This is a genomic window from Frigoribacterium sp. CFBP 8751, from assembly GCF_014841545.1.
Classification (GTDB): Bacteria; Actinomycetota; Actinomycetes; order Actinomycetales; family Microbacteriaceae; genus Frigoribacterium.
Genome location: NZ_JACYUB010000001.1, coordinates 393,719 through 506,067, shown reverse-complemented (window position 1 = coordinate 506,067; position 112,349 = coordinate 393,719). Strand labels below are relative to the sequence as shown.

112 protein-coding genes and 2 pseudogenes (2 of these 114 running past the window's edge) are annotated in these 112,349 nt (G+C 72.7%); 49 read left to right on the top strand and 65 right to left on the bottom strand.

The window, feature by feature from the left end:
• The 14 genes from lanKC to IFT88_RS17560 form a co-directional block, all read right to left on the bottom strand.
• Positions 1-655, bottom strand: the beginning of a protein-coding gene (gene lanKC / locus IFT88_RS02525; protein WP_274604721.1) for a class III lanthionine synthetase LanKC. Its footprint begins 1,910 nt before the window's first position; only the first 655 of its 2,565 coding nucleotides appear in the window; the start codon lies at positions 653-655; the stop codon falls past the left edge of the window.
• A 427-nt stretch (positions 656-1,082) separates the two neighbouring features.
• Positions 1,083-1,331 carry a carbon storage regulator CsrA gene (csrA, locus tag IFT88_RS02520; RefSeq protein WP_043596512.1) on the bottom strand — a complete coding sequence of 83 codons (249 nt, stop codon included), beginning with the start codon at positions 1,329-1,331 and terminating at the stop codon, positions 1,083-1,085.
• A gap of 128 nt (positions 1,332-1,459) precedes the next feature.
• On the bottom strand, positions 1,460-2,665 hold the full coding sequence (locus IFT88_RS02515; protein ID WP_192118725.1) for a hypothetical protein: 1,206 nt from the start codon (positions 2,663-2,665) through the stop codon (positions 1,460-1,462).
• A gap of 1 nt (position 2,666) precedes the next feature.
• Positions 2,667-4,718 carry a flagellar biosynthesis protein FlhA gene (locus IFT88_RS02510; RefSeq protein WP_056228499.1) on the bottom strand — a complete coding sequence of 684 codons (2,052 nt, stop codon included), beginning with the start codon at positions 4,716-4,718 and terminating at the stop codon, positions 2,667-2,669.
• Positions 4,715-6,010, bottom strand: a complete 1,296-nt coding sequence (locus IFT88_RS02505) for an EscU/YscU/HrcU family type III secretion system export apparatus switch protein (protein ID WP_192118724.1) — start codon at positions 6,008-6,010, stop codon at positions 4,715-4,717. Before IFT88_RS02505 ends, IFT88_RS02510 begins: the two co-directional genes overlap by 4 nt.
• A 1-nt stretch (position 6,011) precedes the next feature.
• Positions 6,012-6,764: a flagellar biosynthetic protein FliR gene (locus IFT88_RS02500; protein ID WP_255349758.1), complete on the bottom strand. Its 753-nt coding sequence runs from the start codon at positions 6,762-6,764 to the stop codon at positions 6,012-6,014.
• A gap of 9 nt (positions 6,765-6,773) precedes the next feature.
• Positions 6,774-7,049, bottom strand: coding sequence for a flagellar biosynthesis protein FliQ (gene fliQ, locus IFT88_RS02495; RefSeq protein WP_043596053.1), 276 nt, complete (start codon positions 7,047-7,049; stop codon positions 6,774-6,776).
• On the bottom strand, positions 7,049-8,092 hold the full coding sequence (gene fliP, locus IFT88_RS02490) for a flagellar type III secretion system pore protein FliP (protein WP_342212053.1): 1,044 nt from the start codon (positions 8,090-8,092) through the stop codon (positions 7,049-7,051). Before fliP ends, fliQ begins: the two co-directional genes overlap by 1 nt.
• A complete protein-coding gene (locus IFT88_RS02485) occupies positions 8,089-8,685 on the bottom strand; it encodes a flagellar biosynthetic protein FliO (protein WP_192118722.1) in 597 nt (198 codons plus the stop codon). Before IFT88_RS02485 ends, fliP begins: the two co-directional genes overlap by 4 nt.
• Before the next feature lie 2 nt (positions 8,686-8,687).
• Complete coding sequence (gene fliN, locus IFT88_RS02480; protein WP_043596054.1) at positions 8,688-9,413, bottom strand: flagellar motor switch protein FliN; 726 nt, start codon at positions 9,411-9,413, stop codon at positions 8,688-8,690.
• Positions 9,410-10,357, bottom strand: coding sequence for a flagellar motor switch protein FliM (locus IFT88_RS17565; protein WP_056228493.1), 948 nt, complete (start codon positions 10,355-10,357; stop codon positions 9,410-9,412). Before IFT88_RS17565 ends, fliN begins: the two co-directional genes overlap by 4 nt.
• A 127-nt stretch (positions 10,358-10,484) precedes the next feature.
• Positions 10,485-11,519 (bottom strand): flagellar motor protein MotB, encoded by a 1,035-nt coding sequence (locus tag IFT88_RS02470; RefSeq protein WP_199858862.1) that lies wholly within the window; start codon positions 11,517-11,519, stop codon positions 10,485-10,487.
• Complete coding sequence (locus IFT88_RS02465) at positions 11,516-12,361, bottom strand: MotA/TolQ/ExbB proton channel family protein (protein WP_192118720.1); 846 nt, start codon at positions 12,359-12,361, stop codon at positions 11,516-11,518. Before IFT88_RS02465 ends, IFT88_RS02470 begins: the two co-directional genes overlap by 4 nt.
• A gap of 2 nt (positions 12,362-12,363) precedes the next feature.
• Positions 12,364-12,771, bottom strand: coding sequence for a flagellar FlbD family protein (locus tag IFT88_RS17560; protein ID WP_137847500.1), 408 nt, complete (start codon positions 12,769-12,771; stop codon positions 12,364-12,366).
• 242 nt (positions 12,772-13,013) lie between these two features.
• Between IFT88_RS17560 and IFT88_RS02455 the strand changes: the two genes are divergently transcribed.
• The 7 genes from IFT88_RS02455 (at position 13,014) to IFT88_RS02425 (ending at position 18,412) form a co-directional block, all read left to right on the top strand.
• Positions 13,014-13,301: a hypothetical protein gene (locus IFT88_RS02455; RefSeq protein WP_192118718.1), complete on the top strand. Its 288-nt coding sequence runs from the start codon at positions 13,014-13,016 to the stop codon at positions 13,299-13,301.
• Positions 13,298-14,551, top strand: a complete 1,254-nt coding sequence (locus IFT88_RS02450) for a hypothetical protein (protein WP_192118716.1) — start codon at positions 13,298-13,300, stop codon at positions 14,549-14,551. The genes IFT88_RS02455 and IFT88_RS02450 overlap by 4 nt, the downstream gene beginning before the upstream one ends.
• A complete protein-coding gene (locus IFT88_RS02445; protein ID WP_192118714.1) occupies positions 14,548-15,270 on the top strand; it encodes a hypothetical protein in 723 nt (240 codons plus the stop codon). The genes IFT88_RS02450 and IFT88_RS02445 overlap by 4 nt, the downstream gene beginning before the upstream one ends.
• Positions 15,267-15,875 (top strand): hypothetical protein, encoded by a 609-nt coding sequence (locus IFT88_RS02440; protein ID WP_192118712.1) that lies wholly within the window; start codon positions 15,267-15,269, stop codon positions 15,873-15,875. Before IFT88_RS02445 ends, IFT88_RS02440 begins: the two co-directional genes overlap by 4 nt.
• A gap of 559 nt (positions 15,876-16,434) precedes the next feature.
• Complete coding sequence (locus IFT88_RS02435) at positions 16,435-17,025, top strand: hypothetical protein (protein WP_192118710.1); 591 nt, start codon at positions 16,435-16,437, stop codon at positions 17,023-17,025.
• Positions 17,026-17,389: 364 nt separating this feature from the next.
• Positions 17,390-18,028: a YitT family protein gene (locus IFT88_RS02430; RefSeq protein WP_043596074.1), complete on the top strand. Its 639-nt coding sequence runs from the start codon at positions 17,390-17,392 to the stop codon at positions 18,026-18,028.
• Between the two features lie 114 nt (positions 18,029-18,142).
• Positions 18,143-18,412, top strand: a complete 270-nt coding sequence (locus IFT88_RS02425) for a DUF4190 domain-containing protein (RefSeq protein WP_043596065.1) — start codon at positions 18,143-18,145, stop codon at positions 18,410-18,412.
• Positions 18,413-18,502: 90 nt separating this feature from the next.
• Here the strand turns inward: IFT88_RS02425 and IFT88_RS02420 are convergent, their stop codons facing one another.
• Together IFT88_RS02420 and IFT88_RS02415 are read right to left on the bottom strand one after the other, a co-directional pair.
• Positions 18,503-19,135 (bottom strand): DUF4352 domain-containing protein, encoded by a 633-nt coding sequence (locus tag IFT88_RS02420; protein ID WP_043596066.1) that lies wholly within the window; start codon positions 19,133-19,135, stop codon positions 18,503-18,505.
• A 313-nt stretch (positions 19,136-19,448) separates the two neighbouring features.
• A complete protein-coding gene (locus IFT88_RS02415; protein ID WP_156155593.1) occupies positions 19,449-19,625 on the bottom strand; it encodes a hypothetical protein in 177 nt (58 codons plus the stop codon).
• 3 nt (positions 19,626-19,628) lie between these two features.
• Between IFT88_RS02415 and IFT88_RS17555 the strand changes: the two genes are divergently transcribed.
• Positions 19,629-20,999, top strand: a complete 1,371-nt coding sequence (locus IFT88_RS17555) for a reverse transcriptase domain-containing protein (protein ID WP_199858861.1) — start codon at positions 19,629-19,631, stop codon at positions 20,997-20,999.
• Positions 21,000-21,208: 209 nt separating this feature from the next.
• Here IFT88_RS17555 and IFT88_RS02405 read toward each other — a convergent pair whose 3' ends face one another.
• The 12 genes and pseudogenes from IFT88_RS02405 to IFT88_RS02350 form a co-directional block, all read right to left on the bottom strand.
• A complete protein-coding gene (locus IFT88_RS02405; RefSeq protein ID WP_043597522.1) occupies positions 21,209-22,378 on the bottom strand; it encodes a flagellar hook protein FlgE in 1,170 nt (389 codons plus the stop codon).
• 149 nt (positions 22,379-22,527) lie between these two features.
• Positions 22,528-22,974: a flagellar hook assembly protein FlgD gene (locus tag IFT88_RS02400; RefSeq protein ID WP_052505459.1), complete on the bottom strand. Its 447-nt coding sequence runs from the start codon at positions 22,972-22,974 to the stop codon at positions 22,528-22,530.
• 12 nt (positions 22,975-22,986) lie between these two features.
• Positions 22,987-24,879 (bottom strand): flagellar hook-length control protein FliK, encoded by a 1,893-nt coding sequence (locus IFT88_RS02395; RefSeq protein WP_192118709.1) that lies wholly within the window; start codon positions 24,877-24,879, stop codon positions 22,987-22,989.
• Complete coding sequence (locus IFT88_RS02390; RefSeq protein WP_342212052.1) at positions 24,876-25,649, bottom strand: C40 family peptidase; 774 nt, start codon at positions 25,647-25,649, stop codon at positions 24,876-24,878. Before IFT88_RS02390 ends, IFT88_RS02395 begins: the two co-directional genes overlap by 4 nt.
• Positions 25,646-26,104, bottom strand: a complete 459-nt coding sequence (locus tag IFT88_RS02385; protein ID WP_192118707.1) for a hypothetical protein — start codon at positions 26,102-26,104, stop codon at positions 25,646-25,648. Before IFT88_RS02385 ends, IFT88_RS02390 begins: the two co-directional genes overlap by 4 nt.
• The gene (locus IFT88_RS02380) at positions 26,104-27,456 is read right to left on the bottom strand and encodes a FliI/YscN family ATPase (protein WP_043597537.1); all 1,353 of its coding nucleotides are present in this window, start codon (positions 27,454-27,456) and stop codon (positions 26,104-26,106) included. Before IFT88_RS02380 ends, IFT88_RS02385 begins: the two co-directional genes overlap by 1 nt.
• 65 nt (positions 27,457-27,521) lie before the next feature.
• The gene (locus IFT88_RS02375) at positions 27,522-28,286 is read right to left on the bottom strand and encodes a FliH/SctL family protein (protein ID WP_192118704.1); all 765 of its coding nucleotides are present in this window, start codon (positions 28,284-28,286) and stop codon (positions 27,522-27,524) included.
• A gap of 408 nt (positions 28,287-28,694) precedes the next feature.
• Positions 28,695-29,750: a flagellar motor switch protein FliG gene (fliG, locus tag IFT88_RS02370; protein ID WP_192118702.1), complete on the bottom strand. Its 1,056-nt coding sequence runs from the start codon at positions 29,748-29,750 to the stop codon at positions 28,695-28,697.
• Positions 29,747-31,438, bottom strand: a pseudogene (gene fliF / locus IFT88_RS02365) (flagellar basal-body MS-ring/collar protein FliF). The gene fliG and the pseudogene fliF overlap by 4 nt, the downstream one beginning before the upstream one ends.
• On the bottom strand, positions 31,438-31,794 hold the full coding sequence (fliE, locus tag IFT88_RS02360) for a flagellar hook-basal body complex protein FliE (protein ID WP_192118700.1): 357 nt from the start codon (positions 31,792-31,794) through the stop codon (positions 31,438-31,440). The pseudogene fliF and the gene fliE overlap by 1 nt, the downstream one beginning before the upstream one ends.
• Positions 31,794-32,189, bottom strand: a complete 396-nt coding sequence (locus tag IFT88_RS02355) for a flagellar basal body rod protein FlgC (protein WP_043596823.1) — start codon at positions 32,187-32,189, stop codon at positions 31,794-31,796. The genes fliE and IFT88_RS02355 overlap by 1 nt, the downstream gene beginning before the upstream one ends.
• On the bottom strand, positions 32,189-32,533 hold the full coding sequence (locus tag IFT88_RS02350) for a flagellar basal body rod protein FlgB (RefSeq protein ID WP_043596821.1): 345 nt from the start codon (positions 32,531-32,533) through the stop codon (positions 32,189-32,191). The genes IFT88_RS02355 and IFT88_RS02350 overlap by 1 nt, the downstream gene beginning before the upstream one ends.
• 265 nt (positions 32,534-32,798) lie before the next feature.
• Between IFT88_RS02350 and IFT88_RS02345 the strand changes: the two genes are divergently transcribed.
• From IFT88_RS02345 to IFT88_RS02325, 5 genes are all read left to right on the top strand, one after another.
• Positions 32,799-33,002 (top strand): hypothetical protein, encoded by a 204-nt coding sequence (locus IFT88_RS02345; RefSeq protein ID WP_192118698.1) that lies wholly within the window; start codon positions 32,799-32,801, stop codon positions 33,000-33,002.
• 93 nt (positions 33,003-33,095) lie between these two features.
• A complete protein-coding gene (locus IFT88_RS02340) occupies positions 33,096-33,470 on the top strand; it encodes a DUF6507 family protein (protein WP_192118696.1) in 375 nt (124 codons plus the stop codon).
• Positions 33,467-35,350 carry a hypothetical protein gene (locus IFT88_RS02335; protein WP_192118694.1) on the top strand — a complete coding sequence of 628 codons (1,884 nt, stop codon included), beginning with the start codon at positions 33,467-33,469 and terminating at the stop codon, positions 35,348-35,350. The genes IFT88_RS02340 and IFT88_RS02335 overlap by 4 nt, the downstream gene beginning before the upstream one ends.
• 119 nt (positions 35,351-35,469) lie before the next feature.
• Positions 35,470-35,898 carry a hypothetical protein gene (locus IFT88_RS02330; RefSeq protein ID WP_156155615.1) on the top strand — a complete coding sequence of 143 codons (429 nt, stop codon included), beginning with the start codon at positions 35,470-35,472 and terminating at the stop codon, positions 35,896-35,898.
• 9 nt (positions 35,899-35,907) lie between these two features.
• The gene (locus IFT88_RS02325) at positions 35,908-36,873 is read left to right on the top strand and encodes a hypothetical protein (protein WP_192118692.1); all 966 of its coding nucleotides are present in this window, start codon (positions 35,908-35,910) and stop codon (positions 36,871-36,873) included.
• A 150-nt stretch (positions 36,874-37,023) separates the two neighbouring features.
• Here IFT88_RS02325 and IFT88_RS02320 read toward each other — a convergent pair whose 3' ends face one another.
• Positions 37,024-37,731: a response regulator gene (locus IFT88_RS02320; protein WP_192118690.1), complete on the bottom strand. Its 708-nt coding sequence runs from the start codon at positions 37,729-37,731 to the stop codon at positions 37,024-37,026.
• Complete coding sequence (locus IFT88_RS02315) at positions 37,728-39,701, bottom strand: sensor histidine kinase (RefSeq protein ID WP_342212051.1); 1,974 nt, start codon at positions 39,699-39,701, stop codon at positions 37,728-37,730. The genes IFT88_RS02320 and IFT88_RS02315 overlap by 4 nt, the downstream gene beginning before the upstream one ends.
• A 170-nt stretch (positions 39,702-39,871) precedes the next feature.
• Here IFT88_RS02315 and IFT88_RS02310 point away from each other — a divergent pair, with 170 nt between their 5' ends.
• The gene (locus tag IFT88_RS02310; protein WP_043594806.1) at positions 39,872-41,401 is read left to right on the top strand and encodes a CitMHS family transporter; all 1,530 of its coding nucleotides are present in this window, start codon (positions 39,872-39,874) and stop codon (positions 41,399-41,401) included.
• 30 nt (positions 41,402-41,431) lie between these two features.
• Here the strand turns inward: IFT88_RS02310 and IFT88_RS02305 are convergent, their stop codons facing one another.
• The 5 genes from IFT88_RS02305 to IFT88_RS02285 all read right to left on the bottom strand — a co-directional run bounded on the left by IFT88_RS02305 (position 41,432) and on the right by IFT88_RS02285 (position 45,615).
• Entirely contained in the window at positions 41,432-41,767 is a 336-nt protein-coding gene (locus IFT88_RS02305) for a hypothetical protein (protein ID WP_192118689.1), read from the bottom strand.
• Complete coding sequence (fliS, locus tag IFT88_RS02300) at positions 41,757-42,233, bottom strand: flagellar export chaperone FliS (protein ID WP_192118687.1); 477 nt, start codon at positions 42,231-42,233, stop codon at positions 41,757-41,759. The genes IFT88_RS02305 and fliS overlap by 11 nt, the downstream gene beginning before the upstream one ends.
• Complete coding sequence (gene fliD, locus IFT88_RS02295) at positions 42,233-43,621, bottom strand: flagellar filament capping protein FliD (RefSeq protein ID WP_192118685.1); 1,389 nt, start codon at positions 43,619-43,621, stop codon at positions 42,233-42,235. The genes fliS and fliD overlap by 1 nt, the downstream gene beginning before the upstream one ends.
• Before the next feature lie 189 nt (positions 43,622-43,810).
• Positions 43,811-44,677, bottom strand: coding sequence for a flagellin N-terminal helical domain-containing protein (locus IFT88_RS02290; protein ID WP_043594809.1), 867 nt, complete (start codon positions 44,675-44,677; stop codon positions 43,811-43,813).
• A 116-nt stretch (positions 44,678-44,793) separates the two neighbouring features.
• The gene (locus IFT88_RS02285; RefSeq protein WP_192118683.1) at positions 44,794-45,615 is read right to left on the bottom strand and encodes a sigma-70 family RNA polymerase sigma factor; all 822 of its coding nucleotides are present in this window, start codon (positions 45,613-45,615) and stop codon (positions 44,794-44,796) included.
• 469 nt (positions 45,616-46,084) lie between these two features.
• On the opposite strand from IFT88_RS02285, the gene IFT88_RS02280 reads away from it, so the two are divergent.
• The 8 genes from IFT88_RS02280 to IFT88_RS02245 all read left to right on the top strand — a co-directional run bounded on the left by IFT88_RS02280 (position 46,085) and on the right by IFT88_RS02245 (position 53,655).
• The gene (locus tag IFT88_RS02280; protein ID WP_043594815.1) at positions 46,085-46,588 is read left to right on the top strand and encodes a flagellar protein FlgN; all 504 of its coding nucleotides are present in this window, start codon (positions 46,085-46,087) and stop codon (positions 46,586-46,588) included.
• 1 nt (position 46,589) lies between these two features.
• Positions 46,590-48,014: a flagellar hook-associated protein FlgK gene (flgK, locus tag IFT88_RS02275; RefSeq protein WP_342212050.1), complete on the top strand. Its 1,425-nt coding sequence runs from the start codon at positions 46,590-46,592 to the stop codon at positions 48,012-48,014.
• 3 nt (positions 48,015-48,017) lie between these two features.
• On the top strand, positions 48,018-48,902 hold the full coding sequence (flgL, locus tag IFT88_RS02270; protein ID WP_192118681.1) for a flagellar hook-associated protein FlgL: 885 nt from the start codon (positions 48,018-48,020) through the stop codon (positions 48,900-48,902).
• Positions 48,899-49,303: a flagellar assembly protein FliW gene (locus IFT88_RS02265; RefSeq protein WP_043594811.1), complete on the top strand. Its 405-nt coding sequence runs from the start codon at positions 48,899-48,901 to the stop codon at positions 49,301-49,303. Before flgL ends, IFT88_RS02265 begins: the two co-directional genes overlap by 4 nt.
• Before the next feature lie 150 nt (positions 49,304-49,453).
• Positions 49,454-50,662: a PQQ-dependent sugar dehydrogenase gene (locus IFT88_RS02260; RefSeq protein ID WP_249408735.1), complete on the top strand. Its 1,209-nt coding sequence runs from the start codon at positions 49,454-49,456 to the stop codon at positions 50,660-50,662.
• Positions 50,663-51,202: 540 nt separating this feature from the next.
• Entirely contained in the window at positions 51,203-52,444 is a 1,242-nt protein-coding gene (locus IFT88_RS02255) for a tetratricopeptide repeat protein (protein ID WP_192118679.1), read from the top strand.
• A 21-nt stretch (positions 52,445-52,465) separates the two neighbouring features.
• Positions 52,466-52,921, top strand: a complete 456-nt coding sequence (locus tag IFT88_RS02250) for a SprT-like domain-containing protein (RefSeq protein WP_043595889.1) — start codon at positions 52,466-52,468, stop codon at positions 52,919-52,921.
• An 89-nt stretch (positions 52,922-53,010) separates the two neighbouring features.
• Positions 53,011-53,655, top strand: a complete 645-nt coding sequence (locus IFT88_RS02245) for a CGNR zinc finger domain-containing protein (protein WP_043595891.1) — start codon at positions 53,011-53,013, stop codon at positions 53,653-53,655.
• Positions 53,656-53,927: 272 nt separating this feature from the next.
• On the opposite strand, the gene IFT88_RS02240 is transcribed toward IFT88_RS02245, so the two are convergent.
• Both IFT88_RS02240 and IFT88_RS02235 read right to left on the bottom strand, forming a co-directional pair.
• Entirely contained in the window at positions 53,928-54,233 is a 306-nt protein-coding gene (locus IFT88_RS02240) for a DUF427 domain-containing protein (protein WP_043595892.1), read from the bottom strand.
• Between the two features lie 48 nt (positions 54,234-54,281).
• Positions 54,282-54,878 carry a hypothetical protein gene (locus IFT88_RS02235; protein WP_137847945.1) on the bottom strand — a complete coding sequence of 199 codons (597 nt, stop codon included), beginning with the start codon at positions 54,876-54,878 and terminating at the stop codon, positions 54,282-54,284.
• Positions 54,879-54,965: 87 nt separating this feature from the next.
• Between IFT88_RS02235 and IFT88_RS02230 the strand changes: the two genes are divergently transcribed.
• The gene (locus IFT88_RS02230) at positions 54,966-55,454 is read left to right on the top strand and encodes a hypothetical protein (protein WP_192118677.1); all 489 of its coding nucleotides are present in this window, start codon (positions 54,966-54,968) and stop codon (positions 55,452-55,454) included.
• A gap of 31 nt (positions 55,455-55,485) precedes the next feature.
• On the opposite strand, the gene IFT88_RS02225 is transcribed toward IFT88_RS02230, so the two are convergent.
• Positions 55,486-55,989 (bottom strand): nucleoside deaminase, encoded by a 504-nt coding sequence (locus tag IFT88_RS02225; RefSeq protein WP_043595897.1) that lies wholly within the window; start codon positions 55,987-55,989, stop codon positions 55,486-55,488.
• Between the two features lie 170 nt (positions 55,990-56,159).
• On the opposite strand from IFT88_RS02225, the gene IFT88_RS02220 reads away from it, so the two are divergent.
• Positions 56,160-56,843 (top strand): DUF1684 domain-containing protein, encoded by a 684-nt coding sequence (locus IFT88_RS02220; RefSeq protein ID WP_192119390.1) that lies wholly within the window; start codon positions 56,160-56,162, stop codon positions 56,841-56,843.
• Between the two features lie 55 nt (positions 56,844-56,898).
• Here the strand turns inward: IFT88_RS02220 and IFT88_RS02215 are convergent, their stop codons facing one another.
• A complete protein-coding gene (locus IFT88_RS02215) occupies positions 56,899-57,231 on the bottom strand; it encodes a hypothetical protein (protein WP_192118674.1) in 333 nt (110 codons plus the stop codon).
• Between the two features lie 146 nt (positions 57,232-57,377).
• Here IFT88_RS02215 and IFT88_RS02210 point away from each other — a divergent pair, with 146 nt between their 5' ends.
• Both IFT88_RS02210 and IFT88_RS02205 read left to right on the top strand, forming a co-directional pair.
• Positions 57,378-57,779 (top strand): hypothetical protein, encoded by a 402-nt coding sequence (locus IFT88_RS02210; RefSeq protein WP_192118672.1) that lies wholly within the window; start codon positions 57,378-57,380, stop codon positions 57,777-57,779.
• A 444-nt stretch (positions 57,780-58,223) separates the two neighbouring features.
• Positions 58,224-60,012 (top strand): annotated as a pseudogene (locus IFT88_RS02205) (DEAD/DEAH box helicase); the annotation flags it as partial.
• A gap of 115 nt (positions 60,013-60,127) precedes the next feature.
• Here IFT88_RS02205 and IFT88_RS02200 read toward each other — a convergent pair.
• Positions 60,128-61,051: a hypothetical protein gene (locus IFT88_RS02200; RefSeq protein WP_192118671.1), complete on the bottom strand. Its 924-nt coding sequence runs from the start codon at positions 61,049-61,051 to the stop codon at positions 60,128-60,130.
• 143 nt (positions 61,052-61,194) lie between these two features.
• Positions 61,195-61,743, bottom strand: coding sequence for an NUDIX hydrolase family protein (locus IFT88_RS02195; protein ID WP_043595902.1), 549 nt, complete (start codon positions 61,741-61,743; stop codon positions 61,195-61,197).
• A gap of 98 nt (positions 61,744-61,841) precedes the next feature.
• Here IFT88_RS02195 and IFT88_RS02190 point away from each other — a divergent pair, with 98 nt between their 5' ends.
• Positions 61,842-62,555 (top strand): alpha/beta hydrolase, encoded by a 714-nt coding sequence (locus tag IFT88_RS02190; RefSeq protein WP_043595904.1) that lies wholly within the window; start codon positions 61,842-61,844, stop codon positions 62,553-62,555.
• 49 nt (positions 62,556-62,604) lie between these two features.
• Entirely contained in the window at positions 62,605-63,282 is a 678-nt protein-coding gene (locus IFT88_RS02185; RefSeq protein WP_192118669.1) for an SIMPL domain-containing protein, read from the top strand.
• 295 nt (positions 63,283-63,577) lie between these two features.
• Here IFT88_RS02185 and IFT88_RS02180 read toward each other — a convergent pair whose 3' ends face one another.
• A complete protein-coding gene (locus IFT88_RS02180) occupies positions 63,578-64,822 on the bottom strand; it encodes a GNAT family N-acetyltransferase (protein WP_192118667.1) in 1,245 nt (414 codons plus the stop codon).
• A gap of 126 nt (positions 64,823-64,948) precedes the next feature.
• On the opposite strand from IFT88_RS02180, the gene IFT88_RS02175 reads away from it, so the two are divergent.
• From IFT88_RS02175 to IFT88_RS02165, 3 genes are all read left to right on the top strand, one after another.
• The gene (locus IFT88_RS02175) at positions 64,949-65,374 is read left to right on the top strand and encodes a DUF1810 domain-containing protein (protein ID WP_043595907.1); all 426 of its coding nucleotides are present in this window, start codon (positions 64,949-64,951) and stop codon (positions 65,372-65,374) included.
• 154 nt (positions 65,375-65,528) lie between these two features.
• A complete protein-coding gene (gene pip, locus IFT88_RS02170; RefSeq protein ID WP_192118665.1) occupies positions 65,529-66,524 on the top strand; it encodes a prolyl aminopeptidase in 996 nt (331 codons plus the stop codon).
• Entirely contained in the window at positions 66,521-67,378 is an 858-nt protein-coding gene (locus IFT88_RS02165; protein WP_192118663.1) for an NAD-dependent epimerase/dehydratase family protein, read from the top strand. The genes pip and IFT88_RS02165 overlap by 4 nt, the downstream gene beginning before the upstream one ends.
• A gap of 168 nt (positions 67,379-67,546) precedes the next feature.
• Here the strand turns inward: IFT88_RS02165 and IFT88_RS02160 are convergent, their stop codons facing one another.
• The gene (locus tag IFT88_RS02160; RefSeq protein WP_274604720.1) at positions 67,547-68,440 is read right to left on the bottom strand and encodes an SDR family oxidoreductase; all 894 of its coding nucleotides are present in this window, start codon (positions 68,438-68,440) and stop codon (positions 67,547-67,549) included.
• A gap of 136 nt (positions 68,441-68,576) precedes the next feature.
• Between IFT88_RS02160 and IFT88_RS02155 the strand changes: the two genes are divergently transcribed.
• The gene (locus IFT88_RS02155) at positions 68,577-69,146 is read left to right on the top strand and encodes a phosphatase PAP2 family protein (RefSeq protein ID WP_043595928.1); all 570 of its coding nucleotides are present in this window, start codon (positions 68,577-68,579) and stop codon (positions 69,144-69,146) included.
• A gap of 80 nt (positions 69,147-69,226) precedes the next feature.
• On the opposite strand, the gene IFT88_RS02150 is transcribed toward IFT88_RS02155, so the two are convergent.
• The 3 genes from IFT88_RS02150 to IFT88_RS02140 all read right to left on the bottom strand — a co-directional run bounded on the left by IFT88_RS02150 (position 69,227) and on the right by IFT88_RS02140 (position 71,184).
• Entirely contained in the window at positions 69,227-70,225 is a 999-nt protein-coding gene (locus tag IFT88_RS02150) for an aldo/keto reductase (protein WP_137848170.1), read from the bottom strand.
• Between the two features lie 87 nt (positions 70,226-70,312).
• Complete coding sequence (locus IFT88_RS02145) at positions 70,313-70,537, bottom strand: hypothetical protein (RefSeq protein WP_043595914.1); 225 nt, start codon at positions 70,535-70,537, stop codon at positions 70,313-70,315.
• 2 nt (positions 70,538-70,539) lie between these two features.
• Complete coding sequence (locus IFT88_RS02140; protein WP_192118661.1) at positions 70,540-71,184, bottom strand: FMN-dependent NADH-azoreductase; 645 nt, start codon at positions 71,182-71,184, stop codon at positions 70,540-70,542.
• A gap of 140 nt (positions 71,185-71,324) precedes the next feature.
• Between IFT88_RS02140 and IFT88_RS16950 the strand changes: the two genes are divergently transcribed.
• The 4 genes from IFT88_RS16950 (at position 71,325) to IFT88_RS02120 (ending at position 79,337) form a co-directional block, all read left to right on the top strand.
• Complete coding sequence (locus tag IFT88_RS16950; RefSeq protein ID WP_192118659.1) at positions 71,325-72,524, top strand: Fic family protein; 1,200 nt, start codon at positions 71,325-71,327, stop codon at positions 72,522-72,524.
• A 42-nt stretch (positions 72,525-72,566) separates the two neighbouring features.
• Entirely contained in the window at positions 72,567-77,498 is a 4,932-nt protein-coding gene (locus IFT88_RS02130) for an Lhr family ATP-dependent helicase (RefSeq protein ID WP_192118657.1), read from the top strand.
• A 3-nt stretch (positions 77,499-77,501) separates the two neighbouring features.
• Positions 77,502-78,278 (top strand): Fpg/Nei family DNA glycosylase, encoded by a 777-nt coding sequence (locus IFT88_RS02125; RefSeq protein ID WP_043597581.1) that lies wholly within the window; start codon positions 77,502-77,504, stop codon positions 78,276-78,278.
• Positions 78,279-78,602: 324 nt separating this feature from the next.
• On the top strand, positions 78,603-79,337 hold the full coding sequence (locus tag IFT88_RS02120) for a peroxiredoxin-like family protein (protein WP_082060215.1): 735 nt from the start codon (positions 78,603-78,605) through the stop codon (positions 79,335-79,337).
• A 49-nt stretch (positions 79,338-79,386) separates the two neighbouring features.
• Here the strand turns inward: IFT88_RS02120 and IFT88_RS02115 are convergent, their stop codons facing one another.
• Positions 79,387-79,962, bottom strand: coding sequence for an MSMEG_6728 family protein (locus IFT88_RS02115; protein ID WP_342212049.1), 576 nt, complete (start codon positions 79,960-79,962; stop codon positions 79,387-79,389).
• A gap of 96 nt (positions 79,963-80,058) precedes the next feature.
• Between IFT88_RS02115 and IFT88_RS02110 the strand changes: the two genes are divergently transcribed.
• Positions 80,059-80,751, top strand: a complete 693-nt coding sequence (locus IFT88_RS02110) for a peroxiredoxin-like family protein (RefSeq protein ID WP_056228383.1) — start codon at positions 80,059-80,061, stop codon at positions 80,749-80,751.
• A 218-nt stretch (positions 80,752-80,969) separates the two neighbouring features.
• Here IFT88_RS02110 and IFT88_RS02105 read toward each other — a convergent pair whose 3' ends face one another.
• Positions 80,970-82,517 (bottom strand): APC family permease, encoded by a 1,548-nt coding sequence (locus IFT88_RS02105; RefSeq protein ID WP_192118655.1) that lies wholly within the window; start codon positions 82,515-82,517, stop codon positions 80,970-80,972.
• Between the two features lie 138 nt (positions 82,518-82,655).
• Between IFT88_RS02105 and IFT88_RS02100 the strand changes: the two genes are divergently transcribed.
• Entirely contained in the window at positions 82,656-84,449 is a 1,794-nt protein-coding gene (locus IFT88_RS02100; protein ID WP_192118653.1) for a PQQ-binding-like beta-propeller repeat protein, read from the top strand.
• A gap of 286 nt (positions 84,450-84,735) precedes the next feature.
• Here the strand turns inward: IFT88_RS02100 and IFT88_RS02095 are convergent, their stop codons facing one another.
• Both IFT88_RS02095 and IFT88_RS02090 read right to left on the bottom strand, forming a co-directional pair.
• Entirely contained in the window at positions 84,736-85,209 is a 474-nt protein-coding gene (locus IFT88_RS02095) for a GNAT family N-acetyltransferase (RefSeq protein ID WP_192118651.1), read from the bottom strand.
• Between the two features lie 70 nt (positions 85,210-85,279).
• Positions 85,280-85,435 (bottom strand): hypothetical protein, encoded by a 156-nt coding sequence (locus IFT88_RS02090; protein ID WP_156155614.1) that lies wholly within the window; start codon positions 85,433-85,435, stop codon positions 85,280-85,282.
• 245 nt (positions 85,436-85,680) lie between these two features.
• Between IFT88_RS02090 and IFT88_RS17550 the strand changes: the two genes are divergently transcribed.
• On the top strand, positions 85,681-87,321 hold the full coding sequence (locus IFT88_RS17550) for an outer membrane protein assembly factor BamB family protein (RefSeq protein WP_192118649.1): 1,641 nt from the start codon (positions 85,681-85,683) through the stop codon (positions 87,319-87,321).
• Positions 87,322-87,346: 25 nt separating this feature from the next.
• On the opposite strand, the gene IFT88_RS17545 is transcribed toward IFT88_RS17550, so the two are convergent.
• The 5 genes from IFT88_RS17545 to IFT88_RS02060 form a co-directional block, all read right to left on the bottom strand.
• On the bottom strand, positions 87,347-89,401 hold the full coding sequence (locus tag IFT88_RS17545) for a glycosyl hydrolase (RefSeq protein WP_192118647.1): 2,055 nt from the start codon (positions 89,399-89,401) through the stop codon (positions 87,347-87,349).
• A 146-nt stretch (positions 89,402-89,547) separates the two neighbouring features.
• Positions 89,548-90,279, bottom strand: coding sequence for an efflux RND transporter periplasmic adaptor subunit (locus tag IFT88_RS02075; RefSeq protein WP_043596761.1), 732 nt, complete (start codon positions 90,277-90,279; stop codon positions 89,548-89,550).
• Positions 90,276-92,351: a glycosyltransferase family 2 protein gene (locus IFT88_RS02070; RefSeq protein ID WP_052505412.1), complete on the bottom strand. Its 2,076-nt coding sequence runs from the start codon at positions 92,349-92,351 to the stop codon at positions 90,276-90,278. The genes IFT88_RS02075 and IFT88_RS02070 overlap by 4 nt, the downstream gene beginning before the upstream one ends.
• Before the next feature lie 492 nt (positions 92,352-92,843).
• Positions 92,844-93,734 (bottom strand): hypothetical protein, encoded by an 891-nt coding sequence (locus IFT88_RS02065; RefSeq protein ID WP_043596787.1) that lies wholly within the window; start codon positions 93,732-93,734, stop codon positions 92,844-92,846.
• A 25-nt stretch (positions 93,735-93,759) separates the two neighbouring features.
• Positions 93,760-94,392, bottom strand: coding sequence for a hypothetical protein (locus IFT88_RS02060; RefSeq protein ID WP_192118645.1), 633 nt, complete (start codon positions 94,390-94,392; stop codon positions 93,760-93,762).
• Positions 94,393-94,570: 178 nt separating this feature from the next.
• Between IFT88_RS02060 and IFT88_RS02055 the strand changes: the two genes are divergently transcribed.
• Positions 94,571-95,014 (top strand): hypothetical protein, encoded by a 444-nt coding sequence (locus IFT88_RS02055; protein ID WP_043596785.1) that lies wholly within the window; start codon positions 94,571-94,573, stop codon positions 95,012-95,014.
• A 28-nt stretch (positions 95,015-95,042) separates the two neighbouring features.
• Here the strand turns inward: IFT88_RS02055 and IFT88_RS02050 are convergent, their stop codons facing one another.
• Positions 95,043-96,083 carry a glycosyl hydrolase family 18 protein gene (locus IFT88_RS02050; protein WP_192118643.1) on the bottom strand — a complete coding sequence of 347 codons (1,041 nt, stop codon included), beginning with the start codon at positions 96,081-96,083 and terminating at the stop codon, positions 95,043-95,045.
• A gap of 64 nt (positions 96,084-96,147) precedes the next feature.
• Here IFT88_RS02050 and IFT88_RS02045 point away from each other — a divergent pair, with 64 nt between their 5' ends.
• Positions 96,148-96,477: a DUF3140 domain-containing protein gene (locus IFT88_RS02045; protein ID WP_043596783.1), complete on the top strand. Its 330-nt coding sequence runs from the start codon at positions 96,148-96,150 to the stop codon at positions 96,475-96,477.
• A gap of 16 nt (positions 96,478-96,493) precedes the next feature.
• Positions 96,494-97,168, top strand: a complete 675-nt coding sequence (locus tag IFT88_RS02040) for an SDR family oxidoreductase (protein WP_192118641.1) — start codon at positions 96,494-96,496, stop codon at positions 97,166-97,168.
• A gap of 213 nt (positions 97,169-97,381) precedes the next feature.
• Here IFT88_RS02040 and IFT88_RS02035 read toward each other — a convergent pair whose 3' ends face one another.
• Positions 97,382-97,726 carry a hypothetical protein gene (locus IFT88_RS02035; protein WP_192118639.1) on the bottom strand — a complete coding sequence of 115 codons (345 nt, stop codon included), beginning with the start codon at positions 97,724-97,726 and terminating at the stop codon, positions 97,382-97,384.
• 249 nt (positions 97,727-97,975) lie between these two features.
• Positions 97,976-98,188, bottom strand: coding sequence for a hypothetical protein (locus IFT88_RS02030; protein ID WP_043596779.1), 213 nt, complete (start codon positions 98,186-98,188; stop codon positions 97,976-97,978).
• Positions 98,189-98,286: 98 nt separating this feature from the next.
• On the opposite strand from IFT88_RS02030, the gene IFT88_RS02025 reads away from it, so the two are divergent.
• Positions 98,287-99,735: a glucose-6-phosphate dehydrogenase gene (locus IFT88_RS02025; protein ID WP_137848162.1), complete on the top strand. Its 1,449-nt coding sequence runs from the start codon at positions 98,287-98,289 to the stop codon at positions 99,733-99,735.
• Between the two features lie 159 nt (positions 99,736-99,894).
• Here IFT88_RS02025 and IFT88_RS02020 read toward each other — a convergent pair whose 3' ends face one another.
• Positions 99,895-100,725: a transglutaminase-like domain-containing protein gene (locus IFT88_RS02020; RefSeq protein WP_192118638.1), complete on the bottom strand. Its 831-nt coding sequence runs from the start codon at positions 100,723-100,725 to the stop codon at positions 99,895-99,897.
• Positions 100,726-100,838: 113 nt separating this feature from the next.
• On the opposite strand from IFT88_RS02020, the gene IFT88_RS02015 reads away from it, so the two are divergent.
• Both IFT88_RS02015 and IFT88_RS02010 read left to right on the top strand, forming a co-directional pair.
• Positions 100,839-101,135 (top strand): hypothetical protein, encoded by a 297-nt coding sequence (locus IFT88_RS02015; protein ID WP_043596776.1) that lies wholly within the window; start codon positions 100,839-100,841, stop codon positions 101,133-101,135.
• 62 nt (positions 101,136-101,197) lie between these two features.
• Entirely contained in the window at positions 101,198-101,491 is a 294-nt protein-coding gene (locus IFT88_RS02010; protein ID WP_192118636.1) for a hypothetical protein, read from the top strand.
• Between the two features lie 109 nt (positions 101,492-101,600).
• On the opposite strand, the gene IFT88_RS02005 is transcribed toward IFT88_RS02010, so the two are convergent.
• From IFT88_RS02005 to IFT88_RS01995, 3 genes are all read right to left on the bottom strand, one after another.
• Positions 101,601-102,512, bottom strand: a complete 912-nt coding sequence (locus IFT88_RS02005) for an aggregation-promoting factor C-terminal-like domain-containing protein (protein WP_199858858.1) — start codon at positions 102,510-102,512, stop codon at positions 101,601-101,603.
• Positions 102,513-102,889: 377 nt separating this feature from the next.
• Positions 102,890-104,188: an AI-2E family transporter gene (locus IFT88_RS02000; protein WP_249408733.1), complete on the bottom strand. Its 1,299-nt coding sequence runs from the start codon at positions 104,186-104,188 to the stop codon at positions 102,890-102,892.
• Positions 104,189-104,306: 118 nt separating this feature from the next.
• Entirely contained in the window at positions 104,307-104,528 is a 222-nt protein-coding gene (locus tag IFT88_RS01995) for a DUF1653 domain-containing protein (RefSeq protein WP_192118634.1), read from the bottom strand.
• 40 nt (positions 104,529-104,568) lie between these two features.
• On the opposite strand from IFT88_RS01995, the gene IFT88_RS01990 reads away from it, so the two are divergent.
• From IFT88_RS01990 to IFT88_RS01975, 4 genes are all read left to right on the top strand, one after another.
• Positions 104,569-105,975 (top strand): carboxylesterase family protein, encoded by a 1,407-nt coding sequence (locus IFT88_RS01990; RefSeq protein WP_192118631.1) that lies wholly within the window; start codon positions 104,569-104,571, stop codon positions 105,973-105,975.
• A gap of 447 nt (positions 105,976-106,422) precedes the next feature.
• Positions 106,423-107,238, top strand: coding sequence for a YoaK family protein (locus tag IFT88_RS01985; RefSeq protein ID WP_342212048.1), 816 nt, complete (start codon positions 106,423-106,425; stop codon positions 107,236-107,238).
• The gene (allB, locus tag IFT88_RS01980) at positions 107,231-108,637 is read left to right on the top strand and encodes an allantoinase AllB (protein ID WP_342212047.1); all 1,407 of its coding nucleotides are present in this window, start codon (positions 107,231-107,233) and stop codon (positions 108,635-108,637) included. Before IFT88_RS01985 ends, allB begins: the two co-directional genes overlap by 8 nt.
• Positions 108,638-108,671: 34 nt before the next feature.
• Positions 108,672-109,403: an MBL fold metallo-hydrolase gene (locus IFT88_RS01975; RefSeq protein WP_192118629.1), complete on the top strand. Its 732-nt coding sequence runs from the start codon at positions 108,672-108,674 to the stop codon at positions 109,401-109,403.
• A 139-nt stretch (positions 109,404-109,542) separates the two neighbouring features.
• On the opposite strand, the gene IFT88_RS01970 is transcribed toward IFT88_RS01975, so the two are convergent.
• The 3 genes in view from IFT88_RS01970 to IFT88_RS01960 are tightly spaced (each overlapping or abutting the next) and all read right to left on the bottom strand, a layout consistent with a single transcriptional unit that may run on beyond the window.
• Entirely contained in the window at positions 109,543-110,391 is an 849-nt protein-coding gene (locus IFT88_RS01970) for a MurR/RpiR family transcriptional regulator (RefSeq protein WP_199858999.1), read from the bottom strand.
• A complete protein-coding gene (locus IFT88_RS01965; protein ID WP_192118627.1) occupies positions 110,388-111,686 on the bottom strand; it encodes an allantoate amidohydrolase in 1,299 nt (432 codons plus the stop codon). Before IFT88_RS01965 ends, IFT88_RS01970 begins: the two co-directional genes overlap by 4 nt.
• Positions 111,683-112,349 carry the 3' portion of a pyridoxal-phosphate-dependent aminotransferase family protein gene (locus IFT88_RS01960; RefSeq protein ID WP_043596259.1) on the bottom strand. It continues 536 nt past the right edge of the window, so only the last 667 of its 1,203 coding nucleotides appear in the window; the start codon falls outside the window, past its right edge; the stop codon is at positions 111,683-111,685. The genes IFT88_RS01965 and IFT88_RS01960 overlap by 4 nt, the downstream gene beginning before the upstream one ends.

Genomic DNA, 112,349 nt, shown 5'->3' with positions numbered 1-112,349 from the left:
CGGCCTCCTTCAGCCGACGGCGCTGGTCGGCGAGGAACAGGGGGAGCTCGACCCATGCAGGAGGGTCGAAAGCCGTGCCTCGTACGTCGGGTTCGAATCGACCGTCAGGGCGCACGATCGCGGGAACGGGGAGCCCGTCTCTGCCTAGGGTGGTCCTGGCCTGGAAGCCGCCGTACCGCACGTGCACCGGACCGCCCCGCCACCGCAGGTCACCGAGGATCGCCGGAGCCTTGCGGTCACCGATCCGTTCGTGGAGCCCGCGGACCCACTCGTCGAGTTCGTGGACAGGAGGGTAGACGGTGATGAACTTCGCGGCAGCCGCGGCCGGTGCCTCTTTGGAGTTCCGCCAGGCGAGGTGCCTCCTGCTGGGGACGTACTTGAACGCAGTCGAACGCTCGTGACAGAAGCGCGCCACGTGATCGAGAACCGACTGACCGTCGTCGACCGTGGACGAGCAGTGGATCTTCCAGCCCTGTCGGGGCAGCCCGACACGGGCCGCGAGCATGACCCACTCGTCACCAGCGTCCACCTGCCACCTGGACCAGTCCACTTCAGGAAGGCGAAAGGCGCCAAGAGGCACTCGTCCGCCGAGCCGCAGACCGGCGTCGGCGGAAGACCGGGATCGTCGATGGCAGTCGTCGTCGCTTCGTCGCATGCGCCCAACCTACCGGCATTCTTCGTTGACATGTCAGATGTGTCCGGTTAGCTTTGCGTCAGGCATCAGCCTCGGCGTCGACGACGTCGCGATGAAGGGAGAACCATGAACATCTTCGATCTGCAGTCACTCAAGGTCGAGTCGGCAGGAGTCGAGGGCGACTTCGATCTGTTGAGGAGCTCCGTCAGCTTGTTCATCTGTTTCTGACGGCACCGCGAGATGCCCTCTCGTTCACGACGAACGGGAGGGCGTCTCGTTGTCCATCTGTCAGCGCAACCCGCCACGATGTGGACACGACGCCAGGCGAAAAGGTTGCGCTGTGTCCATCTCGTGGCGGCGTGAGGGCACGGCGGCGTGACGGCACGAGCGCGCCGCGGCACGAGGCCAGAGCGGCCCGGGCCAGGTGCGGAGGGGGCCGCGCGGCGGACTACTGGTCGGCGCGGGGCGCGGGGGCGCCGAGGGCGGCACGCAGGCGGGCCTCGGCGTCGTCGGGGGCCTTGGCCGCCTCGACGTTGGCCTCGGTCACGGCCTTGATGACCTCTTCGCGCTGGATCTTGACCCCACGCGGTGCGTCGATGCCGATGCGCACGCCGTCGCCACGGGAGTCGAGCACCGTGATGACGATGTCGTCGCCGATCACGATGCGTTCTCCGACCTTGCGTGTCAGCACCAGCATCGGGCCAGCTTACCGAGCGCGGGGCGCTCCGGTCGCGGCGACAGGCAGGAGGCGCGGGTCGGCGATCGCGGGACGGCATCGGCCACGAGGCACCACCGCGGGAGGACGACCATCGCAGGAGGCGCGGCTCAGCGGCCCGCGCCTCCTTCGCGCCAGCCCACCGGCACGCCGAGCAGGTGGACCGTGCCCGGGGTCGCCGTGTCGTCCTCGCCGACCACCGCGGCCGCGACCACGGGCGCGACCGCCCGGACGGCCTCGACCCAGCGGGCCGTGTCGTCGTGCTTGCGGCCGACGTCGACCGCGACCCAGACCTGGTCGGCGGCGATCGCCTCGAGGGCGGCGGGTGCGGCGGCGTCCCAGGCGAGGGCCGTCACGACGGCCGAGTTCTCGTGCACGCCGGTGGCGCGGGCCAGGATGCCGCTGCGGCGGTCCGACACGTCGACCGAGCGCAGCCCGAACGTCGAGGCCATCTGGGCGGCCACGCGGAAGGCGTCGCCGGGGCGGCCGACGACCACGACGAGGTCGCCTGCCCCGCGCGACACGTCGGGGGCGGGCGGCACACCCGGAGAGGCCACGGCACGGGCCTGCGCGGCGAGGGCGTCGGCGGCGGCCGCGAGCGACGCCGCCGTCCGACGGGGAACGGCGCCGTGCGGCGCGTCGGGGTCGGCGGCGTCACCGTCGGCGAAGGCGGTGGAGCCCGGGCCCGTCGCCGCGACACCGGCTCCGAGGCCGGCGGCGGCACCGGCGACGGGCGCGATGCCGTTGAAGGTGAGGTCGTCCATGATCGAGGCGAACGCGTCGGTGCGCGTCGAGACGTCGGCCGGGGTCGCGACCGGCACCGCGCCTCCTGCGCTCGACGGCGGGGCCGAGGCCCCGTTCGCACCCGCGGCGGCGGCAGCGGCGCGGGCGGCCCGACGCGGACTCACGGGCACGGCCGAACCGGTCAGCACGTCGTCGAAGCCGTCGCGCGCGGGCGTCGCCGCCGTCGCGGCGGCGTCCCCCGCGGCCAACGACGCGGACCACGCGGCCCGGGCTGCCGGAGTCCCCGCCTGCAACGCGTCCTCGGCCTCGTCCGCCGACGCGAGCAGCGCCGCGATGCCCGCGCGCTCGGCCGGCACCGGCGTCGTGATGCGCACCCGGGCGACGGGCAGGTCGATCGCGGGGTCGGGCACCTCGACCGTGACCTCGTAGTGCTTGCGGGCGAAGAAGCCGCCGACTCCCCCGACGGTCACCTTCTGGGCCGCGACGATGCGCGCCGAGGCCCCGTGGGTGGCCCGCACCTCGCGGCGCAGCGCGTCGAGCGTCTCGCCGGTCATGACGATCGTGGTCGGCATCTCAGGCCACGATCGAGTCGGTCGCGCGGACGACGCCGACGGTCTCGATGGTCGACCCGGCGGCGGTGGCCTCCTGGTACGACAGCACCGGCAGGCCGTTCTGCTGCGCCGACACGAGCCGGTGGATGGCCGGCCGCAACGCCGGGGCGCAGACCAGCACCGCGCTGAGCCCCTGGGCCTCGACCGACTGCACGGCCTCGCGCAGCGACCCGAGCACCTGCTCGACCCGGTGCCCGTCGAGCAGGATCTGCGTGCCCTGGTCGCTGGGTCGCAGCCCCTCGAGCATCGACTGCTCGAGGGTCGGGTCGATCATGATGACCCGCAGCACGCGGCCGTCGAGGTACTGCGCCGTGAGCGCGGGCCCCAAGGAGGCGCGGGCCGCTTCCACGAGTCCCTCCGGGTCGGTCGACACCTTCGCCCGCAGCGTCAGGCCCTCGCAGATCCGCGCGAGGTCGTTGATCGGGATGCGCTCCGACAGCAGGCCCTGGAGGACGCGCTGCAGCTCGGCGAGCGACAGCATGTTCGGCACGAGGTCGTCGACGGCCGGGGCGTTGACCTGCTTGACGCCCTCGGTCAGCACGCGGACGTCCTCGCGGGTGAGCAGTCGGGCGGCGTTGTCGGCGATGATCGACGACAGGTGCGTCACCAGGACCGAGACACGGTCGATCACCGTCGCACCCGTCATCTCGGCACTGTGGCGCATCTCGGCGGGCACCCACTTGCCGGCGAGGCCGAAGACCGGCTCGACCGTGGCCGTGCCGGGCAGGCCGTCGAGCGCGTCGCCGAGGGCGAGCACCGAACGGGCCGGGGCCTGGCCGCGACCCGCCTCGACGCCCGCGATGCGGATCGAGTAGGTGGCCGGCGGCAGGTCGACGCTGTCCCGGGTGCGGACGGGTGGCACGACGATGCCGAGGTCGACCGCGATCTTGCGACGCAGGGCCTTGACCCGTCCGAGCAGGTCGTCCGACGCTCCCCCGACCATGTCGACGAGGTCGGGCGCGAGCAGGATCTCGAGCGCGTGCACCCGCATCTGCTCGAGCAGGTCGTCGGTCGTGTCGGTGGGGGCGACGACCGCCGCCTGCTGCTCCGCGAGGGCCGCGCGCGCCTCCTCGGCCTTGGCGGCCACGCCGAGCCGGTAGGCGACGAGCAGCAGCGCCCCACCGATCAGCAGGAACGCGACGATCGGCATGCCGGGGATGAAGCCCATGCCGATGGCGGCGGTCCCGGCCACGGCGAGCGCGATGCGCGACTGCCCGAGCTGTGACGCGGCCTGCGCGCCCATCTCGGTGTCGGCGCCCGAGCGGGTGACGATCATGCCGGTCGAGACGGCCATCAGCAGGGCGGGGATCTGCGTGGTCAGGCCGTCGCCGATGGTCAGCAGGCCGTAGTGCGAGAGGGCGTCGCCGATGGCCATGCCGTTCTGCAGCGCGCCGATCGCGATGCCGCCCACCAGGTTGATGATGATGATGATGATGCCGGCGATCGCGTCACCCTTGACGAACTTCGACGCACCGTCCATGGCGCCGTAGAAGTCGGCCTCGGCGCTGACGTCGGCGCGACGCTGCTTGGCGACCTCGTCGGTGATGAGGCCCGCGTTGAGGTCGGCGTCGATGGCCATCTGCTTGCCGGGCATGGCGTCGAGGGTGAAGCGCGCGCCCACCTCGGCGACGCGCTCGGCACCCTTGGTCACGACCACGAACTGGATCACGACGAGGATCAGGAAGATCACCGAGCCGATGATGATCGAGCCGCTCACCGCCACGTGCCCGAACGCCGCGATGACGTCGCCGGCGAAGCCGTCGCCGAGCACGAGGCGCGTCGAGGCCACGTTGAGCCCGAGGCGGAACAGCGTCGCCACGAGCAGCAGTGACGGGAAGACCGAGAAGTCGAGCGGCTTCTTGACGAACAGCGTCGTCAGCAGGATCACCAGCGCCAACAGGATGTTGAGGATGATCAGCACGTCGAGCAGCGGCGCGGGCACCGGCACGACGAGCAGCAGCACGATGCCGACGATGCCGACCGGGACGGCGAGCTTGGGCAGGGTGGACTTCATCGGGTGCCTCCAGGGGTGGCGGGGCGGACGGAGCGGGAGAGCGCAGGAGGCGCGGTGCGGGACGGCGCGGAGGTCGCGCCGGCCGCGGTGCCGGCCGCGGAGGTCGCGGCGGCCACGGCGGTCGCGGTCTCGCGGGCGATGCGGAGGCGACGGGGCACGGCGTCGGCCTCGAGCGACTCGGGAGCCAGGACGCCGGCCACCTCGTCGGCCGTCGTGACGCGGGGCGGCGTGTGCGTGCCCTTCAGCGTGCCGCGGGCCTTGAGCGCCATGACGAAGGTGAGCACGCGGGCGACCGGCGTGTAGAGGTCGACGGGGATCTCGTCGCCCAGGCCGCAGGCGGCGTGGAGGGCTCGGGTCAGGGGGACGTCGACGACGAGCGGGACACCGTCGGCGGTGGCCTGCTCGCGGATGCGGGCGGCGACCGTGCCAGCGCCCTTCGCGACGACGCGCGGTGCCGACTTGCCGGGTTCGTACTTGACCGCCACGGCGTAGTCGGTCGGGTTCACCATGACGACGTCGGCGTCGGCGATGGCCCCGATCATGCGGTTGCGGCTCATCGCGAGCTGACGGGAACGCCGCTGCGACTTGACCTGGGGGTCGCCGTCGCTCGACTTGTTCTCGTCCTTGACCTCTTTCTTGGTCATGCGCGTCTTCTTGCGGTTGCGGCGCATGACGACGAAGACGTCGGCGAAGGCGAGCAGCAGGCCGGCCGCTATCGCGGCCTTGATCAGGATGCCGGTGCCGACCTTCGCCTCGGCGAGCACGGCCGAGACGCTGAGGCCGCCGCCGCTCATGAGCACGGGCATCAGGCCCTGGATGGCGAACCAGAGCACGAGGCCGACGACGGTCGTCTTGATCAGCGCCTTCGCGCCGTTCCACAGCGCCTGCGTGCCGAAGGTGTTCTTCAGGCCGTTGAGCAGGTTGAACTGCTCGTAGTTGCCGGTCATGCGCTTGATGTGCACGCCGCCCTGCACGATCGCGGTCGCGAGCACGGCCACGCCGACGACGGCCAGCATGGGTCCGATCGTGGCCCCCATCGAGCCCGCGCCCTGCATCAGCTCGGTGACCACGGTCGCCGAGTCGGGGTGCGTGATGGCCTGGCGGATCGAGAACATCTGGTCGACGCCCGCCGAGGAGGCGCGCTCGATGGTCGAGGGGATCATCACGGCGGCGGCGCCGACGCCCACCCAGGCGCTGAGGTCCTGCGAGCGGGACAGCTGGCCCTTCGAGTGGACCTCTTTCATCCGCTTCTCGGTCGCGGCCTCGGAGCGCTCGCCGGAGTCGTCCGCCATGTCAGCCCACCCCCAGCAGCATGTCGGCGGCGTCGCCGGTCAACGAGGCCACGACGCCGGGCAGCGCGAGGAAGACGCCGCCGGCCAGCATGACCGTCATGAGGATCTTGAGCGGGAAGCCCATCGCGTAGGCGTTGAGGGCCGGAGCGACGCGCGAGAGCAGTCCGAGGCCGACGTCGGCGAGGAACAGCACGACGCAGAGCGGCCCGGCGATCTGGATGGTCGAGAGGAAGAGCTGGCTGACGCCGGTCGTCAGCAGCTCGACCGGACGGGAGAGGTCCATGCCGAGGCCGAGTGGGACGGCGTCGAACGACCGCGTGAGACCACCGATGATCAGCTGGTAGCCCCCGGTCGCGAACATCAGCGCGAGTGCGGTCATCTGGAACAGCCGGGTGAACTGGGCGCCGTTGACCATCGACTGCGGGTCGAACGCCTGGGCGAGCGTGAAACCGCCGAAGAGGTCGATCAGGCTGCCGGCGGCCTGCACCGCGGCGAAGGCGACGAACACCAGGAACCCCAGCACGGCGCCGACGACGAGCTCGAGCACGAGCGCCATGACGAACGGGCCGGTCTCGAGCGAGACGTAGCCGGGGGTGACGCGCGGCGCGACGGCGAGCGCCAGCCCGATGCCGAGCATGGCCTTCACCCGTGCCGGGAACGCGCGGTACGAGAACGGAGGCGCGATCACGAGGAACGCGGTCATGCGCACGGCGGCGAGGAGGGTGGCCTCGAGCCAGCTGAGGTCGAACGACACGACGTGCCCCTACCCGCCGCTGAGCAGCTGGGGGATGCGGTCGAACACCATGGTCGTGAACGACACCATCTCGCTGATCATCCAGTGGCCGGTGACGATGAGCGCGATGCCCACGGCGACGGCCTTCGGCACGAACGAGAGGGTGACCTCCTGGATCTGGGTGATCGACTGCAGCAGCGAGATCGCGAAACCGACGACGAGCGAGGTGATCAGGACGGGCGCGGCGAGCTTGCCCGTGATGATGAGGGCTTGCATCGAGAGGTCGAGGACGGCGTTCGAATCCATCAGGCACCCACCTGGTAACTCTCGATGAGGCTCTTGATGATGAGACCCCAGCCGTCGACGAGGACGAACAGCAGGATCTTGAACGGCAGCGAGATCATCACCGGCGGCAGCATCATCATGCCCATCGACATCAGCGCGGCGCTGACGACGAGGTCGATGACGAGGAAGGGGATGAAGATGACGAAGCCGATGATGAACGCGGCGCGCAGCTCGCTGATCATGAACGACGGGATGAGCGTCAGCATGGGCACGTCGGCCTGGCTGTCGGGGTTCGGCTGGTTCGCCGAGCGGGTCATCAGCGCGAGGTCCTCTTCGCGGGTGTGGGCGAGCATGAACTCGCGCAGCGGCGCGATGCCGGCGTCGATCGCGCCCTGCAGGTCGAGGCGGCCGTCGAGGTAGGGCTGCACGGCGTCCGTGTTGATGTGGGTCAGGATCGGAGCCATGATGAACAGGCTCAGGAACAGGGCCAGCCCCGCGAGCACCTGGTTCGGCGGGATGGACGGCAGCGCGAGCGCGTTGCGCGTCATCGCGAGCACCACGAAGATCTTCGTGAACGACGTCATCATCAGCAGCAGCGCGGGGGCGACGCTCAACAGGGTGATGCCGATCAGGGTGACGACGGCCTGGCTGGGTGCCCCGTCGGGACCGTTGATGTCGATGTTCAGGCCGCCCGAGCCGGTGCCGTCGGACGTCGTCTGGTCGGTGTCGGTGAAGTCGGTCGGTGTCGTGCCCGTGGTGCCCTCGGTGCCGGTGCCGTCCGTGGCCGGGGCGGTGGGCGCGGTGGGGGCCGTCGGCGAGACGGGTGCCGCGTTGGCCTGCTGACCGATCAGCATCACGAGGGCGGACGCCACGACGAGCGCGAGCAGCGTGACGACGACCGCACGGGCGAACCGCGTGTCGGCGAAGCGCACGGGCACGGCCACCACCGAGCGGCCCAGGGGGGCTCCGTGCAGGCCGTCGCGCAGCGTCGGGCGGACGAGCCGGCGCAGAGCGGACGCGAAGGAGGGGCGGGTCGAGGACGCGGACGACCGGCGGCCGGTCATCCGGCTCGTCCGCTGCGCAGGGCCGCGGCCGCCTGACGCCAGGTGTCGGGCGCGAGGATCGAGCCCTCGATCGACTTGGCGGTGCGACCGCGACGACGCGCGTCGAGGTCTCGAGGACGCGCGACGGAGGCACGACGGGCGGCACCGCGGGGGCGCAACAACTCGGCGGGCGTCGCGTCCGCCGGGCGGGCGGGCAGCTCGTCGCGGGCCGCGGCGTTCTCGGCGGAGAGGACGGACGCGAAGGCGACGGGCGCGATCGACGTGACCCGCGCCTCCTGCGCCTCCGACCCGGCCTCGGCAGCCGTGGGCTCGGGGACCAGCGTCAGGGCACCGACGTCGACCGGGCGGTCGGCGGCGGCCAGGACGGTCACCGACGACTCGGTCACGCCGAGCACGAGGCGCTCGCCCTCGACGTCGACCACGACGACGCTCGCCTTCGCGCCGACGCCCTGGCGGGCGACGACCGAGACCTGCGACGTGGCACGGGTGCCCGCGCGACCGCCCTTCACCAGGCGCTTCTGCAGCACCCAGAGCAGGGCGAGGACGACGCCCAACGAGAGGACGACCCGCAGGCCGACGACGACGGTGTCCACGATCAGGCGATGCCGTCGGCGACGTCGAGGATCTTGGTGATGCGGACGGCGTAGTCCTGGTCGACGACGACGACCTCGCCGTGAGCGATCAGGCGGCCGTTGAGCAGCACGTCGGCGGGGGCACCGGCCGAGCGGTCGAGCTCGATGACGGCCCCGGGCTCGAGGCCCAGGACGTCACGGACCGACATGCGGGTGCGGCCGATCTCGACCGTCAGCGCCATCTCGACGTTGTTGATGCGACCGAGGTTGCCGGTCGACACCCCGCTCGAGGCCGGCACCACCGGCGACGATCCGCCGATCGTGCCGGTCTCGCGCAGGCGCAGGGCGAACCAGCCGGCGGGCTGGCCCGCGGCCGTCAGCTCGAAGACGACGGTCTCGGGATCGGCCAGCAAGGCGTCGGCCGACTCGCGGCGGCTCTCGCCGAGCACGCCCGTGCCGAGCACGCCCGTCGCGGCCTCGAGCGCGGGACGCAGGACGTCCGAGACCGAGACCATCGGGTTGTCGGTGCCCGCGGCGGCGGCGAGCTGGTCCATGTCGGCCAGCACGACCGCGGTGTCGGCAGAGACCGACCCGACGAACGACGTGACCACGACGGACGAGCCCGCGAGGCGGAGGCCGTGCGCGGAGGCCGGGTCGACGGCCACGGCACGCAGGGGCGTGGGCGTCGGCAGCTGGGCGACCAGCGCCTCGACCGCCGCGGTGTGCAGGGTGATGGTCGTGCCGGTCATGAGGTTCCTTCTTCGGTGCCGGTCAGGGAGGTGGAGACGACGATGCCGGCCAGACGGGAGCCGGCGGCCCCGACGGCGGCGCGGCCGACGGGCTGGCCGTCGACGCTGATCTCGAGCGGGCGGTGCTGCGGGTGGGGCAGCGGCAGCAGGTCGCCGACGGCCAGCCCGAGCACGACGCTCGGCAGCACCGCGGCGGGGGCGAAGGTCAGCGAGACGCCCACCGGGACCGAGGCCAGCTGGGCGCCGAGCAGGTCGCGGGCGTCGGCGGCGTCGATCGTCGGGTTGGACTCGCCGAGCTGCGACAGCAGGACGTCGGCCGGGATCGCGACCGTGCCGGGCGCGACGCGCTCGCCGACGCGGATCTCGAACGAGGCCACGATCATGAGGTCGGACTTCTGCGCGGCCTGGGCGAACTGCGAGTTGTACTGGAACCCGCCGACGCTGATCGGGTCGGCGAGCATGGTGCCGAACGAGTAGCGCAGGTCGTCGAGGGCGTCGTCCATCAGGCGGCGCACGAGGGCCTGCTCGATGGGCGTGAAGGTGCGTTCGGGCGAGCTCGCCGGCTTGGCGGCCCCGAGCATGTGGCTGACCCAGGTGAGCGCGGCCGACGACGGGAACTGGATGACGGCCTTCGCCGAGACGCCCTCGAGGGAGCAGAGCACCATCGCGGTGGTCGCCGGCAGCGACGAGGCGTACTCGTCGTAGGTGAGCATCTGGACCTGGTCGCAGGTGACCTGCGAGAGCACCCGGACCTTGGCGGTGAGCTGCGTGCCCCACTGCCGGGCGAAGGTGTCGAAGGCCAGTTCGAGGACGCGCGAGTGCTCGCGGGCGAGGGTCGTCGGACGGCGGAAGTCGTAGACCTCGACGGTCTTCTGCGGGCGCGTCGACGAGCCGACCGTCGCGGTCGGCGCGCTGCTGCCCGTCGGGGCGTCGAGGAGTGTCACGGACGGAGCTATCGGCCCGCCCCACCTGAGCGTTAGCCCAGGATCGGTCGTACCCCCCGGACTGGGTTGCCGTCGTCGAGCCCGGGGGCCGTGGTCGCGCTGCCGGGCCGGAGGGGCCCGGCGGAGGTCAGTGGCCCGACGACTCCTCCTTCTTCTCCGTCTTCTTCTCGGTCTTCGTCTCGGCCGCGGTGCCCGCCTTCGACGTGTCACCCGCCTCGGCCGTGGTCGAGGTGTCGGCCGCCTGCTGGACGGCGGGGTTGCGACCGTCGGTCACCGCGCCTCCTGCGGCCGCCGCCGCCTGCTCGAGCTGCGGCAGCAGCGCGCTCACCGAGTCGGACTGGTTCGACAGGACGACGATGTCGACCCGACGGTTCGACGCGAGGTCGGCGTCGGTCGTGCCGGTGCTGAGAGGACGCGACGAGCCGAAGCCGACCGACTGGATGTGGTCGGCGCCGACGCCGCCGCGTTCGACCAGGTCGCGCAGCACCTGGGTGGCACGGGCGGAGGAGAGCTCCCAGTTGGTCGCGAAGGGCGCGGTCGAGCTGCGCTGGTCGGCGTGGCCCTCGACCGAGACGTCGTGACCCGAGGTCTTCAGCACCGGCCCGATGGCGTTCATGACGTTGACGGCCGTGCCGCTGAGGTCGGCGCTGTTCGTGCCGAAGAAGGTCTCGGAGCCGATCAGGCGGACGGTGAGGCCCCGGGCGTCGACGGCGAACTGGACGTCGGCGCTGAGCCCCGAGCCCTCGAGGTTCGCCGCGATCGCGGCCTTGATGGCGGTGAGGTCGTCGAGCTCGCCCTGGGCCGCGACCGTGGCGGCGGCGGCCTGCTCGGCGGTCTGGGCCTCACCCGAGGCGGCCGCCTTGCTCAGGTCGGTCTCGTCGCCCGACGAGTAGCCCTTGCCCTCCTTCGTCACGTCGGCGGCGTTCACGACGGTGCCCGAGGCCGTGTCGACCTTGCCCACGTCGGTCTGGCCGAAGCCGGTCGCGAGCGAGTTGCGCAGGGCGATGTACTTGTCCTGGTCGACGTTCGACATGGCGAACAGCACGATGAACATGCACATCAGCACCGTGATCATGTCCATGTACGAGGCCATCCAGCGCTCGTCCGGGTGCTCGTCCTCGGCGTGCCCCTTCTTCTTGCGTCCACCACGTGCCCCGCTCATGCGGCCAGCCCCTGGTCGTCGCCACCGGTCTTCGCGCCGGCCTTGGCCTTGGCGCCCTTGCCACCCTTGCCGCCCTTGCCGTCGCCACCGTCGAGCGCGTGCGTCGGCACCATGGCCTTGAGGCGTTCGCCGAGGAGGCGCGGCTGGCTTCCCGCCTGGACCGCCAGCACCCCCTCCATCAGCAGCGTCATGCGCAGCTCGTCGAGGTCGGCGAGCTTCTTGAGGCGCGCACCGAGCGGCAGCCAGAGGAAGTTGGCGGTCAGCAGGCCCCACAGGGTCGCGACGAAGGCCGCGGCGATCATGTGGCCGAGCTCGTCGGGCTCGGCGAGGTTCTCGAGCACGTGGGTGAGGCTGACGACCGTGCCCACGATGCCGACCGTCGGGGCGTACCCGCCGAGGCTCATGAAGAACTTGCTGGCCGTGCGGTCGGCGGCGAGGCGGGACTCCATCTCGTCCTCGAGCAGGATGCGCAGCTCTTCGCCGTCGGTGCCGTCGGCGATGTTCTGCAACGCACCCTTCATGAAGGGGTCGTCGAGCTTCTCGGCCTCCTGCTCGAGCGAGAGCAGGCCCTCGCTGCGCGCCTTCTCGGCGAGCGACACGACACCGTCGATGACCGACTGCGGGGGGACGACCTTGCCCGTGAAGGCGCGGGTGATCTTCTTGAAGCTGAGGATCGCGTCCTTGATCGTCGTGCCGGCGATGCCGACGCCGATCGTGGCGCCGAAGACGAGGATGATCGGGGCCGGCAGCAGCAGCCCGGCGATGCTGACGCCCTCGAGCTGGATCATGCCGAAGAGGGCGCCCAGCGCGAGGACGATGCCGATGATCGTTGCGGGATCCACGGTCAGCGTCCCTGCGTGGTGTCGGCCGATGCGGCGGGCGCGGTCGGCACGGTCGGGGCGGTCGGGGTGTGCACCGCGGGAGCCTGCACGGCGGGACGGAACTCGGTGACGCGACCCGCGCCTCCTGCCCCCGACGAGCCACGGACGATGCCGAGCTGCGGGCCGGTCGAGGTGCGGTTGCCGAGGGCCTGGCTGGCCGGCGCGGTGGCGGACGGCTCGTCGTAGGCGAGCGAGACGATGCGGGCCCGGTAGCGGGCGATCATCTCGATGACCTCGGCCATCGGCTCGGTCACGACGTACTTGGCGCCGTCGACCATGATCAGGACCGTGTCGGGCGTCTCGTGGATGCGCTCGATGAGGTCAGGGTTGACAGCGAATCTGCTGTCGTTGAGTCGCGTGACGACGATCATCGGCCCGTCCTAGGTCTGTGTCTCCTGCCGCCATCCGTGGGGCAGGTGTCGCTGCTCGTCCTGAGCGGCTACGGGTGACTATCGGCCGGGGGTGGCGGGGCGTTAGGTGCGGGTCGTCGGCCGATCCGCCCGTCTCCGGGGGGCACAGGGGTCGTCCACAGGCAGGTCACGGCGGGCCGAACAGTCGCTATGGTGTGTGACATTGCTCATATCGACGAGGGGGATCTGCCGTGGCGCCGGACATGAACATCGATCTGGAGGCGCTGGCCGCGTTGGCCCGCGACCTCCAGACCCTGCACACCGACCTGTCGTCGGGCAGCGCCGGCGCCGCGGGTGACGGCATCGGCTCGCCTCGACTGCAGCAGGCCGTCACGGCGTTCGCCGACGACTGGGCGATCGCCCGGGGCCGCATGCTCGAATCGATCGCCGCGGTCGGCGCCATGTCCGAGGGCGCGGCGAAGACCTTCACGCAGGCCGAGGACGAGCTGGCTGCCGCGCTGGCTCCGACCGACACGGCGGGTGCGGCGTGAGCCGCCCGTGGGACTGGAGTCCGCTCGACCTGGCGTCCGACCCCGTGCCCGGTGACCCGGCCGACATCCGGTCATCGGCGACCTCGGCGCGTGCCACGGGCACCTCGATCGAGACCCAGTCGAGGCGGCTGCGTCGGTTGGCGAAGGCCGAGGGATGGGACTCCGAGTCGGGCCGCACCTTCACCACGTCGGCCGAACCGCTCGCCGACGCGATCGACAAGGCGAAGCAGCGCTACCTCGACCTCGCCACGGCGCTCGACACCTACGCGGACGGCCTCGAAGAGCTGCAGCGCCAGGCGGACGCCGCACGCCTCGACGCCGACGAGGCGAAGGAGGCGCGGCGCAAGGCCGACACGTTCGTCGTCCCCGGCGAGACGGACCCGTTCGAGATCGACCGGCAGGAGGCCGCCCGGACGCGGGCAGTCGACCTCGCCGACACCGACCTCGCGGATGCCAAGGCGGTCATCACCCGCCTGGTCGGCACCGGGGGCGACACGGACGGCGAGTACGGCGCCCTCAACGACCAGGCGATCGCCGCCATCCGACTGGCCGGCGACGACGAGCTGCGCGACACCTGGTGGGACGGGGTGAAACAGGCGGTGCACGACGCCCGCGGGGTGCTGGGGGCGATCAAGGACGTCCTGAACGCGCTCGGGCCGGTGCTGGCCGTCCTGAGCTTCGTACCGATAATCGGCCCCTTCGCTCTGGGCCTCGGAATCGCAGCCGCCGTGCTCCTCCTCGTCATCACCCTTGCTCAAGCCAGCGCGGGCGATGCAACCACCGCGGACGTCGGGGCCGAACTCCTCGGTGTCGGTCTCTCGATCGTCGGCTTGGGGGCCGCCAAGGGCGCGCTGGTGGCCACATCGGGGATGCGACGATCGATCATCGACTCGGTCAGTGCTCGCGCACTTGCCGGGGTTCCCGCCAAGGCCGCAAAACAGGCCCGGATCGTGGAGCGACAAGCCGTTGCAGAGCGACTCGACGCGGTGGCGAGGAACCCCCTTGTCACGAGCCTCGACAATCTTCTCCTGGGTGGGGCCGCCGAGATGTTCGCGATGCGTCGCCTGGCCGCGGGTGGGCCGAAGGCACGCGAACTCTTTGCTCCCGGCGTCGTTTCAGCCCTCACGAACGGTCTGCTGGGTGCAGGTCAAAACGTCAAGTCGCTGGTGTCGGCCGGGCAAGACGCAGCCGACATCGCGGCGGGCACCTACTGGACCGAGAAGACGAAAATCCATGTGGGGTCGCTGTGACGTCCCCGGGATATGCCTTCACGTTTCCGCACGGGTGGGGTCGCCTGAACCTCGCAATCGACCTCGTCACCGAGATCGAGCGATTCCTCGACGGGGTGACATCGCTGAGTCGCCAACGAGACGCGCGCAACACCGTTCTGGCCCGCCGGCGTGCCAAAAACACCCTTCTGGCAATTTGTTCGCAGGCAAGGCGGGACGGCGTCCTCGACCTCTTCGTCTTTTCGTCGGCCGCCGGGCCATCGATGGGCCCTATGTGCTTGTCCGTCTTGCCCGTGGTGACAAACGAAGCTCGCTCAGGCGTCTCGCTGAATGTCGAGGTCGCACGTTCCCTCGCCGGGCCAACGAGCCTGGTCAGCACCCTGAGCACCAGCCAGGGCGACGTCGCACGAGTCCTGGATCGATGGACGGAAAGCGCCGCGCAGTGGGCCAGGACGGCTGAACTCGCGCTTGCACGCCTGGGAATCGCCAGCACGCCAGACCTCTCATCCGAGCAACGCCAAGCGCTCGAGGAGCCCGTCGAAACGGCACGAGTTCATTACATCGTTGACGTTCCCAAGCGGCGCGACTGTGTTCTCCTCATGACCTTCATCGCGACGGGCGGAGTTTTTCTCTCGCCGCAACTCGCCCACGCCGATGACATCGTGCGCGCTTTCCGCTGGACAATGTCGGCCAGAACCCGACCTTCGTCGACCTCAGCTGAAAGTAAGGCCGGCTCGTGAGCCGGGCGATGTCGACGCCATTCGTCCTACGGCCACGATGGCGCCATTACGCACGAAACGCCGTCATCTCGGGCGGGTCGACGAGCCTCATCCCGTTCACCGTCCGGGACTCGGCGGCGGGCTGGGCTCTTGCCGCAGGCGTCCTGGTGTTCGTTCTCGGCGGCATCTGCCTCTACATGGTGACCACCCGCGTCGTCTTGCACGACGACGGGTTGAGCTACTCGCGCTTCTTCTCGACTCGACATGTCCCTAGGACTCGTCCGACGGCCGGAATCTTCGCCAATGTAGATGGTCCTCGACCCGTTCTTCGTCTCATCCTGGGACGGGGCAAGCAGCCCATCGTGCGGCTGACGGGTGCCTACTGGGCCACCCCTGACCTGGAACGGATCGCGCGCCACTTTCCGCTCAGGTACTCCAACGGCAATGGCCTGCTGAGCCCTGCAGAAGCAGACGCCCTCGCACCAGGCATGCTGTCGCCCCTACAACGACACCCTTGGGCGACCCTCGTCATCGCCGTTTCCCTGACCATGATCGCCGCGGTCCTTCTTGGCATCGTCATCTGGTCACTCGGGGCTCCCCCTGTCGTCGCGGCGGCGAGCGCATGAGACCCGACCGAGACCTGGGATTGACCATCCATCACTCGTCCCTCTGGCGACCACTCTTCGGCGTGGCGGGCCAGTGGCCTCCCGATGACTCGCATCCGCTTGCCGGACTGCGGACGACCTTGGAAGAACAAGGCGCGATAGCCGCATTTGTGACCCCCGGGCGTCCGGGCTCGGGCCCGGTCGCCTGGGCCGCCCTCTACGTCGTCGAAGACGACCATCCGATAAGAGAGGGCCTGCTGAGGGAGTCCCTCGTCGCGAGCTCGACATGCCTGGCGCCACCATCCATCGCAACCCTCGGAACGCAGCTCGGAAGCGCCCACCGAATACAGGCCATCCGCCTTCTGCCGCTTCAGGGGCTCTCGCGCCCCGCCGCCATGGGCCAGGTGACCTGGACGTGGCTGCAGGAGGGCACGTCGACCCGCGTCGTCTTGATCGCGGAAGCTCCCTTTCCCCACCCATTCTCCGAGGTCGTCCGCTTCATGGACGAGCTCGCGGAAGGTCTTTCGTGGCATCTCACGAACGACCCTCCGTCAGACACCACCCCAGAGGAAGAAGAACCATGACCAGCAGTCCCCTCACGTCCGCCGTCACCTACCGACCGACGTGGTCGCACTTCTGGGCGAAAGCCAAGGGCCGGCTCTTCCTCATACCCCTCGCGTTCGTGATGGGCTGGTACCGGCTCGGAGAATCGGTCGTTCCGTACTTCATCGTCCTGCTGGTGGTGATGGCGGCCGGCCTGTGGGTCTACCTCCGGACGACGAGCATCACCGTGTCCGAAACGGCGGTGGCCCGGCGTTGGTGGGGACGCACCACGACCGTCGAGTTCGACGGCTCACAGCGCGGCATCCTCTGCATGCTCAACTTCGGCGTGCAGAACCTCGGCTACCTCGCCGTCCGGGACGGCAAGGGCCGCCGACTCGTCCTCACCGAGGCCAACTGGCCCGGAGAACAACTGCTCGAGATCGCCCAGCACGCACGACTCACGATCATGCCCGCCGATCAGGTCTTCTCGGGCAAGAACGCCGCCGCCATCGTGCCCGGCGTCGTCCCACTGACGACCCGACGTCCGGTGCTCTGCGCCCTCGTGGCGCTCGCCGGCCTGATCGCCGTCATCGTGCCGATCGCCATGGTGACGGCCGGCGCAGCCTGATCGCTCCGGGAGGACGTCGCCGTGTGGACGGGACACCGCGGCATGCGGCGGCGCCACGTCCACTCGACGGTGCAGCAGCCTGAGCGGCAGGCGCGCGGCGCGTCACGTGCGCGAAACAGGGGGCTGGCAGGATGTGCCGGTGACCCACGAACCCCTCGACGAGTCGCGCCCCGGCACCACCCCCGCCGCCCGCGCCGACGACGTCACCCGCACCTCCTCCGCCACCCCGACCGCGAGCACGTCCCGCGCCGCGAGCGCCGAGCGGAACGCCGTCGACAGCGACGACGGGCCCGCCCCCGAGTCCTCCCCGGCCGGCCTGCCCGACGCCGCGACGCCCGATGCCGCCGCACCGGCCCGGCACGGCATCGACGACCCGGCCCTGACCGGCTCCATCGAGACCGTCGACGCGAACAAACACACCCTCGCCGAGAACGTCATGGGCGTCGTGACCGGCGTCTTCCTCGCCTCGTTCGGGCTGTTCCTGCTGAAGACCAGCGGCGCCGTCTCGGGTGGCACCGCCGGTCTCGCCCTTCTCACCAGCTACGCCACGGGCTGGACCTTCGGCGTGCTGTTCGTCCTCGTCAACGTGCCGTTCTTCGCGCTCGCCGTGTGGAAGAAGGGCTGGCCGTTCACCCTGCGCACGGTGTTGACCGTGGTCATGCTGTCCGCCTTCTCGTACCTGCACCCCCTGATGTTCGACATCGACGGCATCAACCCGATCTACGGCACCCTCGCCGGCAACCTGCTCGTCGGCGTCGGCCTGCTGATCCTCTTCCGGCACGGGGCGAGCCTCGGCGGGATCAACATCCTCGCCCTGGTGCTGCAAGAACGCGCCGGGCTGCGTGCCGGCTACGTCCAGATGGGCTTCGACGTGGTCATCGTGCTGACCTCGCTGACCGTCGTCTCGCCGTGGATCGTACTGCTCTCGGCCCTCGGCGCCGTCGTGCTGAACCTCGTCCTCGCGATGAACCACAAGGCCGGCCGGTATGTCGGCCACACGTGATCACAACTTTCTGCCAGACTTCCGTGCACGACCGGTCTGTTTGAGGCATTCTCGTCTCGAAGCGGTCGATCTCGTCTTGCACGTCCCCGGACGTCACACCACCTAGGAGTACTCATGTCCAACAACACCGCCATGCCCCAGTCCGCCGGTACCGCCGCGGGCTACAACGTCCTCGCGATCGTCGGGTTCATCCTGGCCTTCGTCTTCAGCCTCGCCGGCCTCATCGTCAGCCTGATCGCCCTGTCGCAGATCAAGAAGACCGGCGAGCGCGGCCACGGCCTCGCCCTGGCCGGCGTGATCCTCAGCGCCGTCTTCCTCGTCGTGGGCATCATCGTCAGCATCGCCGCGTTCAGCGCCGGCATGGCATCGGTCCAGACCTACTAGGTCGATCGACCCCGGCACACGAGCCGGGGAGCACAGGAGGCGCGGTGTCTGCAGAGCAGGCACCGCGCCTCCTCGGCGTCCGGGCGGGACTCAGCCGGCCTCGACGAGCGGCACCTCGGCCGACGACGCCTCGATGGCGCCGTCGTTCGCCGCGGCACGCTCGTACTTCAGGAACAGTTCGTCCTGCGGGTGCTTCAGCTCGAACGAGATCCAGCCCGCAGCGCTCTCGCCGTGGCCGACCCGCGACAGCACCTCGTACCCGGCCGACGCCATGTCGTCCTCGTACGTGTAGTTGGAATGGTCGGTGGCGACCCCACCCGAGGTCGTGAGCAGACCGAAGTCGTTCTGGCTGACCGACGCGTAGTAGGTGCTGCCGGCCGTGACGGCCAGCTTGACGAGGACGACCTCAGCCCCGTCGCGGACCGGTTCGGTGCCACCCTCGACCGAGAAGTTCCGCACCACGTCGGTGACCTCGACGGTGTGACCGAGGGGCGCGTCGCTGATGGTCTGCGGAGTCACGGCGTACTCGCGCGGGTCGGGCCGCGGCGTCTCGGTCGGCGTCGCCGGGAGGGTCTCACGGACCGCGGCCCCGACGGCGGGATCGACGCTCTCGCGCGAACCCCCGCCGGGGGCGCACGCCGCGAGCAAGGACAGGGACAACGCCCCGAGGGCGACCGCCGAGACGGTTCGGTGACGGACGGACGGGGAGAGGGGTCGTGGCATGGGCCGGCTTTCGATCGGAGGGCAGGAACGGCGATCGGGGCGCTTCCGGCGAACATATCAGTATCGGGATGGTCTCCGGCGAGGGATGTCCACCCCTGGGGACGAGCGCTCGGGTGCGCCCCTCAGCCCTCCGGGGGATCGCGGACGTCGGTGGGCGCCGTTAGCGTGTCGGCATGCGACGGTGTCTCGGCGAGGTGGACGGCACACGCGTCGTGCCTTCCTCTCCGGGGATACCCCGGGGCACGCAGATCGACCACGGCACCGCTCCGCAGGCCGGTGACCGCGCTTCGCGCGGCTCGCGGCCCGCACCGATTCACGAGTCGCCGAGGCACCGCCGCATCCACTCGCCCGCCTTCGCCGTGCCGACGCCCACGTCACGCCCGGCCCGCCGGGCTCGCGCGGCTCGCACGGCTCGCACGGGCACGACCGCGAGGTGCCCGACCGACGGTCGGACGCCCACCGGCCGGACGCCCATCGGTCGGGCGGGCACCGCGTGAGCGTCCGCTCCCCCGCCACCGCCGCGGTCGCACACGAGCCCGACCCGGGCCCCGACGCCGTGGCGACCGCGCTCGCCGACACCCTGCTCGGCGCGGAATGGTCGGTCCGCGGGCTCGCCGCGGCGGCCGGCGAGGCGATCGACGGCCCGTCCCGCTTCTGGCGGCCCCTGGCCCGAGGCCTCGTCCGCACCCTTCCGCGAGCACCGCACGACGACCCCCGCACCCTCGCGGCCCTCATCCGCCGCGACCCGGCCTTCACCGAGGCGGTGGCCGAGGCGGGCGCGCGCGGCCGTCCGCTGCGCATCGTCCACCACGTGCCCGTGACGCAGGAGGCGCGCTCGGCCGACCCGCGCCTCCTGCGTCTGGGCACCGTGGCCGACGTCGCCCGGCTGCTGCACCTGACCGTGGGCGAGCTCGACTGGTTCGCCGACCCCGGCCGGTGGCACCGCCGCGTCGAACGCGGCCCCCTGCAGCACCGCCGGTACGAGTGGCGGGCACGGCCCGGACGCACGCCGCGGCTGCTCGAGGTGCCCGGCTTCCGGCTGCGCGACCTGCACCGCGTCGTGCTCGACGAGGTGCTGGCCGGGGTGCCGCTGCACGACGCGGCACACGGCTTCGTGCCGGGGCGCAGCGCGGTCACCGGGGCCCGTCGCCACGTCGGCCGCGAGGTCGTCATCGCCCTCGACCTGACCTCGTTCTTCGCCCGGGTCACCGCCGGGCAGGTGTTCGGTGCCCTGCGCCGCGAGGGACTGCCCGATGCCGTCGCCCACGTGCTCACCGGGTTGTGCACGACCTCCGTGCCGCCGGGCGTGCTCTCGCGCATGCCCCCCGGGGGCAGCCCCGAACAGCGGTTCGCCCTGCGTCACGCGCTCGCCGCCGCGCATCTCGCCCAGGGCGCGCCGACCTCACCCTGCCTCGCGAACGTCGCCGTCCGCCGACTCGACTCGCGGCTCGACGGGTACGCCCGGGCCGCCGGCGCGACGTACACGCGCTACGCCGACGACCTCGCGTTCAGCGGCGACGCGGCGTTCGCGGCACGGGCCGACGCGTTCGTGCGGGGTGTCGGACGCATCGTCGGCGACGAGGGACACGAGCTCAACCCGACCAAGACCCGGGTGCGCGGGGCGGCCACGCGACAGGTCGTCACCGGCGTGGTGGTCAACCAGGGCACGAACACGGTGCGCTCCGAGTACGACCGGCTGCGGGCCGTGCTGCACAACGCGGCCACCACCGGGCTCGAGGCGCAGAACCGGGCCGGGCACCCGGACTTCGCGGCCCAGTTGTGGGGGCGCATCGGCTGGGTCGAGCAGCTCAACCCCGAGCGCGGGGCCCGGCTGCGCGCCGCGTTCGCGCGCGTCCCCCGGTGACCGGCACCGCGCCTCCTGGGGGCGGGGCGCCCGACGGCAGGGCCGACTGACGACAGGGCCCACTGACGACAGGGGCGCCCGACGACGGAACGGGCGGGTTCGTCGTGGGCGGGCGTCCGAAGACGCCCGCCGCCGACGAACCCGCCCGTCCGAGCGGTCGTGGCCGTGCCAGCGGCAGCAACAGCAGCCGCAGCAGCAGCAGCAGCCGACTAGCGCTTGAGGTTGGTGAGCTCCTGCAGCACCTCGTCCGAGGTGGTGATGATGCGGGCGTTGGCCTGGAAGCCGCGCTGGGCGACGATCAGGTTGGTGAACTCCTGCGAGAGGTCGACGTTCGACATCTCGAGCGAGCCGCTGGCCAGCGAGCCGACGCCGGGCGAACCGGGGGCGCCGACCGTCGCGGCACCCGAGTTGGCCGTCGCGCGGTAGCCCGAGTTGCCCTCCTTCTCGAGGCCGCCGGGGTTCGTGAAGGTCGCGAGCACGACGCGACCGAGGCCGACCGTCGATCCGTTGCTGAACTGGCCCATCAGCGTGCCGTCCTTCGACAGCGAGAAGCCCTGCAGCGTGCCGGCCGCGCGGCCGTTCTGCTCGGTGATGGACGTGGTGTTGAGCGCCGCGAAGCCGGTGATGCCCGACAGGTCGACGGTGACGCCGTTGAGCCGCAGCGACGCGGCACCGGTCTGCTTGCCGTCGGTGAAGGCCATGGAGGCGGTGGCGCCGCCGTTGCCGTCGGTCGCAGAGGCGTCCCAGCCGGTCGTCGTACGGGTGAAGGTGAGCGTCAGGGTGCGCTCGAGGCCGTTGGCGTCGAACACCTTGGTGTCGCGGACGATCTTGTCGCCGACCGCCGACTCGCTCGGCAGGTTGCCGCCGACCGTGGCGCTCGAGGTCGCCGTGGCCGGGGCCGCCGCGTTCAGGGGCAGCGTGATGTCGCCGAGCGCGCCTCCGTCGTTGATGACGCCGTTCGTCGCCGAGTAGCCCTGCACGATCTTGCCGTCGGACGACACGAGACGACCGTCGGCGTCGAAGTCGAACGCACCCGAGCGGGTGTAGACGGTGTCGTTGCCGAGACGGGTGACGAAGAAGCCGTCGCCCGAGATCATCAGGTCGGTGGCCTTGCCGGTGGCCTGCGCCGATCCCTGGGCGAAGTTCGTCGAGATGCCGGCGACCTGCACGCCGAGGCCGATCTGGGCGGGGTTCGTGCCGCCGATGCCGGTCTGCGGGCCGCCGGCGCCCTGCGTGATCTGCGACAGCGTGTCCTGGAACTGGGTGGTCGACGACTTGAAGCCGGCGGTGTTGACGTTGGCGATGTTGTTGCCGGTGACGTCGAGCATCGTCTGGTGCGAGCGGAGGCCCGAGATGCCGGAGTAGAGGGAGCGGAGCATGGGTGCTGCCTTTCAGCTGGGGAGAGATCTGGAGGCGCGTCCTGCGCGGGTGGTGCCGGTCGCGTCCTGCTCCCGGTGTGGTTCGAGGGGTGGTGCGGGTCGTGCGGGTGGTGCCGGTGGTGCTGCGGGGTGCGCGTCGGCGACGCGTGTCACGCCTTCGTGGTGGCGATGCCCGAGATGAGATCCAACGCGACCTCCTTCCCGCCGACCGAGACCTTGGGGACGGCCTCGGCGAACGACACGCTCGTCGCGGTGCCCTTGACCTCGACCCCGTCCGGGCCCGTGTAGCTGACCTCGCGGCCGACCAGGTTCGACGCGGCGATGCGCATCTGCAGCGAGAAGTTCTCGTTGGCCGTCGTCGTCTGGGCGGTGACCTGCTCCATCATCGCCAGCTGGGTGGTCTGCGACATCATGGCGTTGGTGTCCATCGGGGTCGACGGGTCCTGGTTCTTCAGCTGCGTGACGAGCAGCTTCATGAACATCTCGCTGTCCATCGTGTTCGCCGTCGCCCGGCTCGAGCCGCTCTTCGCGGCGTTGGCGGCGGCGATCTGGGTCGCGACGTCGACGGTTCCCGATATCTGGTCGATCGAGGGCATGGGGTCTCCGGTTCAGGCCAGGACGTCGAGGGACGTCGAGAGGGACGAGGAGGCGCGGGCACGGTCGACCGCACCCGTCGCGTCGAGGGGGTCGGTTCCGTCGCGCGGCGCGCGTCCGGTGCGGGCGTCGGCGGTGCGCGCCTCGGCGGCGTCGTGAGCCTGCCGACCCGCCCCGCCGTCGGCGCCGGTCTGGGCCCCGAGCGAGCCGGGCTGACCGGAGCGGTCGCCCCGGGCGTCGGACGGCTGGTTCTGGGACGAGAGGTCGACGCTGGTCTGGTGACCCGCGCCTCCCGCGTTCGAGGCGGTCGCGAGGTCGCGGCGCAGGTCTCCGAGGATCGCCCGCACGGCGTCGCGGCCGGCGTCCGACGCCGCGAACATCTCGACGTGCGTTCCGTGCGCCGAGACGTGGGCCCGGACGGTGACCGGACCGAGCGCCTCGGGGGCGACGTCGACGGTGACGACGTGCACCCCGGGACCCGCCGCGGCGAGCGTGAAGAGCGGGCGGGCGAGCTGCTGGGTCAACGGGGCCGGCTGCGCGGCGACCGGCGTCGCGGACGAGGAGGCGCTGGTGGCGGAGGCGGCGGACGTCGCGACGGTCCCGGGGACGGCGAGCACGATCGGGTCGACCGGGGCGGTGGCGGTCGCGGGGGCCGAGACGGTGGCGGGTGACGGTGCCGTCGTCGACGAGGTCGAGGGAGCCGTCGTGCCGGAGGGGCCGGGCGCGCCGGACGTGACGGTGGCGGGCGACGAGACGGGACGTCCGTCCGACGCCGTCGCCGCGGAGGAGGCGGGCCCCGGGATCGGTGATCCGGTACGGACCGGATCACCGGTGACGGGCAGCGCCTCGGAGCGGCCGGCCGATCCGGTGGGTACCGGAGCGAACGGTCCGGCAAGGGCCGAGTCGGCAGACGTGCCGGCCGCACCCGTGCCGGAGGGCGCGGCGGCGGTCGCTGCGGCACCGGCGGGCGGGACAGCGGTCGCGGCGGCGGTCCCCGGGGCGGACGCCGTGCTCGTCGCCCCGACGGTCGCGGCGACGGCAGCAGCTCCCGAGGAGGCGGTGGTGGATGCCGACGCCCCGAGGGCCGAGCCGGCGACGGACGGGTCGGCCGATCCGGTGCGTGCCGGGTCGAGGTCGGAGACAGGCCCGGAGACCATCGACGAGACGGCCGATCTCGTACGTGCCGGATCGTGGCTCTCTGCCGAGGTGCCTGAGGAGGTCGACGCTCCGGTACGGACCGGATCGGCGAACGCGGAAGGACGCAGGGACACGGTGCCGAGGGCAGGAGCCGCCGCGGGGGCGGTCCCCGCGGCGTCCGTCGTCCCGGTGGACCCGGCCGAGGCGGAGGCGGCGACGGCGCTGTTGATGACGACGGCGCCGGCGAGGGCGACGGGCAGACCGGGCGTCGTGACGCCGGATGCCGTTCCGTCCGACACGGCGGACCCGCCGTCGGTCGTCGACAGGGGCTCGGCGGCTTCGCTCGCGGTTCCGAGCTCGGCGGCACCGGCTGATCCGGCGGTCGACGCCGAGGTCACCCCGACGAGTGACCGGCGCCAGGGTGCGACGGACGCGGGGTCGAGCGACGACGTCGCCACGGATTCGTCCGAGTCAGAGGTCGAGCCGTCCGGGGCGCCCGCGGCGTTCCGGTCGACGGTCCGGCCGACGGCGCGGGCGTCACGGTCGACGGTGCGAGCGTCACGGTCCGCGCCCCGGGCGTCGCGCCGGTCGGCGGCCCGCGAGGCGTGCTCGTCGCGCATGGCCGCGCCGAAGCCTTCGGCCGCCCGGTCGGCGTCGCGGGCGGCACCGGCACCGCCTGCTCCCGGCCCGCGCGACCCGACGGGAGTGCGCAGCGACGAGGCCTCCGACAGGGCCGGAGGCGCGAACGGAAGGGTGCGGGACAGCGTCACGAGGCCACCCCCGCGCTCATCAGCTTCTGGAGGGCCGCGGTCATCAGGTCGGTTCCCGACGAGGACGCACCGGCCGCACCGGCCGCGCCGGAGAGGCCGGAGAGGCCGGAGAGACCCGACAGGCCCGACAGGCCGGACAGCGCCGACGACGCGGCCGAGGCGGGCGCGGCACCCGTCCCGCCCTCGGCCGGGACGATGCGCCGGATCGTGCTGAGGTCGGAGTCCTTGTACCAGTTGTCGACGATCTGGACGTCCTTGCCCGGGCGGGGTGCGTGCAGCACCTTGCCGTCGCCGAGGTAGATCACGATGTGCCCCTCGCCCTTGGGCACGAGCAGGTCGCCCGGCTTGGCCTCGGCGAGCGACGACACCTCGCCGCCCATCTTCGCCTGGTCGGGCACGACGCGCGGCATGCTGACTCCGAGGTCCTTGAAGACCGTCTGTACGAGGCCCGAGCAGTCCATGCCCGTCCGGTCCTCGCCGCCGAACACGTACGGCACGCCGAGGTACTTCTTCGCGGACTCGACCACGTCCGAGCCGTCGGCTCCGCTGCCGCTCGCGACCGACCCGGCCACCGCGTCCACGGAGGCGCTGGTCGCCGTGGCACCCGTCCCGGACGTGCCGGCGAGCGCGTCGGCGAAGGCCGTGGCCGACGTCGCGGACGCGGCGGTGGCCGTCGCGGACGTCGCCGCACCGGTGGTGCCGGCACGGAGCTGGGCGATGGTCGCCTGAATGTCCTGGATTCGGGACAGGACCTCGGTCACGGGACTCACGCCGCGCCTCCTGGGTTCTCGGGGTCGGTGCCGGACGGCGAGCCGTCGGGTCGGGGGCGCGAGGCGATCTCGTCGAGGGCGATCTGCTCGTCGCGCAGGTCGGCGGCCGCCTCGGCCACCACGTGCTTCTGCTCGAGCTTCTCGAGGCCGATCGCGGCACGACGCGCCTCGTTGAAGGCGGCCTGCGCGGCGTCGGCGTCGGCCTGACGGCGCTGCGTGACCGCGTCGAGCTCGGCGAGCATGCCGCGTGACGAGGCCCGCGAGGCGGCGAGCGCGCTCAGCATGGCCGCGTCGGTGACCTCGGACGGCTCGTCGGCGAGGGTGCGCTTGGCGCGCACGCGCTCGTCGGCGGCCTCACGCAGGCGGTCGTTGGCCTCGGCGAGGACGGCACCGGCCTGGTCCTGCTGGGCGTGACGCAGCCGCAGCAGACCGAGCAGCGAGAACGGACGTGCCATCAGATCGCTCCGAACCGTGAGGTGAGCGAGGCCAGGGCGTTCCACGAGTCGGCCGAGGCCGCCCGATCGTCCATGCCCTGCTGCAGGAACGCGTCGATGGCGCCCTGGTGGTCGACCGCCGCGTCGACGAGCGGGTTGGTGCCGCGCTGGTACGCGCCGACGTCGAGCAGGTCCTGCGCGGCCCGGCGCGCGGCCATCACCTTGCGGAGCGTCGTCGCGGCGGCGCGCTGGGGCGGGCTGGTCACCTTCGAGGCGACGCGCGAGACCGAGCCGAGAGCGTCGACCGACGGGAAGTGCCCGGTCACGGCGAGCTTGCGGTCGAGCACGACGTGGCCGTCGAGGATGCTGCGCGCGGCGTCGGCGATCGGCTCGTTGTGGTCGTCGCCGTCGACCAGGACCGTGTAGAGCCCGGTGACCGAGCCGACGCGGTCGGTCCCGGCACGTTCGAGCAGGCCTGCCAGCACCGAGAACGTCGACGGCGGGTAGCCGCGGGTCGCGGGCGGTTCGCCGACCGAGAGGCCGATCTCGCGCTGGGCCATCGCCACGCGGGTGAGCGAGTCCATCATCAGCACGACGTCGGCGCCCTGGTCGCGGAACGACTCGGCGATGCGGGTCGCGACGAACGCGGCGCGGAGGCGCATCAGGGCGGGCTCGTCGCTGGTCGAGACGACGACGATCGAGCGGGCGAGGCCCTCGGGCCCGAGGTCGTCCTCGAGGAACTCCCGCACCTCGCGGCCGCGCTCGCCGACCAGGGCGATCACGCTGACCTGGGCGTCCGAGCCGCGGGCGATCATCGACAACAGCGACGACTTGCCGACGCCCGAGCCGGCGAACAGGCCGACGCGCTGGCCCTTGCCGACCGTGGTCAGGGTGTCGAGCACGCGCACGCCGAGCTGCAGGGGCGTGTCGATGCGCGCCCGGTGCATCGCCGACGGGGTCTCGTGGTCGAGCGGCACGAGGTCGACGCGACCCCCGTCGGCCCCGACGAGCGGCCCCTTGCCGTCGATCGGCCGGCCGAGCCCGTCGAGCACGCGCCCGAACAGGCCCGTGCCGGTCGGGACGAGCAGCGGACGACCGGTCGAGCGCACGGGCGTGCCGGTCGTGATGCCGGTCAGGCGGCCGAGCGGCATGCAGCGCACGCCGTCGGGCGTGGTCGCGACGACCTCGGCGAGGTTCGAGCCGGCGTCCGGCCGGCCGGACGTCGATGTCGCGTCACCGACGGCGACGATCTCGCCGACGGCCGCGTCGAGGCCCTGCACGGTGAGGCCGAGGCCCACGGCCGAGCTGACCCGGCCCACGCGTTGCGGGCGGGCCGCGACGCGTGCGGCGGCGAGACGCGGGGCGAGGGCGATCGGGACGCGCGGGCGACCGTCGACGACGGCACCCGTCGACGCGAGGGCAGGAGGCGCGGTGAGGGTCACGAGACGCCCCCGTCCGACGCCGGGTCGCCGAGCAGCGCCGTCCGGGCCCGGTCGAGCGCCGTGCCGAGGCGGGCGTCGACCTGGCCGACGCGTCGCTCGGCCTCGGCGTCGCCGCGGGCCAGGCTCGCGTCGGCGACGAAGGCGAGGTCGGCGGCCACGGAGTCGCGGGTCGCGGCGTCGAGTTGCGCGAGGTCGGCGGGGTGCAGACGGACGGTCACGACGTCGCCGGGGTCGGTCACGGCCAGGGCACGGGCGACGGCCGCACGGGCCGTGCGACCGATGCGCGGGTCGGCGTCGGATGGGACGGTGGCCTCGGCCGGGGCGGTGGCGTCGGGCGTGGCGGTGGCATCGGCCCCGTGCGAGCCGTCGTCGACGGACTCGGAGGCGCGCAGTTCGTAGCCGAGGACCGCCTCGGCGAGTTCGAAGGCGGTCGCGACCAGCGCCTCCTCGGCGTCGTCCAGGACGGGCGCGACGCGGGCGTCGAGAGCGCGGGCCGACGTGACGAGGGCCTCGACGGCCGAGACGGTCGCGGCCTGGAGGCGGTGCAGCAGGTCGGAGTGCTCGGCCTCGAGCACGGCCCGGCGGGCGGCGAGTTCGAGCTCGGCCGCGCGGAGGCCGGCGGCGTACCCGGCGGCGTGACCGCGGGCCTCGGCCCGGGCGTCGTGCGACCGTCGGGTGGCGGCGGCGTCGGACCCGGGCAGCGTGACGGACGGGTAGCTGACGCGCGCGAAGGCCGGGGCGGCGCCCTCGGGGGTCATCACGGAATCGAGCATCACGAGCCGTTCGGCGTTGGGGGTGACGGCCGATCCGTGGCCAGGGGTGAGGTGAGCGATCCGTGCTCAGGGGCGACTCTCGGCCCGCGGCGGGCGGGCGTTAGGGCTTGCCCCGAAGGGGGGCCGCCTCGCGTGCCGAACCCGACCCGCACCTCCCGGCCCGGCGTGCCGAACCCGACCCGCACCTCCTGAACCGGCGTGCCGAACCCGACCCGCACCTCCCGAACCGGCGTGCCGAACCCGACCCGCACCTCCCGAACCGGCGTGCCGAACCCGACCCCGTCGACCCGACACGCCGCTCACCTTCGTCTGCAGCCGGCGTGTCGCCCTGCTGTTGTCGCGATTTGCACAGGGAAAGGGCGGGCGGGGCGGGTGGGGTGGGCGGTGAGGGCGGGACTAGTCGACGAGGGCGTCGTCGTCGGAGCGGTGCATGGTGATCGCGCCCATCGCCTCGAGTTCGCGGATGGCGCGCACGACCGACGCCCGCGCCTCCTCGATCTGCGACTTGCGGACCGGCCCCATCGACTGCAGCTCGTCGTCCAGCAGCTCGCGGTTGCGCTCGGAGACGTTGCCGCGGATGACCTCGGTCACCGCGGTCGGTGCGCCCTTCATCGCCGTGGCGAGGATCGCCGCGTCGATGCCACGCAGCACCTGCTGGATGTCGCGCGACTCGAGCTTGACGATGTCCTCGAAGGTGAGCATGCGCGAGCGGACCTCTTCGGCCAGCTCGGGGTCGCGTTCGTCGAGGCCCTCGAGCAGCGCCTTCTCGGTGGCCACGTCGCTGCGGTTCAGGATCTCGATCAGCGGCTGGATGCCCCCGACGACCTCGACCTGCTCGCGCGGGGCGACGACCGCACCGGCCCGCACCTTGAGGGTGGCGGCGACGATGCCCACGGACTCGGGGGTGGCCGTGCCCATCGTCGCGATGGCCTGGGCGACGTCGGCGCGCAACTCGACGTCGAGACCCGACATCACGGCGGAGGCCTGCTGCGGTCGCAGGTGGGCGAGCACCAGGGCGATGGTCTGCGGCAGTTCGCCGTCGAGCAGCGTCACCACCTGACCGGCCTCGGCCTCGTCGAGGAACTCGAACGACTTGCCGGCCATGTTCGACGCCATGCGCTCCATGACGCCGGCGGCACGTTCCGAGCCGAACGACGCCTCGAGCAGACCGACCGCGACGTCGTGCCCGCCGCGGCGCTGGTAGCGGCCGCTGACGCTGAGGTCGTGGAACTCGGCCACGGTGGCCTCGGCGAGGGAGGGGTCGACGCGGCGCAGGCGCACGATCTCGGCCGCGATCTCCTCGGCCTCGACCTCGCTGAACTCCTTCATGACCGCGGCCGCACGGGCCTGGTCCATCTGCATCAGGATGACCGCGACCTTCTGGGGTCCGGTCAACGGCTTGCCGACGCCGGGGGCCGCCGGGGCACCGAAGGCGGTGGGGACGAGGCTCATGCGGGCTGCCGGTCGTCCATCAGGCCGCGCAGCAGCTCGGCGGTCTTGCCCGGGTCGCGCTCGGCCATCGCGTCGATCTCGGCCCGGCGGCGCTCGGCCGAGACGAACTCGGGCGACGGCGTCGGGGCGTCGACCTCGAGCAGCTCGGTCTTCGCCTCGCCCATGCCGGGCAGCGTCAGCCGCGAGGTGGCGACGGCGTCGTCGAGCGACAACGGCATCGTGGCGTCCCAGGTCTGGGCACCGTTCTGCGGGGCGAGCTCACCGAGGTCGACGTCCTCGCGGTCCTGGCGGCGGCTGCGACGGGCGAAGACGATCAGCCCCACGATCGCGGCGATCGCGACGGCCGCGACGATGCCGACCGTGCGGATGGTGCCCCACATGGCCTCGCTCGCACTCGCCGCGTCGGCGGCCTTGAGCGCCTCGGCGGCGGCGTCCGCGGCCGAGGTGTCGAAGTCGACCTGCGCGACCTGGACGGTGTCTCCACGGGCGGCGTCGATGCCGGCGGCGGCACCGACGAGGTCCCGCACGCTCTGCATGTTGACCCCGTTGGCCGCGGCCGAGTTCAGCGCGACCGAGACGGTCTGGCGGCTGACCTCGCCGGCCGGCACGTTGAGGCTCTCGGTGACCTTGTCGACGGCGTTGTTCTTCGTGGTCGACTCGTTGGTGTAGCCGCCGTCGGCTCCGGTGCCCGCGGTGGTGGTCCCGTCGGCGGCGGTGCCGTTCGGCACGGCGATGTTGTCGGGGCCGAGCACGCCGGTCGCGCCGGTGCCGTTCGCCCCGTCCGCCCCCGAGCCGTACTGCTCGGTGGTGCCCGACTCGTTGAGGGCGATCGGCCCCGAGGTCGGCTGCGAGAACGACTCGGTCACCTTGGTGCCCGAGCTCTGGTCGAGGTCGGCGGCCACCACGACGGACGAGTTGCCGGGGCCGACCATCTTGTCGAGCATGGCCTGCACCGAGGCCTGGACCTTGGACTCGTAGTCGCTCGCGTCGCCGCCCGCGCCTCCGACCGCTCCGCTGCCGACGGCCGACAGCACCGTGCCCGAGGCGTCGGTGACGGCGACGTCGGTCGCCTTCATGCCGTCGACGGAGGCGCTGGTGAGGTTGACGATGGCCTGCACCTGTTTCGAGTCCAGCGTCGCGCCGGCCTGGGTCTCGACGAACACCGAGGCGGTCGGGTCGCGCTGCTCGGCGACGAACACCGACTCCTCGGGGATCGCGAGCTGCACGCTGGCGTTCTTGACGCCGTCCATCGCCTTGATCGTGTTGGCGAGCTCGCCCTCGATGGCGCGCTTGTAGGTGACGTTCTACTGGAACTCGGACGAGGTGACGCCCATGGTGTCGAGCAGTGAGTAGCCGCCGCCCGAGCTCGCGGCGGGCAGGCCCGCGGCGGCGGCCTTGAGGCGCTCGTCGTAGACGACGTTCTCGGGCACGAGGATCGTGCCGCCGCCCGCGGTCAGCTCGTACGGCACGCCGTCGGTCTGCAGCAGTTCGACGATGGCGCTCGCGTCGGTCGGGTCGATGCCGCTGAACAGCGGCGTGTAGGTGGGCTTGCCCAGCCAGCTGACGAGCGCGACGACGCCGAGCACGAGAGCGGCGACCAGGATGACGGCGATCGTGCGCTGCGCGACCGTGAAGCTCTGGAGGGCGGCACCGAGCTTGGCGAGCTGGCCCTTGACGGCGTTCGGCATCAGGCCTGCATCCTCATGATCTCGTTGAAGGCGTCGACGCCCTTGTTGCGGACGGCGCTGACCAGCTCGAGCGTGACCTGGGCACGCGTCGCGGCGATGGTCGCGTCGTGGATGTCGGTCAGGTCGCCCGTGACGGCCTTGACCGCGAGGGTCTTCGACTCGGACTGCAGCTGCTGCAGGCCCTCGACGGCACCGGTCATGGTCGCGCCGAAGGTCGCACCCGAGACCGAGGAGGCGCCGGTCGCGCCGGTCGTGCCCGTCACGTCGGACGCGCCGCCGGCCCCCATGAGCGAGCCCACGTCGGCGTAGCCGCTCTGTTGCACGGCCCCGAGGGCCTGGATTCCTGCGATGGGCATCAGCCACGTCCGATCTGGAGTGCGGCCTCGTAGGCCGTCTTGGCACGGTCGACCACGGCGGCGTTGGCCTGGTAGCCACGCTGCGCCATGATCAGGTCGCCCATCTGGGCGCCGAGGTCGATGTCGGGCATGCGCACGTATCCCTCGGCGTCGGCGAGCGGGTGGTCGGGGAGGTAGGTGACGCGGCCGGCTTCGCTGCCGTAGCGGTCGGCCTTGACGAAGACGCCCGAGGTGCCGGCACCCTCCTGCACCTCGACGTAGCGGGCCTGGAAGGCGGTGTCGTCCATCGACTTCACGGTGTTGACGTTGGCGATGTTGTCCGAGACGGCGTCGAGCCACTTGCGGTGCACGGTCAGGCCGGTGCTCGCGATGCCGATCGCGTCGAAGGCGGTCATCAGTTCGTCCGGAACGCGGCGCGCACGGCCGTCAGCTCGGAGTTCATGGCCTGCGTGGCGAACTGGTACCGCAGCACGGTGTCGACGTTCGACAGGGTCTCGGTGTCGAGGTTGACGTTGTTGCCGTCGAGGCGCGTGGGCTCGAGGCTGCGCGACGTGGACGCCTGGACCGCTCCGCTGCCGGACGCGACCGACCGGCCCAGCGCCTCCTCGAACTGCACCCGCTTGGCGGTGTAGTTCGGCGTGTTGACGTTCGCGATGTTCGCGGCGATCGTCTTCTGACGCAGCGAGAGACCGTCGAGGGCGCTCTGCAGCGCCGCTTGCGTCACGGATTCGAGTGGCATGCCTGTCCCGGTGGGGTCGATGGAGTGCGAGGGGCCGATCCGTGGCCGGGTGTGCGAGCGATCCGTGCTCACGGCGCTCTATCGGCGGGCCGCGGGGCGACGTAAGCGGTGCGCCGGTGGCTGCCCCGTACTGGGGGCGGGCGCCCCCTGCTGCTAGCGTCGCGCCCAGGACCGGGGGGACGGAGGCGCGCGCATAGACGAGGACGGCCGACGGCTGTTGGGCCTCGGGGACGAGCACGCTCCCGACCCGGACGAGAAGATCGTCGTGGACGACGACGAGGCGGCTTCGGCGGCCGCTCTGGGCCGCCGGTCGGTCGGTGCCGCGGTCGGACTCGTGTTCCTCGCCCTCGTGGTCGCGGGGATCGCGGTCGGGGTCGTGCTGCCCGTGCTCCTGTGGCCGGTCGGCTTGTGGATCGGCCTCCAGCAGCAGCCCGCCGAGATCGCGTCGCTCTGGTGGTTCGTGGGCTGACGCCCCTCCACCGGTGTCGTCGGCCGGGGCTCCGTGACAGGATGGACGAGCAGCGCTCGGGGCAGCGGGCGGACAACAGAGCATCCAGGGGGGATGACGATGACGTCGTGGAGCATCTCGATCGACGGGGTACGGGCGGTTCTCGCCTCGGTCGCGACCGACGGGGAAGCCCTGACCGCGGCGGGGGCGGCGTTCGACGTCGCCTCGGCGTCGGCCGTGGCCACCGTGGCCGCACCGACCGTCTCGGCGGCGCTGCGATCCGCCATGGACGAACGCGAGGACGTCGCGGACCGCATGGCCTCGACCGTCCGGCGGGCGATCCGCGGGGCGACTGGAGCCACGGCCGCCTACCTCGACGGCGACGAGGAGATGGCGGCGAACGCGACCGCCCGCGCCTCGGCCGTCGACGCGTGGAACCGGAGCGCGCCTCCTGCGGGCGTCGATCGCGGTGTCTGGAGGGTCCGATGAGCTACATCACGACGGCCGACGTCGAACCGATGGCCGACGACCCCGCCGCCGTCGAATGGGCGGCGACGTCCCTGCGGGCGACCGCCGAGCCGCTGCGGTCGGCGGGCGCGGACGTCGAGACTCACTGGCAGGGTCTCGGCGGCGTCTACGAGGCACCCGAGCAGGGCGTGCTGTTCGGGGCGGTCGCCCCGGTGCGCGCCGCGGGCGACGACCTGGCGACGTCCGTCGAGCAGATCGCCGACGCCCTCGCCGCCTACGCCGAGGCCCTTGCGCCGCTCAAGGCGATGCGCGACCGGCTCTACACCGACGTCGGCGAGTTCGGCATCGAGGTCGCGACCTGGCACGGCGAGGACGGCAACGGGTCCGAGTCGTGGACGTCGAACCCCGAGTTCGTGGCCCGCGACCAGTCCCTGCGCCGGGCGGCGTCGGGCATCACGTCGGCGATCCTCGACGCCGAGCGCGATTGCGCCGGCGCGATCGGGGCCGTGTCCGGAGGCACGGGCAGCGGGCTGGGTGCGGTGGATGATGCCCAGGCGGCAGCGATCGCTCGCCCGGGCGCCTGGCAGACGGTGTTGACCACGTTCGACGCGAAGATCGACGCCGCGGCGATGACGACGCTCGAACGGCTCGCGGCGATGGACCGCGACGAGCTCGACGCATGGGTCGCCGACAACGAGAAGCGAATGCACGAGCTCATCGACGAGCCGCCGTCGGCCGAGGCCACGGAGGCCTGGTGGAACGGCGTCGACCCCGCCACGCAGGCGCTGATGGTGTCGAGCGCCTACCTCCTGGTCGGCAACCTGGACGGGGTGCCGTGGAACCGCCGCGTCGAGGCGAACCACAACGGACTGCGGTCCGAGAGCGAGCGCCTGCGACGGCTCATCGACGGCGTCCCGGAGCACCCTTCCGACGAACGACGAGCCCAGGCAGACGCGTGGGCCGCTGAACTCCGTCTCTACGACGGACTCCTCGAGGAGCAAAGCACCGTCGTCGCACCGGACGGCACGACGACGAAGACGTCGGGGGCGCACGTGATCGTGTTCGACCCGTCTCGGGAGGCCATCGCCGTCTACGTCGGGGGGCTCGGCCCGGACGGCGGCATACCGGCCTCGACCCGGAACGTCGGCGTCTACGTCCCGGGAACGGGAAGTCTTCTCTCCAATGCCGAGGGCAGCATCGACAAAGCGACGACGATGGCGAACGCAGCGATGCCTCCGGGGTCACTCGGGATGTTGGCCTGGCAAGGCGGCCATTTCCCTCAGGGCGCAGAGGCCGCGAACTCCGGAGCCAGCGAAGACCTGGCCCCGCGACTCTCCCGACTCGTCAATGCGGTCGACCACCAGGAGTCCACGACGCTGACGGCCGTGGGATACAGCTACGGCGGGGCGGTCGTCGGCATGGCCGAGAAAGAGGGGATGGATGTCGACCGGGTGCTCCACGTGTCCAGCGCCGGTCTCGGACACGGCATCCGCGACCTCGATCAGTACCCCGAGACCGCCGATGTGCCCCATTACGCCATGCTCGCTCCGTTCGATCCGATCGTCGGTGGCTCCCAGGGGCTCGAACTGCCCGGAACCGGCATCGGCCACGGCGGCAGTCCGGTCGACACACCAGGAGTGACCCGGCTCGAGACGGGCTTCAACGATGCCTCCGCAGGACAGGAGAGCGGACCGATGCGAGGACACTTCAACTGGTGGTCGACCAAGTCGTCGGCCTTCCGGCAGGTCATGGGTGTCCTCACCGGTGGTGACGTCGAACCCTTCGTCGAGGACCCCGAGGGTGAGAGCCACAAGTGGGACGTCGGGGTCGACGACCTCCCGATCATGCAGGACGATTACCGACGCCGGACGATCGCTGTCGAGACGGGGCAGGGAGGATGAGATCCGTCCGCGCTGCCGGAGCACTGACGGGCGTCGTCGTACTCGCCCTGATCACCGCCTGCACCTCGGGTTCGCCCGCGCCCGATGCCTCGCCTACCCGCTCGTCCCAGGAGGACACCGTGACCATCGACCAGACGCAGATCAAGGCCAACGAGATCGCTGACGCCGTCCAGGCGCTCATCCCCGGCGACCAGGTCACATCGGTCGAGGTCGTCGACGACAGCGCGGGATCGCTCCTCGGTGGCGACGTCGATGCCGATTCGAGTGTCGTCGAGTGGCACGTACAACGCACCATCTCGCTGCGGGAGCCGGCGAACCAGTTGCAGCTGGCCGACCACGCAGTCGACGAGTTGGGGTCGTCGGGCTGGAAGGTCGTCTACGACGGTGAGACGACCGGCGCGGGAGGCCGATGGGTGGAACTGACACGGGACGCCGACGAGGGGTACCAGATCCGCCTGCAGGCCGGCGACGACGGCTCGACACCCGCCGTCCTGTCGCTCGCCGTGACGGGCCCGACCGTCGAGACCGATGGTGACGCAGCGACGTGACGTTCCTCCGTGGGTGACGGCCGCGCGCTCTGCGTCGTCGTGTTGGGCCTCGCGCTCCTCACGGCATGCAGCACTGGCACGACCGGGCCTCACGATGCGGACGACGGACTGTCCATCGAAGAGACCGGCACGGTCGCCACGGAACTGATCGACGGCCTCCAGGCCCAGGTCGACCCGGCGCTCGTGGCGAGCGTCGAGGCCCAGGAGGACGGCGCGGCGGCGATCGGCGGCTCCGCGGACGACGCCGACGGCAGCATCCAGGAGTGGCGGGTGCTGCGGTACGTGAACCTCGTGCCGGACGCACCCCAGCTCGACGTCGCCGAGTCCGTGATCGATGCCCGCGTCGCGGACGGCTGGACGGTGGGTCTCGACCGGGAGACGTCGAACGCGGGAGGCCGCTGGGTCACCTTGACCTCGGACGAGGACCGCTACGACGGCTTCGAGCTGACCGTGCAGGCCGGGGACAACGGCGCGTCGCCCGGGCAGAACTACGTCCTCCTCGGCGTGGTCGGACCGACGGTCGACGAGACGCCCACTGTCAGGTCGGCCACCTCCATCGAAGAAACCGGCCGACGTGCCGACGACCTCGTCGACCGGGTGGTCGCGCTCGTCGACCCGGCCGTCGTCGAGAGCGTCGAGGTGTTCGAGGACGGCGACGCCGGCGTCGCCGGCACACCGGACGACCCGGACAGCAGCATCCGACAGTGGACCGTCGCGCAGTCCGTCGTGCTCGTTCCGGGTGCCTCACGGGACGCGACGACGGCAGCGCTGGTCGACGCCCTCGTCGCCGACGGCTTCACCGTCTTCGAGGACGACACCACCCCGAGCGGCTCACGGCGGGTCGTGACCGGACCCGGTGAGGGTGCGGACGAGCCCTACACCGTGACCCTCCGGGGAGGACCCGACGGCTCCGACAACCGCCTGATCGACGTGCAGGTGAACGGGCCGGTCGTCGAGACCGCACCGGCGGACTGAGCCGGCCCGCGCCTCCTCGGTGGCCCGCCCCGACGAGCGGGGGGTGCATCGCACCATCGGCTGAACGTCGCACCGCCGATCTGGGCGGTGCGACGTTCAGTCGGCGGTGCGATGCGGCGGCAGGGCGGCGGCGCGGAGGAGCGGGTCGGGTCAGGGGCGCGAGTAGCGGTGCTCGGGGCGGCCGGTGGTGCCGTAGCTGAGCTTCATCGTGACGAGACCATCGGCGGCGAGCGCCGCGAGGTACCGCTGCGCCGTGGCCCGCGAGACCCCGACCCGGGCGGCGACGTCGGCCGCCGACAGTTCGAGCGGCCCGACCCCGGCCCCGGCCCCGGCCTCCGCGGCGTCCGCGTCCGCCTCGGCACCGAACTGCTCGAGCACCGCCTGCTCGGTCGCCGACCGCGACGGCGAGGCCGCCTTCGCCGCGTCGCCGGAATGGAGGATGCGCAGGGCCCGTTCGAGCGCCTCCTGGTCGACGGCCGTCCGTTCGTCGAGCACGTTGCGGTACCGCTGGTAGGCCTGCAACCGGTCGATCAGCGTGCCCGACGCGAACGGTTTGATCAGGTAGCCCAGCGCCCCGCGCCGCAGGGCCCGCCGCACGGTCGTGGCGTCCGACGCGGCGCTGAGCACGAACGCGTCGACGTCGACCTCGCGCAGCAGGTCGAGCCCGCTGCCGTCGGGCAGGTGGACGTCGAGCAGCAGCAGGTCGACGTGCTGCTCGGAGAGGACGCGGCGTACCTCGGCGACCGTGCCGACGGCGGGCAGCGCCCGCAGGCCGGGCAGCTGCTCGACCTGACGGCGGTGCAGGTCGGCGACGTAGAAGTCGTCGTCGACCACGAGCACGGTGAGTTCGGTGGTCACGGGGTGGTCCTCTCGGGGGTGCCGGGGGTGCTGCTGCCGTCGGGGGTGGCGGGGGTGCCGTCCGCGGGCGTGCCGACGCCGTGCGCTCGCGCGTCGTCGCCGGCCGGGGACGAGGAGGCGCGGGCCGGCCCGGACGCGCCCGTCACCACCGCCTCGCCCGAGACCGCGCCCACGAGCCTCGCGCAGAACACGGCACCGTGCCCGTCACCGCCCGGCGAGCCGAGCCAGACGTCGCCGCCGCGGCGCCGGGCGATGTCCCGGGAGAGCGGCAGTCCGAACCCCAGGCCGTGCACGCGTGCGGGGTCGGGCTCGTCGTCGGCCGCGTGCGGACCGCGGTCGAACAGCTGCCCCACGTCGGCGACGCCGTCTCCCGAGTCCATCACCGACAGGTGCAGGTCGGTGCCGTCGTCCAGCACCTCGACCTCGATCCAGGCGGGGGTGACGTGGCCGGCCACGGCGGCCCGCACCGCGTTGTCGACCAGGTTGCCGAGGACGGTGGTCACGTCGCCGGGCTCGACGACCGACCCCGTGACGAGCGTCTCGGGCCCGAGCTTCAGCAGGACGCCCCGCTCGGCCGCCTCGACGCCCTTCGCGCCGAGGAACGCCTGCAGGTACGGCTCGGTCAACCGGTCGGCGTGGGCGACCGGGTAGCGCAACGGCCCGTGGTCGAGCACGTCGGCGAGGTAGGCGCGGGCCTGCTCGGCCCGGCCGAGCTCGAGCATCCCCGAGAGGGCGTGCAGCCGGTTGGCGAACTCGTGTCGCTGCGCGCGGAGGGCCGTGGTCATCGCGCCGACGGCGTCGAGCCGGCGGGTCAGGGCCTCGACGGCCGTGCGGTCGCGCACCACCGCGACCCGACCGAGGTCGGCCCCGTCGCGCGACACCGGGCGCACGTCGACGAGCAGCACGTGGTGACCGACCACGAGCGTGGTGTCGGTCGTGGTCGTGTTCGCACCGTCGGGCCGCGCCCGCGAGCCGGGCGGTGCGTCCGCCTCGCTCGAGCCGAGCAGCGCGACGAGCCCCTCGGGCAGGTCGAGCCCGAAGAGCGGCTGCCCCACCACGGCACCCGCGTCGAGCCCCAGCAGCCGGGCGGCCTGGTCGTTGCACACCGTCACCACACCGTCACGCGACACCGCGAGCACGCCCTCGCCGACCCCGCCGAGCACGGCCTGCTGGTTCTGCACGAGGCTCGACAGCTCTTCGGGCTGCAGACCGAGCGTCGCCCGGTCGAGCCGTCGACGGATCAGCACCGACGCCACGACGCCGAGCACGAGGGCGAGCACAGCCACCCCGACGACCGGCACGGCGTCCTGCACGAGCGTGTCGTACACGCGGGTCGGCGCGTAGCCGACGCTGACCTCGCCGACGACGCCCTCCGCCGAGCCGGACCCCGTCGACGCCGCGCCGACCGAGACGCCCGGAGCGTAGATCGGCACCTTCGCGCGGGCCGAGTCGCCGAGCGTGCCGCGCTCCCAGGCGACGACCTCCTCGCCGCGCAGGGCGGCGTCGGGGCTGGTGCTGACGCGCTCGCCGATGCGGGAGGGGTCCGGGTGCGCCAGCCGCACCCCGCGATCGTCGGTCACGACGACGAAGAGCGCCCCGGTGCGCAGCCGGGCCGCGACCGCGGTGCGCTGCAGGGCTCCCTGGGCCAGCGCCTCCTGGTCCATCACGGTGCCGTCGACGCTCAGCAGCGCGACCTGCTCGCGGACGTCGGCGTCGCTCGCGACGCTCTGCGCCACGGCGAGCGCCGTCGACTCGGCCTCACGGGCCAGGCGCTGGACGGCGATCGTCGCGAACACGGCGCTGGTCAGCAGCACGATGGCGGTGACGACGGCGAGCTGCAGCAGCAGCACCTCGGTGGCGAAACGTCGCTTCCGGAGGCGCGGCGCCGCCCCCTGCCCCGGCCCCCGTCGCACACCCGCCCGACGGCTCGCCGGCGTGCGGCGTCCCCGTGGTGAGCTGTCGTCGGTCACGTCGGCCAGGGTACCGGGCGTGGCCGACGCGCCCCGCGCCTCCTGCGGCCCTGAGCAGAACGCGCAGAACGGCGCCAACGCGCGATAGTCGGCCAATGCGCACAAGCGCGACGCGCAGCGGGAGGCGCGGCTAGCGTGCCCGGACACACGAACCGGACGAAGGAGTCCTGATGCTCGTCATCCTCGGTTATCTGATGATCGCCACCTTCATGGTGCTGATCATGACCAAGCGGCTCTCGCCGATGCTCGCCCTGATCATGGTGCCGACCATCTTCGGCCTGTTCGCGGGGGCCGGCCTCGGCATCGGCGACATGGTGATCGAGGCGATCGGCGACCTCGCTCCGACCGCGGCGCTGCTGATGTTCGCGATCATGTACTTCGGGCTGATGATCGACGTCGGGCTGTTCGACCCGCTCGTACGCTTCATCCTGCGCGTCACCGGCAACGACCCCGCGAAGATCGTGCTCGGCACGGCGCTGCTGGCCGGGGCCGTCTCGCTCGACGGCGACGGGTCGACCACGTTCATCGTGACGACCGCCGCCATGCTGCCCATCTACCTCAAGCTCGGCATGAGCCCGGTCGTGCTGACCTGCGTCGCCGGCCTCGCCAACGGCACCCTCAACATCGTCCCGTGGGGCGGGCCGACCGTGCGGGCCGCCGCGGCGCTCAACGTCGCGCCGTCCGACATCTTCGTGCCCCTCGTGCCGTCGCTGATCACGGGCCTCGTCATCGTGTTCGTGTTCGCCTGGCTGATGGGCCTGCGCGAGCGCCGCCGCCTCGGCACGGTCGAGCTCGGCGGCTCGGTGCTGGCCGCCGCGGCCGAGAAGATGTCCCCCCTGTCGCGCGAGCTGGCCACGGCCGCCCGCGGTGGCGGACCGGGCAAGGCGGGCGTCGGCGTCTCGATGTTCACCAGCCCCACGGTCGCCCTGGGCCTGCGCGGCGGGCGCGCCGACGGCAGCCGCGCGGACGCCCCCGGCGAGCGCGCGGTCGACAACCCGGGCGGCAGCGGCGGCAGCGAGAACGGCGCTCCCCTGGCCGGCACGATGGCCGACACGATGCTCGACCCCACCCGCGAGACCCTGCGCCCCAAGCTGATCTGGTTCAACCTCGCCCTCACCGTCGTGGTGATGGTGCTGCTCGTGCTCGACCTCTTCCCGCTGGCCTACGTGTTCATGGTCGGCGTCGCGGTCGCGCTGTTGATCAACTTCCCGAAGGTGAAGCAGCAGTCGGCCGAGATCGTCGCCCACGCGCCGAGCATCGTCGGCGTCGTCTCGATGGTCTTCGCCGCCGGCGTGCTGATCGGCGTGCTCAACGGCACGGGCATGGTCGACGCGATGGCGCAGTGGCTCGTGCAGGTGATCCCGAACGAGATGGGCCCGTACCTCGCCGTCATCACGGGGTTGCTCAGCCTGCCGCTCACCTTCTTCATGAGCAACGACGCGTTCTACTTCGGCATCCTGCCCGTGCTCGCCCAGAGCGCCGCGGCGTTCGGCATCGAGCCGGTCGAGATGGCCCGGGCCTCGGTGATCGGCCAGCCCGTGCACCTGCAGAGCCCGCTCGTGCCGGCGATCCTGCTGCTGGTCAGCCTCGCGAACGTCAACCTCGGCGACCACCACAAGAAGGTGCTCTGGCGGGCGGCCGTCGTCTCGGTCGTCATGCTCGTGGTCGCGATCGTCGTCGGGGTCATCCCCTTCGGCTGAGGCCACCCGGGCGGGGTCGGCCGGGCCGGGTCAGCCGGTGGCGTCGAGGTAGACCGGGCGCGAGGGCTCGTGTGACGCCTCGACGGTGCGGACGGCGCCGAGGTGCTGCAGCACGGCGACCCGCGCCGCCTCGAGGCGGGCGAGCACGCCGCGCTGGCGCTCCGCCAACGAGGAGGCGCGGGTCGCCAACTCCCGTGGCAACGGCCCCAGCCCCACGGGCGGCGTCCATCGACGGGCCGGAGTGGGCAGGGCGGCGGGGTCGCCGTCGCCTGCGGGAAGCGAGGCGTCCGCCTCGGCGACCAGCGCCTCCAGCTCGTCGAGGGCGGCGCGCCAGGCCGCGTGCGTCCGCTCGGTCCTAGGCGACACCGACGCCTCCGGACAGGCCCGGGACGGTCGAGGCGGCGCCGGCTTGCAGCGAGGCCGCGGCTTCGTGCCAGGCCTGGCGCAGCGGTTCGAGCAGCCCGATGACCTCGCGGGTCTGCGCGACGTCACGGTGCACGTTGGCGTTGACCAGGGCGGTCGACGTGTAGGTGTACAGCGCGAGCAGGCCCTCGCCGCCGTCCCAGACGTCGATCTTGAGCGACGACGACAGCTCGGCGATGATCGCCTGGGCGTGCAGCAACTGCTCGGAGGCGGTGCCCCAGTTCGCGGCGACCTGGGCGGCCTCGGCGCGCGACAGGTCGAGCATGAGGCGGTCGTAGAGCATCGTGACGAGCTGCACGGGCGTCGCCGACAGCACGGCGTCGCTCGTGTACTGGGCGCGCTGCTTCTGGACGACGGCCGAGGGGCCGGCCGAGGCCGCGGCGAAGGCGGCGAACGAGGTGGCGTCCATCAGCTGCTGCTCGTCGAGAGGGTGGCGAGCTGGCTCGAGATGTACTTCTGCTGCGCGGTGAGGGCGCTGAGCGAGGTCTCGAGGGCCGAGTAGGTCTTCTGCAGGCTCGCGCGGCGAGCGGAGAGACGGTCGTCCCAGTCGCTGACGCGGTTGTTGAGGTCCTTCACGACCGACTGCTGCCCGGTGATGACCTTCGTCAAGGAACCGTCGAACTTGTCCGACACCGCGGTCGACGTCGAAGCGACCCGCGCGGCGATGGCACTCATGGTGGCCTGCACCTTCGCGGGGTCGGCGGCGAGCGCGGCGGCGAACTTCGTGGCGTCGACCGCGAACTGGCCGGTCTTCGCGTCGATCGAGATGCCGATGGTGCTCGGCGACTGCCCGTCGACCGGGCTGAGAACGGCGTCGGTCAGTCGCTGCGTGATGCCACGGGTCGTCGAGTTGCCGCCGAAGACGCCGGCGGTGACCGTCGTCGTCCCCGTGGAGCTGGTCGACGTCGTCGCGGCACTCCTGCTGCTGATCAGACTCAAGGCCCCGTTGACACCCGCGATCAGGTCGGTCGCGACCTTCGTCGCGGCCGTCGCGTCGCGGGCGATCGCCAGGTGCACCGGCTCGGTCGTCGTGGCCGAGACGGTGACCGAGACACCGGGGATCACGTCGGTGAACGTGTTGCTGCTGCTCGTGACGACCTGCTCGGCCGCCGTTCCCGCCCAGAGGGTGATCGAGGCGTCGCGCGCCTGCGAGATCACGGCGGCGCCGGGCTGGGCGATCAGGTCGGGGGCGGTGCCGGCGGCCACGTCGGCGGCGGTGCCGCGGAAGACGTCGAAACCGCCCTCGGCGCCGCTCTTCTGGCTCGACAGCTGCAGGCGGTACTGCACGGCACCCGAGGCGTCCTTGCCCGAGGCGACCTTGACGGCAGAGACGCCGGCGGCGGAGGCGTTGATCGCCGTCACGACGTCGTCGAGGGACGAGGAGGCGGCGGTCACCTCGGTCTTCGTGCCCGCGGCGGAGACGAAGGTCAGGGTGGCGGGCGAGTCGGGCCAGGTGGTCATCGCCGCGGTCACGGCGGTCTTCGACGAGGCGGTCGAGCCGACCACGAGGTCGATCGATCCGGAGACGGCCCCGGCCGCGGTGGTGGCCGTGACGGCCGTCGAGCTGCTGGTGGGGGTGAAGAGCGAGAGCGAGCCGGCCTTGGCGGTCGAGGTCGCGAGCGTCGCCAGGTCGGCGATCTTGGTGTTCAGACCCTGCAGTGCCGTGACGAGCGTCTGGCCGACGGTGGCCTTGTTCTTCAGGATCGTCTGCGGCACGGCCTCGGACTGCATCAACGTGTTGATCAACGTCGTCGTGTCGAGCCCGCTGACGAGTCCGTCGATGCCGAGCGAGGCCATCTGGTGCTCCTGTCGAGGTGGGGTGTCCGGGGTCGGACCGTGGGGCAGATCGAAGTGGGGGGGAAGTGCTGAGACCGGGTGGCCCGACGGTGCAGGATCAGCTGCACCGTCGAGGCCACCCGGTCTCGAACCGCGGTGAGGTGGTGGGTCAGGCCCGAGCTGGGAGCACGGGACCCTCCTCGGCTACGACTAGCGGAGGAGCGACAGCACGCCCTGGGTGCTCTGGTTCGCCTGGGCCAGCATCGCGGTGCCGGCCTGGCTGAGCACGTTGGAGCGCGTGTACTTGACCATCTCCTCGGCCATGTCCACGTCGCGGATGCGCGACTGAGCCGCCGTGAGGTTCTCCTTCGCGACGTTGGTCGACGCGATGGAGTGCTCGAAGCGGTTCTGGACGGCACCCAGCTCGGAACGAGCCGTGGACACGTTCTTGATCTGGGTGTCGATGGCGTCGATCGCCTTGAGTGCGTCGCCGGCCGAGCCGAGGCCTGCGGCCGTGGCGGCACCCGTCGGGTCGGCAGCCTGGGCCGCGATGCCCTTGACGACGGTGGCGACCGCAGCGATGTCGGTCAGCTTGACGTCGATCTGGTCGTTCGCGGCGGTCGAACCGGCACCGACCTGGAACGTCAGCGACTTGTCGCTGTCGAGCAGGTTGATCCCGTTGAAGTTCGTGGACCCCGAGATGCGGTCCAGTTCCTTGCCGAGCGACGCGACCTCGGTCTGGATGGCCTTGCGAGCGTCCGCGTTGTTCGAGTCGTTGCCCGACTGAACAGCGAGGTCGCGGACACGCTGGAGGATCGAGTGGACCTCCGTCAGGCCGCCTTCCGCGGTCTGGACGACCGAGATGCCGTCCTGGGCGTTGCGTGCGGCGACGGTCAGTCCGCCGACCTGCGAGCGCAGGCCCTCGGAGATCGCGAGGCCGGCCGCGTCGTCAGCGGCACGGTTGATGCGGAGGCCGGACGAGAGCTTCTCGAGGCTCTTCGACAGGTCGTTCTGCGTGGCGTTCAGGTTGCGGTACGTGTTGTTGGCCGCGAGGTTGGTGTTGATCTGCATACCCATGGTGTTCTCCTCCGTGACTGGGTGGTGTTCGTCGGCCCGTCCGTGGGCTGACACCGGCTACTGTCGGCCGGTCGACCGCGGCTGTAAGTCAGCCGCAGAAGTTTTTTCGGGCGATCTCAGACCGCCGTGCTGACGACGGCCGCGTCGGGCTCGCGCATGGCGCGGGCGATGCCGACGGCGGCGTTCGTCGCGACGCGCGACAGGTACGCGCTGCGTCGGGCCGGCGCGGTCTTCGAGACCGGCGTGAACTCGGCGTCGGGGTCGTCGGCGTAGTGCGACTCGAGGGCGTCGCGCAGCAGGCGGACCGCCTCGGTGCGCTGCTGCGAGACGGCGCTGTGGGTGATGCCGAGCTCGTCGGCGATCTCGGTGACCGTGCGGTCGCCGAAGTAGACGCCCTCGACGATCAGGCGCATGCGCTCGGGCAGGGCCTCGACCGCGGCGGCGACGTAGCGGCTGCGCTCCGAGACGAGCAGGTTCTCCTCGGGCAGCGGCAGGTCGGCGGCGAGGTGGTCGGCGACGGTGTCGTCGAGGGCCGAGACCGTGCGGGCCGCGTCGGTCAGGGCACCGGCCGCCGTCTGGCGGTCGACGCCGAGGGCACCGGCGATCTCGTCGACGCTCGGGGCGCGTCCCAGGGTCGCGGTGAGCGCCTCCTGGACGGCGTGGGTCTCCTTGATGCGCTTGCGGGTGCCACGGCTGGCCCAGTCGCCCGAGCGCATGTCGTCGGCGAACGCGCCGACGATGCGGGTGCGGGCGTAGGCGCCGAACGGGATGCCGAGCGTGGGGTCGAAGGCGTCGGCGGCCTGGACGAGGGCGACGGCACCGACCGAGGCGAGGTCGTCACGCGACAGGTGGGTGGCGCGGGCGCACACCTCCGAGACGAGGTAACCGACCAACGGCAGGTTCTCCACCACCATGGCGTTGCGTTCGGTGCGGTTCATCGCGACTCCCAGTGCGAAGGGGACCTGTGTGGTCCGGTGACGGTGACTCCGGGCGCGACGAACGGCCCTCTGATCAGGGCACGTCGACAGGGTTCGCCGAGGAGGCGCGGCGCACCGGACGAGACGTCGTCCGGACCGCGGATGGTGCTGCGCGACCGACCCGTCGGGGGTCCGTCGCTGCTCTGCAACGCTACCGAGCCGGAGGGGGGCGGCGGCAGTCCGGGACTGCCCCCAGTGCGGGGGAACGGTCGTCATCCCTTCGGGGGACACACCCCGTGCCCCCACCCCCGGACTGGGTCGGAACGGCCCTTCCTTCGAGTGGTGCCTTAAGGCTAGGAGCACGGTTCGGGGCCGCTGACTAACGCGCTCCGAGCCTCCGCCGATAGTCACCGGTGCAGAGGACGCCGGGCACTCCTCGCCGACGACCGACGAACCCGACACCCCGATGCGACCGACCGAGGAGGCCCCCATGGGCGCTAACGAACTCTCCGCGCTGCTCTGGCGAGAGCGCGAGCTGCTCGAGCTGCTGACCTTCAAGCTCGAGGAGGAGCAACTGCTGCTCACCGCGGGCCGCAGCCGCTGGATCGACCACGCCACGCGTGAGGTCGAGCAGGTGCTCGGTCGCCTCCGCTCGGCGGGGCTCGAGCGCAGTGTCGAGGTATCGGCCGTCGCCCGCGAGTGGGGCACCGACGAGGAGGCCCCGCTGCGCGAGATCATCGCCGCGGCCCCGGCCGGCCCGTGGGGCGAGATCTTCACCGCCCACCTGCGTGCCATGACCGAGCTGACCGGCCGCATCGCCCAGCTGCGCGACGAGAACGAACGCTTCCTCCGGGCCGCCGCCCGCGCCACGCAGGAGACGTTGGCCACCGCGTCGACCGGCCCCGCGACCGCGACGTACGACGCGACCGGCCAGACCGGTCACGCGAACTCGGCCAGCGCCTCCGGCGGTCACCTGTTCGACGGGCGGCTCTGACGTGGTGAGCACGTTCGGCAGCCTGGCCACGGCCTACCGCGGGCTGACCGCGGCCCGGACCGGGCTCGACGTGGTCGGCCAGAACATCGCCAACGTCAACACCGAGGGCTACACGCGCCAACGGGTCACCCAGTCCTCGATCGAGGCCGCAGCCCGCGTGGGCCTGTTCTCGAGCGGCGTCCAGCCGGGACAGGGCGTGTCGGTCGACGGCATCGCCCGCATCGGCGACCGGTTCGCCGACGCGCAGGTGCGCGGCGCCGCCGGGGCCGCCGGCTACCAGGGCGTGCGCGCCTCGGTCACCGCCGCCCTCGAGTCCTCCCTGAACGAGCCGAGCACCACCGGCATCGCCTCGCAGCTGACGAAGTTCTGGTCGGCCTGGCAGGACGTCTCGAACGACCCGTCCGCCGCCGCCCCCGCCGCCGTGCTGCTCGGCCAGGCGAACACGATCGCCCAGACCCTCTCGACCGGCTACAAGGCCGTCGACGACCAGTGGACCTCGCACCGTCAGCAGCTCGACGGTCTCGCCTCGCAGCTCAACTCGGCCGCGACCCAGGTCGCCGACCTCAACGTGCGCATCCGCACCGCGACCCAACAGGGCGTCAGCACCAACGAACTGGTGGACGCGCGCTCGGCACTGACCGAGAAGATCGCGTCGCTCGCCGGAGGCACGGTGCGAGACAACGCGGACGGCACGGTCGACGTCCTGGTCGGCGGCAACGCCCTGGTGTCGGGCGACTCGGCCCGGCAGGTGAAGGTGACCGGCGACTACACCCTGGCCACCGCCTCCTCGGGGGTCTCGCTCGAATGGACCCACCGCGCCGGCGACCCCATCTCGCTCGACGGCGGCAGCATCGCCGGCTCGCTGTCGGTGCTGGCCCCGGCCGCTCCCGGCGGCACCGGCGGCGTGCTCGCCGAGGCCGCCGCGAGCTACGACGCCCTCGCGACCCAGCTCGCCGCCCAGGTCAACGCGGTGCACTCCACCGGGACGACGGCCGACGGCACCACGGGTCACGCCTTCTTCGGGTTCACCGCCGGGGTGTCCGCCGCCCGCGGCCTCACCGTGCTGCCGACCGGCGCCTCGACCATCGCCTCGGGCAACGGCACGGGCGGGGCCCTCGACGGCTCGGTCGCCCGGGCCGTAGGCCAGATCGGCCTGTCGGTCGTTTCGCCCGACCGCACCTGGGGCTCGATCGTCAGCACGATCGGGGCGACGGCCCGCACCGAGGCCGATCGTTCGACCCTCACCGACCTCGCGGCGACGTCCGCCAAGGGTCGCCAGCTCTCGACCGCCGGGGTCAGCCTCGACGAGGAGAACGTCAACCTGCTCACCTATCAGCACGCCTACCAGGGCGCGGCCCGGGTCATGACCGCGATCGACGAGATGCTCGACACGTTGATCAACGGCATGGGACGGGTCGGGAGGTAACCGATGATCACCCGCACCACGAACCAGATGGCGATGCTCACCGCGCAGCGCAACCTGCAGACCAGCTCGTACCGGGTCGACCAGGCCCAGCAGCGCGCGTCGACCCTCGACAAGATCTCGAAGCCGTCGGACGACCCGGCCGGCACGGCGGATGCGCTGCGGGTCAAGGCCGAGCAGGCGGCGAACGTGCAGTTCTCCCGCAACGTCGGCGACGGCAACGGGTGGCTCTCGCTGGCCGACTCGGCCCTGTCGTCCACCGACGACGTGCTCAAGAAGGTGCGCGACCTCACCGTGCAGGGCGCCAACACCGGCGCGTTGTCACAACCCGCACTCGACGCCATCGCGACCGAGATCGACGGCCTCAAGGCCGACCTGCTCGCCGTGGCGAACACCTCGTACAACGGTCGCAGCGTCTTCGCCGGCACGTCGGACGCGGGCGTCGCCTTCCGCCCCGACTTCAGCTACACCGGCACCCCGGGCTCGTCGGTCACCCGCCAGATCGGTGTCGAGACCAGCGTGCGCGTCGACGCCGACGGGGCCACCTCCTTCGGCACCGGCGCCGACTCGGTCTTCAGCATGCTCGACCGCATCAGCAGCGACCTGCGGGCCGGCGTCAACGTCGGGACGCGGCTCACCGAGGTCGACGCCCGGTTGACGGCCGTCCGCGGCGTACAGTCCGACATCGGGGCACGACAGTCCCAGATCCTGAGAGCCGAGGACACCCTCTTGGACACCAAGACCACGCTCGAGGCGCAGCGCGCCGGCATCATGGACCTCGATCTCGGCGAAGCCGTGCTCGACCTGCAGATGCAGAACACGTCGTACCAGGCGGCCCTCGCGGTCACCGCCAAGGTGCTGCAGCCCACGCTGATGGACTTCCTCCGATGAGCGCGAACGCCGCCCGCGAGGTCGCGGGCTCCGTCGTGACGTTCGTCGCGCCTCCGTTCGGTCTCGAGCCGTTGACCGACTTCTCGCTCGAGCGCATCGACGGTGCCCCCGGACTCTTCGCCCTGCGGGCGAGCGGGTCCGAGGTGCGACTGTTCGTGCTCGACGCGTCCGTGCACCTGCCCGACTACTCGCCCGTCGTGTCGGACGACCAGTCCGCCACCCTCGACCTGCAGGACGCCGCCGAGGCCCTGCTGCTCGTCGTCGCGACGCCCGCGTCGACCGGCATGACGGTCAACCTGCTCGCGCCGATCGTGGTCAACGTGCGCACCGGCGCGGGTGCCCAGCTGATCCTCGAGGGCCAGGACTGGCCGCTGCGCGCCGAGCTGAACCCGCGCGCGTAGCCCTGCCTCGCGGCCGCGCACCGGCCCGGCTCGCGGCGGGGCCCCGGTTCGCGCTCGGCTGGACACCGGCTGCGAAGGCGGTCACGGTGTGGTGACGACCGGTGCGGACGTCACGGTCGTCGGCTTGCCTGGACCCCAGGAGGCGCGATCATGATCACGACACCCCGCACCACACGGCACCGGCTCGCCGTCGGCACGATGGCGGCCGTCACCGCCGTCCTGCTCGTCGGCTGCACCGCCGGGGCCGACGCCCCGGGCTCGGGCGGTCAGGCCGCCACCCGCCCGGCGTCCGAGACCCCGACCGACCCGACGGCCGCCCCGGGGCCCGGCCCGGTCGCGCCGACCACCGACGCGACCGCCGTCACCGTCGCGGCCGACGCCGTGACGACCGACGTCGCCACGGACCTGGCCGCCCCCTGGTCGGTCGTGCGACTCGACACCGGGTCGTCGTTCGTCAGCCTGCGCGACACCGGCACCGTGCTCGAACTGCTCGCCGACGGCAGCACCCGCGAGGCCGGCACGATCGGCGGGGTCGTGCACGAGGGCGAGGGCGGGCTGCTCGGCCTGGCCGTGCTCGCGGGATCGCCGTCGTACCTCTACGCCTACGCCACGACCGCCGACGACAACCGGGTGGTGCGCGCGCCGATCACGGGTGAGGTCGGCTCGTACGGCCTGGGCGAGCAGGAGGCCGTCATCACCGGCATCCCGAAGGCGAGCAACCACGACGGCGGCCGCATCGCGTTCGGCCCGGACGGGATGCTGTACGTGACGACGGGCGACGCGAACCAGCGGCCGAACGCGCAGGACCCCGGCTCGCTCGGCGGCAAGGTGCTGCGTGCGACCGCGATCGGCGGCGTGCCCGACGACAACCCGACGCCGGGGTCGCTCGTCTACTCGCTCGGTCATCGCAACCCGCAGGGCATCGCCTGGGACGCCACGGGCGCGGCCTGGGCAGCCGAGTTCGGGCAGAACACCTACGACGAGCTCAACGCCCTCGAGCCCGGGGCGAACTACGGCTGGCCCGAGGTCGAGGGACGCGGCGAGGACGGCGCCTTCTCGGACCCGGTGCTGCAGTGGTCCACGGACGACGCGAGCCCGAGCGGCCTCACGGCGGTCGGCACGACGCTCTACCTGGCCGGGCTCGGCGGCGAGAAGCTGTTCGAGATCCAGGTCGCGCCCGGTTCCGAGGCCGTGCCGACCGAGCTCTTCGCCGGAGACAGCTCGCTCGGCCGCATCCGCGACGTCCTCCCCGGTCCCGACGGCACCCTCTGGCTCGTGACGAACAACACCGACGGGCGGGGCACGCCGAGCGCCGGCGACGACCGCATCGTCAGCGTCCCGCTCACCCCCGTCCCCTGACCCGCGGGTCGCCCCGCGCCTCCTGGCCCTCTGCAGTCCTGCCTCGTCGCCCCTCCTGCCCGTCCGCCGTCCTGCCTCGTCGCCCCTCCTGCCCGTCCGCCGTCCTGCCTCGTCGCCCCTCCTGCCCGTCTGCCGTCCTGCCTCGGCCCCTGCCCCTGCCCCCGCCTCGGCGCTCCTCCCGTGCAAATCGCGACACTCGGAGGGCGACACGCCGGCCGACCGGCACGATCGCGTGGCGGGAAGCGGCCACTTGTCGGGATCTGCACGCGACAGGAGGAGGCGCCGGTCGGGTTCGGCACACCGGGCGAGGAGGCGCCGGTCGGGTTCGGCCCGCCGGTCGAGGAGGCGCCGGTCGGGTTCGGCACACCGGGCGAGGAGGCGCCGGTCGGGTTCGGCACACCGGGCGAGGAGGCGCGGGTCTCGTTCCGCACACGACCTCAGGAGGCGCGGGCCGGGTTCCGCACACCGGCCCGCGACACTCGCTCACACGCTGCGCGCCGCGCGGCCTGTTCGGGGGCCGGGCGGTTACCCTCGTACTCGATGAGCCAGCACGACCGACCCGACACGACAGCACCCGGCAGCGCCCGCCCCCAGACCGTGCCGCCGGGGCTCGCCGCACCCGTCGTGCGCGGCATCGGCGGCGCCGGCGGATTCGACCCCGTCAGCCTGCGCACGGCCGTCGACGTGCCCGCCGCCGAGGCCCGCCTCGCCGCCCTGGGCCAGAGCCGCAGCACGGCCGCCCTCGGTGAGCGCGCCGACCTGTTGCGCCTGCTCGGCCGACTCGACGAGGCCCTCGCCATCGCCGAAGAGGCCTTCCGCCTGGCCCACTTCACCGGCGACCGAGCCGACTCGACGGCCGCCCGCATCCGTCGCGCCCACATCTTCCGCGAGCAGGGCAAGCTCGACCGCGCCCTGAACGACCTGCACACCAGCCGCATCACCGCCGCGACCGAAGAGTGGCGCGAGCTCGAGGCCGCCGCCGCCGAGCTCGAGGGCTACACGCTCTACGACCTCGGCCGCAACGAAGAGGCTCGCGAGACCCTGGCCAAGGCACTCGAGGCGTACGAGGCGTCGGGTGCTCCGCGCGACCGCACGAACGGGTTGCGCGTCGCGATCGAGGGCGTCATGCGCGCCTACCTCAGCGACACGGGCCCGCAGCCACGGATCGAGGCCCCGGCCGTGGGCGACACGAACCCGGTGCCGGTCCAGCCCCTGACGTCGGCGCCGTCGGCCTCGCCCGCGGCCCCGGCCCCGGCCCGGACCCAGGTGCCCCGGTTCGACGGCATCGCCGCACTCTACGGCGGGTCACCCGCCCCCGCGTCTGCTCCTGCTCCTGCTTCCGCCCCCGAATCGTCGCAGCGCACCGAGGCCCCGACCTCCGACGACGACGGAGGCGCGGTGCCGGTCCGTCAGCCCATGGACGCCGCGCGCACCGCCGCCATCAGCTTCGATCCCGAGTCGATGCCCGACGAGGCCGCCGCGTCGCCCGTGGCCGACGCCGCCGCCGCCCGGGCCGAGAAGGTCGCCGCGACCGCTCCTGCCGCACCGCGCGACGGCGGACTCTGGGGCAAGATCAGCCACCTCGCCGAGCGTGCCGCCGGTCACCGCGACCGGGACTCCGACGAGTTCGACGCCGAGCGTCGGGGCGACACCGAGCGTCGCGGCGCCGACGAGGGCCGTACCGGCGACCGACCCCGCACCGGCGACACCGGCGTGACCGGGGTCGTCGACGGCCTGCCGCGCGACGACGAGCCGACCACCTGGCCGTTCCCACGGCGCTGACCCGCGCCTCCTGACCTCGACGTGGCCGACCTCGACCGGGTGCGGCGCTGGGCCGCCGCGCTCATCGACCTGCACCTCGACCCCACCGTGTGGACCTTCGGCTTCGACAACGCGAAGACCCGCGCGGGCCTGTGCAACTACACGACGAAGCGCATCACGGTCTCGCGGCACCTCGCCGGTCGCTACGACGACGACGAGATCCACCAGGTGCTGCTGCACGAGGTCGCCCATGCCCTCGCCGGCTCGCGCGCCGGCCACGGTCCCCGGTGGAAGGCCGTCGCGACCGACCTGGGCTACGTCGGCTCACGCCTGCACGACGGAGCCATCGCCAGCGAGCTCGCCCCGTGGGTCGGGGTATGCCCCGCCGGGCACGAGCACTACCGCTACCGGCAGCCGGCCCGGCCGCTCGCCTGCGGGCGGTGCTCGCGGCGGTACGACCCGGCGCACCTGATCACCTGGACGAAGCGCGAGGTCTGACGCCGCGCCTCCCCGGGCCTCGGCCGCCCCTTCTCCTCGGCGAGGGTGCCGGAAAGCCGAGGAGGCGCGTAACCGGTTAGGGTGGTCAGGTGCAGACCGGACAGTGGCTCAGATCCGACACCGACACCCGGTGGTTCTTCGACTCGGGCGCGCTCAGCCTCGACTTCGCGTACCTCGGCGGGTTCCGTGCCGGATCGCGCTTCGGCCCGGAGTCGGGCCTCGACCTGCCCGCCGACGGGTCGACCCCGTGGGACGGCCTCCTGCTTCCCGCCGACCTCGACGACTGGATCGGCGAACGCTTCGACGGCATCGCGGGCTCGGCGGGCGACCGCGAACTCGCCGACGCGCGGGGCCTGCGCGACGCGATCGCGCGGCTCGCGGTGGCCGCGGCCGATGCCACCTCGACGGACCCCGACGACGTCGACACGCTCAACTTGTTCGCCGCCCTGCCCGACGTCCCACCGTCCCTCGAGGGCGGCCGACGCCAGGCCGGTGCGGGGCGCCTGCGGCTCGGGCAGGCGATGGCGTCGGTCGCGCGCGACGCCGTGACCCTGTTCACGACCGTCGGCTTCGGAGGCGGGCCGGACTCGCGCCTCCGTCGCTGCACGAACGAGGCGTGCGGGCTCGTCTTCTTCGACGAGTCGCGCGCGGGCAGCCGTCGCTGGTGCTCGATGCAGCGGTGCGGCAACCGCGCCAAGGTGCGGGCGCATCGTGCCCGGGCCGCTCGCGCCTGAGCCTCCCACGGTCGAGGTCGGAGTCGCGCACGGTGTTCGGCCGCTCCGCTCGGCCACCCCGTCCGGCCCGCTCGGCCACCGCCCGAGCCCGCTGACCCGCTCAGCCTCCGCCCAGGCACCCAGCCCGGCGTGCCACCCGGCGCCCCGCACGCTCCCCCCGCCACGCTCTCCCCGCCACGAAGTAAACAACCCGCCACGTGATCACGTGGCGGGTTGTTTACTTCGTGGCGGCGTGACAGGTGCGGGGTCGACGGGCGACGCTCGACGGTCGGTCAGTCGACGACCGAGACGTCCTTCCAGAAGGCGACGTAGCCCGAGTAGTCCTTGCCGACGCGGTCGAACGAGGTCGGGATCGGCGTCGGGTAGCTCCAGGCGCGGTCCTGGAGCAGGTCGTCGCCGGACCTCACGCTGAAGTACTGGGTGTCGCCCTTCCACGGGCAGTGGTACTGGGTGGGGCTCTCGGTCAGCAGGTCGGAGTTCACGCTCGCGGGCGGGAAGTACCAGTTGCCCTCGATCGAGATCAGCTCGTCTTTCGGGGCCTCGGCGACGACGGTTCCGTCGGTGAGCACTGCCTTCATGGTTCCTCCTGCGGTCGGGGCGACGTTCGGGTCGCTCTGGCCGCAACGCTACGCCGAGGGGGTGAATTCCCCTCGGGAACCGGTCGTGGTGACGACGGCGAGGGCAGCGGAGGACGAGGAGGCGCGGGCCGCGTCGACCACGTCGCCCCGGTCGGTCGCGACCAGCTCGGCCGCCGAGGCCGAGGCCGTCAGCAGGTGCGACGAGGCCCGGGCGAGCGCCCCGGCGGCGGCGCAGGCGAGGGCCGCCTCGGGTGACGAGAAGTCGATGCCGACCGCGGCGAGCGCGTCGACCACCGCTCCGGCGGCGAGCTGGTCCTCGACGGCGGGTCGAAACCCGTCGGCCTCGACCGCCCCCGCGGCGACGATCGCCACGAGCGCGCGGTCGCCTCGTCGGGCCTGACGCTCGACCACGTGCCGGGCCACCTCGGGCGCCGCCCCGGCACCGGTGACGACCAGGACGTCGGCCTCGCTCGCGACCTCGGGCAGCGCGGCGACGACGCGTGCGGTCTCGTCCCGAGTCAGTGTGCCGTGCCCGTCGAGAACGTCGACCACGACGACGACGTGTGCCCCGGGTGCGATGCGGGCGGCGCCGGCCACGCCGTGGTCGAACCTCACCTGGTACTTCTGCTGGCCGTGCGAACTCATCGGACCAGCGTAGGCAGCCGCAGTCGGACGTCGCCCGTGCGTGACGCGGCGTGACATGCGATCAGGCGGCGGGAGTTGGATCGGAGCATGCACGTGCAGCTCAGACTCCGCCTCGCCTGCCCCGTCGACGTCGCGACCGACGCCCTGCGCGACCCCCAGGTGATGGTGGCCGTGACGAAGCCGCTGGTCGTCTACCGGTCCGAGTCGCCGTCGGGCTTCCCCGACCGCTGGACCGAGGAGGCGCACCCGGTGTCGGCGAGCATCCTCGGCGTCCTGCCGCTCGGCAGCACGCACGTCGACCTCGACTGGCACGAGCGCGACGGTGCGTGGATCCAACGCGACACCGGACGCGGCACGAGCGGCCAGTTCGCCCGCATGCGCATCAACCACCGGATGGCCGTCGTGCCGGACGGCCCGGGCCACACCTTGTTGCGTGACCGACTCGAGTTCCACGCAGGACCCCTGGGCCTGCTGCTCTGGCCCGGGCTCTGGGCGACCTGGCAGTGGCGCGCGTTGCGCATGAAGGCGCTGGCCCCGACCTGGCGAGGGGCGCCGACCCACCCGAAGCACGTCTGACCTCGGCAGCACGCCGGACCGGGGGCCGGCGTCAGCTCCAGAACCCGGCGTGGACGGCCGAGGCCTCGTCGAACAGCGCCGGCCCCGACACCGACACCGCGCCTCCCCCGCGGGCGAAGACCTCGCGGCAGGGCAGGTCGAGCGTCGACTCGCCCTCTTGCTCGGTGACCATGCCGAGCAGCTGCTGCTCGGCGAGCGCGTAGACGACCCGACCGATGCCGGCCCAGTGGATCGCTCCGGCACACATCGCGCACGGCTCGGTGCTCGTGTAGAGGGTCGCGGCCTTGAGCGTCGGCTTGTCGAACCGCTGGGCGACGAGGCGGACGAGGTTCGTCTCGGCGTGGCCCGTCGGGTCGCCCTCGGTGACGACCGTGTTCTCGGCCTCGACGACGTCCCCGTCGGCCGTGAGCAGCAGCGAGCCGAAGGGATGGTTGCCGTGGTCACGAGCCTGCTGCGCGACCTCGATCGCGCGGTGCAGCTGCGCGAGGTCGGCCGGGGTGACGGTGGGGTCGGTGGTCGTGGTGTCGGTCGTCATGGGGTGAGCGTAGCCAGGGGGGACCGTCCGCCGCGGCCGGGACGGCGAGCTGTGGACGGGCGGCCCGCCTGTGAGGGAGCCACGGGCGGCGGGGCGACCGCCTGCGTACGGTGGCAGAGGTGACCGACCCGACCCGCGCCTCCTCGTCCACCGGTGAGACCACCCCCGACATCGGCGTCGACGCCTCTGCCGAGGCCACCGCCGACGCCGCTGCCGACACCACCGCCCCGACGCCCGCCCAGGGAGCGCTCGACATCGCGTCGTGGCGGCGGACGATCCACGGGCTGTACCGTGACGTGCGTGAGGCGACCGACCTGGCGGCGGCCCACGACCTGTGGCGGCGCACCCGCGACGAGTTGTTCTCGACGCACCCCTCGACGCCGCTGCTGCCCGAGGACCGCCCCGACTTCACCGGCCTGCCGACGAAGCCGTACGACCCGGCCTGGCGATTCGAGGTGGCGGTCGAGCCGGCCGAACCGCGACGCATGGTCGTCGAGACCGGCACCGACGGCGACGTGCTCTTCGACCTCGTCGGCGTGGCCGACGTGCCCGGCGTCGGCAGCCTCGACGTGTGGAAGCTGGCGCAGTACGCGGGCGGCCTGTTCATCCCGATCAAGGACGCGCTGGCGGGCAAGCCCGGCGGCACCTACGGCGGCGGACGCTACCTGATCGACTCGGTCAAGGGTGCCGACCTCGGTGCCGGTGGCGAACCCGGCACGATCGTGCTCGACTTCAACTTCGCGTACAACCCCAGCTGCGCCTACGACCCCGCCTGGGCCTGCCCGCTCGCCCAGCCCGGCAACACGGTCGCGGTCGAGATCCCCGTCGGCGAACGGTACGGGCGCGCGCACTGATCGGGGCCCGCAGGCGGACGCGCCCACTGCTCGAGCCCCGCGGGCTGGGGCGCGCCTAGCCCTTCGGCTCGGAGTCGACCTCCACCGCGACGCTGTAGTCGTCACCGCCGTCGGTGCTGATCACCGAGACCGAGTCGTAGACGACGTCGTAGCCCGGAGTGTTCACGTCGCAGTGCACCTCGGACCGGTCCACGACCGGGATGGCCTCGTCGCCGCAGTCGACGTCGGGTCGGGTGCCGACCTCTCGTTCGAGGGCGTCCGCGACGGTGGTCGCGAAGGCACTGGACGACACGGTCCGGTCGATCGAGGCCGAGGCGGTGCATCCGGCCAGGGCCGTCGCCAGGACGGAGGCGGTGATCACGCTCGAGACGACCGTCGACGTGCGCATGGGTTCAGACCTTCCGGACGAGGTGGAGACACCGGTGCGTGCCCCCGGAGCCGCGGCCTTCGCGCCCCCGAGGTGTAGCCAACCACGTCGTCGGATCGGCAGAACGACAGGTCGATCCACGCGTGCACGTCGACTAGCGTCGGATCATGACCCCGACGACGCCGCCCACCACCCCGTCGAGCCCCTCGACCCCGTCGAGCCCCGAGGTCGTGACGCAGGCGCTGCTCGACCTCGGCTCACGACCCGAGCATCCCTTCACCACGAGCATCGAGGGCGGACGCATCGTCTTCACCTGGGTCTACGACAAGGCGTCGGGGCCGTTCGGCAGCCGGGAGCAGTCGTACCGGCTACGCATCACCCTGATCCCCGAGACCTCCGAGTACAAGAGGTCCGAGATCGGCGTCGAGCGGCAGCGCGGCTCGGCCAGCGGCTCGTACACGTTCAACTCGGCGAAGGTCGTCGGCCCGGTCAAGCGCACCCTCGAGGCCCACGGCTGGCACCGCCGACGCACGGCGCTGGGCAAGGCCATCCGGCGCCTGTTCTCGTAGCGGAGGCAGGTCGGAGTTCAGGAGGTGCGGTGGGGGCGAGGCGTCCTGAGGGGCCGACCCGCGCCTCCTCGGCTCGTCCCCGGCACCGCCACGCGGTGCCCTGAACGGCCGTGCAGACCACACCCGTCGCGTTTTCCGGCCTCAGCCGCTAGGCTGGGGTCACTTGCGAGCCGGCCCGATCGGCTCCCTGCGTCGTAGCACGCCCCTCACCGCCTCTCCGTCCTGGCACACACCCAGGCAGACCAGCAGGCGCGCGAAGCTCACTCTGCGGCGAAACGATCGTGCACACCTGCACCGTCGCCACACCTCGAGCCCGGCTACGACAGCCGTCCTCCCGGCACTGCCCCGCCCTCGTGCGAGCACGTCCCCGACGTGCCCCCTCACCAGCAGGCGGCCAGGCAGCCTCGGCCCGGCTCGACACCGATGCCCCGAAAGGTGCACCACATGTCAACGAACACCCTCGACACCGAGAACACCACCGGCGCCACGAGCGTCGACGAGACGGCCGACGCCGTCACCTTCAGTTCGCTGGGCGTGCCCGCCCCGATCGTGAAGTCCCTCGCCGCCGAAGGCAAGACGACCGCGTTCCCGATCCAGGTCGACACCCTGCCCGACACCCTCGGCGGCCGCGACGTCCTCGGCCGCGGCAAGACCGGCTCGGGCAAGACCCTCGCCTTCTCGATCCCCATGGCCGCGCGCCTCGGAGGCAAGCTGGCTGGCGGCAACCGCCGCGCCGGACGCCCCCTCGGCCTCGTCCTCGCCCCCACCCGCGAGCTCGCCACGCAGATCGACGCCGTCCTCGCCCCGCTCGCCGAGGCCTACGGCATGCGCACCACCACGATCTTCGGCGGCGTCTCGCAGAACCGTCAGGTGCAGGCCCTCAAGGCCGGCGTCGACATCATCATCGCCTGCCCCGGCCGCCTCGAAGACCTCATGAAGCAGGGCTTCGTCAAGCTCGACGCCATCGAGATCACCGTCCTCGACGAGGCCGACCACATGGCCGACCTGGGCTTCCTGCCCGGCGTCACGCGCATCCTGAAGGCCACCCCGAACGACGGCCAGCGCCTGCTCTTCAGCGCCACCCTCGACAACGGCGTGGACAAGCTGGTCAAGCAGTTCCTCCACAACGAGGTGCTGCACTCGGTCGACGAGGCCAACTCGCCCGTCGCCAAGATGACCCACCACGTCTTCGAGACGCCCGACGTCGACAGCAAGAACGCGCTCATCCAGAAGCTCGCGAGCGGCCAGGGCCGTCGCATCCTCTTCATGCGCACCAAGCACCACGCGAAGAAGCTCGCCAAGAAGCTCACCGAGTCGGGCATCCCCTCGGTCGACCTGCACGGCAACCTGTCGCAGCCGCAGCGCGACCGCAACCTCGCCGCCTTCCAGGACGGTTCGGCCCGCGTGCTCGTCGCCACCGACGTCGCCGCCCGTGGCGTGCACGTCGACGACATCGAGCTCGTCATCCACGTCGACCCGCCGACCGAGCACAAGGCGTACCTGCACCGCTCGGGCCGCACCGCCCGCGCCGGAGCCGAGGGCGACGTCGTCACCCTCGTCATCCCCAGCCAGAAGCGTGACGTCGCCCAGCTGATGAAGAAGGCCGACATCCGTCCGACCATCACCGCCGTGACGCCGAACTCGCCCGAGGTCGACGCCCTCGTCGGCCAGGTCGCCGCCTACGTCAAGCCCTCGCCCAAGGCTGCCGTCCAGCAGCAGCAGGGTGGCGGCGGACGCTCGCAGGGCGCCAACGCCCAGCGCAAGCGCGCCGCCCGCCAGGACTCGCAGGGCAACCCCATCGCCCGCCAGGACCGTTCGGGTCGCCCCGCCCAGGGAGGCGCGGGTCGCGGTTCCGACGCCGGTCGCGCCGGTGCCGGTGCCGGTCGCTCGGGTGGCTCGCGTGACGGCGGCCGCCAGGGTGGCCGCGACGGAGGTGCGCGTCGCGACGCCGCTCCCCGCGGTGGCGCCTCGACCTTCTACTCGACCGAGTCGGGTCGCGGTTCGTCCACGCCCGTCCGAGACGACGCCCGTGGCGCGCGTGACGGTGCTCGCGACGAGACCCGTGGCACCCGTCAGACCGGGCGCCGCGCCCAGAGCACCGGCACCCAGAGCGACGGCGGCCAGAGCCGCACCAACGCGGTCCGCAACGACCAGGCCGAGTTCGCGGCGTCGCTCGGCGGCTCGCGCGAGGGCGGCCAGCGTGACGGCGTCCAGCGCAGCGGCGGACGCCGCGNCGCCCGTGCCGGGGTGCGGTGATGTGGGTGGTAGCGCAACACCCCCGAACCGGCGTGACACCCTCTGATCAGAGGGTGTCACGCGGGTTCGGGGGTGTTGCGCTACCACCCACATCACCGCACCCCGGCACGGGCGAGAGACCGCACCATGGGCTCGGCGCGCAGGGCGTCGCCCCAGGTCCACCGGACGACGGTGCGCACGCCGGGCAGCGCCCGCAGATCGTCCTCGCGCCGCTTCTCGTCGATCACGACCTGCTCGGGACTGCGCCCGGCCCGCATCCGTTCGTCGCGGTACTTCACCTCGCCGTCGAACTCGCCGATGACGCCGAACTGCGGCCACCAGAAGTCCACGAAGCCGACGAGGGGGCCCGTCACCGGGAACCGGGCCTGCAACTCGGGCCCCGCGAGCCCCGCAGCCCTCATGCCCGCCCGGCTCAGCGACTCGCCCGGCGACTCGGACCGCTCGTCGGCGAAGGCGACCGCGACCGCCGCCCGTCGACACCCAGGCACCCCGGGCCGGGCGGCCAGGGCGGCCTCGAGCGCGGCCCGGTCGTACGCCCCCACGTGCAGCCCGTGGTCCAGCACGACGGTGGCCCCGCGCAGATCATGCCGGCGCACGCTGTCGATGGCCGCGCGGGCGGCACCCACCACCGGCAACCCGTCGACCGTGTCGATCTCGCCGTCGCCGAGGGGCGCCGCGTGTTGGTGAACCGACCCGGTCACCTTGTCGCGAGCGCGCTGTCGTGCCACGACGTGCACCCTACGAGGCCACTCACCCAGCAGCGGAAACCCCCGAACGGCGAGGGCTGACTCGTGCGAGACGACGGCGTGCGGTCCGAGCCGGGGCAGCACCGCGTGCACGCGGGCGGTGTGCTTCGACGCGGCGTCGAGCGACCGCCAGTCGTCCGCCCGGACGTAGACGCCGGCGGCGAGCCGCACCGCGAGGCCACGTCGCGCGTCCCGCTCTATGGACGAGGAATCCTCGCCGTCGTCGACGAGCCGGGGACGACGGATGAGCAGTCCTGACATGTCACGCATCGGTCCAGCTTGGCCGAGCGCCGCGAGGAACGCGATCCGCGCCTCCTTGCCTGTGGAGGAGTACCGGGCGACACCCCCGAACCGGCGTGACACCCAGCGATCCGAGGGTGTCGCGCCGTTTCGGGGGTGTTGCGCGCCGGGGGCTAGTGCAGGGCGCCGACGGAGGCGAGGGCGCTGCGCAGCAGGGTGCCGCGGCCGCCCTCCATCTCGGCGGCGACCTCGTCGGAGGCGGCCTGGTGCGGCGTCAACCAGGTGAGTTCGAGGGCGTCCTGCCTCGGGTCGCAGGTGCCGGTCACGGGCACCACGTAGGCGAGCGACACGGCGTGCTGCCGGGGGTCGGTGTAGACCGACGAGCCAGGCAGCGGGAAGTACTCGGCGACCTGGAACGGCACCGGCGACGGCGGCAGCTGCGGGAAGGCCATGGGCCCGAGGTCTTTCTCGAGGTGGCGGAACAGGGCGGTGCGCAGGCTCTCGCCGTACATCACCCGGCCCGAGACGAGCATGCGCGAGATCGACCCCTCGTCGGAGGCGCGGAGCAGCACCCCGACCTCGGTCACGACCCCCATGCCGTCGGTGCGCACGGGCACGGCCTCGACGTAGAGGATCGGCAGGTGCTGCCGCGCCTGGAAGAGCTCGTCCTCCGAGAGCCAGCCGGGATTGGGGTCGGGGTCGGGTGTCCGCACGGAGCTCATGGCCCATTCTTACCGGCTCGACGGCCCGATCGCGTGACGTGACGCTACGGGCGAACAGCACCGGCCCCGATGTCGCCGCCCGTCGCTAGGCTCGGTCCATGGTGCAGATCGACCCGTCCCTCGTCCAGTGGTCCGCCGTCGAGGCCGAGCGCGACGGGCGACCCCTGCTCGTGCTGCTGCACGGCGTGGGCTCGCACGAGGGCGACCTGATCGGCCTCGCTCCCTACCTGCCGCAGCACTTCGTGGCGGCGTCGCTGCGGGCACCTCTGCCTCATGGTGACGGCTTCTCGTGGTACCCGCTCTCGACGCCCGGTGCGCCCGACCCGGGTGCCGTCGACGACGCGGCCGAGGCCGTGCTCGCCTGGCTGGACTCGCTCGCGAGCGACCACCCGAGCGTCAGCCTGCTCGGCTTCTCTCAGGGCGGTTCGCTCTCGCTGCAGCTGGTGCGGCACGCGCCCGAGCGTTTCGCGTTCGCCGCCGTGCTCGCCGGGTTCGTGGTCCCCGCCGCCGGGGACGACGCCACGATCGAGCGCGCAGCCGCACGGGACGACGCCGTGACGGCCGTCCGCCCCTCCGTCTTCTACGGCCGCGGCGACGTCGACCAGATCATCCCCGCCGACGCCGTCGAGCGCACCTCGGCCTGGCTCGAGGCGCACGCCGACGCCGAACAGACCGTGTACCCGGGTCTGGCCCACGGCATCTCGCAAGAAGAACTCGACGACCTCAACGCGTTCATCGGTCGCGTGACCGCCGCTCCCGTCGTCGACGCCGACGCACCCGTGTCGGTCGCCGGCGGCGACTCCACCGACTGATCCGGGGCCCGCCCCGGCCCGTCACCCCGACGAACGAAGGAGGCGCGCGATGGCGACGCTCTCGGTGTCCGGTTCCGCCACCCACCGCCACCGTGCCGAGCGCGGTGTCGTCCACCTCACCGTGGGCTTCGACGGTGACGACCGTGAGAAGGTCGTCCGCGACACCGCCGCCGTGCACTCCCGCCTCAGCGAACAGGCGACGGCCTGGCGCCGCCAGGAGGCCGCCACCTGGTGGAGCGCCCGGAGCGTCACGGTCGCGGTCGAGACCGGGGTGACGACCGACGGGGGCGACGGGGTCGACGAGACCCGCGCCTCCTCGGGGGTGCGGTTCCGTACCCGGGCCGCCGTCGACGTGCGGTTCAGCGACTTCGACGCGTTGGCGTCGTGGGTGGGCGACGTCGCCCTCGAACCGGGCGTGACGGTCGAGTGGATCGAGTGGTCGCTCAGCCACGCCCACCGACCCGAGGTCGAGAAGGCCGTGCGGGTCGCCGCCGTCGCCGACGCCGTCACCCGGGCCGGCGACTACGCCGAGGCGCTCGGGCTCGGGCAGCCGACCGTGCAGTCGGTGTTCGAGCCGGGGTTGCGACCCGGGGCACCGGGTGGCGGCAACCCGTTCGGCCTGGCCCGAGCCGTCGCGACGTTCTCGACGGGCGGCCCCGTCACCTTCGACCTGCACCCCGACGACATCGAGGTCTCCGCCGAGGTCAGCGCCGACTTCGTCGCCTGACCCTCCCGTCTCCCGGCCCCTGCCCCTGCCCCCTGCCCGGTGTGCAAATCGCGACGATCGGCCGTCGACACGCCGGGCGGCGACCGACCTGAGCCGCGTGTCGTCGCGGTGATGTCGGGTAAGGCACGCCAGGAGTCGCACGGCCGGTCGGGTTCGGCACAGGTCGGCACATGCCACCGGTCGGGTTCGGCACACACCGACTCGACCCGCCGGTCTGATTCCGGTTCCCGCACCCCGGCGCGACGCCGTGCCGCCTGTCCGCCCCGCCCCGCCCGGCCCCGGCCCCGGCCCCACCTCACAGCAGCCGGTGCCACACCCCTTCGACGCCGATCGGCACGAACCCGACGGCTTCGTTGACGGCGAGCATGGGCCGGTTCTCCTCGGCGTTGAACGTCAACACGGCCGGGCGGCCCGGTTTCTCCACCGCCAGGCGGTCGAGGTTGGCGACCTTCACCAGCCACCCCAACCGGTGCCCGCGGTGCTCCCGCCGCACGAGGGTCATCTGCTGCATCACGGGCCGCGACGCGTCGTCGGGCACCGCGAGGTCGGAGCACGCGACGAGCCGGCCCGTCGGCACGTGCTCGGCCGCCGCGGTCAGCGAGGCACGCCCGCTCGTGGCGCGTCGCCGCTCGGCCTCGACGAGGCGTTCGACGGTCCAGACGTCCTCGGGTTCGGGCACGTCGCCCATGGGCGCGTCGGTGCTCAGTGCGGTCGCCATGGCCGCGACGTCGGACTGCCAGCGCCGGGGCGTGGGGCCCGACCAGGTGTGGACGCGGTACTCGCCCCCCGCCGCGGCGAGCGCCTCGGAGCGGATCGCGGCCAGCGCCTCCTCGTCCACCGGCAGGGGCAGGCGGCTGATGCGCTCGACCTGGCCGAGCGCGTAGCCGCGCGAGAGCGCGAACCGGACCTCCGAGGAGGCGCGAGGCACCCACCCGTGACCGGTCGAGGCCTCGAGGCGGTCGGCCGGGGCGGTGGAGGGGCCCGGGCCCGCTGCGGGCCCCGAGCCCGAGGTGGCGTCCGAGCCCGAGGTGGCGTCCGAGCCCGCGGTGGCGTCCTGGCCCGAGGCCACCCCCTGGCCGGAGGCGACGAAGGAGATCACGTCGGTCCGACCGGCGGCGCGGGCGACGGCCTCGACGTGGTCGAGCAGGGCCGTGCCGAGCCCCCGGCGGCGGTGCTCGGGGTCGACGGCGACCCAGAGCCAACAGGTCGTGACGGCCGGGTCCGAGAGCGTCTCGTACGTGGCCTGGCCGACGATGCGCCCCTCGGCCCGCACGACGAACAGCCGCCGCGGCGTGAACGGGTCGTGCCACTGCGGCAGCTGCTCGGCCGGAGAGAAGTCGAGGTCGCCGAAGCCGAGCACCGCGGCCTGGACGGCGTTCTCGAGGTCGATCGCCTCGACGTAGGCGGCGGCGCGGTCGGCGTGGTCGGCGTGGTCGGCGCGGTCGGCGTGGTCGGGGCCGGGGTCTGCGTCGCGGTCGGCGACGGGACGGGGCTCGAGCGTGCGGGGAACGACGATCTCGTCGATCACGATGTCGGTCACGGGGACTCCGGGGTCGAGGCGGGGACGTGGTCCGCCGCCCGGCAGGGCAGCCGACCAGAGTAGCGCCGTCCTCGCCCTCCGCACCAGGGGGGAGACGGTTCGACTCGCGGCGCGTAGAACGGGGCGATGAGCGACCCCTTCGACCTCGACCGGTACGTCCACGCGCAGGACGCCGGCGGCACCCACGACCAAGCCCTCGCCGAGCTGCGCCGTGGCCGGAAGACCTCACACTGGATGTGGTTCGTCTTCCCGCAGATCGCCGGCCTCGGCCGCAGCGGCATGGACCGCACCTACGCGATCCGATCCCTCGACGAGGCGCGGGCCTACCTCGCCCATCCCCTGCTCGGCCCGCGCCTGCGCGAGGCGGCGGGCGTCGCGGCCCGGGCGGACGCCGCGAGCGCCGGCGAGCTGATGGGCGGGATCGACGCCCTCAAGCTGCGCTCGTCGATGACCCTGTTCGGGCGGGCCGACCCGACCGAACCCGTGTTCCGGGCCGTGCTCGAACGCTGGTTCGACGGCGTCGAGGACGACCTGACCGTCGCCCGCCTCTGAGCCCGTCGGCGGCCGTCCGTCGGGCGACGACTCCTCCCCGGACGAGGAGGCGCGGGTCGTCGCCCCCAGGCGCCGCGCCTCCCCTGCCGGTGTCGGCACCCACGGCTACGCGCCTCCCCTGCCGGTGTCGGCACCCACGGCTACGCTCGTCGGCATGCGCCAGCTCTACCCCGAGATCGAACCGTACGACTCCGGCCTGCTCGACGTCGGAGACGGCCAGCACGTCTGGTGGGAGGAATGCGGCAACCCCGACGGCAAGCCCGTGGTCTTCCTGCACGGCGGGCCCGGCAGCGGGTCGTCGCCCGCGCACCGCCGACTGTTCGACCCCGACCGGTACCGCATCGTGCTGCTCGACCAACGCGGGGCGGGTCGCAGCACGCCCCACGCCGGCACGTTCGGCACCGACCTCTCGACGAACACGACCCACCACCTCGTGGCCGACCTCGAGACCCTGCGCGAGCACCTGGGCATCGACCGGTGGCAGGTGTTCGGCGGCTCGTGGGGCTCGACCCTGGCGCTCGCCTACGCCGAGACCCACCCCGACCGCGTCACCGAGCTCGTGCTGCGCGGCATCTTCACCCTGCGACAGAGCGAGCTCGACTGGTTCTACGAGGGCCCGGCGTCGAACGTCCTGCCCGACCGGTGGCAGGGCTACCTCGCCCCGGTGCCGGTCGACGAACGCCGAGCGGGCGGACTGATCGAGGCCTACGCGCGCCTGCTCGCCGATCCCGACCCCGCCGTCTACGGGCCCGCCGCCGTGGCCTGGTCGTCGTGGGAGGCCTCGGCGATCACCCTGCTGCCCCGCCCCGACCTGGTCGAGCGGTACTCCGACCCGGCGTTCTCGCTGGCCTTCGCCCGCATCGAGAACCACTACTTCGTCCACCGCGGCTTCCTCGACGAGGGCCAGCTCATCCGCGACGCGCACCTCGTCGCCCACATCCCGACGGTCATCGTCCAGGGTCGCTACGACCTGTGCACGCCGGCGACCACGGCCTTCGACCTGCACGCCGCCCTGCCCGATGCCGACTTCGTCCTGGTCGACGACGCCGGGCACGCGTTCGACGAGCCGGGCATCCTCGACGCGCTGATCGCGGCGACCGACCGGTTCGCCGAGGCGCCGACCGCGTCCGACGACGAGGCGACCCGATGACCGTCGTCCTCGCCGGCTGCGGCGACCTCGGCACCGAGGCCGCCCTGCGGTTCGTCTCCCTGGGGCACCGCGTCCTCGGCCTCCGTCGCTCGGCGGACGAGCTGCCGACCTCGATCGAGGGCGTCTCGATCGACCTGAGCACCACCCGCCCCACGCTCCCCGCCGACACCGAGGTCGTCGTCGTCGCCCTCTCGGCCGGGTCGCGCGACGTCGACACCTACCGGGCGTCCTACGTCGACGGCCTGCGCAACGTCCTCGACGCACTCGACGAGGCCGGGGCGGTCGACGCCCGGGTGCTGTTCGTCTCGTCGACCGCCGTGTACGACGTCGACGACGGCAGCGTCGTCGACGAGGCCACACCGGCGACCGGGGCCTCCGCGACGGCCGAGGTCATCCTCGAGGCCGAAGCTCTGCTGCACGCACGCCGTCCCGACGAGATCGTCCTGCGCCTCGGCGGCATCTACGGCCCGGGCCGGGAGCGGCTCATCACCCAGGTGCGTGACGGAGAAGCGCGACTAGCCGAGCCTGCCGGTAGCTCCCCCCACACGAACCGCATCCACCGTGACGACGCGGCGGCCGCGATCGTGCACCTCACCACCACCTCAGGGCCGACCGACGTCCTGTACGTGGGGGTCGACGACGAGCCGTCGAGGCTCGACGACGTGCTGACGTTCGTGGCCGACGAACTGGGGGTGCCCGTGCCGCCGAGCGCGCCTCCTCGGGGCCGTCAGGCCGGCGGCGACAAGCGGCTGTCGAACGCACGACTTCGCGGCACCGGGTTCGCCCTCACGTACCCGACCTTCCGCGAGGGGTACCGCGCCGTGATCGCGGGCGAGGGCGTGCGGCATCCCTGAGCCGGGCCCGCCCGGGCTCGACCCGCCCGGGCTCGGCCCGCACGATCTGCACGGGCTTCGCCCGAGCGGTCCGCCCCGCGCACGAGAACGCCGTCGAGTCGACGGTGCACCGCGGCTCCAGGCGGTGTCCGGTCCGCCCGACGGCGTCCTCGAGGGCGCGTCGACGATCTAGTGGATCGGCGTGCCACCCGTCACGGCGATGGTCTCGCCGCTGATGTAGCTCGACTCCTGGCTGGCCAGGAACACGAACGAGGGGGCCAGCTCGACGGCCTGGCCGGGGCGGCCGTAGGCGGCCTCCGAGCCGAAGCTCTCGATCTTCTCGTTCGGCACGAACGCGGGCTGCAGCGGCGTCCAGACGGGGCCGGGCGCGACGCCGTTGACGCGGATGCCCCGCTCGGCGAGCTGCTGGGCCATGGCGCGGGTCCAGTTGGCGATGCCGGCCTTCGACACGGCGTACTCGGCGAGGTCGGGCGACGGCTGGAAGCCCTGGATCGACGAGGTCGTGATGATCGACGCCCCCGGCTGCAGGTGCGTCGACGCGGCCTTGGTCAGCCAGAACAGCGGGTAGATGTTGGCCTTGAGTACGTGGTCGAGCGTCTCGGTCTCGAAGTCGTCGATGCTGCTGACGGTCGGCATGACGCCGGCGATGATCGCCAGGATGTCGAGTCCGCCGAGCTCGGAGACCGTCTTCTCGACGACGTCGACGTTGGTCTGCTCGACCTGCAGGTCGCCGGGCAGCAGGACGGCGGTGCGACCGGCCTCGCGGACGAGCGTGGCGACCTCCTCGGCCTGCGACTGCTCCTCGGCGAGGTAGCTCAGCGCGACGTCGGCGCCCTCGCGGGCGAAGGCGATGGCGGTGGCGCGGCCGATGCCGCTGTCGGCACCCGTGACCAGGGCCTTGCGGCCGGCGAGGCGACCGCTGCCGACGTAGCTGGTCTCGCCGTGGTCGGGCTCGGGCTTCATGGCGTGGACGTCGCCGGGGGCGCTCTGCTGCTGGTGCTCGAAAGGCGGCTGCGGGTACTGGGTGACGGGGTTCTGCGGGGTGTACATGTTGTCTGCCATGTCCCCCGGTGTACGCGGCGGCGACGCCGCGCCGGCCCAGCTTGTACCCCGGCCGACGGCGACCACGCCGGCCGCGGCGCGACGAGCGGAACCGAGGAGGCGCGGCGCGGCCCCCGGAGAAAGATACGGTGGTCGCGTGCCCCTGCTGCCACTGCCTTCCGAGACTCCCCGTCAGGTCCTGCCCGCCTGGGTGCTGCGCGCCGACCGACGGGCCGCGAAACGCATCAACTCGGTCCGAGGGGTGCCGGTCGTCGACCGCAACCTCAGCCGCCTCAGCCACTTCGCCGACCACGGGCTGTTGTGGGCCGCGGTCGCCGCGGGCCTCGCTCTCGTGGGTCAGCGACGCGCCGCCGTGCGGGGCACGCTGTCGCTCGGCTTCGCCAGCGCCATGGCCAACATCGTCGGCAAGCGCATCTTCGGCGGCAACCGTCCGCTGATCGACGACGTCCCGATCGAACGACGCCTGCGCAGCCAGCCGCTGTCCGCGTCGTTCCCGTCCGGCCACGCCGCTTGTGCCGCCGGATTCGTCACGGGCGTCGCGATCGAGTCGCCGGGGGCCGCGGCAGCCCTGTTGCCGCTGGCCGGCGCGGTCTCGTGGTCGCGCCTCCACGTGGGGGCGCACTGGACGTCCGACGTGGTCGGCGGGTTGATCATCGGGTCGGGCGTCGCGCTGGTCGGGCGACTCGTGTCACCGCGCGAGCGCTGACCCGACGGGGTTCCCGGCCGGGCCCTGCTCGGCGACACCGAGCGGGACCGGCCGGGTCGACCCGGGTCGACCCGCTCGGACTACCAGCGGGGGTGGACGGCCTCGCGGAAGTACTGGTCGTAGATGCGGACGACCTCGCTGTCGAGCCCGTCGTCGAGGTCGCCGACGCTGCCGGCCGCCGCGTTCGCCGTGGCCTGCGCGACGTTGCGCGCGCCGGGGATGACCGTGCTGACGCCCGGCTGCTCGACGATCCAGGCGAGGGCGGCCTGCGGCACGGTGACGCCGTCGGGGACGGCCGCGGCGAACTCCTGCGCGGCGGCGACGCCCTGCTCGAAGTCGACGCCGCTGAAGGTCTCGCCCTGGTCGAACGCCTCGCCGTGACGGTTGTAGGTGCGGTGGTCGTTCTCGGCGAACGTCGTCTCGGTCGTGTACTTGCCCGAGAGCAGCCCGCTCGCGAGGGGGACGCGGGCGATGATGCCGACGCCGGCGCGTCGCGCGGCCGGCAGCACCTCGTCGAGGGGCTTGAGGCGGAACGCGTTGAAGATGATCTGCACGGTCGCGAGGTTCGGGCGCGCGATGGCGGTCAGGGCCTGCGCCGTCTCTTCGACGCTGACGCCGTAGGCGCGGATCGCCCCGTTCTCGACCAGCTCGTCGAGGGCGTCGTAGACGGCGTCGCTCTCGAAGACGGGGGTGGGCGGGCAGTGCAACTGCACGAGGTCGAGCGTGTCGACGCCGAGGTTGCGGCGTGAGCGGTCGGTCCACGCGACGAAGTTGTCGCGGACGTAGTTCGACGGCACCTGGTCGAGCCGGCGGCCCATCTTCGTGGCGACCGTCAGCGGGACGTCGGGGTTCGACGCGCGGAAACGCCCGATGATCTGCTCGCTGCGTCCGTCGCCGTAGACGTCGGCGGTGTCGAAGAAGGTCACCCCGGACTCGACGGAGGCGCCCAGCACGTCGAGCGCGTCGCTCTCGCTGACGTCACCCCAGTCGGCACCGAGCTGCCAGGTGCCGAGGCCGATGACCGAGACGGGACGGTCGGCGAGGAAGGATGAACGGGTTCCGAGGGTGCGGCTCTGCATGTCGTCGAGCCTAGCCACGCCGCACGACGGCTCGCCCAGGCCCAGGTGCCGGTGCGGGCGCAGGCACGGCTCCCGGCGCCGCTGCGGTCAGCGGCGGGACGCGTTCACGCTGCGGACGAGCGCGTAGGCCACGACGACCGAGACGAACGCCGCGAAGAGGAAGGCGGCACCGAACCCGGCCTGCCCCTGCAGCAACCGCACGAGCCCGACGATGGCGAGCGCCGCGGCCAGCATTCCGAAGACGCGGGCGACGATCGACTTCAGCCGACGTGCGGCCCCGGCCCGACGGCCGCCTCGTCGACGCGACGACACGGTCAGCCGAGGCGGCGGGCCGAGGCGACCGCCGCCTCCTTCGCCTCTCGCAGTTCACGCGTCGCTCGCTCGCGGGCGGCCTCGGGCATCGGCAGCCGGTCGCTGAGCGTGAGGTTCGTGGCGATCGTCTCGACGTGCATGCCGAGCGTCGACCCCAGGACGATGTCGAGGACCGGGGTGGCGTGGTCCCGGCCGGCCGTCGGCGTGCCCTCGTCGTAGACGCCGCCGCGGCTGGTCACGACGACCGCGGGTCGTCCGAGCATCGGCTGCTGGTCGTCGCCGTCGAAGGGCGCCGTGACGCCGGGCAGGTGGATGTTGTCGACCCAGGCCTTGAGCGTCGAGGGCAGCGAGTAGTTGTAGAGCGGGGCACCGATCACCACGACGTCGGCGGCGACGAGTTCGGCGACGAGGGCCTGCTGCAGGGCCTCGTGGGCGGGGTCGGGGGCGTCGCCCGGCTGCCGGAGCCGCGGCGGCCAGTGCAGCGCGCTGTCGCTCAGGTGCGGCAGCGGGTCGACGTGCAGGTCGCGGCGGGTGACCGTGTGGTCGGCGCCGAGGTCGCGCCAGGCGTCCGCGAACGCCGCGGTGATCGCGCGTGAGCGGCTCGTCGTGAGGTCGGCTGACGAGTCGAGGTGGAGCAGGTTCGGCATGCGCCCACCGTAGCCGGGCGGCCGACACGGTCGGCGACGTTGCGCCGCGGGGTCACAGACCATAACCTCGTCGCAGGAGATTATGACTTGTCGCCGCAAGTCATAAAAAGACGTGACCGGTTTCTGACTTGGGAGGTGTCGTGACCGCCATCTGGCCTCCACTCGACCACGAGCAGGTCGCGTGGGTGCCGTCCGGGCGCCCGACGGCTGGGCTGCGCACCGAGCTGTTCCGCCCGGCCGTGTTCCGTGCGGCGGTGCCCCCACTGATCGGCGCACTCGACCCCGCTCCGTCGCCCGAGGTCGCCGCTCTCGCCGAGGACGCCTCTCTCGAACTGACCCGCTTCGACGCCACCCTCGGCGGCGAGGTGGCGGCCTTCGCTCCGCTCCTGCTGCGCAGCGAGGCCGTCGCCTCGTCGCGCATCGAGAACCTGACCGCGAACGCCCGATCCGTGTTCTCGGCCGAACTCGGGGACGAACGCAAGCGCAACGCGACCCTGATCGCGGCGAACACGCGGGCCATGTCGGCGGCGATCGACCTGGCTGAGGAGTTGACCCGCGCCTCCGTCCTCACGATGCACGCCACGCTGATGGCGTCGGACGCGCGGCACACCCCCGGCGCCCTTCGGACCGAGCAGGTCTGGATCGGTCGTAGCAGCGCCAGCCCCGTCGGCGCCGAGTTCGTCGCCCCCGTCAGCGAACGGGTCCCGGGCCTGCTCGACGACTGCCTGACCTTCGCACGACGCGACGACCTACCCGTCCTCGTCCAGACCGCCGTGACCCACGCCCAGTTCGAGACCATCCACCCGTTCACCGACGGCAACGGTCGGACGGGGCGATCACTCACCCAGGCGATGCTGCGGTCCAAGGGGGTCACGCGGTCCGTGACGGTGCCGGTCTCGGCGGGTCTGCTGACCGACGTCGACGCCTACCACCGGGCCTTGACGGCCTACCGGGCCGGCGAGCTCGACCCGATCGTGCGGTTGACGGCCGAGGCTTCCCTCCGGGCGGTCGCGAACGCCCGGACGCTCGTCGACGACCTCCACGACGTCCGAGCGTCCTGGTCTGCCCGCGTGACCGCACGACGCGACTCCTCGGTCTGGCGCCTGCTCGACCTGCTCGTCCACCAACCCGTCCTCGACGCCACGACGGCCGCTTCCCGGCTCTCGCTCGCCCCGAGCAACGTCTACCCCCTGCTCCGACGGCTGGTCGAATCCGGAGTGCTGAAGCAGAAGGCCGAGTACAAGATGGGCACGATCTGGCGGGCGGACCAGGTCCTCGAGGCGCTGGATGCGTTCGCCACGCGCTCAGGACGTCGGGGCGAGGCCACCGTGCTGGGCTGACCCCTCGGCGGAATGTCGGTGGTGCAGAGCAGGATGGCAGCGATGACCGACGTGCTCGACCGCTTCTCCCCCGCGACCCGCGAGTGGTTCCGGGGGGCGTTCGCCGCGCCGACCCGGGCGCAAGAGGGCGCCTGGACGGCCATCAGCCAGGGCGACCACGCCCTCGTCATCGCACCGACCGGCTCGGGCAAGACGCTCGCCTCGTTCCTCTGGTCGATCGACTCGCTGGCCTCGTCGCCGCCGCCCGACGAGAAGCTGCACCGCACCCGCGTGCTCTACATCTCTCCGCTCAAGGCGCTCGGCGTCGACGTCGAGCGCAACCTCCGCTCGCCACTCGTGGGCATCACCCAGACCGCTCGACGTCTGGGCACCGAGGCTCCCGACATCACGGTGGGCGTGCGCTCGGGCGACACGAGCTCGAGCGATCGCGGCCGGCTCGCCCGCACCCCGACCGACATCCTCATCACGACGCCCGAGTCGCTCTACCTCATGCTCACCTCGCAGGCGCGCGAGACCCTCAAGGGCGTGCAGACCGTCATCATCGACGAGGTCCACGCCGTCGCCTCGACGAAGCGCGGCGCCCACCTCGCCCTCTCGCTCGAGCGCCTCGACGCCCTGCTCGAGAAGCCCGCGCAGCGCATCGGGCTCAGCGCGACCGTCCGACCGCCCGAAGAGGTCGCCCGCTTCCTGGCCGGGCCGGCACCCGTCACCATCGTCAATCCCCGCGCCGACAAGAAGTTCGACCTGCGCGTCGTCGTGCCCGTCGACGACATGACCGAGCTCGGCACCGCCGCCCCGCTCGAAGGGTCGGCCGCCGGCGCCGCACCGCAGGGCTCGATCTGGCCGCACGTCGAAGAGGGCATCGTCGACCTGATCGCCGCGCACCGCTCGACCATCGTCTTCTCGAACTCACGCCGCCTGGCCGAACGCCTCACGGCCCGCCTCAACGACATCTGGATCGAACGCCAGGGCGGCGACCTCGAGGCCGCCGTGCGTGCCACCGAGGAGGCACGGGGCCAGCTGGTCACGGCCGGTGGCGTCGGCGACGACCCGGCCTCCGACACCGTCGATCCCTTCGCCCCGGCGCCCGCCGCACAGCGCAACCCGGCCGTCGGCGGCGGGGCACCGGCCCAGCTCATGGGCGGGTCGGGGCAGACCGCCGGCAGCGATCCCCTGCTCGCCCGAGCCCACCACGGGTCGGTGTCGAAAGACCAACGCGCCCTGATCGAGGACGACCTCAAGAGCGGCCGGCTGCGCTGCGTCGTCGCCACCAGCTCGCTCGAGCTCGGCATCGACATGGGTGCGGTCGACCTGGTCATCCAGGTCGAGTCGCCGCCGTCGGTCGCCAGCGGCCTGCAGCGCGTCGGCCGTGCCGGGCACCAGGTCGGCGAGACCTCGCGGGGCGTGCTGTTCCCCAAGCACCGGGCCGACCTGATCCACTCCGCCGTCGCCGCCGAGCGCATGGTCGCCGGGCTCATCGAAGAGCTGCGCGTGCCGACCAACCCCCTCGACGTGCTGGCCCAGCAGACCGTCGCGGCCGTCGCCCTCGACGAGCTCGACGCCGACGCCTGGTTCGACACGGTGCGCCGCAGCGCCCCGTTCGCCACCCTGCCGCGCTCCGCCTTCGACGCCACCCTCGACCTGCTCAGCGGCAAGTACCCCTCCGACGAGTTCGCCGAACTGCGGCCCCGCATCGTCTGGGACCGCGTGCACGGCACCCTGACCGGCCGCCCGGGCGCCCAACGCCTCGCGGTGACGAGCGGCGGCACCATCCCCGACCGCGGCCTCTTCGGGGTCTTCATGGTCGGCGAGAAGGCCGCCCGCGTCGGCGAACTCGACGAAGAGATGGTCTACGAGTCCCGGGTCGGCGACGTGTTCGCCCTCGGGGCCACGAGCTGGCGCATCGAGGACATCACCCACGACCGTGTGCTCGTCTCGCCCGCCTACGGCCAGCCCGGCCGCGTCCCCTTCTGGAAGGGCGACGGCATCGGGCGCCCCGCCGAGCTCGGCAAGGCCATCGGCGGCTACGTCCGCGAACTGTCGAACTCGAGCGAGGCCGACGCCACCACCCGCGTCGCCGCCGGCGGCCTCGACGAGCGGGCGGCTCGCAACCTCATCGCGTTCCTCGGCGAGCAGAAGGCCGCCACGTCGTACGTGCCGACCGACACCACCCTCGTGGTCGAGCGCTTCCGCGACGAGCTCGGCGACTGGCGCCTCATCCTGCACTCGCCCTACGGCATGCAGGTCCACGCCCCGTGGGCACTGGCGGTCTCGGCCCGCATTCGCGACCAGCTCGGGGTCGACGGCGGGGCCATGGCCGCCGACGACGGCATCGTCGTGCGCATCCCCGACACCGACGCCGAGCCTCCCGGGGCCGAGTTGTTCTCGTTCGAGCTCGACGACCTCGACGAGATCGTCACCGAAGAGGTCGGCGGCTCCGCCCTGTTCTCGTCGCGATTCCGCGAGTGCGCCGCCCGGGCGCTGTTGCTGCCCCGGTACAACCCCGGCAAGCGGTCGCCGCTCTGGCAGCAACGCCAGCGGTCGTCGCAGCTGCTCGACGTCGCGCGCAAGTACCCGCAGTTCCCGATCGTGCTCGAGGCCGTCCGCGAGGTCCTGCAGGACGTCTACGACCTGCCGGCCCTGATGAGCCTCACCCGCGACCTCGCGAGCCGCACCGTGCGCATCGTCGAGACCGAGACCGAGGTGCCCTCGCCCTTCGCCCGGTCGCTGCTCTTCGGCTACGTCGCCGCCTTCATGTACGAGGGCGACTCACCGCTCGCCGAGCGGCGTGCGGCCGCCCTGTCGCTCGACTCGAGCCTGCTGCAAGAGCTGCTCGGCCGGGCCGAGCTGCGCGAGCTGCTCGACGCCGACGTCATCGACCAGCACGAACTCGAACTGCAGCGCCTCGCTGCCGACCGTCGGGCCCGCGACATCGAGGGCGTCGTCGACCTGTTGCGCCTGCTCGGCCCGCTGACGACCGACGAGATCATCGACCGCAGCTGGCTCGCCGCGACCCTCGTCGCCGGCGACGTCGCCGCCCGCGACGACGCCCACCGCGCGCTCGAGACCGCCCTGACCGACCTCGCCTGGTCGAACCGCGTCCTCCGCTTCACCCACGCCGGCACGGTCCGCTGGGCCGGCATCGAGGACGCCTCGCGCCTCCGGGACGCCCTCGGCGTCGCCCTGCCGATCGGCGTGCCGACCGCGTTCGTCGAACCGGTCGACGACCCGCTGGGCGACCTCATCGGCCGGTTCGCCCGCACCCACGGCCCCTTCACCCCCGCCATGGTGGCCGACCGTCTCGGCCTCGGCACCGCCGTCGTGATGGACACCCTGCGCAAGCTCGCCACCCAGCGTCGCGTCGTCGAGGGCGAGTTCCGGCCCCGGCAGCAGGGCAGCGAGTGGTGCGACTCCGAGGTGCTGCGTCGACTGCGCGGCAAGTCGCTGGCCGCCCTGCGTCACGAGGTCGAACCGGTCGCCCCCGAGACGCTCGGACGCTTCCTGCCCGCCTGGCAACACGTCGCCACCGGGCTCAAGGGTTCGGGGCTGCGCGGCCTCGACGGCGTGGTGCAGGTCGTCGACCAGCTCAGCGGGGTCTCGCTGCCCGCCTCGGCGTGGGAGTCCCTGATCCTGCCGGCCCGCGTGACCGACTACAACCCGTCCATGCTCGACGAGCTCACCGCCACCGGCGACGTCATCTGGTCGGGCACCGGCACCCTGCCCGGCAACGACGGCTGGGTCAGCCTGCACCTCGCCGACGGCGCCCAGGTCACCCTGCCCGAACCGTCCGGGGCCGAGACCGACGACCTGCAACGCGAGGTGCTGGCCGCCCTGGCCGGCGGCGGGGCGTACTTCTTCCGGCAGCTCTCCGACGCCGTCGGCAGCACCGACGACGACTCGCTCGTCACCGCCATCTGGCAGCTCGTCTGGGCGGGGCAGATCACCAACGACACCTTCGCTCCCCTGCGCACCCAGGTCGGCGGCGGACGCACGCCGCGGCCGCGCACCCCGACGCGGTCGCGCTCGTCGTACCGCAGCCGCGGCCGGGTCGCCATGCCCCGACAGGCGGGCCCGCCCACCGTCGGCGGCCGCTGGTCGCTGCTGCCCCTGGCCGAACCCGACGGCACCGTGCGTGCCGCCGCGACGGCCGAGATCCTGCTCGAGCGACACGGCGTCGTCACCCGGGGCGCCGTCGTCAACGAGGGCGTCCGTGGCGGCTTCTCGACGGCCTACAAGGTGCTCAGCGGCTTCGAAGAGACGGGTCGCGCCCGCCGCGGCTACTTCGTCGAGGGCCTCGGAGCGGCGCAGTTCGCGACCGGGCCGACGGTCGACCGCCTGCGGTCGTTCGTCCGTGACGAGGGCGACCGCCGCGACGACGACACCCTCGTCGCCGCGGGTCGTCAGCGCGACGTGCCCGTGGTGACCCTGGCCGCCACCGACCCGGCGAACCCCTACGGCGCCGCCCTGCCGTGGCCCGGGCAGACGCTCGACGGGGTCTCCGCCGACGAGGCCGCGGCCGTCGCGAGCGCGGCGGCACGAGCCGCCACCGCCGCGGCGGCGACCACGGCGACGGGAGCCGGGACGCGCGCCGAGGCGGGCTCCGCGGGTGACGCGACCCGCGCCTCCTCGGGGGGTTCCGACCGCGGGACGAACGACGCGTCCGGAGGCGCGGGCGACAAGAAGAAGTCCGGTCACCGCCCGGGGCGCAAGGCGGGTTCGCTCGTGGTGCTCGTCGACGGCCGACTCGTCGTCTACGTCGAACGCGGCGGCAAGACCGTGCTGACCTTCGGCGAGCCGGACGAGCGCGAACTCGCCCTGGCCGCGGGTTCGTTGGCCGCCACCGTGCGCAACCGCATCGGCAAGCTCGCGGTCGAACGGGTCGACGGCGCGTTCGTGCTGGGCACCGCCCTCGGCGACGCCCTGCGCGATGCCGGATTCGCACCGACGCCGAGCGGCATCCGGTTGAGGGCCTGACCGATGCCCGAAGGAGACACCGTCTACCGCGCCGCCAAGAACCTCGACGCGGTGCTGCACGGCCAGACGCTCACCGCCAGCGACTTCCGGGTGCCGGCGTTCGCCACCGTCGACCTCAGTGGTGAGGTGATCGACGACGTGATCGCGCGCGGCAAGCACCTGCTGCACCACATCGGCGACCTGACGCTGCACACGCACCTCAAGATGGAGGGCTCGTGGCACGTCTACCGGCACGGCACGAAGTGGAAGCGCCCGGCCTACCAGGCGCGCGTGGTGCTCGAGACCGCCGACTGGGTCGCCGTCGGGTTCGACCTCGGCATCGTCGAGCTCGTGACCCGCGACGACGACGACAGCGTGGTCTCGTACCTCGGCCCCGACCTGCTCGGCCCCGACTGGGACGCCGCGCGGGCCCTCGCCAACCTCGAGGCCGACCCGGCCCGCGAGGTCGGACTCGCGCTGCTCGACCAGCGGGTGCTCGCCGGGGTGGGCAACGTGTACCGCAACGAGCTCTGCTTCCTCCGGGGCGTCCTGCCGACGCGTCCCGTCGGCGAGGTCGAGAACCGACCCAAGATGATCGACCTCGCGCACCGGCTGATCCAGGCCAACAAAGACCGGGTCGACCGCACCACGACCGGCAACCTCCGCGGCACGACGGACTGGGTCTACGGCCGGGCGGGCAAGCCGTGCCTGCGCTGTGGCACGAAGATCCTGCGGGGCGAGCTCGGCGAGAGCGAACTCGAGCTGCGCGACACCTACTGGTGCCCGCACTGCCAGAGCTGACGGTCGCCTGCCCGACCGGCAGGCCGCCGCGCCACCACGCCACCACGCCACCACGCCACCACGCCACCACGATGTGAACATCCCGCCACGCAATCGTGTGGCGGGATGTTCACATCGTGGCGGCATGGGTCGGCGGCCGAGCAGCGCCGGGATGCAGGTTCATCGGCAGGGCAGGGTCCGAGCGCCCGAGCGCCCGAGCGCCCGGCCGTCCGGCCGCATGTGACGCCCCGTGACGCGACTCGGCGTCGGTCCGAGGCGACGTGCCTACGATCGGCGACACCCGACGGCCGTACCCGGCGAGCCCGTCAGCGTGAGAGGACGACCATGTCGAACACCAGCACCCCCGACACCGCCAGCACCCCCGACAGCGGCACCGCCGGCACCACCGGCCCCGCCACCACCATCGCGGACCAGGTGACCGACTTCAACCAGGGCTTCACCGCGCAGATCGGCCCCGACTTCTCGAAGGTCTTCGACGACGAACAGAGCGCCCTGCGCGAGGCCGGCGTACCCGACGACGCCGTGAAGCCCGGTGACACCGTCGTCGAGGCGACGCTGCTGACGCCCCAGGGCACCGAGGTCTCACTCGCCGAGACCGTCGGCGAGGGGCCCGCCGTGCTCGTCTTCTACCGCGGCGCCTGGTGCCCGTACTGCAACCTGACGCTCAAGACCTACCAGGCCGAGTTGCTGCCGCGCCTCCGTGAGCGCGGCGTCGCCCTCGTCGCCATCAGCCCCCAGACCCCCGAGGGCTCCGAGGCGTCGGTGACGAACGGCAGCCTCGAGTTCCCCGTGCTGTCCGACCCGGGCAACGTGCTCAGCGGAGCCCTCGGCATCCGGACCGAGCCCAGCGCCGACGCCCGTGCCGTCCACACCCAGCTCGGGTTCGACGTCGCCGACAGCAACGCCGACGCGACGGGCGACATCCCCTTCCCCACCGTGCTCGTCGTCGACCACGACGGGGTCGTCGTCTTCGCCGACGTCCACACCGACTACACGACGCGCACCGAGGTCGACGAGATCGTCGCCGCCCTCGACCTGCTGGAGGCGCGCGCGGCCTGACCCCGCCCGGTCACCGCGCTCGGTCACCGCGCTCGGTCACCCCGCCCGGTCACCGCGACGCGTCGCCCGCGGTCGGCACGGGCCAGACGTAGTCGAGGTCGGCGGGTTCGTCGCCGAACACCGCGGCGTAGGACTCGGGTGCCTTCGCCAGCAGCTTCGACCGGTGCGAGCGGTGGACGTCCTCCCGGCCGAACCACGGAGGCAGCTCGAACTCGTCCGCGCGGAACGCCGCCGCGTCGGCGGGCACCTCGTCGAGGGTGGCGAGCGTCTTGTCGAGGCAGGTGTCGGCGAAGCCCCGAGCGACCCACGCCGCGCAGGTCGCGACCTGGTACGCCATCAGGGCCGGCCGGTGCCCCCGCCACATCGCGGTGACCGGATGGCTCTGCCAGCCGTAGCCGGGCACGACGAGTGCCCGCATGACCTGGAGCGTCTCGACCCGCTGCTTGCCGAGCCGCTTGTCGTCGAGCACCTCGGCGCTGGCACGGAAGTCGGCGTAGGGGAGGAACGTCTGCACCGCACCAGCCAACACGCCCGTGCGGGACGACGGGCGGCCGTCGAGGACGAGCGTGCGGCCGTCGAGGACGAGCGCGCGGCCATGCCCGGCCCGGACGATTGCGAACACCACCCCTCACCATGCGGTCCCCCGGGCACGCATCCGCCTACCCTCGATCGAGGTGACCGGCCCGAACCCGGTGCACCCCGTCACGGTCGAGAGGACCCCATGTCGAACGCCGACTCCCCCATCCCCACCCGCATCGCCGACCAGGTGACCGAGTTCAACGAGGGCTTCAACGCCGAGATCGGCGCGGACGCCACGAGGGTCTTCGACGACGAGCAGTCGGGACTGCGCGACTCGGGGGTCCCCGCGGCCGCCGTCCGGGTGGGCGACACCATCGTGGACGCGACGCTCGTGACGACCGCCGGTGACGAGGTCTCGCTGTCGGAGACCGTCGGCGAGGGTCCGGCCGTCCTGGTCTTCTACCGCGGCGCCTGGTGCCCGTACTGCAACCTGACGCTCAAGACCTACCAGGCCGACCTGCTGCCCGAACTGCGCGAGCGCGGCGTCGCCCTGGTCGCGATCAGCCCCCAGACGCCCGAGGGCAGCGAGCGGTCCGTCGCGAACGGTGGCCTCGAGTTCCCGGTGTTGTCCGACCCGGGCAACGTCCTCGTCCGGGCCCTGGGCATCCAGACCGAACCGGTCGCGGCCGCCCGGGCGGTGCACTCCGACCTCGGGTTCGACGTCGCCGACAGCAACGCCGACGCGACCGCCGACGTGCCGTTCCCGACCGTCCTCGTCGTCGATCGTGACGGCAAGGTCGTCTTCGCCGACGTCCACGTCGACTACACGACCCGCACCGAGGTCGACGAGGTCGTCGCCGCGGTCGACGCGCTCGACACGCCCCCCGCCTCCTGACCGGCACCGCGCCTCCTGCGCCGCGCCGCGCCTCCTGACTCCGAGGAGGCGCGCTCGGCCCCGCTGCGCCGGTCACCCCTGTGCCGTCGACCCCTGTGCCGTCGACCCGCGTGCCGTCGACCCCTGGCACACCGCGAAGAACCCCGGTGCGTGCGGTGGACCCCGACGATTCGGGGTCCACCGCACGCAACGGGGTTCTTCGTCGATTTGCAGACCGCTCAGCGCGGCCCGCCACCGGCGTCGACGGCGGGTGCCGGGGCGGCGGCGTCCTCGCCGAGCCCGACCCGCGAGTGCCGACGCCCGTAGGCGAAGTACACGACGACGCCGATCACGAGCCACACGGCGAACCGAGCCCAGGTGAGGGTGGTCAGGTTGAACATCAACCAGACGCAGAGCACCGCCGACAGGATCGGCAGCACGGGCGACAGCGGCACGCGGAACGCCCGCGGCAGGTCGGGACGCGTGCGCCGCAGCACGATGACGCCGATGCTGACCAGCACGAAGGCCGACAGCGTGCCGATGTTGATCATCTCTTCCAGGACGCCGACGTCGGTGAAGCCGGCGATCAGCGCGACGACGACGCCGGCGATGACCTGGACGCGCACGGGCGTCTTGCGGACGGCCGAGGTCTTCGCGAGCCAGCGGGGCAGCAGGCCGTCGCGGGCCATCGAGAAGACGATGCGGGCGAGGCCGAGCAGCAGCACCATGATGACCGTGGTCAGGCCGATCAGGGCTCCGATGGCGATGACCTGGGCGGCCCAGCCGACGCCGACCAGGTCGAAGGCCGTGGCCAGGGTCGGGGCCTCGACGGCGGCGAGGTCGCGGTACGACACCATGCCGGTGAGCACGATGGAGACCATCACGTAGAGCACGGTGACGATGGCGAGGCCCAGGAAGATGCCGCGGGGCATGGTCTTCTGCGGGTTCTTGACCTCTTCGGCGCTGGTCGCGACGACGTCGAACCCGATGAAGGCGAAGAAGACCAGCGAGGCGCCGGCGAGAAGGCCGAAGACGCCGTACTGCGCGGGCTCGGCGCCCGAGACGAACGAGAAGAGGGACTGCGTCCAGACGTCGCCCTCGCCGGCAGGGCGGGGCTGCGACGCGGGGACGAACGGCGTGTAGTTCGACGCCTTGACGAAGAAGAAGCCGACCACGATGACGAACAGCACGATCGCGACCTTGACGACGGTGAAGACGCTGCCGACGCGCGAACTGAGCTGCGTGCCCAGGACGAGCAGCACGGTGAAGAACGCGACGATGACGAACGGCGCCCAGCTCAGTTCGAGCGGCCCGATCGACAGGGTGTCGGGCACGTCCAGGCCGAATCCGGAGAACACGGTGCTGAGGTAGATGCCCCAGTACTTGGCCAGCACGGCCGCGCCGGTGAGGGTCTCGAGGATGAGGTCCCACCCGATGATCCAGGCCAGGAACTCGCCGAGGGTGGCGTAGGTGAAGGTGTACGCGCTGCCCGCGACGGGGATGGTCGAGGCGAACTCGGCGTAACACATGATCGCGAGGCCGCAGGTGACGGCGGCGAGGAGGAACGACAACGTGACGCCCGGGCCCGCGAAGTTCGCGGCGGCGTTGGCGCCCACCGAGAAGATGCCGGCCCCGACCGCGACGGCGATGCCCATGAGGGTCAGGTCGGTGACGCCGAGCGAGCGCTTCAGCCCGTTCTCGGGCCCCGTCGAGTCGGCGAGCGACGACTCGACCGACTTCGTGCGCCACAGGGTGCTGAGCCCCCGGGCCTTGGGGACGGTGCTCATTCTGCCTCCTGGGGTGGTGCGGGCGAGTGGTGCGGGCGGGTGGTGCCGGCGGTCGGTGTGGCCCCGTCTCGGGGGACGACGCGCCAGCATACCGGCGGACCGGCCGCGTCTCGTAGCATGGCGGGCGAGAGGGGCATCGTGGACGGACGACCGTGGCAGCCGATGCGTCCCGAGCGCCCGGCGGCAGCCTGGGAGGCGCGGGCCGGCTCCTCGACGACGCCCGCCTCCGCGGCCGATCACCCCGACGAGCCCGCAGCCGACGCCGGTGCTCGCGACGGGTACGCCGGGGTGGAGCCGACCGGAGGAGGGAGGCGCGCGCGGCCGCCATCACTGCAGGCGGTCGGACGCCGAACGGGTCGTGCGCTGCGCCGGGTCTGGACCCGCGCCTCCCGGGCTCGCCGCCTGGGGCTGACGGTCGGCGCCGTCGCCGTGGTGACCGCGCTCGTCGCCGGTGCGGGCCTCGCGATGCAGCCGCGGTACGACGAGCCGGTGCGGCCCGCGATGCTGGTCGACGACCTGCGGTCCGAGCCCACGGCGACCGTCTGGCAGACCGACCTGGCGGATGCGGCCACCCCGGGGATGCCCTCGGGCTGCGCCTACTACGCGTTCGCGGGGATGGTCGGCGACGACGCGCTCGTCTCCGCCCAGTCGGCCGAGCAGTCCGACCGCTGCGGCGGTGCCGGGGGACGCCTGGCCCGGGTCGACGGCGACACCGGCGACGTGGTGTGGAGCGCGAACGTGGCCACGGCCCTCGGTCGGGCGGTGCGGTCGGTGTCGGTGACGCCGGACGACGACGGACGCGTGGCCACCCTGGTCGTCGAGGGCGACACGGGCTCGACCCTGGCCCGGATGGACCTGCGGACGGGCGAGGTGACCGACTGGTCCGCGTCCGTCGAGTCGACCGACGACGACCTGGTGACGCGCATCGAGGAGGTCTCCACGACGACCGTCCTGGTCTCGCACCAGCCCCGGTCGCGGTTCGGGCCCGACGGCTCGGGGCCGACCACCGACGAGGACGACGTGACGCGGTTCGAGCTCCGAGACCTCGACCATCCCGACACCGTCACGTGGCAGGGCGACGAACCGTCGCAGGCCACCGTGAGGCTCGTCGACGACGAGTTCTACCTGCTGACGACGGCCGGCGAGGGGTCACGGGTGATCGACGCCGCCACCGGCGACGAGCACCGCCTGCCGATCGACGACGACGCGTACGGCTGGCCCGAGGCGGCCGGCGACCACGTGGTGGTGACGCTCGCCGCGCCCACCGGGCAGCAGCTCGTCGCCTTCTCGCAGGACCGGCCGGGCACCGTGGACTGGACGGCCGACCTGTCGGGCGACGCCTCGCTGATCGTGTCGGACCGGTGCGTCGCCGTCACGTCCACGGTCGCTGTCGGCGACCCGGTGGTCGCGGGGCCGAGGGGCTCGGACGAGGCCGGCGACACCGCCGAGGCGGACGAACCCGTGGGTCGGGCCTCGGTCACCTGCCTGTCGCCCTCGACGGGCCGGACCGTGTGGTCGACGACGATCCCCGTCTCCAGGGGTCAGACGGTGCAGTCGGGGTGGAACCCCTCGCCGAGCTCCGCCTTCGACGAGGTGCAGGTCACCGTCTCACCGTCCAGCGGTTTCGGTGACGAGACGTCGACCGTGACGACGTTCGACGCGGACGACGGGCGCGTGGTCTTCGAGGCGACCCTGCCGGGGTACTCGGCACCGTTGGCCCAGGGGCGCACGACCGTCTACCAGCAGACCTTCGGGGTCGACGGGCGGTTGGCCGTCGTCGCCCTCGACCGCTCCAGCCACCGAGAGCTCTGGCGGACGTCCGGCGACGACGTGCTGACCTACCAGTTCTGGGGGCAGCACCTGGTCGTCGTGACCCAGGACGGCGTCGTCCGCCGCCTCGGGGACGGCACGGCGGTCGCCGCCGGCGGGTGACGCGGCTCAACCCGCCGCCACGAGATAAACAACCCGCCATGACATCGGGTGGCGGCGTGTTCATTTCGTGGCGGAATGGCGACGCGGCGGGTGAGCACTCGGGCGCATCGCCCCGAGACCATCCCTTCGGAGGACGCCTGGACGCGTCTCGTTCGTCCCGACGGCCACCGTGAAGAGCCACATCTCGAGCCTGTTGGCCGAGACCGACAGCCGCACCCGCGTGCAGGCGGCCGTCTTCGCGTTCCGCTCGGGCTTCGCCCGTCCCGAGGGCGGCTGAGCCGTCGGGTCAGAGCAGCCGGTCGAACCGCTGCGTGGGCCGCTTCAGCAGCGAGTGCTCGAACGGGTCGCCCGCGGCCACCCACCCCTCGCTCTCGTAGAGCCCGACCGCGGCGACGTTGTCGAGGAGTGCGTGCAACACGGCGCGCTGGTACCCGAGCAAGGCCAGCCTCGCGGTCGCCTCCCTCAGCAGGGCACGCCCCAGCCCTCGCGCCTGTGCCCCGGGACCGGCCGCCAGCAGGCCGAGCACCGGGGCGTCGGCCGGGTCCGCGGGCAGGCCGCTGCCCGGGCGGGTCGCGAGCACGAAGCCGTCGGCCCCGTCGACGCCGTCCGCGACCAGCCACACGACGCCCGCGCCGAACTTCGGCCGGGCCCGCTCGGCGACCCCGTCGAACGCCTGCCCGTCACGTGCAGCACACGCCGCGACCCAGACGGTCAGGCACGCCTCGAGGTCGGCCGGAACGGCACACCGCAGTTCGTGCACGGCACCGTGACTAGACACGGTGGGATGCACGACACGCGGTGCGGTGCCACACGGCCCGGTTCGACACGGACTACCCCCGCACCAGCAGCGGGAACACGAACACCGCGAAGAGGAAGAACGCCGCCATGACGCCGAAGACGACGTAGGTGCCGCGGCCGACGACCCGCTGGCCGGAGGCCTCTCGGCGTTGCAGCACGCGGCGACGGTAGATCACCTGGATGACCACGAGCACGACGATCGCCAGGGCGAGGATCGAGATGACGACGGCTTCGATGGCACGGCTCCTTCGAGGGGCGGGCGAGAGGGGACGGGCGACGAGAGGGCGAACGGGCGGCGCCGCTCGTGCACCGGCGGGCGGGACCGGATGGCCCGCACCAGCCTAACGGCCGACCCCGGGAGCCCAGGAGGCGCGGGTCGCGACCCCGGGACCGCTCACGGCCCGCCCCCGCACCCGCCTCGTACCATGGCCGGGTGACGGACGACGCCCGACCGAGCGACCAGCCGCTCTCCCGCGCCCGCCGCAGCGGAGCCGCCGTCTGGCACCGCGCCTCCCGCCCTCGTCGGCTCGCCCTCGCGAGCGCCGCGGTCCTCGTCGCGGCGGCGCTCGTCACGACCGTCGGCCTGGTCGAGGCCCCGCGCTACTCGTCGGCCGCGCCGCTCGACGGCGTCGTCGGCGACGACCTGCGGCACGAACCCGTCCCGGGGTCGTGGACGCTCACGCCCGCCGACGTCGGCGTGCCGTCGGACCAGGGCCGGTGCCTCCTCTGGCAGGCGGAGCCCGCGGTCGGCCCCGACCGGCTCGGCGGCGACGTCCTCGTCAGCGCCGGCGGTGCCGCGGGCGACGACGGCAGGGGCACGAGCGCCGCCACGGACGTCGGCGCCGACTGCCGCTTCGACGGCGGCTTCGGCGGCACCGCCCCCACGGTCAGCCGGCTCGCCCGCGTCGACCCGGTCGACGGCACCGTCCGCTGGTGGGTCGACCTCGGCGCCGAGCTCGACGCCGGCAGCGGCTTCGTCCAGGTCTGGCCCGCCGAGGACGCCGGCGACACGGCCCTCGTCTCGACGCTGGGCTTCGGCGGGGACGGGTTCGCCTCGTCGTACGCCCGCCTCGACCTCGGGACCGGCGAGTTGACCGACGTGACCACCTCGCCGAACGGGCGCGCGCGCCTGACCGACGCCACCGCCTCCTGGGCCCTCGTCTCGAGCGACCCGCAGTTCTCGTACCAGGACTCCCGCGTCTACTACGACTCCGAGCCCGGCACGGGCGAGTTCTCGCTCTACGCCGCCGACGACCTCGACGCCCCCGTGTGGACGGGCGAGACCACCGGCAGCCAGGACGAGGCCCTGACCCCCGACGGCCTGCTCGTGCTCGACGGCGGCACCATCACCGCGGTCGACGGGCGCACCGGCGAGACGCACGACTGGGGCCCCGACCTGCCGACCGCCACGACCCTCGTCGTCGACGGCGACCTCGTCGTGGTGGGCCTCGACCCGGCGATCCCCACCTCGACCGACGACACGGACGGCACGGTGGTGGCGCTCTCGCTCGACGGGCGCGAACTCTGGCGGCACGGCTTCCGCCAGGACCGCGGGGTGCAGGCGACCGGCGACTGCGTCGTCTTCTCGACCACGCCCGGGGTGGTCTGCGTCGACCGCCGCACGGGCGCCGAACTCTGGACCACGCCGCCCCGCGACCGTCGCCACGGGCTCGCCCGGGTGACGACCGACCCGGCCGGTGACCGGGGGTCGCTCGTCTTCGCCCAGACCTTCGAACCAGGAGGCGCGGCGGCGGTCTCGGGCGACCTCACGTCGGACGAGGCGGCCGAGCGCACCGTCCGCCTGCTCGACGCGGCGTCCGGCCACGAGCTGGCCCGGGCGGTGGTGCCGGGCGAGTCCCAGATCGCGCTGGTCGGCCGCACGACCGGCTACGCCACGTCCGCCTCGAGCGGCCGCACGTCGACGGTCACCGCCTTCGACCTGGCCGACGGCCACCGCCTCTGGCAGCTCGACACCGAGCGCGACCAGCTCGACTTCTGGGGCGGCGCGCTCGTCGCGAACCACCCCGACGGCAGCGTGCAGCGCCTCGTCGACCCGGTGCGCGTCGTCGGCTGACGACCCGCGCCTCCTGTGCTCGGCCCTACCGCGCCCCGGCGCTCATGACGTACGCCATCGCGTAGGCCCGCGAGTTGCCGTCGTCGATGCCCGTCTCGGGCAGGGCGGCGAGTGCCCTCAGGGCCGCCGCGGCCTGGTCGGGTCCCTGCAGCGCCGAGTACATCAGCACGTAGTCGCCCAGGGGCGCGTCGAAGCCGGACGGGCTCGCCTCGGCGACGACGGCGGCGATCTGCTCGGCCCCGCCCGCGGCCGACGACGTCAGGTACGACACCGAGGACGGGCTGAGCGGGATCAGCTGGATGCCGGCGATCGCCGACGGTTCGGCCGAGAACCAGGTGCCGTAGTCGCGCTTGCCTCCCCAGGTCAGCGACACGATCTCGTGGTCGTAGCCGGCGGACGTCGGGCCGGTCAGGTCGGGGTTCAGCCAGTAGGCCAGCGCCGACGAGGCCTCGGCGCTGAGCATCCAGGACGCCTCGTCGCCCAGCGCGTCGTCACCCGTGGCCGCGGCCCAGAGCGACAGGCCGGCGTAGGCGGTGACCGCCTCGGACGACGACTCCTGGTTGTTGCCGTCGGCGAACGGCGAGTAGCCCGAGGCCCAGCTGTGCGACCAGTAGGGGTCGAAGGCACGCCGGTCGGGGAACGACCCGTTGTCGGCCCCCGAGGCGATGTCGGCCGCGAGCAGGTCCATCACGGGGCTCCACCGCTCGGCCAGCTCGGGGTCGTCGGCCGCGACGACGCCGGCGGCGTAGAGGAAGTAGCCGTAGTGGAAGTAGTGGTCGTTGAACTCGTCCGAGCCGAACGAGGCCACCTTGCCGACGACGCCCTTCACCGCGGGGTCGTAGACGAAGCACTCCTGGTCGCGCGTCTCGCAGCCCGAGGGGTCGGTCCACGTGTCGAGTCGGTCGACGATCGAGGTGCGGAGGGTCTCGGCCGACGCGTCGTCGCCCAGCTGCCGGGCGAGCTGCATCAGCATGGCCGACCGGTAGAGCGCCTTGCCGCCGAAGTAGGTGTCCGCCGCGGGGGCCTCCGTGGCCGCGACGTCGGCCTCGACCTGGTCCTCGAGCTGCGTCCTCTGGTCGTCGCTCAGCCCCGAGAGGTCGAGCTCGGTCGAGGCCGTGGTGACCGGTGCGTCGAACGCCAGCGTCGAGCCGATCGACAACGGGACGGTGCCGTAGATCGTGTCGTACCCCAGCCCGGTGCCGCCACCCGTCGCCGCGTCGCCCATGTGCGGGGCCGACACGAGCAGGGTGTCACCCCCGGCCGCCGTCTCGTAGCCGAGCTCGGTGGTCGACACCGCCGACGACCCGGACCCGGAGGCGCGGTGCGCGGTGGTCACCGATGCGAGCGGCGAGGCGGCCGCGTCGAGCACCGTCCCCACCTGCGCGTCGGTGGCCCCGTCGGGCAGTGGCACGAGGACGACCGAGCCGCCCTCGTCGAGCCGGACCTCCGTGCCGTCGAGGCTGCCGCCCGTGACGGCCACACCCCACGTCGTGCTGCCGACCGTGAGCGTGCCGCGGCCCTCGCCGACGGCCGTCACGGCCGTGCCGAGGGTGTCGGTCTGCGCGGTCGCGGCCGTGTACGAGACGAGCGGCGAGCCCTCGGCGACGGTCGTGTGACCGAGCACCGTGTCGCCGTCGAGGTGCGCGATCGTCACCGACACGTCGTCGTAGGCGCTGATCTCGGTCGTCGGGGCCCCGACGTCGAGGGTGACGTCGGGCAGGGCGGGCGACACGATCGCCTTCTCGGAGGCCACGGGCACCGGCAGCCCCGTCGCGAAGCCGGCCGCCGTCAGCTGGAACGAGATCGGGAACGGGAACACGGGCGTCGGCTCGTCGCCGAACACGAGCCCCGAGAACCAGGTGTTGGTCGGCGGGACGAGCCCGTCGGCGAGGCGCATGGTCGGCACGGTGCCGACCGACTCGTGGGGCAGGGCGGCCACGAGGGGGTCGACCTGCGAGGCGGGGAACACGTCCCCTCCGGCGTCGGGCCGTCCCGTGGTGTCGCCGTCCGTGCCCGAGCCGCCGGTGCACCCGGCCAGCACGAGCACGCCGGCCGTGCCGAGGGCGACGCCCGCGACCACGCGGCGGAGGGTCAGGAGGCGCGGGTCGCGTCGGGTACCGCCCCGCGCCTCCTGGGGGTGACGGGCCGGCCCGGAGCCGATCGGTGATCCCGAACGATCCCGTCGGCCGGACCGACCCGTCGTCTTTCTCCGTGCGCCGGGGATCGTCAGACCCCGATCTGGCGCAGGAAGTCCTGCATGGTGTCCACGGGCCCCGCGAGGATGCCGTCGTCGCGGAGGTGCATGGTCGCCTCGACCGGCGTGCCGCTCGCGACGAGGCCGTTGTAGGCCCCCTCGCTCAGCTGGTCGCTGACCACGCGGACGGTGGCCGCGGCCGCGCCGTCCTTGGTCTGCACGCTGACCAGGTCGACGCTGCCCTCGACGACCTGCTGGTTGGGCAGCATCACGTCGACGGTCGCGCCGTCCTGGATGCGCTCGTAGTCGCGGGGCGTGAGCGTGAAGTCGGCGTCCACGAAGAGCGTGCCGGCCTTCTCGATGGTCGCGACGGACGTGCCCGAGCCGAGGAACCCGCCCTCACGGACGTCGAGCTGCGACAGCGTGCCGTCGACGGTGGCCATGAAGGTGATGGTGCCGTCGTCGTCCACCGTGTAGGCGTCCGTGTCGGGGACGACGACGTCGTCCGCGAGGTCCTTCTGCAGCGAGGGGCTCTGCAGCGAGAAGAGCACGTCACCCTTCTTCACCCGGTCGCCGACCTCGGCGTCGGTCGAGGTGACCGTGCCGCTGTAGTCGGTGCCGACGGAGAAGTCCTGGCTCGCGATGGCGGCGCTGGTGCTGATGACCTGGGCCTGCCGCTGCGTGAAGACGACGGTGAAGACGGCCACGAGGGCGAGCACCACCAGGATGCCGACGGTCATCTTGATCCTGTTGCCCCAGGTCATGAGACCACCTTCTCTCGGTCGTTCGTGTCGTGTCGGTCGGGTCCGGTCACCGGTCCCGCGTGCGGTGTGTGCGATGCCTCGTCGCCGTGCTGCGCCTCGTGGGCGTGCTGGTCGTCGGCCACGGCGAGTCGGGCCTCGAGCAGGTGACGGCGCTCGTCGTCGCGCCGCCGCTGCTCGAGTCGCTGCTCGGCCGACAGCTCGAGGAACTCGTCGTGGCTGCGGGGCAGCGGGCGGGCGACCTGGGTGCGGAGGGTCTGCACGGCCACGGGGCCGGTGGTGACGGGACCGGCGACGGTGGTGCGGGCACTCGAGCCCGAGCGGGCCGCGCGCTTGATCGCCCCGGCCTCACGCAGGGCCGCCAGCAGGAACGCCGAGAGCACGGCGGTGTTGATCAGGTTCCAGACCGTGGCGAGCGTGAGCACCCGGTTGTCCCAGTCGCGCCAGATCGCCACGAGGGACGTGAGCGACAGGAAGAGCCAGAACAGGACCTGGGGGACGAGCACGTTGAACGGACTCGACGCCTTGCCTCCGCCGGTCACGTGCCAGGCGGTGTCCTTGCCGCTCAGCACGTTCCACAACGCCTTGACGTAGATCGGGAACGACACCGACGCGAGCATCAGCACCTCCCAGCGGAACGACCCGAGGGTGAAGAACGCCAGCGCGATCTGCAGCAGGTAGAAGCCCGAGTAGAAGAGCAGCCACTGCAGCACCGAGATGTGCAGGTTCATCGGCCGCAGGTCGAAGAAGATCTCCATCGGCGGCACCATGATGAGCAGCAGCGGGGCGATGCCCGTCAGGTAGTGGGTCGCCGTCAGCGTGTACTGGAAGCGCTGGTCCATCGTCAGGGTGCGGCGAGGGCTCAGCGGGTTGTGCCGGAAGAGGATCTCGAAGCCGCCGGTCGCCCAGCGCAGCTGCTGCTTGCTGTAGGCCTCGATGGTCTCCGGGGCGTCGCCGATCGCCAGCGTCATCGGGATGTAGATCGACCGCCACCCGGCCTCGTGCAGGAACAGGCTCGTCCAGACGTCCTCGGACTTCGAGTCGGTGTCGATGCCGCCGACCTCGTCGATCGCCGCACGGCGGAAGATGACGTTGGTGCCGACGCAGAACGCGGCGTTGAACCGGTTGCGGCCGGGCTGGATGTACCGGTAGAAGACGGCCTGCATGTAGCCGGCGCCGCGGCTGACGATGCTCACGAGGTTGCCGTACGACTGCGGAGTCTGGACGAAGGCGACCTTCTCGTCGATGAAGAACGGCACGGTCTCGTGCAGGAACATCGGCTTGGGCACGAAGTCCGCGTCGAAGATGGCGAAGTAGTCGCCCTTGGCCACCGACAAGGCGTGGTTGACGTTGCCCGCCTTGGCGCCGTTGCTGGTCAACCGGCGGATGTAGCGGGCGCCGAGCGTCGCGGCGAGGTCCTTGACCTCGTCGCTTCGACCGTCGTCCAGCACCCAGGTGCGGTGCGCACCCTGCATCGCGACGGCGGCCTGGACGGTCATCGCGATCTTCGAGAGCTCCTCGCCGTAGACCGTCACGAAGACGTCGACGACGACGGTCTTCCCGTCGACGACGATCGGCCACAGGTGCGGCTGGTCGCGGACGCCGAGCCGGTCGATGGCGTCCTCGTCGTAGAGCGTGTCCTGCGTCGAGTGGAAGTCGAAGTCGCGGGGGTTCTGGCCCCCCGAGAGGATCGTCCACATCGCGAGCAGCGCCTGCAGGACCAGGACGGCCTCGGCGATGATGACGGCGACGTAGGGCAGCAGGTCGCCCCGGTTCGCGGGGTTCAGCAGGAACTGCCCGTACAGCAGGATGCCCATGGTGCAGGCGAGCACGAGCAGCACCATGAAGGGCGAGTGGGCACGCCCCTCGGTGCGCGAGACGACCGACGCGTGGTGGTCGCTCGTGATCCGCGTCGAGGGGCGTGCACGCGACCCCCGCACCTCGTCGGTCTGTGCCTGGCGCCTCAGTTCGCTCCGCGAGCGAGGTGCCAGGTCGAGGGTGGGGCCGGTGTCGGGTGCGGCGGTGTCGGGTCGGTTTTCGGCGTCGCTGTCGCGGACGCGCATGGTTCGGGACATGCGTGTTCTCTCCGGGTTCGGGTCTGAGAGACGACCGGACGCCGACGGCGGTGGGGAACCGCCGTCGGACGTCCGGAGGGGCGTCGGCGACAGCGGCGACTCGAGGTGACGCGCCGGGGTGGGCGGCGGTCGGGTGGGAGCCGGGGCTCCCGTTTCGGGTCCGTCGACTGCGAACGGTTCGGGCCGTTCGATCGACGGGCTCGTCTCCGGTGTGGGCCTTTCGGGGGACCGTTCCGGGGACGTGTCGAAACAGTACAGGGTCGTTCGAGCAGCTCCGCGACACCCGTTCGGGGGGTACGCCCCCTCGAACGGGTCACAGCCCGCGTGGACAGCGGGGAGGTGACACCCGTCGCGGCCCGAGGGTCACCCGTCTCACCCGTCCGGGGGGCACGCCGACGGGCGGGTGGGGCCGACCACGGCGAGCGGGCCGAGGAGGCGCGGGTGGCGTCCTCGAGGACGGTCTCGGCCGGGCGTGTCGCCGGCCCGGACGCATCAGACGGTGAGGTCGGCCAGCCAGCCGGCCAGGAACTCGGCCCCGGCCTCGTCGTGGATGGCGCCCGTCGAGCTCGTCAGCACCGGGTACGGCGTCGTCGGCACGCCGTCGGCCGGGCGGACGTCGACGTGGGCGACCGCGTGGCCCTGCGCGTGCAGCCAGTCGGCCATGGCGTAGTCGCTGCGCGAGTCGCCGACCGTGCGCCAGGCGAGCGGGGGCTCGCCGTCGGCGGCCAGCAGCTCGAGCGCGCGCTCGGCCCCCAGGTCCTTGCCGAGCCGCACCGACTCGATGTCGGTCGAGATGATCGTCGGGTCGACGCGCCACTGCACGGCGCCGGACGCGTCGGGCCGCACGTCGTCGAGTCGGCGCACGCCGAACCCGCGGCGGACCAGCGCCTGCATCGCCTTCTCGTCGAGGTCGCGTTGCCGGCCCAGGTAGGTCGACGACTCGACGCTCGTGAGCTGCTCGATCGAGACCATCGCATGCTTGGTCGTGTCGTAGAAGACCAGGTCGGCGAACTCGTCCGCCACCAGCGCCTGCATCTCGGCACCGAAGTCGGCGGGCATGGCGAGCGACGAGTCGACCTCGATCGGGCCGATGCCGTCGGCACCGTGCTCGGGCCCGATCGTGAACCACACGGCGCCCTTCTCGCAGACACCGTGCACGCGCGACCCCTCGGGCAGGCCGGCCGCGAGCAACGGGCGGACGACCTCGTCGCGGATGAACGCGTCCGAACGCCCGGTGTTGAAGACGATCGGCACGCCGAGGGCGGCGAGCGCCACGAGGTCGCGGGTGATCTCGGGCAGCGCGATGCTGCGGGTCACGGGGCTGGCGATCGGGCCGTCGACGTCGAGGAGCAGGCCGAGGCGGGGTGCGGTGGAGGAGGTCACGCGACCATCCTCGCAGCAGGGCCCGCTACGGGGCGGTCGGCAGGGACGGCATCGTCTGCACGAATTCGGCGAAGGCCACGATGAACACCGAGAACGCGACCACGATCGTGACCAGGTACACGGCGATGTAGAGCCACAGCGGCGCGAGCCCGCCACCGGTGCGGCGCTTCACGACGACCGAGCGACCGATGATGTAGACGACCGTGAGGAACGCCCACGGCCACGGGAACGGCTTCACGATGCCCCGGCTCGCCAACGCCCGGTGGTCGAGCCAGGCGAGGACGACCGTGAGGGCGTAGACGAGCAGGCCGATGCCCATGTAGGCGAGGTAGCCCGGCGTGAAGGGCGACTGGTAGACGCCCGGGGTGATCGTGGCGGTGCGCTCCAGGTAGTCGCCGACGTCCCAGAAGGCGAGCCCGATCAGTTGCACCAGCGGCAGCAGGACGAGCACCCAGATGAACGGGGTCGAGGTGCCGACACCGGGGTTGATGCCCTTGAGCGGGTCGGTGTACCCGCCGGGTCCGGGGTAGGGCTGCTGGCCGGGCTGCTGGGGCTGCTGGGGCTGCTGCGGGTGCTGGCCCTGGTACGGCGCCGAGTGCTGCGGGATCTGGGGCTGCTGGGGGTTCTGCCAGGGCTGCTGGCCGGGGGCGTCGCTCACGGTGTCTCCGTCGTCGTCGTGGGTGGGCAGTTCGGGTCGTCGTCGCGCGTCGGGTCGCTCTCCGGCAGCGTAGTGCGACGGCTCGACTCGGAGCCCGCGTCGGTTTCCGCCTGGGGACGGACCTGTGAGGGCAGCTCGGGTGGGAGGATGGTGGGAACCCCTCGACAGGAGAACACCCGTGGCGTCGCTCCCCCTTTCCGTCATCACCGCGCTCGAGGCCTTCGCCGCGCCCGATCGCAAGCAGTCCGTGCACGACCTCGCCGTCGACCCGGCCGGCCCTGAAGAGCAGGCCCTCGCCGACCTGACCGGCTCGGTCGAGTGGGTCGACATGGCCGTCGCCCACCCGCTCGGTCCCGACCGCAGCGACCCCGAGGGCATGCGCCGACTGCTGCAGGCGATGGGCGCCGAGGGTCGCTGCGCCGTCCTGTCAGCCTCGGGCTCCGAGGACGACCGCGACCTCGGTGGCGCGCTCGACGGCGTGCTGCACCAAGAAGGCGGCGCGCTCGTCGTCTGCCGTCCGGGTCCGCTCGCGCTGCTGATCACCGGTCGCGGAGAACACTGGCTGCTGAGCGACCGGGACATCCCCCAGCTGACCGGCCCGATCGGCGTCGTCACGCCGTAGGGGCAGCCCTCTCTCGGGCTGATCGGCGTCAGCCGCGGCGGATCGGATCGCCCGTCGTCAGCTGCCAGATCGCGACGCCGTGCAGCCCCTTCGACTCGGCCAGGTCGGCGCGCGCCGTGATCGAGCGGCCGTCGGACCACCAGAGGGTCGAGCCGTCGCCGGGCGACGCCGTGTATTCGGCCTGCTCGGCGTCCCACGAACCGGTGGACTGCGCACCAGTACGGGCCTCGGCGACCGACACCGCGCCTCCTGCGGTGCCCTCGCCGGTCCAGCGGTAGCCGTACCCCGCCACGCCGAGGTCGAGGCGGTCGGCCGGGACGAGCTCGAGAGCGGCGTCGAGCACCTGGCCGACCCAGGGCAGGCCGCCGACGGGCCCGGGCTCGCTGAAGCCGGTGCCGTGCTGGTCGTAGGCCATGAGCACGAACCGGTCGACGGAGTCGGACAGGGCGGCGAGGTCGTAACCGAGGTCCGCGTACCCCGCTTCGTCGGTGTCGGGCTGCACGGCCATCGAGATCGTGGCGTCGTCGGGCAGGGCGTCGCGCAGCTCGGCGGCGAAGTCGACCAGCCCCGGGGCGTCCGCGGCCGAGAGCGACTCGAAGTCGATCTGGACGCCGTCCCAGCCGCCGTTGACGACCTCTCCGGTGAGGCCCGACACGACGAACTCGCGGTTGGCCCGGCTCGACAACAGCTGTGTCGCGAGCTCGCCGCTGAACCCGTCCTGGCCGGCGTTGACGACCAGCAGCTCGGCTTCCTTGCCCGCCGACTGGGCGGCCTCGCGCAGGGAGTTGGCGGACTCGTCGCTCGGGGCGACACCGGCCCCGCCGGCCGTGATCGCGACGCCCGAGACGCCGACCGTGTCGATCGCCGCCTCGCTGCGGTCGAACGCCTCGGCGGCTGCCGTCGCGGCGTCCGGTGAGGCGATGGCGTACCCCTCGACGGCGAGCCCGGCGGGGATCTTCGCCTGCGGTGCGACCGTCGGGTTGTTCCCGTCTGCCGAGCACGAGGTCAGCGTCACCGCGAGCGAGGCGGCGAGCAGCAGGGCGGCGGTGCCGGTGGTCAGGGTGCGCACCGTGCCATCATCGCCGATCCGGCGGTGCGGTGCAGGGCGGTGCAGGGCGTGCTTGGCTCGTCGCATGGCAGACGACGATCGACGGCAGACCTGGGACGAGTTCCACGACGACGTGAACATGACGGCCTCGACGCTGCGCGAGTGGCTCGACACCGACGAGTCGCGCGAGGTGGGGCAGAAGGACGGCGGCGAGTCCGTCGGGCACGAGAGCGGCCGGCACATCGTGCGCATCCTCGAGAAGAAGAAGGCCGACCTGACCGACGCCGACTGGAAGCACATGGAGAAGGTCCACGGCTACGTCGCGCGCCACTCGAAGCAGCGCCCCTCGGGCGACGTCACCGACACGAAGTGGCGCTGGTCCCTGATGAACTGGGGGCACGACCCGCTGGCCTGACCGGCAGACTGGGGCGATGAAGACCGCACTCGTCACCGGGGGCTCGCGGGGCATCGGCCTCGCCGTCGTCCGCGACCTCGCCCGCACCCACCACGTGATCGTCCACGGCCGCGACGAGGAGGCGCTGCGGGCGATCACCGCCGACCTCCCGTCCGCGACGGCGTGGGCCGCCGACCTCTCGGGCCCGGTCGTCACGGTGCCGCCGCTCGACGAGCTCGACGTGTTGGTCCACGCGGCCGGCGTGATCGGCGGCCGGGCCGTCGCCGACACCGAGCGCGACGACTGGCGGCGCGTGTTCGAGGTCAACGTGTTCGCCGTGGCCGAGGTGACGCGTCAGCTGCTGCCGGCCCTGCGGGCCGCTCAGGGGACGGTCGTCTCGATCAACAGCGGCTCGGGCTTCACGGCCGGGTCGAACGGCAGCACCTACGCGGCGAGCAAGTTCGCGCTGCGGGCGCTCACCGACTCCCTCCGCGAGGAGGAACGTCCGCACGGCGTCCGGGTCAGCTCGGTGCACCCGGGCCGCGTCGACACCGACATGCAGCACGAGCTGGTCACGGCCGAGGGCGGCACGTACGACCCGTCGCTCTACCTCGAGCCGCAGTCCGTCGCCGACGCCGTACGCCTCGTCGTCGACCTGCCGCACGGAGCCACCGCCGAGGTCGTCTCGGTGCGCCCCACCCGCCGGGCCTGACCTGCCGGGCGCGACCTACGAGGGATCTCCTCAGCCGTCGCGCCGCCGTGCCGCCGTGCCGCCGTGCCGAACCCGACCTCGGCAGCCGCTGTCGAGCCCGATCTGCGTGCCGAACCCGACCTCGAGTGGCCTGACGAGCCACCCCGCCACGAGATGTCGGCGTGTCGTCGCGTCGTGGTCGCGAATTGCACGCCGGTGGAGGCGCGGGTCGGGTCAGGAGGCGCGGCTCGGGACCTCGGCCGCGCCCGGCTCGGCGGGGGCGAGCCGTGCGACCCGGCGGTTGTGCCATGCGATCTGTCCGCACTGGGCGGCGGCCACGGCCAGGAACACGACGACGGTGGAGAAGCCGAGGTCGGTGGTCTCGCGGATGCCGAAGACTCCGAGCAGCGTCACCCCCGTGCCGAACCCCCGCGCCCACCGGATGCCCGGAGGGGTGTGCGGGGACTGTCGCCACCACGGGAAGCGGTGGTCGCCGACGGTGGCGAGCTCTCGCGCCGTCGCGTTCGTCGTGAGGGCGGCCCCGAAGACGAGCACCACGAGCCACAGCAGCAACCACATGCTGACGAGGCCAGGGCAGGGTGTCCTCCCGCCCCTCCCCCGCGAAGGTGATGCAGCCCGCCTCCCCGGACCCATGCCGCCCCGCCGGGCGGGCATCGCACCGCCGGACGGGCATCGCACCGCCGGACGGATGTCGCACCGCCGATCGGGCATCGCACCACCCATTTCGGCGGTGCGATGCCCACTAGGCGGTGCGACGTCCATCCCGTGGTGCGGAGGGTCGGCGGTGCGACCCACCGGGCGGGCGGGTCAGCTGTAGTCGTGGCCCGAGACGCCGAGGGAGCGGTAGACGTACTCGCCACCCTCGCTGGCGTCGTCGTCGAGCTCCCACATGAGGTCCTCGCCGTCGGAGGCTCCGGGGCGGGTGACGCTCTTCTGCGGCAGGCCGTCGATGAGGGTGAGTTCTTCGGTGGTGGTCTCGTCGTGGCCGACGAAGCGGGCGGTGTAGGTCTGGTCGCTCATGGCGTGGACGCTACGCCGGGTGCTCCGAGGTGGTCCGTGGCACCCCCGTCCCGGGCGCACCCGGGCGCGGCCGGGCGCGGCCCACTACCGTGCACGACATGAGCGCGAAGAAGGCCCCCGAACCGGCCACCCTGTTGATCCTGGGGGCGAGCGGGGATCTCGCCGCGCGCCTCCTGATGCCCGGCCTCGGCGGGCTGCTGGCGCTGGAGCCGACGCGCCGCGTGCAGCTGATCGGCGCCGGCGTCGAGGAGTACACCGACGCCGAGTGGAAGACGCGCGTGAAGACGTCGTTCGACAGCGTCCACGCGAGCGGCCCCGCGGTCGACGCTCTGCTCGAGTCGACCACGTACGTCACGGCCGACGTGACCGGGGTCGACGGCCTCCGCAGCCTCGTCGAGGCCTGTGACGCCCCTCCGTCGATCTACTTCGCCCTGCCGCCCGCCATCACCGAGAAGGCCTGTGCCGCCCTGCGGAAGGTCGACCTGCCCGAGGGCACCTCGCTCGCCCTCGAGAAGCCGTTCGGCACCGACCTCGCCAGCGCGAAGAAGCTGAACCAGCAGGTCCTGCGACTCGTGCACGAGGACCAGGTGCACCGCGTCGACCACTTCCTGGGCCGCTCGACCGTGCTCAACCTGCTCGGCCTGCGCTTCGCGAACCGCCTGATCGAGCCCATGCTCAACAACCAGCACGTCGAGAGCATCGAGATCGTCTACGACGAAGAGCTCGGCCTCGAGAACCGCGCCCGCTACTACGACCACGCCGGCGCCATGGTCGACATGATCCAGAGCCACCTGCTGCAGGTCATGGCCGTGCTGACGATGAACGCTCCCGCGACGCTCGGCCCGGCCGACCTGCGCGACGAGAAGGAGTTGGTGCTGCGCGCCACCCATGTCTGGGACGACGACGCCGTCGCCAACACCCGCCGCGCCCGCTACGGCAAGGGCGAGGTCGACGGCCGCACCCTGCCCGCCTACGTCGACGAGGACGGCGTCGACCCGTCGCTCGAGACCGAGACGCTGGCCGAGGTCGTCGTCGAGGTGGCGAACTGGCGCTGGGCCGGCGTGCCGATCCTGCTGCGGTCGGGCAAGGCCCTGGCCTCGCGTCGCCGCGAGATCGTCATCACGTTCCGCCCGCCGACCCACGTGCCCAAGGAGTTCGTCGGCGGCGGCACCCCCGACCGCCTGCGCATCGCGATCTCGCCCGACGAGATGTCGCTCGAACTGAACGTCAACGGGCCGGGTGACTCGTACGACCTGTCCCGCGCCTCCTTGCACGCCGACTTCGGTGCCGCCGACCTGACGGCCTACGGCGAGGTGCTCGAGGGAATCCTCGACGACGACCCGACGCTGTCGGTGCGCGGCGACTCGGCGGAAGAGGGGTGGCGCATCGTCGCCCCCGTCGTGAAGGCCTGGACGACCGGCGAGGTCGCCATCGACGAGTACCCGGCGGGGTCGGCCGGGCCGGAGTCCTGGCCCGCGGGCGTCCATCAGAACGAGCCCGCCGTGCGCGCGCGCGAGGGCGCGAAGCTGGCGCACCGCGAGGACTGAGCCGGGCCGCCCCGCTGCCCCGCCGCCCCGCTGCCCCGCCACGAAATGAACAATCCGCCACGCAATCGTGTGGCGGATCGTTCACTTCGTGGCGGGGTGGGGCTGACCCAGGGCCGGCAGGGCCGGCGCGAGCGCAGGAGGCGCGGTGCCGGCGGGCGGTCAGCCGAGGCTGACGAAGGTGCTCACGTCGTCGCGCGGCAGGACGTCGGCGACGGCCCCGACCTGCATCCCCGCGACCGTGACGCGGCCCCCGTGGCTCGAGAGGAACGCCGTGTCGGAGGCGTCCCGACCGGTCGCGATGCGCAGCAACGTCTGCCGAGGGGCCAGCCCGGTGGCGTCGACCACGTGCCAGGCACCGTCGACGAAGGCCTCGGCCACGGCGTGGAAGTCCATCGGCGACAGGCCCGGGGCGTAGACGCTGACCAGCCGCGCGGGCACGTCGAGCCCGCGCAACAGGGCGATCACGAGGTGGGCGTAGTCACGGCAGACGCCCTGCCGGTCGAGCAGGGTCTGCACGGCACCGTCGGTGGGGGCGCTGGCCCCGGGCACGTAGGCGAGGTGCGAGCCGACCCACGTCGCGACCGCGGCCAGCAGCTCGCGCCCCTCGAGCCCGCCGAACTCGGCGCGGGCGGTGGGGCCGAGCGTGTCGGACTCGCAGTAGCGGCTCGGGCGGCGGTATCGCACGAGGTCCAGCTCGTCGACGGCGGGTTCGTCGAGGCGTCCGTCGACGACCACCCGGTAGTCCACGGTGACCCGGCCGGCACCGACGTCGCACAGGTGGAGGAGGGTGCCGTGGTGGTCGTGCAGCTCGCGGACCTCGACGGGCGCGCCGTACTGGGTGACGGCCAGCGCCTCCTCGGTGATGCGGGCGGTGTCGGCCGCCGCTCCTGTGCCGGTCGCGGCGTAGGCGCGGGAGGCGGCGATCGACAGGACGAACTCGGCGGGGCCGTCGACGTCGAACTCGAGCCGGGCGGACGCGGTGCGCTTCATGACGAGAGGGTGGCACGGTCGTGAGTCGGGCGTGTTTCGGGGTGTGCCGTGAAGGCGCTGCAACCCTGCTGGGACCGTCGCTCGATGTCGGTGGTGCCGGGTTGGATGAGCCCATGCCCTCGTACCGCGTCACGCTCACCGTCGGCACCCTGAGACCCGGGGTGCGGCCCGACTCCGTGCTGCCCGCGGCCGCCGCGAGCGCCGCGGGGTTGACCACGGTCGAGGCGAGCGACGTCACGCTGGTGCGAGGCGAGCCCCGCCTGGTGGTTCGCTACGAGTGCGCCGCCGACGAGCCCGCGCACCGCATCGGGGCCGTCGTCGAGGCCACCGTGGGCGAATTGGCCGACGTCGTGCAGGGCCGGGTGACGCGTCGCGACGGTGGGGCCTGGACGCTGGTGGGCGCGGTCTGAGCCGGGTGATGTCGGGCTCCCGGTCCGCGCTGCACGGAAGCCGCCGCGCGTAGGCTCCCGACATGGGGACGACACCGACGCGAACGCTGCTGACGACGACCGCTCGCGTGGGGGCCTCCGTGACGACGGCGGTGCTCGCCCTCGGGGTGCTGACGGCCTGCGGGGGTGACGACGACCCCGTGGTGACGGTCAGCCCGAGCGTGAGCCCGTCGTCGACGCCCGAGAGCCCGACGCCGGCACCCGCGCCTCCCACCGGCGGCACCCCGACGCCGAGCCCGACCAGCCCCAGCCCGCGCCCCACCCCGGTCACCACCGACAAACCGACCGACCGGCAGACGATCCCGCCGCAGAACTAGCGGCCGGCCCCCGTCGATCCGGCATCGCACCACGAACTGAACGTCGCACCGCGCGGGTGCGCGGTGCGACGTTCAGAGGGCGGTGCGACCCGAGCCCGGGAGGGCCCGCTCAGTACCAGTTGACGGACTGCGAGTGCGACCAGGCGCCGCAGGGAGTGCCGTAGACCGACTTGATGTAGCCGAGACCCCAGGTGATCTGCGTCTTGGCGCTCGTCGCCCAGTCGCTGCCGGCCGAGGCCATCTTGCTGCCGGGCAACGCCTGCGGGATGCCGGTCGCGCCGCTGGCGTTGTAGGCCTTGTAGTTCCAGCCCGACTCCTTCGTCCAGAGCGAGACGAGGCACGAGAACTGGTCGCTGCCCCAGCCGTACTGCGACGACGCGAGGGACTGCGCCGTGGCCTTGGCCCCGGCGACCGAGTTGTCGGCGGCGGCGCGGGCGGCCTCGGCGGCGGCCGCGGCGTCGGCGGCGGCCTTCGCCTCGGCGGCGGCCTGGGCCTCGGCGGCGGCTTGCGCGGCAGCCGCGGCGGCAGCGGCCTGCCGGTCGGCCTCGGCGGCGGCGGACTGCACGGTCTGCGCCGAGAGCGCCGTCTTCTCGACACGGTCGTTCAGCGTCGAGGCGTCCAGCTTCTCGTAGTCGGCGAGCGAGGCGACCTGGGTCTGCAGCTCGCTGGCGTCGGTCCGGCCCGAGGTCGAGGCGACGACCTGGTTCGCGATCTGGATGGTCGAGCGCGCCTTGGCCTGCGCCAGCGAGGTGGCGATGTCGGCCTTCTGCTGCTTGACGTCGGCGGCGTGCTGCTCGGCCGAGATGGTGTCCGCACCGGCGGCCGACATCGAGGTGACCGCGAAGCCGGTCCCGGCCACGAGGGCGATCGCGGCGACGCCTCCGATCAGAGAGAGGCGGCGACGGGAGCTGCGACGGCGGACCGCGGAGAGCGAGCGGCGCGTGGCGGGGGCCTCGGCAATCGGGGTCGACTCGGCGGTGACGGAGTCCTGGCCGGAGGCAGGGGTGTTCTCGGTGGTCATGTGGTCCTCGTGCTCGGCCGACCCGCGCCTCCGGTCGGGCGGGGCGCACACGGCGGAGCCACGCCGGGCGCTCGGAGCGCTCACGGGTGGCCGGTGTCCACGCGACGGGGCGAGGGGCCGTGACAGGTCGGTGTCGGTCTCGCGAGGCCGTGGGGCCTCGACTCGTCCGCCGCAGCTGCTCGGCCGAGTCGGGACTCGATCGGGAGGGGCGCACGCGCCCGGGCGAAGTGACGAGTATGCAGACACTTCCTGAGTAGAACCACACAATCCACTGTCGAACCGTGCAGTCCGGCGCATCAGCCCAGCGGATGACTTCGACCCGCGCCTCCCTCATCCGAGCGAAGGAGGCGCGGGTCGGGCAGGTCAGCGACGCGCGATCACGACGCCTCGGGTGGCGTCACGACGTCGTCCGCGACGCGGGACCGACGCCAGGCCCCCGTCGCCACGTACTTGACCATCACGTTGAGCACGGCCACCGTCGGCACGGCGAAGAGCGCACCCGGGATGCCGGCCACGTACGACCCGCCCGCCACGGCGAAGACGACCGCGAGCGGGTGCACCCGGACGGCCGATCCCATGACCAGCGGCTGCAGCACGTGGGCCTCGAGCAGGTGCACGACGAGCACTCCGGCCAACATGACCACGGCCTGCACCGGCCCCGCGAAGACCAGGGCGACGATCACGGCGAGCGCGCCCGTCACGATGGCCCCGACGACCGGGATGAACGACGCCAGGAAGACCAGGATGGCGATCGGCACGGCGAGCGGCAGCCCGAGGACGAACGCGATCAGGCCGATGCCGACGGCGTTGACCGCGGCGACGACGATCTGCACGCGGACGAACGAGGTGAGCGTGTGCCAGCCCGCCTGGCCGGCCCCGTCGACGGCCGGCCGGGCCGACTTCGGGAAGAGGCGGACGGTCCAGGCCCAGACCCCGCGACCGTCGATCATCAGGAAGATCGTCGCGAAGAGGGTCAGCAGGCCTCCGGCCAGCAGGTGGCCGGCAGCGGTGCCGATCGACAGCACGCCGCTGAGGATCGCCTTGCTCTCGGTCTGCAGCGCGTTCTGGGCGTCCGTCAGGTAGCCGTCGACGTCGGCGTTCGTCAGCTGGAACGGCGGCCCCTGCAGCAGGGTCGTCAGCTGGTCGCACTGCGCCACGGACTGCTTCTCGATCTGCGGCAGTCCCGCCCGGATCTGCGTCACGGCGAGCAGCACGAGCCCGCCGACGACGACCACCCCGGCCAGCAGCGCCGCCACGATGGCGAGCCAACGCGGCCACCGGTGCCGACGCAGGAACCCCGCGACCGGCACGAGGAACGCCGACACGAGGATCGCGATGAACAGCGGCACGACGATCTCCTCGAGCGTCGCGATCAGCCAGAAGAGCACGGCCAGCACGGCGGCGACCGCGAGCAGCCGCCAGGCCCAGGCGCCCGCGACGAGCATGCCCGGGGGCAGTGCAGCTGCGGGCGGTGTTGCTGCGGGCGGTGTTGCTGCGGGCGGGGCGCCGCCGGGGAGGGCGGCCGCGGGGAGGGCGGCTCCGGACGAGGAGGCGCGGGCCGGGTCGCCGGGGACGGTGGCGGCCGCGGCCGGGTCGGCGGTGCGGGCCGCGTCGTCCGTGGCGCTCCCGTCTGTGGCTGCACCCTGGGAGCGCTGGGAGCGACGTGAGAACTTCATGAGCCGAGTGTCCGGCCGCGCGGCTATCAAGCGGCTGTGACTTCGCTGACCCGGCCCGCGCCTCCTCGGCTCGTCCTCGACCGCCGCGTGGCGGGCGCACGGGCCGCGACCGCGCCGATCAGCCCTCGGGTGTGAACCTCGGGCCGTCGTACCCGTCGCGTCGCACGTGTTCGGACCAGGCGGCGAGCGGCCGCACCCAGAGCCCCTCCTCGCCGTAGAGCGCACGGTAGACGACGAGCGGTTCGTCCGTCTCGCTGTGACGGGCGGTGCCGAGCACCTCGTAGCGGCCGCCCTTGAAGTGACGGTAGAAGCCCGGGACGGGAGCGGTGTCGGCGGTCATGCCGCGAGCCTAGACGGGCGGTGAGGGGCACGATGGTCGGGTGACCCAGGACGCTCCCCGCTCGACCGCCAGCACGCCGACCTCCCCGGGCGAACCCGTCGTCGACACCGACGACCGGGCTGCCCGCCGCGAGTTCGACACCCCGTCCGGCCGCGTCGTGGGCCGCGTCGACGGTGCGGTCGTCCGGGTGCTCGGGGTGCCCTACGCCGAGGCCGAGCGCTTCGAGCCGCCGCGCCCGGTCGCGCCCTGGTCGTCCCCGCTGCTCGCCTTCGACCGCGCCCCTGCCTCGCCGCAGGTCGCGTCTCCCGGGCTCGACGCCCTGATCGAGGGCGCCGCCGCCGGCATGGTCGACGATGAGCACTGCCAACGCCTCTCGATCACCCTGCCCGCCGACCTGCTCGCCGATGAGCGCGTGCCGGTCATGGTGTGGATCCACGGCGGCTCGTACGTGTCGGGGGCGGGCGACCTGCGCGTCTACGACCCGCGCGCCCTCGTCGCGGAGCAGCGCGTCATCGTCGTCACCGTGACCTACCGGCTGGGAATGCTCGGCTTCTTCGGCGTCGGCGACGAGGTGCCCGCCAACCTGGGGCTGCTCGACCAGCTCGCGGCGGTCCGCTGGGTGCACGACACGATCGAGGCGTTCGGCGGCGACTCGTCTCGCATCACCCTGTTCGGCCAGTCGGCCGGCGGCGACGCGATCGCGCACCTGATGATCAGCGAGGGCGCCCGGGGCCTGTTCGCCCGGGCCATCGTGCAGAGTGCACCGCTCGGCATCGTGCGCGGACGCAGCCGCATGGTGAAGGCGATGACGGAGGCGGTGGGCACGCCACGGAAGGACGCCCCGCTCGACGAGCTGCTCGCCGGGCAGTCCGTGGCCGAGCGGGCGGCGAAGCGCTTCGGCCTGCGCGGCGGCATGGCCTTCGGGCTCCAGTACGGGCGGGCACCGCTGCCGGCCGAGTCCGCCGCCGCCGACGCGTGGCGCGAGGTCGCACCCGAGATCGACCTGCTGATCGGCGCCACGGCCGACGAGACCGCGGTGTTCGCCGAGTTCTCCCCCCTGCTGCAGCGGTTGTTCGGGCTGCCCGTGGTCGGCCGGGCGATCCGACGCCTGATGATCGACGCCACGACGAAGGCCGTGTACCACCGGGCCGGTCGGGCCTTCGCCGAGCGGCACCGCGCCGCGGGCGGGCGCGTCTCGACGTTCGAGTTCACCTGGGAGCCCGAGGGCACGGCGTTCGGCGCCGCCCACATCACCGAGCTGCCGCTGCTGCTCGGCGGACGCGAGGCCTGGGCGCACACCCGCCTGATCGGCACCACCGACTGGGACGACGTCGACCGCCGTGGCCGCAAGGTGCGTCAGGTCTGGGCCGACTTCGCCCGCACCGGCACGGTCGCCGCCGACGCCACGGCCGGCCTCGCCGACACCCTGGTCGTCCGCCGCCCCTGACCCGGCCCCGCTCCGCTCCGCCCTGCCCCGCCCTGCCCTGCCCTGCCCCGCCCCGCCCTCTGTGCAAATCGCGACACCGGGCCGGCGACACGCCGCTCACATCCGCCCGTCGACGGCGTGTCCTCGCGGCATTGTCGGGTTCGGCCCGCCGCAACGCCTGGAAGAGGTCGGGTTCGGCCCGCCGCGACGCGAAGCCGGGTTCGGGTTCGGGCTCGGGTTCGGGTTCGGGCTCGGGTTCGGGCTCGGGTTCGGCAGGCTCTCCCGGTCACGAGCGGGTCGGACGGCTCCTCCCCAACCGCACCGCGCCGCCGTCCGTCCACAGGTATGGCCCGGGGTTCGCACACGACGGCGCGGCGACAATACGATCGACGGCAGAACCGATGCGCCGACGCCGCCGTAGTCGCCCGCCCCGCCGTGCCCCGCGGCGCCGAGCACCTGAGGACCCCCGTGAAGAAGTTCCGCCGCAACCAGGCGCGCATGCACCTCGTCATGATGCTGACGTTGACGTTCACCACCGGCATCATCGACGCCGTCGGCTACCTCGGCCTCGACCGGGTGTTCACCGCGAACATGACCGGCAACGTGGTCATCCTCGGCATGGCCATCGCGCAGGCCGACGGTCTGCCGATCGTCGGTCCGATCGTGGCCCTCGCCGCGTTCCTGCTCGGGGCCGCGATCGGCGGCCGTGTGTTGCGCGGCGGTCGTCTCGGCTGGTCGGGCCGCAGCACGATCTCGTTCGGGGTGACCGGCGGCGTGCTGCTCGGGCTCGGCATCTCGACCTTCTTCGTCGTGCCCGAAGAGAACACGCCGTGGGCCTTCACGATCACCGGCCTGCTCGGCGCCGCCATGGGTCTGCAGGCCGCCGCCGCGCGCAAGATCGCCGTGGCCGACGTCACGACCGTGGTGGTCACGTCGACGATCGTCGGGCTCGCGTCCGAGTCGAAGCTCGCCGGCGGGACGGGCAAGAACTTCCCACGGCGGGTGCTCGCCGTCGCGCTCATCCTCGCCGGGGCAGGCGTCGGGGCCCTGCTGCTGCAGGTGCACATCGGTGTGGGCATGGGCGTCGCGGGCGGGCTGACGCTGCTCGTCGCCCTGACCGGGCACCTGCTGCGCGAGCGGCGGAAAGAGGTCGAAGCGCGCGAGGCCCAGGCGGCCGCGGCGTCGGCAGCGACGGTGTCGGCGACCCCGACTGCCTCCGCGGAGTCAGCAGTCCAGGAGGCGCGCTCGGCGGCCGACGGAGCGAACGGTGACGCTCGTGGCTGACGCCGTGCACCACGACCTCGTCGTCCGGGCCCGTCGTGCGTTGGTCGACGGCGCCTGGCGCGAGGCGAGCGTCGCCGTCCGTGACGGCCGCGTGGTCGCCGTCGGCGGCCTCACCGACCAGGTCGACGCCACCGTCGACGTGACCCTCCCCGACGACCAGGTGCTGCTGCCCGGTGTCGTCGACAGCCACGTGCACGTCAACGAGCCCGGCCGCACCGAGTGGGAGGGCTTCGCGACGGCGACCCGTGCCGCCGCCGCCGGGGGCGTCACGACGATCGTCGACATGCCCCTCAACAGCATCCCGCCGACGACGACCGTCGACGCCCTCGAGCAGAAGCGCGCCGCCGCGGGCCCCCAGTCGGTCGTCGACGTCGGGTTCTGGGGCGGGGCGATCCCGGCGAACCTCGGCACGGGCGACCTGCGGGCGCTGCACGAGGCCGGCGTCTTCGGGTTCAAGGCCTTCCTCTCGCCGTCGGGGGCCGACGAGTTCCCACACCTGTCGACCGAGCAGCTGCACCAGGCGATGGCCGAACTGGCGGTCTTCGACGGCCTGCTGATCGTGCACGCCGAAGACCCCGAGGGCCTCGACGCCGCCGCGGCCTCGCCGACCGAGGCGCCCGAGCTGCCCGCAGGTGGCGCGGCCTACGACGCGTTCGTCCGCTCCCGTCCCGACGTGGTCGAGCGCACGGCGATCGAGCACGTGGTCGACGCCCTGCGCGCCACGGGTGGCCGTGCCCACGTGCTGCACCTTTCGTCGGCGACGGCGCTCGACACCATCCGGGCGGCCAAGGCCGAGGGGCTGCGACTCACGGTCGAGACCTGCCCGCACTACCTCACCTTCGATGCCGAGCACATCGGTGACGGCGCGACGCAGTTCAAGTGCTGCCCGCCGATCCGCGGCGAGGCCAACCGGGAGCTGCTCTGGCAGGCGCTGGTCGACGGCACGATCGACGTCGTCGCGAGCGACCACTCCCCCTCCACCCGCGAGCTCAAGTTCGCCGGCGGCCCCGACGCCGCGCACGGCGACTTCGACGTGGCGTGGGGCGGCATCTCGGGTCTCGAGCTGAGCTTCCGCGCCGTGTGGACCGGGGCACGGCAGCGCGGCATCCCGCTCGAAACCGTCGTCGGCTGGATGTCCCGGGGCACGGCGGCCCTCGTCGGCCTGCCCGCGAAGGGGCGGATCTCCGTCGGCGCCGACGCCGACCTCGTCGCCTTCGCCCCCGAGACGCCCGTGACGATCGACGTCGACGACCTCTCGCACCGCAACCCCGTGACCGCGTACGACGACGCACGCCTGTTCGGCGAGGTCGCGGCGACGTGGGTGGGCGGCCGGCTGGCGGGGCCGAGCGCGCCTCCTGCACGGTTGCTCGTCCGTCCCGACACCGGGGTCGCCTCGTGAGGGGCGGCCCCGTCACCTCCCCCGAGGTCGCGGCGTGAGCCCGACAGGGGCGGCGACTCCCGTCGAGGTCGCACCGGGCGTGTACTTCGTCGAAGGTCCTGCGTCGAACTGGACGATCCTCGCGGGCGACGACACCCTGACGTTGGTCGACGCCGGCTACCCGGCCGACCTCGAGCTGGTGGAGTCGTCGTTGCGAGCCGTGGCCTCGGCGACGGGCGACGGCTACGCCCGACTCACGTCGGTGCTCGTGACACACGGGCACAGCGACCACATCGGCACGATCACCGCCCTGCGCCGGCGACACGAGTTCGAGGTCTCCGCGGCACCCGCCGAGGTGCCGAACGTGACCCGCGAGCAGCTGCACCAGGTCACCGTCCGCGACGTGCTGCCGCACCTCTACAAGCCCCGGTTCGCCCGGTGGGTGCTGCACGCGGTGCGCGCGGGTGGCCTGGGCGACGTGGCCGTGACCGACGTCGTGCCGCTCGACCTCGGAACGTCACGCACGTTCAGCGGTCACCGCGTCGTGCCGACGGCCGCGGTCGGTCACACCCCCGGGCACACCGTCTTCGCGCTCCCCGACGACGACGTCCTGATCACGGGCGACGCCCTCGTGACCGGCCACCCGACCTCACGGCTCGACGGCGTGCAGATGCTGCACCCGATCTTCCACTCCGACCTCGCCGAGGCGGGCCGCACCTACGGACGCCTGGTCGACCGCGGGGCCCGGGTCGTGCTGCCGGGGCACGGGCCGGCCCTGATCCGCTGAGCACCGCCAGCCCCTCCGCCCTCGCCACGCCCCGGTCAGCTCCGCCCAGACGCAGGACTTCCTGCGGACGTCTGACCCCAGCCACGCCAGGGGTCCGACATCCGCAGGAAGTCCTGCATCTCGCGAACCGGCCGCAGCCCTACTCGAGCTCGGAGAGCTCGGCGTACAGCTCGGTGATCTCGGCGACGCGGCTGCGACCACCCTCGGGGCGTCCGGCCCGCACCGTCTCGGTCAGAACGGCCCCGGCCAGCAGGGCGGCCAGGCTCATCGCGCTCGCGTAGCTGTCGAACGGGGCCGGGGTCTCGACCGGGCAGTCGAGCCTCACGGTCACGTCGAGGCCGCGCAACGACGGATCGGCCACGAGCACCACGGGCACGCCGCGCGCGGCCAGGGACGACAGGACTCCGGCGAACCCAGCCGGCCGACGACGGAAGCCGACGAGCACGACGACGTCCCGCGCCCCGAGCCCGACCAGCTCTTCGCCGATGGACTGGCCCGGCTGCGGCGCGACGCGCACGTCGTCCCGCGCCTGGACCAACTGCTGCCGCAGATGGAGCGCCACCGGGTAGCTGTTGCGGAACCCGGCCACGACGACCCGCTCGGCCCCGGCGACCAACGCCGCGGCACGCTCGAGTCGGCCGTCGGCGAGCCCCGAGAGCATCACGTCGAGGTTGCGACGTTCGGCCTCGGCGTGCTCGGCGAGCCCTCCGGAGGCGCGGGTCGGCCCGACCGGGACGCCACGGCTGCGCGACGCCCGCGCCTGGTCGCGCACCTCTTGTGCGTCGGTGAAGCCGAGCCGCCGGAACAACCGCGACACGGTCGCCTTCGAGACGCCGCTCTGCTCGGCGATCTCGGTCGCGGTGTAGACGGCGAGGTCGTCCAGGTGGTCGAGGATGAAGTCGGCGGCTCGCTGTTCGCGCGGCGAGAGACGGCCGTAGCCCGAGTCGATGCGGTCGCGGATGCCCGCCCCTTCGACCTGGTCGCTCACGCGCGTGCCTGAGCCTGGGCCTGGGCCGGATGTGCCGCCGCGACCGCGTGCACGGCGGCCTCGAAGGCGTCGAGAGCGACGGCCACGTCGTCGATCGTGACGATCTCGTCGGGGTGGTGGCTGATGCCGCCGTTGCCGCAGCGGACGAACAGCATGGCCCACTCGGTCAGCTCGGCGACGGCCATGGCGTCGTGCCCGGCCTTCGAGAACAGGACCATCGGGTCGGCGTCGCCGGTGGCGGCGATGCCCTCGCGGACGAACCCCCGGAGGCGCGGCGAGGCCACGACGGCCGGCGCACGGTGGGTCTCGTCCACCGAGAAGGTCAGGCCGCGACGCTCGCCGACCTCGGTCGCGACGGCCTGGATGTCGGCCCACACCTGGTCGCGTCGGTCGTCGTGCTCGCCGCGGAGGTCGAGGCTGAACTCGACGAGGCCCGGGATGACGTTCACGCCGCCGGGGAAGGCCTGCAGCCGGCCGACCGTGGCGATGCAGTCGGCCTCTCGGGCCAGTCGCTCGACCGCCAGGACGATCTCGCTGGCCCCGGCGAGCGCGTCGTGCCGACGGTGGAACGGCACGCCACCCGCATGCCCGGCGACGCCGATCAGGGTCAGCTCGAAACGTCGCGCGCCGGCGATCGACGAGACGACGGCGAGTGGCCGATCGGCTTCCTCGAGGTAGGGGCCCTGCTCGATGTGGGTCTCGAGGTAGCCGATCACGTCGGCCGGTTCGTAGGCGGCGTCGGCGACCCGGTCGGGGTCGAGCCCGAAGGCCAGGAACGCCTCGCGCAGCGTCGTTCCGGCGGCGTCGGCCAGGGACCACCACTCGGGCAGCCAGGTGCCGGCGACCGCACGGGAACCGAGCAGGGCGGTGCCGAAGCGGGTGCCCTCTTCGTCTCCGAAGGCGAGCACCTCGATCGCGAACGGCAGGCGGGTGCCCCGGGCCGACAGGCGTTCGACCAGGGCGATGCCGAGCAGCACGCCGAGGATGCCGTCGTAACGCCCGGCATCGGGCACCGTGTCGAGGTGCGAGCCGAGCAACAAGGCGGGCAGGCCGGGCTCGGTGCCCTCGTAGCGGCCGCGCTGGTTGCCTGCCGCGTCCTGCCACGTCGTCATGCCGGCCTGTCGCATCCATCCGGCGGCCATGGCGTTGACCCGGGCGTGCTCGGGCGAGAGGTACACACGCTCGATGCCGGTCGGGCTGCTCGAGACCGCGGCCAGGGCATCGCAGCGTTCGAGGACGAGACGGGCCTCGTCGAAGGGACCGTCTTCCCGGGCGGTGGTGGCCTCGGGACTCACGCCGCGCCTCCTGCTCGGTCGGCGTCGAGGTAGACGTCGTAGGCGGCACCGACGCCGCCGCCGCTCGTGATCGGCGCGCCCTCGCGGCGCAGCACGGCCTCGAGCGCCGCGAGGGTCGTGAGCACGGTGTCGCGACGCGCGTTGTAGCCCATCGTGCCGATGCGCCAGACCTTGCCGTGCAACGGGCCGAACGAGGTGCCGATCTCGATGCCGAAGTCGGCGAGCAGGGCGCCCCGCACCCGATCGCCGTCGACCCCGTCGGGGATCACCACGGCGACCACGTTGTTCATCTTGTGCGCGAGGTCACCGAAGGTCTCGAGGCCGAGCCCCTGCACCCCGGCGAGCATGGCGCGGCCGTGCAGCTCGTGTCTCGCCACCATGGCGTCCACTCCCTCGTCGACCACGAGGCGGGCGCACTCGCGGGCACCCCAGAGCATCGTGGTCGCCTCGGTGTGGTGGTTGAGGCGCTGAGGGCCCCAGTAGTCGAAGATCATCGCGAGGTCGAAGTAGTTCGAGGCGATCCGGTGGGTGCTCGTCGTGTCGCCTTCGGTGCGGATGCCGGCCTCGATCGACGTGCGGGCCCGGATCACCTCGACGGCCCGCTCGCTGTAGGTGACGGGGGACGACCCCGAGGGGCCCCCGAGGCACTTCTGCAGGCCGGCG

What these genes read in the sequence shown, in the direction of transcription:
- IFT88_RS02040 (WP_192118641.1), top strand. Translation starts at nt 96,494, where the DNA reads ATGAAGACCGCACTCGTCACCGGGGGCTCGCGGGGCATCGGCCTCGCC.
- IFT88_RS02035 (WP_192118639.1), bottom strand. Translation starts at nt 97,726, where the DNA reads ATGTGGTTGCTGCTGTGGCTCGTGGTGCTCGTCTTCGGGGCCGCCCTC.
- fliG (WP_192118702.1), bottom strand. Translation starts at nt 29,750, where the DNA reads ATGAGCCTCGTCCCCACCGCCTTCGGTGCCCCGGCGGCCCCCGGCGTC.
- IFT88_RS02400 (WP_052505459.1), bottom strand. Translation starts at nt 22,974, where the DNA reads ATGCCCTCGATCGACCAGATATCGGGAACCGTCGACGTCGCGACCCAG.
- IFT88_RS02200 (WP_192118671.1), bottom strand. Translation starts at nt 61,051, where the DNA reads ATGCGTGACATGTCAGGACTGCTCATCCGTCGTCCCCGGCTCGTCGAC.
- IFT88_RS02350 (WP_043596821.1), bottom strand. Translation starts at nt 32,533, where the DNA reads ATGCCACTCGAATCCGTGACGCAAGCGGCGCTGCAGAGCGCCCTCGAC.
- IFT88_RS02455 (WP_192118718.1), top strand. Translation starts at nt 13,014, where the DNA reads ATGAACATCGATCTGGAGGCGCTGGCCGCGTTGGCCCGCGACCTCCAG.
- fliQ (WP_043596053.1), bottom strand. Translation starts at nt 7,049, where the DNA reads ATGGATTCGAACGCCGTCCTCGACCTCTCGATGCAAGCCCTCATCATC.
- IFT88_RS02150 (WP_137848170.1), bottom strand. Translation starts at nt 70,225, where the DNA reads ATGCAGAGCCGCACCCTCGGAACCCGTTCATCCTTCCTCGCCGACCGT.
- IFT88_RS02000 (WP_249408733.1), bottom strand. Translation starts at nt 104,188, where the DNA reads ATGAAGTTCTCACGTCGCTCCCAGCGCTCCCAGGGTGCAGCCACAGAC.
- IFT88_RS02425 (WP_043596065.1), top strand. Translation starts at nt 18,143, where the DNA reads ATGTCCAACAACACCGCCATGCCCCAGTCCGCCGGTACCGCCGCGGGC.
- IFT88_RS02130 (WP_192118657.1), top strand. Translation starts at nt 72,567, where the DNA reads ATGACCGACGTGCTCGACCGCTTCTCCCCCGCGACCCGCGAGTGGTTC.
- IFT88_RS02505 (WP_192118724.1), bottom strand. Translation starts at nt 6,010, where the DNA reads ATGGCGGACGACTCCGGCGAGCGCTCCGAGGCCGCGACCGAGAAGCGG.
- IFT88_RS02280 (WP_043594815.1), top strand. Translation starts at nt 46,085, where the DNA reads ATGGGCGCTAACGAACTCTCCGCGCTGCTCTGGCGAGAGCGCGAGCTG.
- IFT88_RS02195 (WP_043595902.1), bottom strand. Translation starts at nt 61,743, where the DNA reads ATGAGCTCCGTGCGGACACCCGACCCCGACCCCAATCCCGGCTGGCTC.
- IFT88_RS02310 (WP_043594806.1), top strand. Translation starts at nt 39,872, where the DNA reads ATGCTCGTCATCCTCGGTTATCTGATGATCGCCACCTTCATGGTGCTG.
- IFT88_RS02335 (WP_192118694.1), top strand. Translation starts at nt 33,467, where the DNA reads ATGAGCTACATCACGACGGCCGACGTCGAACCGATGGCCGACGACCCC.
- IFT88_RS02070 (WP_052505412.1), bottom strand. Translation starts at nt 92,351, where the DNA reads ATGTCCCGAACCATGCGCGTCCGCGACAGCGACGCCGAAAACCGACCC.
- IFT88_RS02470 (WP_199858862.1), bottom strand. Translation starts at nt 11,519, where the DNA reads ATGAGCGGGGCACGTGGTGGACGCAAGAAGAAGGGGCACGCCGAGGAC.
- IFT88_RS02140 (WP_192118661.1), bottom strand. Translation starts at nt 71,184, where the DNA reads ATGCCGAACCTGCTCCACCTCGACTCGTCAGCCGACCTCACGACGAGC.
- IFT88_RS02190 (WP_043595904.1), top strand. Translation starts at nt 61,842, where the DNA reads ATGGTGCAGATCGACCCGTCCCTCGTCCAGTGGTCCGCCGTCGAGGCC.
- IFT88_RS02075 (WP_043596761.1), bottom strand. Translation starts at nt 90,279, where the DNA reads ATGACCTGGGGCAACAGGATCAAGATGACCGTCGGCATCCTGGTGGTG.
- IFT88_RS02175 (WP_043595907.1), top strand. Translation starts at nt 64,949, where the DNA reads ATGAGCGACCCCTTCGACCTCGACCGGTACGTCCACGCGCAGGACGCC.
- IFT88_RS02210 (WP_192118672.1), top strand. Translation starts at nt 57,378, where the DNA reads ATGACCCCGACGACGCCGCCCACCACCCCGTCGAGCCCCTCGACCCCG.
- pip (WP_192118665.1), top strand. Translation starts at nt 65,529, where the DNA reads ATGCGCCAGCTCTACCCCGAGATCGAACCGTACGACTCCGGCCTGCTC.
- IFT88_RS02185 (WP_192118669.1), top strand. Translation starts at nt 62,605, where the DNA reads ATGGCGACGCTCTCGGTGTCCGGTTCCGCCACCCACCGCCACCGTGCC.
- IFT88_RS02515 (WP_192118725.1), bottom strand. Translation starts at nt 2,665, where the DNA reads ATGCCGACCACGATCGTCATGACCGGCGAGACGCTCGACGCGCTGCGC.
- IFT88_RS02160 (WP_274604720.1), bottom strand. Translation starts at nt 68,440, where the DNA reads ATGGCAGACAACATGTACACCCCGCAGAACCCCGTCACCCAGTACCCG.
- flgL (WP_192118681.1), top strand. Translation starts at nt 48,018, where the DNA reads ATGATCACCCGCACCACGAACCAGATGGCGATGCTCACCGCGCAGCGC.
- IFT88_RS02010 (WP_192118636.1), top strand. Translation starts at nt 101,198, where the DNA reads ATGGGGACGACACCGACGCGAACGCTGCTGACGACGACCGCTCGCGTG.
- fliD (WP_192118685.1), bottom strand. Translation starts at nt 43,621, where the DNA reads ATGGCCTCGCTCGGCATCGACGGACTCGTCAGCGGGCTCGACACGACG.
- IFT88_RS02045 (WP_043596783.1), top strand. Translation starts at nt 96,148, where the DNA reads ATGGCAGACGACGATCGACGGCAGACCTGGGACGAGTTCCACGACGAC.
- csrA (WP_043596512.1), bottom strand. Translation starts at nt 1,331, where the DNA reads ATGCTGGTGCTGACACGCAAGGTCGGAGAACGCATCGTGATCGGCGAC.
- IFT88_RS02230 (WP_192118677.1), top strand. Translation starts at nt 54,966, where the DNA reads ATGCACGTGCAGCTCAGACTCCGCCTCGCCTGCCCCGTCGACGTCGCG.
- IFT88_RS02510 (WP_056228499.1), bottom strand. Translation starts at nt 4,718, where the DNA reads ATGAAGTCCACCCTGCCCAAGCTCGCCGTCCCGGTCGGCATCGTCGGC.
- fliE (WP_192118700.1), bottom strand. Translation starts at nt 31,794, where the DNA reads ATGCCCATCGCAGGAATCCAGGCCCTCGGGGCCGTGCAACAGAGCGGC.
- IFT88_RS02420 (WP_043596066.1), bottom strand. Translation starts at nt 19,135, where the DNA reads ATGCCACGACCCCTCTCCCCGTCCGTCCGTCACCGAACCGTCTCGGCG.
- IFT88_RS02240 (WP_043595892.1), bottom strand. Translation starts at nt 54,233, where the DNA reads ATGAAGGCAGTGCTCACCGACGGAACCGTCGTCGCCGAGGCCCCGAAA.
- IFT88_RS17560 (WP_137847500.1), bottom strand. Translation starts at nt 12,771, where the DNA reads ATGATCGTCGTCACGCGACTCAACGACAGCAGATTCGCTGTCAACCCT.
- IFT88_RS02025 (WP_137848162.1), top strand. Translation starts at nt 98,287, where the DNA reads ATGAGCGCGAAGAAGGCCCCCGAACCGGCCACCCTGTTGATCCTGGGG.
- fliN (WP_043596054.1), bottom strand. Translation starts at nt 9,413, where the DNA reads ATGACCGGCACGACCATCACCCTGCACACCGCGGCGGTCGAGGCGCTG.
- IFT88_RS02110 (WP_056228383.1), top strand. Translation starts at nt 80,059, where the DNA reads ATGTCGAACGCCGACTCCCCCATCCCCACCCGCATCGCCGACCAGGTG.
- IFT88_RS02385 (WP_192118707.1), bottom strand. Translation starts at nt 26,104, where the DNA reads ATGGCACGTCCGTTCTCGCTGCTCGGTCTGCTGCGGCTGCGTCACGCC.
- IFT88_RS01995 (WP_192118634.1), bottom strand. Translation starts at nt 104,528, where the DNA reads ATGACCGCCGACACCGCTCCCGTCCCGGGCTTCTACCGTCACTTCAAG.
- IFT88_RS02020 (WP_192118638.1), bottom strand. Translation starts at nt 100,725, where the DNA reads ATGAAGCGCACCGCGTCCGCCCGGCTCGAGTTCGACGTCGACGGCCCC.
- fliS (WP_192118687.1), bottom strand. Translation starts at nt 42,233, where the DNA reads ATGGACGCCACCTCGTTCGCCGCCTTCGCCGCGGCCTCGGCCGGCCCC.
- IFT88_RS02235 (WP_137847945.1), bottom strand. Translation starts at nt 54,878, where the DNA reads ATGAGTTCGCACGGCCAGCAGAAGTACCAGGTGAGGTTCGACCACGGC.
- IFT88_RS02255 (WP_192118679.1), top strand. Translation starts at nt 51,203, where the DNA reads ATGAGCCAGCACGACCGACCCGACACGACAGCACCCGGCAGCGCCCGC.
- IFT88_RS02285 (WP_192118683.1), bottom strand. Translation starts at nt 45,615, where the DNA reads ATGAACCGCACCGAACGCAACGCCATGGTGGTGGAGAACCTGCCGTTG.
- IFT88_RS02435 (WP_192118710.1), top strand. Translation starts at nt 16,435, where the DNA reads ATGACCAGCAGTCCCCTCACGTCCGCCGTCACCTACCGACCGACGTGG.
- IFT88_RS02125 (WP_043597581.1), top strand. Translation starts at nt 77,502, where the DNA reads ATGCCCGAAGGAGACACCGTCTACCGCGCCGCCAAGAACCTCGACGCG.
- IFT88_RS02225 (WP_043595897.1), bottom strand. Translation starts at nt 55,989, where the DNA reads ATGACGACCGACACCACGACCACCGACCCCACCGTCACCCCGGCCGAC.
- IFT88_RS02105 (WP_192118655.1), bottom strand. Translation starts at nt 82,517, where the DNA reads ATGAGCACCGTCCCCAAGGCCCGGGGGCTCAGCACCCTGTGGCGCACG.
- IFT88_RS02265 (WP_043594811.1), top strand. Translation starts at nt 48,899, where the DNA reads ATGAGCGCGAACGCCGCCCGCGAGGTCGCGGGCTCCGTCGTGACGTTC.
- IFT88_RS02030 (WP_043596779.1), bottom strand. Translation starts at nt 98,188, where the DNA reads ATGAGCGACCAGACCTACACCGCCCGCTTCGTCGGCCACGACGAGACC.
- IFT88_RS02005 (WP_199858858.1), bottom strand. Translation starts at nt 102,512, where the DNA reads ATGACCACCGAGAACACCCCTGCCTCCGGCCAGGACTCCGTCACCGCC.
- fliP (WP_342212053.1), bottom strand. Translation starts at nt 8,092, where the DNA reads ATGACCGGCCGCCGGTCGTCCGCGTCCTCGACCCGCCCCTCCTTCGCG.
- IFT88_RS02355 (WP_043596823.1), bottom strand. Translation starts at nt 32,189, where the DNA reads ATGACCGCCTTCGACGCGATCGGCATCGCGAGCACCGGCCTGACCGTG.
- IFT88_RS02405 (WP_043597522.1), bottom strand. Translation starts at nt 22,378, where the DNA reads ATGCTCCGCTCCCTCTACTCCGGCATCTCGGGCCTCCGCTCGCACCAG.
- IFT88_RS02340 (WP_192118696.1), top strand. Translation starts at nt 33,096, where the DNA reads ATGACGATGACGTCGTGGAGCATCTCGATCGACGGGGTACGGGCGGTT.
- IFT88_RS02215 (WP_192118674.1), bottom strand. Translation starts at nt 57,231, where the DNA reads ATGCGCACGTCGACGGTCGTCTCGAGCGTGATCACCGCCTCCGTCCTG.
- IFT88_RS02165 (WP_192118663.1), top strand. Translation starts at nt 66,521, where the DNA reads ATGACCGTCGTCCTCGCCGGCTGCGGCGACCTCGGCACCGAGGCCGCC.
- IFT88_RS02260 (WP_249408735.1), top strand. Translation starts at nt 49,454, where the DNA reads ATGATCACGACACCCCGCACCACACGGCACCGGCTCGCCGTCGGCACG.
- IFT88_RS02120 (WP_082060215.1), top strand. Translation starts at nt 78,603, where the DNA reads ATGTCGAACACCAGCACCCCCGACACCGCCAGCACCCCCGACAGCGGC.
- IFT88_RS02290 (WP_043594809.1), bottom strand. Translation starts at nt 44,677, where the DNA reads ATGGGTATGCAGATCAACACCAACCTCGCGGCCAACAACACGTACCGC.
- IFT88_RS02015 (WP_043596776.1), top strand. Translation starts at nt 100,839, where the DNA reads ATGCCCTCGTACCGCGTCACGCTCACCGTCGGCACCCTGAGACCCGGG.